The sequence below is a fragment of the Nesterenkonia haasae genome (assembly GCF_010119385.1).
GTDB lineage: Bacteria > Actinomycetota > Actinomycetes > Actinomycetales > Micrococcaceae > Nesterenkonia > Nesterenkonia haasae.
On sequence record NZ_VFIE01000017.1, the window covers coordinates 69,789 to 185,131 of the forward strand.

At 60.9% G+C, this 115,343-nt stretch carries 109 protein-coding genes, 2 tRNA genes and 1 pseudogene (1 of these 112 only partly in view); 74 read left to right on the plus strand and 38 right to left on the minus strand.

Features of this window, described 5'->3' with window-relative positions; all coding sequences use genetic code 11:
* Together FH975_RS00415 and FH975_RS00420 are read left to right on the plus strand one after the other, a co-directional pair.
* On the plus strand, window positions 1-907 hold a 907-nt coding region (locus FH975_RS00415), incomplete at its 5' end, for a YeiH family protein (protein ID WP_162319588.1).
* Window positions 908-1,059: 152 nt separating this feature from the next.
* Window positions 1,060-2,130 (plus strand): Rv2578c family radical SAM protein, encoded by a 1,071-nt coding sequence (locus FH975_RS00420; RefSeq protein WP_162319589.1) that lies wholly within the window; start codon window positions 1,060-1,062, stop codon window positions 2,128-2,130.
* 35 nt (window positions 2,131-2,165) lie between these two features.
* Here FH975_RS00420 and FH975_RS00425 read toward each other — a convergent pair whose 3' ends face one another.
* Window positions 2,166-3,131, minus strand: a complete 966-nt coding sequence (locus tag FH975_RS00425) for a helix-turn-helix transcriptional regulator (protein ID WP_162319590.1) — start codon at window positions 3,129-3,131, stop codon at window positions 2,166-2,168.
* A gap of 124 nt (window positions 3,132-3,255) precedes the next feature.
* On the opposite strand from FH975_RS00425, the gene FH975_RS00430 reads away from it, so the two are divergent.
* Together FH975_RS00430 and FH975_RS00435 are read left to right on the plus strand one after the other, a co-directional pair.
* A complete protein-coding gene (locus tag FH975_RS00430) occupies window positions 3,256-3,651 on the plus strand; it encodes a RidA family protein (protein WP_162319591.1) in 396 nt (131 codons plus the stop codon).
* A gap of 78 nt (window positions 3,652-3,729) precedes the next feature.
* A pseudogene (locus tag FH975_RS00435) lies at window positions 3,730-3,978 on the plus strand (helix-turn-helix domain-containing protein); the annotation flags it as partial.
* 68 nt (window positions 3,979-4,046) lie between these two features.
* Here the strand turns inward: FH975_RS00435 and FH975_RS00440 are convergent.
* The gene (locus FH975_RS00440; protein ID WP_162319592.1) at window positions 4,047-9,383 is read right to left on the minus strand and encodes a DUF4011 domain-containing protein; all 5,337 of its coding nucleotides are present in this window, start codon (window positions 9,381-9,383) and stop codon (window positions 4,047-4,049) included.
* A gap of 69 nt (window positions 9,384-9,452) precedes the next feature.
* Here FH975_RS00440 and FH975_RS00445 point away from each other — a divergent pair, with 69 nt between their 5' ends.
* The 3 genes from FH975_RS00445 to FH975_RS00455 all read left to right on the plus strand — a co-directional run bounded on the left by FH975_RS00445 (window position 9,453) and on the right by FH975_RS00455 (window position 10,618).
* Window positions 9,453-9,767 carry an antibiotic biosynthesis monooxygenase family protein gene (locus FH975_RS00445; RefSeq protein WP_162319593.1) on the plus strand — a complete coding sequence of 105 codons (315 nt, stop codon included), beginning with the start codon at window positions 9,453-9,455 and terminating at the stop codon, window positions 9,765-9,767.
* Window positions 9,768-9,831: 64 nt separating this feature from the next.
* A tRNA-Arg gene (locus tag FH975_RS00450) sits at window positions 9,832-9,907 on the plus strand.
* A 159-nt stretch (window positions 9,908-10,066) separates the two neighbouring features.
* A complete protein-coding gene (locus tag FH975_RS00455; RefSeq protein WP_162319594.1) occupies window positions 10,067-10,618 on the plus strand; it encodes a hypothetical protein in 552 nt (183 codons plus the stop codon).
* Between the two features lie 953 nt (window positions 10,619-11,571).
* Here FH975_RS00455 and FH975_RS00460 read toward each other — a convergent pair.
* Window positions 11,572-12,711: a flavin-containing monooxygenase gene (locus FH975_RS00460; protein WP_162319595.1), complete on the minus strand. Its 1,140-nt coding sequence runs from the start codon at window positions 12,709-12,711 to the stop codon at window positions 11,572-11,574.
* A complete protein-coding gene (locus FH975_RS00465) occupies window positions 12,704-13,426 on the minus strand; it encodes a TetR/AcrR family transcriptional regulator (RefSeq protein WP_162319596.1) in 723 nt (240 codons plus the stop codon). The genes FH975_RS00460 and FH975_RS00465 overlap by 8 nt, the downstream gene beginning before the upstream one ends.
* 104 nt (window positions 13,427-13,530) lie before the next feature.
* Between FH975_RS00465 and FH975_RS00470 the strand changes: the two genes are divergently transcribed.
* Both FH975_RS00470 and FH975_RS00475 read left to right on the plus strand, forming a co-directional pair.
* A complete protein-coding gene (locus tag FH975_RS00470; RefSeq protein WP_162319597.1) occupies window positions 13,531-14,487 on the plus strand; it encodes an ATP-binding cassette domain-containing protein in 957 nt (318 codons plus the stop codon).
* Window positions 14,484-15,311, plus strand: coding sequence for an ABC transporter permease (locus FH975_RS00475; RefSeq protein WP_162319598.1), 828 nt, complete (start codon window positions 14,484-14,486; stop codon window positions 15,309-15,311). The genes FH975_RS00470 and FH975_RS00475 overlap by 4 nt, the downstream gene beginning before the upstream one ends.
* Window positions 15,312-15,427: 116 nt before the next feature.
* Here the strand turns inward: FH975_RS00475 and FH975_RS00480 are convergent, their stop codons facing one another.
* On the minus strand, window positions 15,428-16,549 hold the full coding sequence (locus FH975_RS00480; protein ID WP_162319599.1) for an MFS transporter: 1,122 nt from the start codon (window positions 16,547-16,549) through the stop codon (window positions 15,428-15,430).
* A gap of 10 nt (window positions 16,550-16,559) precedes the next feature.
* Between FH975_RS00480 and FH975_RS00485 the strand changes: the two genes are divergently transcribed.
* Window positions 16,560-17,657 carry an Fpg/Nei family DNA glycosylase gene (locus tag FH975_RS00485; protein ID WP_328821708.1) on the plus strand — a complete coding sequence of 366 codons (1,098 nt, stop codon included), beginning with the start codon at window positions 16,560-16,562 and terminating at the stop codon, window positions 17,655-17,657.
* 64 nt (window positions 17,658-17,721) lie between these two features.
* Here the strand turns inward: FH975_RS00485 and FH975_RS00490 are convergent, their stop codons facing one another.
* Window positions 17,722-18,096, minus strand: coding sequence for a VOC family protein (locus FH975_RS00490; protein ID WP_162319600.1), 375 nt, complete (start codon window positions 18,094-18,096; stop codon window positions 17,722-17,724).
* An 87-nt stretch (window positions 18,097-18,183) separates the two neighbouring features.
* Entirely contained in the window at window positions 18,184-18,468 is a 285-nt protein-coding gene (locus FH975_RS00495) for a hypothetical protein (protein ID WP_162319601.1), read from the minus strand.
* A gap of 62 nt (window positions 18,469-18,530) precedes the next feature.
* Between FH975_RS00495 and FH975_RS00500 the strand changes: the two genes are divergently transcribed.
* Window positions 18,531-19,559 carry a helix-turn-helix transcriptional regulator gene (locus FH975_RS00500; protein ID WP_162319602.1) on the plus strand — a complete coding sequence of 343 codons (1,029 nt, stop codon included), beginning with the start codon at window positions 18,531-18,533 and terminating at the stop codon, window positions 19,557-19,559.
* Here FH975_RS00500 and FH975_RS00505 read toward each other — a convergent pair.
* Window positions 19,495-20,760 (minus strand): FAD-dependent oxidoreductase, encoded by a 1,266-nt coding sequence (locus FH975_RS00505; RefSeq protein ID WP_162319603.1) that lies wholly within the window; start codon window positions 20,758-20,760, stop codon window positions 19,495-19,497. The genes FH975_RS00500 and FH975_RS00505 overlap by 65 nt on opposite strands.
* 283 nt (window positions 20,761-21,043) lie before the next feature.
* On the opposite strand from FH975_RS00505, the gene FH975_RS00510 reads away from it, so the two are divergent.
* On the plus strand, window positions 21,044-21,784 hold the full coding sequence (locus FH975_RS00510) for an ion transporter (RefSeq protein WP_162319604.1): 741 nt from the start codon (window positions 21,044-21,046) through the stop codon (window positions 21,782-21,784).
* Window position 21,785: 1 nt separating this feature from the next.
* On the opposite strand, the gene FH975_RS00515 is transcribed toward FH975_RS00510, so the two are convergent.
* Window positions 21,786-23,330, minus strand: a complete 1,545-nt coding sequence (locus tag FH975_RS00515) for a SulP family inorganic anion transporter (protein WP_162319605.1) — start codon at window positions 23,328-23,330, stop codon at window positions 21,786-21,788.
* Window positions 23,331-23,565: 235 nt separating this feature from the next.
* On the opposite strand from FH975_RS00515, the gene FH975_RS00520 reads away from it, so the two are divergent.
* The 9 genes from FH975_RS00520 to FH975_RS00560 all read left to right on the plus strand — a co-directional run bounded on the left by FH975_RS00520 (window position 23,566) and on the right by FH975_RS00560 (window position 32,549).
* On the plus strand, window positions 23,566-23,931 hold the full coding sequence (locus FH975_RS00520; protein ID WP_235928310.1) for a MerR family transcriptional regulator: 366 nt from the start codon (window positions 23,566-23,568) through the stop codon (window positions 23,929-23,931).
* A 143-nt stretch (window positions 23,932-24,074) separates the two neighbouring features.
* The gene (locus FH975_RS00525) at window positions 24,075-25,700 is read left to right on the plus strand and encodes a peptide chain release factor 3 (protein ID WP_162319607.1); all 1,626 of its coding nucleotides are present in this window, start codon (window positions 24,075-24,077) and stop codon (window positions 25,698-25,700) included.
* A 31-nt stretch (window positions 25,701-25,731) separates the two neighbouring features.
* Complete coding sequence (locus FH975_RS00530; RefSeq protein WP_162319608.1) at window positions 25,732-26,715, plus strand: acyltransferase family protein; 984 nt, start codon at window positions 25,732-25,734, stop codon at window positions 26,713-26,715.
* Between the two features lie 53 nt (window positions 26,716-26,768).
* Entirely contained in the window at window positions 26,769-27,302 is a 534-nt protein-coding gene (locus tag FH975_RS00535) for a DUF421 domain-containing protein (protein WP_162319609.1), read from the plus strand.
* A 122-nt stretch (window positions 27,303-27,424) separates the two neighbouring features.
* Window positions 27,425-28,810: an MBL fold metallo-hydrolase gene (locus FH975_RS00540; RefSeq protein WP_162320013.1), complete on the plus strand. Its 1,386-nt coding sequence runs from the start codon at window positions 27,425-27,427 to the stop codon at window positions 28,808-28,810.
* Window positions 28,811-28,868: 58 nt separating this feature from the next.
* Window positions 28,869-29,453 (plus strand): rhodanese-like domain-containing protein, encoded by a 585-nt coding sequence (locus FH975_RS00545; protein WP_162319610.1) that lies wholly within the window; start codon window positions 28,869-28,871, stop codon window positions 29,451-29,453.
* Window positions 29,454-29,462: 9 nt separating this feature from the next.
* Entirely contained in the window at window positions 29,463-30,221 is a 759-nt protein-coding gene (locus tag FH975_RS00550) for a sulfite exporter TauE/SafE family protein (RefSeq protein ID WP_162319611.1), read from the plus strand.
* A gap of 89 nt (window positions 30,222-30,310) precedes the next feature.
* Window positions 30,311-30,589 (plus strand): metal-sensitive transcriptional regulator, encoded by a 279-nt coding sequence (locus tag FH975_RS00555; RefSeq protein WP_138254219.1) that lies wholly within the window; start codon window positions 30,311-30,313, stop codon window positions 30,587-30,589.
* A gap of 43 nt (window positions 30,590-30,632) precedes the next feature.
* On the plus strand, window positions 30,633-32,549 hold the full coding sequence (locus tag FH975_RS00560; protein WP_162319612.1) for a hypothetical protein: 1,917 nt from the start codon (window positions 30,633-30,635) through the stop codon (window positions 32,547-32,549).
* 45 nt (window positions 32,550-32,594) lie between these two features.
* On the opposite strand, the gene FH975_RS00565 is transcribed toward FH975_RS00560, so the two are convergent.
* Entirely contained in the window at window positions 32,595-32,813 is a 219-nt protein-coding gene (locus FH975_RS00565; RefSeq protein WP_153077451.1) for a helix-hairpin-helix domain-containing protein, read from the minus strand.
* A 14-nt stretch (window positions 32,814-32,827) separates the two neighbouring features.
* On the minus strand, window positions 32,828-33,289 hold the full coding sequence (locus FH975_RS00570; protein WP_162319613.1) for a VOC family protein: 462 nt from the start codon (window positions 33,287-33,289) through the stop codon (window positions 32,828-32,830).
* A gap of 416 nt (window positions 33,290-33,705) precedes the next feature.
* Between FH975_RS00570 and FH975_RS00575 the strand changes: the two genes are divergently transcribed.
* Entirely contained in the window at window positions 33,706-34,707 is a 1,002-nt protein-coding gene (locus FH975_RS00575; protein WP_162319614.1) for a TerC family protein, read from the plus strand.
* A gap of 148 nt (window positions 34,708-34,855) precedes the next feature.
* Here FH975_RS00575 and FH975_RS00580 read toward each other — a convergent pair whose 3' ends face one another.
* The 6 genes from FH975_RS00580 to FH975_RS00605 form a co-directional block, all read right to left on the minus strand.
* Window positions 34,856-35,554 (minus strand): DNA alkylation repair protein, encoded by a 699-nt coding sequence (locus FH975_RS00580; RefSeq protein ID WP_162319615.1) that lies wholly within the window; start codon window positions 35,552-35,554, stop codon window positions 34,856-34,858.
* Between the two features lie 11 nt (window positions 35,555-35,565).
* Complete coding sequence (locus tag FH975_RS00585) at window positions 35,566-35,964, minus strand: VOC family protein (protein WP_328821709.1); 399 nt, start codon at window positions 35,962-35,964, stop codon at window positions 35,566-35,568.
* 198 nt (window positions 35,965-36,162) lie between these two features.
* Window positions 36,163-37,140 carry an SRPBCC family protein gene (locus FH975_RS00590; RefSeq protein ID WP_162319616.1) on the minus strand — a complete coding sequence of 326 codons (978 nt, stop codon included), beginning with the start codon at window positions 37,138-37,140 and terminating at the stop codon, window positions 36,163-36,165.
* 28 nt (window positions 37,141-37,168) lie between these two features.
* Window positions 37,169-37,516, minus strand: coding sequence for an ArsR/SmtB family transcription factor (locus tag FH975_RS00595; protein WP_153077457.1), 348 nt, complete (start codon window positions 37,514-37,516; stop codon window positions 37,169-37,171).
* Between the two features lie 181 nt (window positions 37,517-37,697).
* Entirely contained in the window at window positions 37,698-38,630 is a 933-nt protein-coding gene (locus FH975_RS00600) for a carbohydrate ABC transporter permease (RefSeq protein ID WP_162319617.1), read from the minus strand.
* Window positions 38,620-39,570: a carbohydrate ABC transporter permease gene (locus FH975_RS00605; protein WP_328821710.1), complete on the minus strand. Its 951-nt coding sequence runs from the start codon at window positions 39,568-39,570 to the stop codon at window positions 38,620-38,622. Before FH975_RS00605 ends, FH975_RS00600 begins: the two co-directional genes overlap by 11 nt.
* Window positions 39,571-39,710: 140 nt before the next feature.
* Between FH975_RS00605 and FH975_RS00610 the strand changes: the two genes are divergently transcribed.
* Window positions 39,711-41,000: an MFS transporter gene (locus tag FH975_RS00610; protein WP_328821711.1), complete on the plus strand. Its 1,290-nt coding sequence runs from the start codon at window positions 39,711-39,713 to the stop codon at window positions 40,998-41,000.
* On the opposite strand, the gene FH975_RS00615 is transcribed toward FH975_RS00610, so the two are convergent.
* The 8 genes from FH975_RS00615 to FH975_RS00650 all read right to left on the minus strand — a co-directional run bounded on the left by FH975_RS00615 (window position 40,997) and on the right by FH975_RS00650 (window position 49,116).
* Complete coding sequence (locus FH975_RS00615) at window positions 40,997-41,887, minus strand: glycoside hydrolase family 43 protein (RefSeq protein ID WP_162319619.1); 891 nt, start codon at window positions 41,885-41,887, stop codon at window positions 40,997-40,999. The genes FH975_RS00610 and FH975_RS00615 overlap by 4 nt on opposite strands.
* Before the next feature lie 18 nt (window positions 41,888-41,905).
* The gene (locus tag FH975_RS00620) at window positions 41,906-43,597 is read right to left on the minus strand and encodes an MGH1-like glycoside hydrolase domain-containing protein (RefSeq protein WP_162319620.1); all 1,692 of its coding nucleotides are present in this window, start codon (window positions 43,595-43,597) and stop codon (window positions 41,906-41,908) included.
* A gap of 117 nt (window positions 43,598-43,714) precedes the next feature.
* Window positions 43,715-45,034, minus strand: coding sequence for an ABC transporter substrate-binding protein (locus tag FH975_RS00625; RefSeq protein WP_162319621.1), 1,320 nt, complete (start codon window positions 45,032-45,034; stop codon window positions 43,715-43,717).
* 170 nt (window positions 45,035-45,204) lie between these two features.
* A complete protein-coding gene (locus FH975_RS00630) occupies window positions 45,205-46,179 on the minus strand; it encodes a LacI family DNA-binding transcriptional regulator (protein WP_328821712.1) in 975 nt (324 codons plus the stop codon).
* A gap of 334 nt (window positions 46,180-46,513) precedes the next feature.
* Complete coding sequence (locus FH975_RS00635) at window positions 46,514-47,668, minus strand: RNA polymerase sigma factor (protein ID WP_202922930.1); 1,155 nt, start codon at window positions 47,666-47,668, stop codon at window positions 46,514-46,516.
* Between the two features lie 5 nt (window positions 47,669-47,673).
* A complete protein-coding gene (locus FH975_RS00640; protein WP_153077458.1) occupies window positions 47,674-48,081 on the minus strand; it encodes a YciI family protein in 408 nt (135 codons plus the stop codon).
* Between the two features lie 126 nt (window positions 48,082-48,207).
* The gene (locus FH975_RS00645; protein ID WP_162319622.1) at window positions 48,208-48,510 is read right to left on the minus strand and encodes a putative quinol monooxygenase; all 303 of its coding nucleotides are present in this window, start codon (window positions 48,508-48,510) and stop codon (window positions 48,208-48,210) included.
* A 9-nt stretch (window positions 48,511-48,519) separates the two neighbouring features.
* The gene (locus FH975_RS00650) at window positions 48,520-49,116 is read right to left on the minus strand and encodes a TetR/AcrR family transcriptional regulator (protein ID WP_153077460.1); all 597 of its coding nucleotides are present in this window, start codon (window positions 49,114-49,116) and stop codon (window positions 48,520-48,522) included.
* Window positions 49,117-49,191: 75 nt separating this feature from the next.
* Here FH975_RS00650 and FH975_RS00655 point away from each other — a divergent pair, with 75 nt between their 5' ends.
* Window positions 49,192-49,602 carry a VOC family protein gene (locus FH975_RS00655; protein ID WP_162319623.1) on the plus strand — a complete coding sequence of 137 codons (411 nt, stop codon included), beginning with the start codon at window positions 49,192-49,194 and terminating at the stop codon, window positions 49,600-49,602.
* A 47-nt stretch (window positions 49,603-49,649) separates the two neighbouring features.
* Here the strand turns inward: FH975_RS00655 and soxR are convergent, their stop codons facing one another.
* A complete protein-coding gene (gene soxR / locus FH975_RS00660) occupies window positions 49,650-50,099 on the minus strand; it encodes a redox-sensitive transcriptional activator SoxR (protein WP_153077462.1) in 450 nt (149 codons plus the stop codon).
* A gap of 91 nt (window positions 50,100-50,190) precedes the next feature.
* Between soxR and FH975_RS00665 the strand changes: the two genes are divergently transcribed.
* The 5 genes from FH975_RS00665 to FH975_RS00685 all read left to right on the plus strand — a co-directional run bounded on the left by FH975_RS00665 (window position 50,191) and on the right by FH975_RS00685 (window position 55,093).
* Window positions 50,191-50,829 (plus strand): DsbA family oxidoreductase, encoded by a 639-nt coding sequence (locus FH975_RS00665; protein ID WP_162319624.1) that lies wholly within the window; start codon window positions 50,191-50,193, stop codon window positions 50,827-50,829.
* Between the two features lie 5 nt (window positions 50,830-50,834).
* Window positions 50,835-51,755 carry an NADP-dependent oxidoreductase gene (locus tag FH975_RS00670; RefSeq protein ID WP_235928317.1) on the plus strand — a complete coding sequence of 307 codons (921 nt, stop codon included), beginning with the start codon at window positions 50,835-50,837 and terminating at the stop codon, window positions 51,753-51,755.
* Window positions 51,752-53,137 carry an MFS transporter gene (locus tag FH975_RS00675; RefSeq protein WP_202922931.1) on the plus strand — a complete coding sequence of 462 codons (1,386 nt, stop codon included), beginning with the start codon at window positions 51,752-51,754 and terminating at the stop codon, window positions 53,135-53,137. The genes FH975_RS00670 and FH975_RS00675 overlap by 4 nt, the downstream gene beginning before the upstream one ends.
* 80 nt (window positions 53,138-53,217) lie before the next feature.
* Entirely contained in the window at window positions 53,218-53,814 is a 597-nt protein-coding gene (locus FH975_RS00680; protein ID WP_162319625.1) for a DUF998 domain-containing protein, read from the plus strand.
* Between the two features lie 115 nt (window positions 53,815-53,929).
* Entirely contained in the window at window positions 53,930-55,093 is a 1,164-nt protein-coding gene (locus tag FH975_RS00685) for an NAD(P)-binding domain-containing protein (protein ID WP_162319626.1), read from the plus strand.
* On the opposite strand, the gene FH975_RS00690 is transcribed toward FH975_RS00685, so the two are convergent.
* Complete coding sequence (locus FH975_RS00690; protein WP_162319627.1) at window positions 55,026-56,003, minus strand: MsnO8 family LLM class oxidoreductase; 978 nt, start codon at window positions 56,001-56,003, stop codon at window positions 55,026-55,028. The genes FH975_RS00685 and FH975_RS00690 overlap by 68 nt on opposite strands.
* A 612-nt stretch (window positions 56,004-56,615) precedes the next feature.
* Window positions 56,616-57,074 (minus strand): MarR family winged helix-turn-helix transcriptional regulator, encoded by a 459-nt coding sequence (locus tag FH975_RS00695; RefSeq protein ID WP_162319628.1) that lies wholly within the window; start codon window positions 57,072-57,074, stop codon window positions 56,616-56,618.
* A gap of 64 nt (window positions 57,075-57,138) precedes the next feature.
* On the opposite strand from FH975_RS00695, the gene FH975_RS00700 reads away from it, so the two are divergent.
* Complete coding sequence (locus tag FH975_RS00700) at window positions 57,139-57,507, plus strand: VOC family protein (RefSeq protein ID WP_162319629.1); 369 nt, start codon at window positions 57,139-57,141, stop codon at window positions 57,505-57,507.
* The gene (locus FH975_RS00705) at window positions 57,500-57,637 is read left to right on the plus strand and encodes a hypothetical protein (RefSeq protein WP_162319630.1); all 138 of its coding nucleotides are present in this window, start codon (window positions 57,500-57,502) and stop codon (window positions 57,635-57,637) included. Before FH975_RS00700 ends, FH975_RS00705 begins: the two co-directional genes overlap by 8 nt.
* 208 nt (window positions 57,638-57,845) lie before the next feature.
* Here the strand turns inward: FH975_RS00705 and FH975_RS00710 are convergent, their stop codons facing one another.
* A complete protein-coding gene (locus FH975_RS00710) occupies window positions 57,846-58,553 on the minus strand; it encodes an alpha/beta fold hydrolase (protein ID WP_162319631.1) in 708 nt (235 codons plus the stop codon).
* Window positions 58,554-58,594: 41 nt separating this feature from the next.
* Window positions 58,595-59,536: a LysR family transcriptional regulator gene (locus FH975_RS00715; RefSeq protein WP_162319632.1), complete on the minus strand. Its 942-nt coding sequence runs from the start codon at window positions 59,534-59,536 to the stop codon at window positions 58,595-58,597.
* Between the two features lie 127 nt (window positions 59,537-59,663).
* Between FH975_RS00715 and FH975_RS00720 the strand changes: the two genes are divergently transcribed.
* Window positions 59,664-60,965 (plus strand): aspartate aminotransferase family protein, encoded by a 1,302-nt coding sequence (locus FH975_RS00720; protein ID WP_162319633.1) that lies wholly within the window; start codon window positions 59,664-59,666, stop codon window positions 60,963-60,965.
* A 1-nt stretch (window position 60,966) separates the two neighbouring features.
* Here the strand turns inward: FH975_RS00720 and FH975_RS00725 are convergent, their stop codons facing one another.
* Entirely contained in the window at window positions 60,967-62,439 is a 1,473-nt protein-coding gene (locus tag FH975_RS00725; protein WP_162319634.1) for a CitMHS family transporter, read from the minus strand.
* A 190-nt stretch (window positions 62,440-62,629) separates the two neighbouring features.
* Between FH975_RS00725 and FH975_RS00730 the strand changes: the two genes are divergently transcribed.
* From FH975_RS00730 to FH975_RS00740, 3 genes are all read left to right on the plus strand, one after another.
* Window positions 62,630-64,252, plus strand: a complete 1,623-nt coding sequence (locus FH975_RS00730; protein WP_202922932.1) for an ATP-binding protein — start codon at window positions 62,630-62,632, stop codon at window positions 64,250-64,252.
* Window positions 64,249-64,983, plus strand: coding sequence for a response regulator (locus FH975_RS00735; protein WP_162319635.1), 735 nt, complete (start codon window positions 64,249-64,251; stop codon window positions 64,981-64,983). Before FH975_RS00730 ends, FH975_RS00735 begins: the two co-directional genes overlap by 4 nt.
* A gap of 63 nt (window positions 64,984-65,046) precedes the next feature.
* On the plus strand, window positions 65,047-65,721 hold the full coding sequence (locus FH975_RS00740; protein ID WP_162319636.1) for a LysE family translocator: 675 nt from the start codon (window positions 65,047-65,049) through the stop codon (window positions 65,719-65,721).
* Window positions 65,722-65,739: 18 nt separating this feature from the next.
* Here FH975_RS00740 and FH975_RS00745 read toward each other — a convergent pair whose 3' ends face one another.
* Window positions 65,740-66,129: a VOC family protein gene (locus tag FH975_RS00745; RefSeq protein WP_162319637.1), complete on the minus strand. Its 390-nt coding sequence runs from the start codon at window positions 66,127-66,129 to the stop codon at window positions 65,740-65,742.
* Between the two features lie 120 nt (window positions 66,130-66,249).
* On the opposite strand from FH975_RS00745, the gene argS reads away from it, so the two are divergent.
* From argS to nucS, 20 genes are all read left to right on the plus strand, one after another.
* Window positions 66,250-67,908 carry an arginine--tRNA ligase gene (argS, locus tag FH975_RS00750; RefSeq protein WP_162319638.1) on the plus strand — a complete coding sequence of 553 codons (1,659 nt, stop codon included), beginning with the start codon at window positions 66,250-66,252 and terminating at the stop codon, window positions 67,906-67,908.
* 9 nt (window positions 67,909-67,917) lie between these two features.
* On the plus strand, window positions 67,918-69,363 hold the full coding sequence (lysA, locus tag FH975_RS00755; RefSeq protein ID WP_162319639.1) for a diaminopimelate decarboxylase: 1,446 nt from the start codon (window positions 67,918-67,920) through the stop codon (window positions 69,361-69,363).
* Window positions 69,364-69,416: 53 nt separating this feature from the next.
* On the plus strand, window positions 69,417-70,766 hold the full coding sequence (locus FH975_RS00760; RefSeq protein ID WP_162320019.1) for a homoserine dehydrogenase: 1,350 nt from the start codon (window positions 69,417-69,419) through the stop codon (window positions 70,764-70,766).
* Window positions 70,767-70,780: 14 nt separating this feature from the next.
* Complete coding sequence (gene thrC / locus FH975_RS00765; protein ID WP_153077477.1) at window positions 70,781-71,863, plus strand: threonine synthase; 1,083 nt, start codon at window positions 70,781-70,783, stop codon at window positions 71,861-71,863.
* Between the two features lie 7 nt (window positions 71,864-71,870).
* Window positions 71,871-72,905, plus strand: a complete 1,035-nt coding sequence (gene thrB, locus FH975_RS00770) for a homoserine kinase (protein WP_162319640.1) — start codon at window positions 71,871-71,873, stop codon at window positions 72,903-72,905.
* 208 nt (window positions 72,906-73,113) lie between these two features.
* Window positions 73,114-75,024 (plus strand): transcription termination factor Rho, encoded by a 1,911-nt coding sequence (rho, locus tag FH975_RS00775; RefSeq protein ID WP_153077479.1) that lies wholly within the window; start codon window positions 73,114-73,116, stop codon window positions 75,022-75,024.
* Window positions 75,025-75,147: 123 nt separating this feature from the next.
* Window positions 75,148-76,224, plus strand: coding sequence for a peptide chain release factor 1 (gene prfA / locus FH975_RS00780; RefSeq protein ID WP_153077604.1), 1,077 nt, complete (start codon window positions 75,148-75,150; stop codon window positions 76,222-76,224).
* A 25-nt stretch (window positions 76,225-76,249) separates the two neighbouring features.
* Window positions 76,250-77,200, plus strand: a complete 951-nt coding sequence (gene prmC / locus FH975_RS00785; protein WP_328821713.1) for a peptide chain release factor N(5)-glutamine methyltransferase — start codon at window positions 76,250-76,252, stop codon at window positions 77,198-77,200.
* A 4-nt stretch (window positions 77,201-77,204) separates the two neighbouring features.
* Window positions 77,205-77,861 carry an L-threonylcarbamoyladenylate synthase gene (locus FH975_RS00790; RefSeq protein WP_407938608.1) on the plus strand — a complete coding sequence of 219 codons (657 nt, stop codon included), beginning with the start codon at window positions 77,205-77,207 and terminating at the stop codon, window positions 77,859-77,861.
* Window positions 77,858-79,003, plus strand: a complete 1,146-nt coding sequence (locus FH975_RS00795; protein WP_162319641.1) for an MraY family glycosyltransferase — start codon at window positions 77,858-77,860, stop codon at window positions 79,001-79,003. The genes FH975_RS00790 and FH975_RS00795 overlap by 4 nt, the downstream gene beginning before the upstream one ends.
* On the plus strand, window positions 79,000-79,398 hold the full coding sequence (locus tag FH975_RS00800; RefSeq protein WP_162319642.1) for a hypothetical protein: 399 nt from the start codon (window positions 79,000-79,002) through the stop codon (window positions 79,396-79,398). Before FH975_RS00795 ends, FH975_RS00800 begins: the two co-directional genes overlap by 4 nt.
* Before the next feature lie 172 nt (window positions 79,399-79,570).
* The gene (gene atpB / locus FH975_RS00805) at window positions 79,571-80,380 is read left to right on the plus strand and encodes a F0F1 ATP synthase subunit A (RefSeq protein ID WP_194250967.1); all 810 of its coding nucleotides are present in this window, start codon (window positions 79,571-79,573) and stop codon (window positions 80,378-80,380) included.
* A gap of 82 nt (window positions 80,381-80,462) precedes the next feature.
* Window positions 80,463-80,666, plus strand: a complete 204-nt coding sequence (locus tag FH975_RS00810) for a F0F1 ATP synthase subunit C (RefSeq protein WP_119903463.1) — start codon at window positions 80,463-80,465, stop codon at window positions 80,664-80,666.
* Between the two features lie 80 nt (window positions 80,667-80,746).
* The gene (locus FH975_RS00815; protein WP_153077483.1) at window positions 80,747-81,307 is read left to right on the plus strand and encodes a F0F1 ATP synthase subunit B; all 561 of its coding nucleotides are present in this window, start codon (window positions 80,747-80,749) and stop codon (window positions 81,305-81,307) included.
* A complete protein-coding gene (locus FH975_RS00820; RefSeq protein ID WP_153077484.1) occupies window positions 81,307-82,134 on the plus strand; it encodes a F0F1 ATP synthase subunit delta in 828 nt (275 codons plus the stop codon). The genes FH975_RS00815 and FH975_RS00820 overlap by 1 nt, the downstream gene beginning before the upstream one ends.
* An 81-nt stretch (window positions 82,135-82,215) precedes the next feature.
* Window positions 82,216-83,844 carry a F0F1 ATP synthase subunit alpha gene (atpA, locus tag FH975_RS00825; RefSeq protein ID WP_162319643.1) on the plus strand — a complete coding sequence of 543 codons (1,629 nt, stop codon included), beginning with the start codon at window positions 82,216-82,218 and terminating at the stop codon, window positions 83,842-83,844.
* 43 nt (window positions 83,845-83,887) lie between these two features.
* Complete coding sequence (locus tag FH975_RS00830; protein ID WP_162319644.1) at window positions 83,888-84,781, plus strand: F0F1 ATP synthase subunit gamma; 894 nt, start codon at window positions 83,888-83,890, stop codon at window positions 84,779-84,781.
* A gap of 13 nt (window positions 84,782-84,794) precedes the next feature.
* Window positions 84,795-86,252, plus strand: a complete 1,458-nt coding sequence (atpD, locus tag FH975_RS00835; protein WP_153077487.1) for a F0F1 ATP synthase subunit beta — start codon at window positions 84,795-84,797, stop codon at window positions 86,250-86,252.
* Between the two features lie 5 nt (window positions 86,253-86,257).
* The gene (locus FH975_RS00840; protein ID WP_153077488.1) at window positions 86,258-86,521 is read left to right on the plus strand and encodes a F0F1 ATP synthase subunit epsilon; all 264 of its coding nucleotides are present in this window, start codon (window positions 86,258-86,260) and stop codon (window positions 86,519-86,521) included.
* A 108-nt stretch (window positions 86,522-86,629) separates the two neighbouring features.
* Entirely contained in the window at window positions 86,630-87,322 is a 693-nt protein-coding gene (gene nucS / locus FH975_RS00845) for an endonuclease NucS (RefSeq protein WP_162319645.1), read from the plus strand.
* A gap of 27 nt (window positions 87,323-87,349) precedes the next feature.
* On the opposite strand, the gene FH975_RS00850 is transcribed toward nucS, so the two are convergent.
* Together FH975_RS00850 and FH975_RS00855 are read right to left on the minus strand one after the other, a co-directional pair.
* The gene (locus FH975_RS00850) at window positions 87,350-87,661 is read right to left on the minus strand and encodes a hypothetical protein (protein WP_328821715.1); all 312 of its coding nucleotides are present in this window, start codon (window positions 87,659-87,661) and stop codon (window positions 87,350-87,352) included.
* A gap of 52 nt (window positions 87,662-87,713) precedes the next feature.
* Complete coding sequence (locus FH975_RS00855) at window positions 87,714-89,048, minus strand: S41 family peptidase (RefSeq protein ID WP_162319646.1); 1,335 nt, start codon at window positions 89,046-89,048, stop codon at window positions 87,714-87,716.
* A 151-nt stretch (window positions 89,049-89,199) separates the two neighbouring features.
* Here FH975_RS00855 and FH975_RS00860 point away from each other — a divergent pair, with 151 nt between their 5' ends.
* Both FH975_RS00860 and FH975_RS00865 read left to right on the plus strand, forming a co-directional pair.
* Window positions 89,200-91,326 carry a hypothetical protein gene (locus FH975_RS00860; protein ID WP_162319647.1) on the plus strand — a complete coding sequence of 709 codons (2,127 nt, stop codon included), beginning with the start codon at window positions 89,200-89,202 and terminating at the stop codon, window positions 91,324-91,326.
* 35 nt (window positions 91,327-91,361) lie between these two features.
* Window positions 91,362-92,297, plus strand: coding sequence for a co-chaperone YbbN (locus tag FH975_RS00865; protein ID WP_162319648.1), 936 nt, complete (start codon window positions 91,362-91,364; stop codon window positions 92,295-92,297).
* 12 nt (window positions 92,298-92,309) lie between these two features.
* Here FH975_RS00865 and FH975_RS00870 read toward each other — a convergent pair whose 3' ends face one another.
* Window positions 92,310-92,843, minus strand: a complete 534-nt coding sequence (locus FH975_RS00870; protein WP_328821716.1) for a DUF3515 family protein — start codon at window positions 92,841-92,843, stop codon at window positions 92,310-92,312.
* A 68-nt stretch (window positions 92,844-92,911) separates the two neighbouring features.
* Here FH975_RS00870 and FH975_RS00875 point away from each other — a divergent pair, with 68 nt between their 5' ends.
* The 12 genes from FH975_RS00875 (at window position 92,912) to FH975_RS00930 (ending at window position 104,414) form a co-directional block, all read left to right on the plus strand.
* Complete coding sequence (locus FH975_RS00875; protein WP_162319649.1) at window positions 92,912-93,979, plus strand: LCP family protein; 1,068 nt, start codon at window positions 92,912-92,914, stop codon at window positions 93,977-93,979.
* A gap of 68 nt (window positions 93,980-94,047) precedes the next feature.
* Window positions 94,048-95,043: a DAK2 domain-containing protein gene (locus tag FH975_RS00880; protein ID WP_162319650.1), complete on the plus strand. Its 996-nt coding sequence runs from the start codon at window positions 94,048-94,050 to the stop codon at window positions 95,041-95,043.
* On the plus strand, window positions 95,040-97,358 hold the full coding sequence (locus FH975_RS00885) for an ATP-dependent DNA helicase RecG (RefSeq protein WP_162319651.1): 2,319 nt from the start codon (window positions 95,040-95,042) through the stop codon (window positions 97,356-97,358). Before FH975_RS00880 ends, FH975_RS00885 begins: the two co-directional genes overlap by 4 nt.
* 45 nt (window positions 97,359-97,403) lie before the next feature.
* Window positions 97,404-97,982: a 16S rRNA (guanine(966)-N(2))-methyltransferase RsmD gene (gene rsmD, locus FH975_RS00890; RefSeq protein ID WP_162319652.1), complete on the plus strand. Its 579-nt coding sequence runs from the start codon at window positions 97,404-97,406 to the stop codon at window positions 97,980-97,982.
* 30 nt (window positions 97,983-98,012) lie between these two features.
* Complete coding sequence (locus FH975_RS00895; RefSeq protein ID WP_162319653.1) at window positions 98,013-99,239, plus strand: glycosyltransferase family 4 protein; 1,227 nt, start codon at window positions 98,013-98,015, stop codon at window positions 99,237-99,239.
* Between the two features lie 2 nt (window positions 99,240-99,241).
* Entirely contained in the window at window positions 99,242-99,736 is a 495-nt protein-coding gene (gene coaD / locus FH975_RS00900) for a pantetheine-phosphate adenylyltransferase (protein ID WP_162319654.1), read from the plus strand.
* A 9-nt stretch (window positions 99,737-99,745) separates the two neighbouring features.
* Entirely contained in the window at window positions 99,746-100,654 is a 909-nt protein-coding gene (gene galU, locus FH975_RS00905) for a UTP--glucose-1-phosphate uridylyltransferase GalU (protein WP_153077498.1), read from the plus strand.
* A gap of 20 nt (window positions 100,655-100,674) precedes the next feature.
* A complete protein-coding gene (locus FH975_RS00910) occupies window positions 100,675-101,253 on the plus strand; it encodes a YceD family protein (protein ID WP_328821717.1) in 579 nt (192 codons plus the stop codon).
* A 35-nt stretch (window positions 101,254-101,288) separates the two neighbouring features.
* Window positions 101,289-101,492, plus strand: coding sequence for a 50S ribosomal protein L32 (gene rpmF, locus FH975_RS00915; protein WP_153077499.1), 204 nt, complete (start codon window positions 101,289-101,291; stop codon window positions 101,490-101,492).
* Between the two features lie 19 nt (window positions 101,493-101,511).
* On the plus strand, window positions 101,512-102,249 hold the full coding sequence (rnc, locus tag FH975_RS00920; RefSeq protein WP_162319655.1) for a ribonuclease III: 738 nt from the start codon (window positions 101,512-101,514) through the stop codon (window positions 102,247-102,249).
* Between the two features lie 16 nt (window positions 102,250-102,265).
* On the plus strand, window positions 102,266-103,459 hold the full coding sequence (locus FH975_RS16415; protein WP_162319656.1) for an LCP family protein: 1,194 nt from the start codon (window positions 102,266-102,268) through the stop codon (window positions 103,457-103,459).
* Entirely contained in the window at window positions 103,449-104,414 is a 966-nt protein-coding gene (locus FH975_RS00930; RefSeq protein ID WP_162319657.1) for a glycosyltransferase family 2 protein, read from the plus strand. The genes FH975_RS16415 and FH975_RS00930 overlap by 11 nt, the downstream gene beginning before the upstream one ends.
* Here the strand turns inward: FH975_RS00930 and FH975_RS00935 are convergent.
* Both FH975_RS00935 and FH975_RS00940 read right to left on the minus strand, forming a co-directional pair.
* The gene (locus tag FH975_RS00935; protein WP_162319658.1) at window positions 104,374-105,465 is read right to left on the minus strand and encodes a glycosyltransferase family A protein; all 1,092 of its coding nucleotides are present in this window, start codon (window positions 105,463-105,465) and stop codon (window positions 104,374-104,376) included. The genes FH975_RS00930 and FH975_RS00935 overlap by 41 nt on opposite strands.
* 34 nt (window positions 105,466-105,499) lie before the next feature.
* Window positions 105,500-105,573, minus strand: a tRNA-Gly gene (locus tag FH975_RS00940).
* Between the two features lie 102 nt (window positions 105,574-105,675).
* On the opposite strand from FH975_RS00940, the gene FH975_RS00945 reads away from it, so the two are divergent.
* Window positions 105,676-106,800: a glycosyltransferase family 4 protein gene (locus FH975_RS00945; RefSeq protein WP_162319659.1), complete on the plus strand. Its 1,125-nt coding sequence runs from the start codon at window positions 105,676-105,678 to the stop codon at window positions 106,798-106,800.
* On the opposite strand, the gene FH975_RS00950 is transcribed toward FH975_RS00945, so the two are convergent.
* Complete coding sequence (locus FH975_RS00950) at window positions 106,801-107,322, minus strand: hotdog fold thioesterase (RefSeq protein ID WP_162319660.1); 522 nt, start codon at window positions 107,320-107,322, stop codon at window positions 106,801-106,803.
* Between the two features lie 41 nt (window positions 107,323-107,363).
* Here FH975_RS00950 and polA point away from each other — a divergent pair, with 41 nt between their 5' ends.
* The 4 genes from polA to FH975_RS00970 all read left to right on the plus strand — a co-directional run.
* Window positions 107,364-110,165, plus strand: coding sequence for a DNA polymerase I (gene polA / locus FH975_RS00955; protein ID WP_328821718.1), 2,802 nt, complete (start codon window positions 107,364-107,366; stop codon window positions 110,163-110,165).
* 79 nt (window positions 110,166-110,244) lie between these two features.
* A complete protein-coding gene (locus FH975_RS00960) occupies window positions 110,245-111,630 on the plus strand; it encodes a GNAT family N-acetyltransferase (protein WP_162319661.1) in 1,386 nt (461 codons plus the stop codon).
* A gap of 383 nt (window positions 111,631-112,013) precedes the next feature.
* A complete protein-coding gene (gene rpsA / locus FH975_RS00965) occupies window positions 112,014-113,525 on the plus strand; it encodes a 30S ribosomal protein S1 (protein ID WP_153077507.1) in 1,512 nt (503 codons plus the stop codon).
* A gap of 142 nt (window positions 113,526-113,667) precedes the next feature.
* Window positions 113,668-115,343, plus strand: the 5' portion of a protein-coding gene (locus tag FH975_RS00970) for a BCCT family transporter (RefSeq protein ID WP_162319662.1). The gene runs 118 nt beyond the window's last position; only the first 1,676 of its 1,794 coding nucleotides appear in the window; its start codon is at window positions 113,668-113,670; the stop codon falls past the right edge of the window.

The following is a 115,343-nucleotide window of genomic DNA, read 5'->3' on the forward strand; positions in this document are numbered from 1 at the left end:
GTTGGTCGCCATTGTGATCGGCATGCTCATCCGAACGTTCGGCTGGGTTCCGTACTGGGGTGAGGAGGGGCTGAAGTGGGCGGCGAAGTTCCCGCTGCGATTAGGTATTGTCCTGCTTGGACTGCAGCTGGCGCTCGCCGACATCCTGGGCCTGGGGTGGGAGGTCCTGGCCATTGTGCTGGTTACTGTGACGGTGACATTTATCGGCATCCGCGTGCTCGGCCCACTATGCCAGGTGGACCGGACCACTGCGGCGCTGGTCGCGACCGGGACAGCAATCTGCGGAGCTTCCGCTGTGGCAGCCGGCTCAGCCGTTCTGGACCGCGGGGATGGGCGAGACCGGCAGAACCGTCACATGGCGGGCCCAACTGCCACTGCCCTGGCGGTGGTGACCATATGGGGGACAGTGGCCATGGTCGCGCTTCCTGCGATGAGCGCCGCACTAGGGTTGGGGGATCGACCCGCGGGCGTATGGATCGGCGCCAGTATCCATGAGGTTGGTCAGGTGGTGGCCGCCGGCGGGATCGTGGGCGCCACTGCGCTGACAGTAGCCACAGTTGTTAAGCTCGCCCGTGTGCTGCTGCTGGCCCCAGCAGTGGTGGCGCTGCGGCTGGGCGATACCGCAGGTACCGCCGGCGAAGGAAAGCGTCCGCCGATCATGCCGTGGTTCGTGGTGGGCTTTCTGCTGGCAGTTGCGGTGAATTCGGCGGCTGACATTCCTGACGATGCTGCGGAGTTTCTCGCTCAGATCACCACGATGCTCATTACCTTCGCCATGGTCGGCATCGGTGCTGCGGTCGACCTCCGGAAAATTCTGCGCACCGGTGCCCCCGCATTGCTGCTGGGTGGTGTCGGCAGCGTGCTCGCGGCAGGGACTGCACTCGGCGGCGTCGTGCTGCTTCTCTGACCCCGGGAGTGGAGACGCGGGGCGAAGGTCTTCCGATAGCGACATCCTCTGTGAGTTGGTTGAAGGCCGCATCAGCTTCCATTCCCACTGAGGCTAGCCACAAATGCGACGCCCCTCTTGAACCGTATTCGAATATGTGTTCGAATAACGGCATGCGTTGGGACGCTCAGAGAATCGATGAAGCTGCTGCTCCTGCGTTGCTTCCCATGCAGAACTTGGTCCGAACCGTCCGGACTCCTGAATTCGAAGGTGTGACTTTCCACGAGGTCGCAGCGAAGACGGCACTGAACAAGGTGCCCAAGGCATCAAACATGCCCTTCGGGTGGACCGTGAACCCCACACGTGGATGTCTCCATATGTGTCGCTATTGCTTTGCGCGGAAAACGCACGAGTACCTGGATATGGACTCGGGCCGCGACTTCGACACTCAGATCGTGGTGAAGACCAATGTGGCTGAAGTTCTGCGCGCAGAGCTGGCCAAGCCCAGCTGGCGGCGCGAACATGTGGCTCTGGGAACGAACACCGACCCTTACCAGCGGGCGGAAGGTCGCTACCGGCTGATGCCCGGGATCATCACCGCACTCGCCGACTCAGGCACACCTTTCTCCATTCTCACCAAAGGCCCCCTGCTGAAGCGGGACCTTCCCCTGCTCAAGGAGGCAGCTAAGAAGGTGCCCGTCTCCGTGGCGGTCTCACTGGCCATTATGGACACTGAACTCCAGCAGAGGGTCGAACCAGGAACCCCCGACCCGCGTGCCCGGCTCAACCTGGTCAACGCCATCACGGAGGCGGGACTGGACTGCAACGTGCTCGCTATGCCCATTCTGCCCTGGCTCACCGACTCCGCGGAGCATCTGGACCTGCTCCACAAAGAGCTCGCCCGGGCCGGCGCCGGCTGGGTCACCACCGGAGCGCTGCATCTGCGCCCCGGGGCTCGTGAGTGGTACATGCAGTGGCTGAACGAGGAGCACCCATTGTTGGTGCCGCGCTACGAGAAGCTCTACCGAGGAGCGCGCGGCGGATTCACCACCTACGCCTCCAAGGACTACAAGATGTGGCTTGGCCAGCAAGCAGCATCAGCACGACGCCGCCACGGGTTCCTCGACTACGCCGAGACCACCTGGCGCGGACGCACCTCCCCCGAAGGCCCGCCCACTGACCGCGAGGCCCAGCTGGCGCCGCTGGATATTCCCACGGGGCCTGCCCAGCCAGCGCTTTTCTAGGTGTACTGACCGGACACGTTAGTCGGGACGGATAGTCAGGATCGATAACGTGCCGTCAATACTTCGGCACGCACGTACATCGCATCGCGGACGGATTCTGGCGCTAGTACTTCGGCGTCCGTATCAAGCTGCCACACCGCCCACACCGCGTGGCGCAGGTCTTCGAAGGTCACGTCGAGGCGGACCCAATCATCCGGCTCCGGTTCCTCGGCCCGGACAGCTCGGGCATTCTCCAGCAGTTCCTCACGACGCGACGTCTTGATGCGGACGACGACGGGGATGTGGTTCTCAGAGAGGAACTGTCCGGTGCGTTCGGCCCAGATGTGGTCGAGATCGACCTGCGCGGGCCGTTGCGCCGGTTCGGGGAGCGCTTCGGCGCTGAGCATCCGAGACAGACGGTAAGTCCGATCGTCTCCGGACCTCGTCGCCAGCAGGTAGGTGCGCCCGCGGACGGTGACCAGTCCAATCGGATCGACGGTTCGACGACTCGGTGCTTTACCAGGTGCCGCGTAGTTGCATCGCAGTCGGCGGCCGGTGAGCACCGCGGCTCGGACCTCGCTCATGACGCCTTCGGCCAGGTCTTCGGTGTGGGCGTAGCGAGAGAGTAAGTCGGTCTGCGGCTCCACGAGGAATCGTTTGGCCGCATCGCCGAGGCTCATCTGGTGTCCCTCGGGGAGCGCGTCGACGACCTTGCGCATCGCCGAGGCTAGAGATGCGCTGAGACCGAAGACCTTCTCGCCGCGGTCTGATCCGGCGGTGAGCAGCGCGAGTGCCTCGTCATGGTTCAGCCCGGTCAGTTCGGTGCGGAAGCCGGGAAGGAGCGAGTAGCCGCCGTGTCGACCACGGTCCGCGTAAACGGGGACGCCCGCAGTCGAGAGGGCGTCGATGTCGCGCAGCACGGTGCGCGTGGAAACTTCGAGTTCACTGGCCAGCTGGTCGGCGGTTAGTCGGCCTCGCTGGCGCAGCAGCAGCACCAGCGAGACCAGTCGGTCTGCTCGCATGCATCCATCTTTACCAGAAAACACGACACAAGGTGTCGTGATTCGTCGGGAGGCTAGTAGTGCAGCGTCGAGGACGGCGGCCATAGGGCGGCCGGGCGCTGCGGAACGAATGAACGGAGCAGCAATGGAACGCAGGGCAGTAAATACGGTGACGTGGTCGCAGGAGATGGGCTTCAACCAGGGCGAAGTCATCTCAGGGGAGACACGGACACTGTACATCTCGGGACAGACAGCTATGAGCAAGGATGGTCGGCCCGAGCACGACGGGGATGTCGAGGCCCAGCTCGCGCTGGCCGTGGCGAACCTCGAGGCCGTACTCGTTGAGGCCGGCATGTCGCTGGCGAACCTGGTCCGCCTCAACGTGTACACCACTGACGTGGACGCGATGTTCCCGCACTACGGTGTGCTCGCCGGGAAGCTCGGGGCGGCAGGAGTCGCCCCGACTACCACGATGCTAGGCGTCACCCGCCTGGCGATCCCCGGCCAGATGGTCGAGCTCGAAGGAACCGCCGTCGCATAACGCTTCCGCCTTTTGCAACTCATCTCGGACGGTCAGCAGGGTAGCGCTGCTGACCGTCTGACAGTCCTAAGGAGCCCCATGTCCCACGCAAATGCCGCCCTCACTCCTCGCCATCGCCTTGAAGTCGCTTGCTTGGTCGTAGATGACGGCTGGCCGATCAGCGAGGTCGTCGCTCGCTTCCAGGTGTCCTGGCTGACAGTGAAGCGGTGGGTAGACCGCTACTCCAATGGCGAATCGATGCACGACCGGCCCTCCCGACCGAAGACCTCGCCGAACAAGGCGCGCAAGGCGACGATGCTGGTTGTACTGGTGCAGCCACGGCTGCAGGGCGTCGCGGCGTTCCTGCTCAACCAGCCACCCTTCTCACGATTTACCAACGTGGCCGGTCAGTACATCTAGGTTGAGCCGTTCAGAGACGCGGGCCCAGGTTCGTAATTCCCGTTGCCGGAGGTGACGATCAGACCCTCAGCCACCGCCTGTTGGAACACATCATCCAAACGCTTCCGGATCTTCGGCCCCATCCGCTGATGACCGTACAACCGGGCCACCGATCGGAGGATGTCGTCCTCCGGGGCGCGGAACGCCCGCCGAAGTACCTGGACCATCACCTGGGACAACTCGGTGTATGGGACCTTCTCAACATGGCGCTCCACCACCTGGATCGGATCCGGTTCCGTCGAGTCCGGTTCGGGCGTTTCCGGGGCTGTTCGTTCCGGGCGGGCAGATGAAGCGTCGGCCTGATCAGTATCGTTTGGACCAGGATGAGCGGCGCTCTCGGCTGTCGAACGAACACGCTCAACAACAGTTTCTGCGTCCCGCAGCCACTCGGGCAGCCACACACGTTCCACCGCAGACCATCCCATGGCTCCGACAAGTACCGACTGTGGGAGCGCGTCCCGGTCACCTACTGTGCTGCGCTGCGCCCATTCCGGGCCGTCCAGAAGCACAGCCACCCACGGCTGGTCCGTCCAACGCACCGCGAAATCGACCTGGAAATCCGACAAGCCCACCCGTGGAACGACCTCTAGGCCGACCCTCGCCAAGTGGTCGTGCACCTCCTGGGCATGCAGGTCTGCTGCCAAGGTTGACGAATGCCCCGTGTGTGAGAGCCGCCGGGTTCCGTCACGGGCAGCCAGCAGATACTCCTTCAGATCAGACAGGCCCTGCGCGGTGGAGTTGCGCAGATCCAACTCATGCGGCTCAAAGGAGCAGATGATCCGCACCGTCTCCCGAGCTCGGGTGATCGCCACATTGAGCCTGCGCTCACCCCCAGCAGAGGTCATCGACCCCCACTGCAGAGGGACCCGGCCGTTGGCGTCCCGGGAGAACGCCAGAGTGAAGATCACCACATCGCGCTCATCCCCCTGTACGTTTTCCAAGTTCTTCACGAACAGGGGCTCCTCATCGCACGCCAACGCCTCCTGAATGAGGCGCTCATCGCTGGCCTCCAACATGTCCAGCAGCAGATCACGCTGCTGCACATTGAACGTCACGACGCCGACGCTCCTGCCGGAATCTTCAGTGAGCAGTTCGATGACCTCGCGGACAACCTCCTGCGCCTCCATACGATTGACTCGGGCAGCGCCGCGCCCACCTTCCCACTCGCCCTCGACTACGCGCAGCCGCACAGCATCAGAATCGGAAGGGGCAGGCGGTGTAGGGAAGGTTGAAAGTCGGTCCTGATAGTACTGCCGGTTGGAGAACGCGATGAGGGACTCGTCCCTGGACCGGTAATGCCACGTCAACCACAATCGGGGGAGACCTGAATCGTGGGCCTCAGAGAGTATCGAGTCCAGATCCGCTGGAACCAGGGCGTCGTCGTGATCATCCTCGTTCCCAGCATGGACGAATGTCGAGGTTGGAGGCATCTGCCTGGTGTCACCCACGATCACCACGGACCGCCCCCGGCCCATGGCTCCGATGGCCTCCGGGACTCGAATTTGGGAGGCCTCATCAAAGACCACCACGTCAAAGTCCACAGCCTCGGCCGGTAGGAAGCGCGCCACCGAATCGGGGCTCATCAGAAGGCACGGTGCGGCCTCGGTAATGAGGTCCCCAAATCGCTCAAACAACTGCCTGATGCGCAGGCCACCGCGCCTCCGGCCAATCTGCTGCTGCAGCTGCGCCACCGCGCCCACATCAGCGCCCGGAGCGAACCGGCGGGCCTCAACCAGCTCAGCTGGCAACTGGGTGCGCAGCATGTGCCGCCGTCGACCGGAGGACTCAGCGAACTGTTGGATCCGCCGGCTATGGGCGGTCGGATCGAACCGATGAAGGCCGGTGGTGTGCAGGCGGTCATCCAATACAGCGTCTGTGAGTGCTCGGCGCAGTACCTGTTCGACGTCGCCAGCGGGGATCTGCTCTGTCAGAACAGCCTCGGTCACCGTCTCCAGTCCGCGTGAGCGTAAGGCTTCAGCGGGTTCGGCCAGCGCTGCCCAGCGGCTGAGACTCAGCAGCACGTCATCGTTGGAATCTGCCCGCCAGGCATCAGCGCATGCTGCCACCGCCGCGGACAGGGTCGGCTTCGGATCGCCGGTGACACCGCGCGACCAACGCAGGACTGAGCTGTCATCAGCGGCAAGGAGGGCGAGCAGATGAGACCAAGCGGCAGCGAACCGTTCGATCTGCCCGACAGGCATCTGAATGAGTTTGCCATCGTTGAAGACCTCTCGAGCTAGTCGATGGGCCTCCTCAGCGTGGTCCGAGGCGCGGAACGCTGCCTCCAGCTCCGCCCAGGCCTGTTTCAGTGTGGCCAGCGAGCGGAAGTGGTCCGCCAGATGATCGAGGTCGATCGCGCTGCGCAGGCTGATGTGATTGCTGATCTCATCCAGGAGGCGATCTTTGCGGCGATGCTTTCCGAACGGCCAGAAGCCGTCATGAATCTCTTGGGCCCGCTGAGCCAAATGGTCGACGTCCAGATCGAATGCCGAGGTGGTGAACCCAGGGGTGAGCGCCCTGATCCACCCCAGCAGAGTCGCCGTTTGCTCTGAGGTGAGGGCGAGGCTGAACAGCCGTCTCGCAGGGGAGTCAGGAACATCGTGGTGTGCGCCCAGGAGTTCGGCGACAGCATGGGTGACCTCCGGCGGGTCCCACTGGTCAGGTGATGTCCGTGCCAGGGCCCACGGGTGAGAGGCGGGATTGGCGCCAAGGTCGAACAGGGCACGGTCGGCTGCGGCGGCGTCGTCGTACACCGCACTCAGATCTCCCAGGGCACGTGCCGTTTCCCTGTCGACTGAGAACACTCTTGAGTAGACGTCACGTTCTGCGGAGAGTTCTAGGCTGAGTTGGTGAGCCGTCCAGGCGCTCAGGCCCGATGGTCCAGGGGAGTGGAGGCGCTGCGGGTAGTCAGCCAGTTGCTGGGCCGTAGAACGCGCGCGGGACTGCACCGCGTCCCATGCCACAGGTTTCGCTGCTGAGGCTTCCAATGCTTGGCGGATCTGGTCCCGCACTGCAGACAGTGATTGGTTGCGGCCGTGAACATCCAGGGTGAACGGACCCAACCCAACATCCTCCAGACGGCGTTGCACCACATCCAGGGCGGCCTGCTTCTCCGCGACGAACAGTACCTTCTTGCCGCGGTGGACACATTCAGCGATCAAGTTGGTGATGGTCTGTGACTTCCCCGTCCCTGGAGGGCCCTCTAGTATGAAGCTCTTTCCCGCTGCAGCCCACCGCACCGCCTGAATCTGTGACCCATCAGCTGGGACGGGCAGCCGCATGGTGGTCTCGGCCAGGGTGTCCAGATCCGGGGTAGCGACGCCGTCGTCATAGGGCTCACCGGGGTGCTCCACCAGGTGCCGGACATGGGGTCGGGTCGTGAAATGCTGCCAGTTCTCACCCATATCCCGCCAGAGGTCCAGGGTGGAGAACTGGGCCAGAGCAAGATGTGCGGACTCCTGCACGGCATAATTTTCCAGCCGCTCGTCCAGCAGAGTGTGGCGGATCTGTTCCAGAGCGGCGTCCACGTTGACACGGCCATCACGCATGGGGGGCTCCAGCAACACGTCAAGGGTCAAGCCCTGCTCGGAACGAATCTTCTCGACCAGGCTGATATTCGCGACAGTTTCGCGAGTCTCATCCAGCGTGATCCGGAACGGTGTCCTGCCGCGGCCGCCGGACAGTGCGACCGGGACTAGGAACAGCGGGGCCCGGCCTCCACCATTACGCCCCCCGCGTGGGCCGACCTCCTCCCAGGTCAACAGTCCTACAGCAATGTAGAGCGGGTTCGCGCCTGTTTCCTCCGCTGTGGTGCGGGCTCTGCGCTGCAAGGAGCGTAACCTGCGGAGAAACTCGGTGAAACTCAAGACCGCGAAGATTCGGTGTTCGTGTTCCAGAACGGTGGTCAGCACCCCGGAGTCCACATCGGCGGCGGTGCGTGCCCCCTGAGCTTTGTGCAGATCGTCAATATCTCCGTGTTCATCCACGGTCAGCCTCGTCCCGGAGGTGAGCAGCTCCACCAGAAGGTTCAGTGCCCCTGCTGGGACGTGCAGCTCGGCCGAGGACGTGGGTGTCAGCCGCAGCAGCGGGTTGCGGTAACTGAGGTCCAACAGTGAACGCCGCCAGCGCTGAATTCTTAGCGGGGGCTCTGCCGCCGCCGGCGCATCGGGAGATTCCTCGGGGTGCGGTGATGGGGTGGTGGTCTGAGGCGACGACGCCGGCGCGCTTTTGACGACCTCCACCACTCGGGTGTCGCCCTCCCAGCGGATGTTCGGCAGGGCAGAGATGCGCCGGTGCGCGGCATGGACATCAATGAGGTACAGGCCCTCACGCTCATAGCTGGACCACCAATGGAGGGCGTGGTCGGCGGCGTCGTCGAACATCATTGTCTGTTCACCCCGGCACAGCCCGGTCACTTCGACAGTCTCGAACATCAACGAATCAGCGATGGTCGCGATTACGGCAGGGGAGTCCACCACGGGCGCGGGGAGCCGGTGTGGTTCGGAGAGCCAACCGAGCAGTCCGTGGCGCTCGCTGACGGCCACCACACTGTGGATGCCTGCACGCTCGATCGCGGCGGCCATGATGGTGACCAGTTCCAAAGTGGTGGCGCGGCCCCGTTCCAGCACATGGGAGGGCGAACCAATGCGGTGCCCTCCGGCAAGGAAGCTCTCCGCGGTGCTGATGTGCCCCAGCTGAAGGCTGCTGAGCACATGGTAGATACCGCGAACGATTTGCCTCACCCGTCCGGGGCCGGAGTGGTAGCCGGCGATCTCCGCTGAGCCGGTGAAGTGTTCTAATGCGGCGGAGGTTTCGTCGAGAAGCCAGGTGATCGCAGGGTCATGGGGCCGGATGAACGCGGCCAAGGAGTCGCGGATCCCCTCAGCGCCCCATACATCGGCAGGTAGCACCGTGATGGTAGTCGAGGCCGGGGTGGCCGTCGATGCGGGCTCCTGGACGTGGAGGTAGGTCTGGGCTGTCGAGTCCAGGCTGAGCAGTGCCGACAGGCTCAGCGGCCAGATCAGGTCGCGAGGCGGGGGGCTGTAGATTTCTCCGGCAGTAAGCACGGGCACGCGAATCGTGTGGGGAGCGGCCGCCAGTTCGAGGTTTGGGCCTAGAGGGTCTAAGCGAAGCTCGATGTCCAGTGGCGGTGAATCTTCAGTGCTGGTGTTGGTGATGTCTGCTGCGGAGATCAGGGGTACCTGATTGTGCATCAGGGCATAGTTGAGCGATTCGCGGAGATGGATGACGACGTCTAGCCGGCCGCCATGTGCCCTCAGCTGCAGTGTGCCCATTGCCCCATACTGCCCTGTGCGCAGGCAGCAGGGGTGACCATGACACGGTGGCGGTGCAAGAATGGGTCTATGAGCAGTGTGATCAAAATCAACGCCATCACCGTGCCGGAAGACTCCGGCGACCAGCTGGGGGAGCGCTTCGCCGCCCGACGTGACTCGATGGAGGGCACCCCAGGCTTCCAGGGATTCGAGCTGCTGCAGCCCACCGATGGGCGCACCTCATGGCTGGTTGTCACTCGGTGGGATTCGGAGGACGCCTTCGAGGACTGGAGGAATTCCCAGAACTTCGGTGCTTCCCACGGACGCGGTGAGGGCGAAACGCCTCAGAAGCCTGTGGGCATGTCCAGCGAACTGTGGAGCTACACGGTGCACACCACTGGCTAGGTGCCGTGAGCAGTTCCTGGTAATCTAGATCGGTCAGCGCGACGGCGACGTCGTGAGGACCCCCGCCTCCGTAGCTCAGGGGATAGAGCGTCGGTTTCCGGTACCGAAGGCCAGAGGTTCGAATCCTCTCGGGGGCACCATTTTCTCTTTGTTGGCGCGGGGGCGTGTCGGGACATCGTTCACTTTTTGGGTTGGTAGTCCCGGTTTGGTGTGAGGTCGCCGGGATCGTGACCGCCATGCGCCTCAAAATCCAGTGGGCCAGAGCTTTAGGCTTCTGGGCCCCATGCCATAATTCAATCGTGCCCGACCTCCCGGACCCGTGTATGGCAATAACCTTCGGTGACTACATCCCTGACGCCTGGACTCACTTCGGCCTAAAGGACGCTGGGTACGAGGGCTTCGTATCCTTCGACGAGCTTCGCACCACTCGGGCGAATGCAGGCCCCGGTGTATACGTGGTGCTACGCGAAACGGTCGACTCACCAGTGTTCCTTGAGGCGAACCCAGCCGGCAAGACGCGCGATTTCACGGCATCGATTGCCACGCTCGAGCAGGCTTGGGTACCAAGCGCGGAGGTCCTGTATATCGGTAAGGCGACCTGGGGTGTTCGACACGACGGTATCCATCGTCGGCTGAAGCAGTATCGGCGAACCGGATCAGGCACCGCCGACAACCATGGTGGCGGCGTCTGGATCTTCCAGCTCGAGGATGCTGCCTCTCTCCGTGTCTGCTGGCGGGTGGCACAGGATCCATCTGACGAGTTCGTTTGTGGTCTTGAGACACAACTCATCGCAGACTTCGCCTCACGGCCCGAGTATGACAAACGACCATTCGCCAACCGGATGGGTTGAGGGCCGGCGGAAAGCGGCTAGAGATGCCTGTCGTACTCGCTTAGCTCGCGAATGGACTGGAACGGCGCTGCCGCGGAGGCCACCACACGGACATGCACAAGCTCTTCGCTGCGGACTTGTCACCGGTCAGTCTCCGGACCAGGGCCACGGCTTAGGGATTTTTTGGGCCCGTTGCCCTGCGAGAGGTTCAGGGCACGAGGCGCAAGAGTTCCTCGCTTGCGGTGAATGCACGTTTACCGTGGTTGTCCTGCCAGTAGACCAGCGTCCCTTGTTATTTCTCATTGGAGGATCCGAGTTGGTCCAGCGTTGAGGCGACATCGTGCTTCAGCGGCCCGAGCCCGTCGAGTATGGGGCGCTCGGCCTTCTGGGTCTACCGATGTGCTTCTTGCAGCGACTCCAGCTCTTTTTAGCAGAGCTTGCCAGTTTCTGGAGCAGGTTTCGGCCCTTCAGAGCTGTTTCCGGCCGACCGACCCTCTGTTCCAGCTGTGTTGCGCGGCCCAGGAGCTTGTCCCACAGGCTCAGCGACTCACTAAGTGTGTGCGCCAATCGTGACGCTGATGAGGCCTCTGTTCCCGGGTTCTCCTCGCCTGGGGATATCGTTCACCTCGAGGAAGCGCTGTCCCTTGGTGCGAGAACAGTAGAACCTTTCACTGATGGCTGTGACTGTCACTCCAGCTCGGTACTCCGCGATGAGGCTCTAGCTCTCACCGGGAGTGAAGCGTCGTGGGCGACGCCCGCGTAGTTCCTTGACTGTCGGCGATGCCCTGGTCGGCACGCATCCCACGTGACTCTGCTTGCGCCTGACTTTTGCCGCTGGTTCGACAGAACTCCTGATCTGACGGAGTTTGATCGAGTCGCAGCGCGAGAGGTGCACCTTTTCGCTTTGTTGGCGCGGGGGTGTGTCGGGACATCGTTCACTTTTTGGGTTGGTAGTCCCGGGAGTGCCACGCTAGTCATCGAGAGTTTCCGCCACCGGGGCGAAGGAGCCGCTCCTGGCGACGTTCGTCAGCGCGCTCACCAAGCATGTGTGCGGCCAGCTTGTGCGCGTCGGCCCCGACAAATCCGAGGAGTGAAGACCCACGGTTTGACTGCCAGGATCGGCCCACAGTGTAGAGGCCGGGGATCGGTGTGATGCCGGCAGACGTGGGCAGTTGCCCGTCTACCGTTGCTGCGGGAATTTCGATCCAGCTGTCATCGTGGCGGTAGCCAGTGGCCCACACGATGACAGCCGGCGCTAGGACGGACGAGTCTGCGAAGGTGACGGATCGCCCATTCGTGGCGACGGCACGTGGGTGCAGAGTGACGCCGGCCCGTCGTAGGGTCTTCAGTCTCGTGCCGATGACCACGTCTTTTCGGGCGCGTAGTCGGCGGCCTATTGCAGAAGTGGCGGGAGTGCGCAGCAATCCGCTGTGCTCGAGCCACCAGAAGATGTTCCGGCCCAACAACCGCTGCGGGAGTGAGGGAGTGGCGGCACCCTGTGAGAGATGGATTTCTTGGCGGGAGTCCGCCATCTCCAAGGAGATCTGCCGTCCTGTGTTCCCGTCGCCAACGACCAAAACGGGTCCTTCGGGGAGATCACGGGGCCTCCGGTAGTCCTCGGCATGAATTTGGTAGATCGTAGAGGCGAGGTCGCGAGCGAGTGTGGGAACCCAAGGTGTCCCGAAGGCGCCCGTGGCGACCACAACTTGTCGCGCCGTTCGACGCTCGCCTCCATCGAGTGTGGCGAGGAAGTGTCCGTCGAGGTACTGCAATCGGGTCACTAGGCGATTGAATTGGATAGGCAGAGTGAATCGACGCGCATAATCGGACAGGTAACCGGCAACCTCGTCCTTAGTGGGACTGTGCCATGGGTCCCCGGGAAACGGCATGCCCGGCAGGGCGGAGTAGCGAGCGAGTGTGAACAGGGTGAGCGAGTCCCATCGCTCCGACCACCGTTGGCCGGCGTATGCGTGGGCGTCGAAGATGGCGACGTCGATCCCCCGAGTGATCAGCGCGTGGCCAACCGCCAACCCGGCCTGTCCCGCCCCGACGACGAGGACGGCATGGTGTCGACGCCGTGGCTCTGCGCGTCGGCTTGTGTGGTCATCACGCACGGTTCCGCAGGTGCTCCGCGCCGGCCACGATCAGATCGAGGGTGAAGCCAAAGTCATCGTCGGTTTCCAATGGTGGGCAGATGGTCCACGCGACGCGGACCAGGTCTGGCGGAGTATCGGGTGGGAGCAACTGGGTGAGGCTGATCAACTGCTCTGGGTCGGGCTCACCGCTGGCATTGTGAGGCCGCTGCGGCAGCTCGTAGGTGACACGGAGGGCGGAGTCGCTCAACGCCACAGAGCTGACGCATCGAACGATGGTGGCCGCCTCCTGCTCGGTGAAGCCCGCATCTTTTACGACATCGAGTGCGTGCTTCAACACCACCAGTGCCGAACCAGGAAGGACGGGACGCGAGAGCAGTAGTGGCCCAGCAGACGGATGTCTCATCATCACATCCCGCAGACCGCGTCCAAGGTGACTGAGCACAGCCTTCCATTCCTCAGAGTCGGGCCCCTGGGGCCAGACCTGCGACCAGAGCTGCTCGACGACTCCATCCAGGAGCGCATCCTTGTTTTTCACGTGGCGGTAAATGGTCATGGGGTCAACCTGGAGCTCGGTGGCTATCCGGCGCATCGTCAGGGCATCAACTCCGTGCTGGTCAACAATGTGGAGCGCCGTCTCAAGGAGGCGGTTTCTGTTGAGACGCTGACCGCGCCGACCAGTACGACCTGCCCTGTCCTCGTCAACTGTGCCCGATCCTGCATCGCGAGCTGCCATGGTCCCTCCTGGAGAAATCGTAGAAGTGTGTACTCGACAATCCTACTTCCACTGGTCTACGGTATTAGTCTACACTGTAGACGACAAAGTAGAGGAGATGGCTCATGACCCATCCGGTGATTCACTCACAGGGACTGAAGAAGCGCTACGGGAACCATAAGGCTCTCGATGGCCTCAACCTAGAGGTGCCCTCTGGCGGCGTATATGCGCTGCTGGGGCCCAATGGAGCTGGCAAGACTACCGCCGTGCGTGTCCTTTCGACTTTGGTGCCACCTGACGGTGGTGCCGCGCACGTTCTCGGCTATGACCTCGTCAGGGATGCGCACACTGTAAGGAGCAAGATCGCACTCACCGGTCAATACGCGTCAGTGGATATTGACCTCACTGGACAAGAAAACCTCGTGTTGATTGGGCGTTTGCTCGGTCTGGGTCGTGCAGGAGCCCGGCGGCGGGCTACGGAAGTGCTGGAACGCTTCTCGCTGACCGATGCCGCAGCGCGGCAGGTCCGAACCTACTCAGGTGGCATGCGTCGCCGACTGGACCTGGCCGCGAGCCTCATAAAGCCCCCGCAACTGCTGTTTCTCGACGAGCCGACCACCGGGCTGGACCCGCGAAGTCGGATTGAGCTGTGGACACTGGTTCGCCAGCTGGTCAGCGACGGAACGTCAGTGTTGCTGACCACGCAGTACCTCGACGAGGCCGATCAGTTGGCTGACCGAATCGGAGTGCTCAATTCCGGACGCATGGTCGCCGACGGTACGGCAGATGAGCTGAAAGCATCGGTGGGTGGCGGCAGCCTCCAGGTCAGACTATTGGACCATGAGCAGCGGGATACGGCAGCCCAACTGCTGGGGTCCCAACTTAAGGCGCAACCTCACCTGCCGCCCGATCCCGCCGTAGTTGAGATCCCGGTCATTGGCTCGGAGGCGGCGAATGATGCTCTCACTCAGCTCCACCACGCCGGCATCGACATCATCAGCTTTTCCCTCGGTCAGCCCACTCTGGACGAGGTCTTCCTGTCACTCACTGGACACCCCACAGCCACAGAGGAGCTCGCGTGATCAATGCACCTTCCCCCACTCAGTCGCCGTCCACTACGGTTCCGGGCCGCCTCGAGACCCGTGGGGCCAGCCGAAGCGCGGCCACGCTGGCGTTCGCCTGGCGAACCGCATTGCGAATCAAGTACGTCCCAGAACAACTCGTCGACGTAGTTGCGGTTCCTCTCGTATTCACGGTGATGTTCACCTACCTGCTCGGCGGTGCCCTAGCAGGCTCGCCCTCGTCCTATCTGCACTCACTGCTCCCGGGCACGCTCGTGATGACGTTGGTACTACTGACTACCTTCACCGGTACCGGACTGCGCAGCGACTTGTCGTCAGGTGTCCACGACCGCTTCCAGTCGCTGCCTGTGTGGCGCCCTGCTCCCTTAGTCGGTGCGCTGGTGGGTGATCTCGGACGGTACCTTCTCGCAAGCAGCATCGTGTTCGGTCTGGGGCTTGCGATGGGATTTCGACCGGACGGTGGTGTGGGGGGTGCCCTCGCCGCGCTCGGTCTGGTGCTCGTCTTCGCCCACGCGCTGTCCTGGGTATGGATCGTCGTTGGGATTAGCGTCCGCAACGTCTCCGCTGTGAACGCGATCAATATAGGGGTGCAATTACCTCTGACGATGGCGAGCAACGTCTTTGTGGACCCCGCCACAATGCCCGGTTGGCTGCGACCAATTATCGAAAATAACCCGATAAGTTTCGTGGTAACCGCGACCCGTGGTCTCATGCACGGTGAAGCACAGCTCTCAGAGGTCCTCTGGGTGCTTGCGATTGCCGGCGCACTACTTGTGGTATTCGTCCCGCTCAGCTTGTATAAGTACCGTACGCACCGTTCGTAGGTGCGGCGTTTCGGTTGCGTATGACCGTGTGGACGGTCCGTTCGCGCCGAGACATCTGCCCTGCGCTGTCATCGGAAAACTACTGCGCGGCTGGCTGCTCATCGTGGACGGACTCCTCAGCCTCGGGAACGACGGGACCTGCCCTGGCGCATGTCGTATCGGCCATGAAGCAACCAGTAGACGACGAGAGCCACCACAATCAGCCCGGCACACGCTGCGTACATGAATCTGTAACCACCAGCTTCAGCTAGGGGTCCCAACAACAGTGGAGACAGACCGACGCCAATATTCATCATGATGGCAAACGTGGACAGTCCAATAGTGAGTCGGTGCGGCGGCACCGACGAGGCAATAATGGCCTGAAGTACCGGCATAAGGGATCCGTGGCCGAACCCGGCCAACACCGCTGAGGCCAGGACCACTGCTTCATTGGGGGACCAAGCCAGCAGCGCCATGGCGCCGAAGAACATCAGCACGGTCGGGTATATGACGAGGTTGTCACCGTGACGGTCGTGCAGTCGCCCCACGAAGAGCCTCGTGATCAGGACGACTACTGCGAACACCACGAAGTAAAGACTGGCCACATTGGTCATGTGTTCGCTCCGGGAGAAGGTGTCCAGGAACGTAATGACGGAGGCGAAGCCTACGGAGAGCATCATGCCGATGAGCGCAATGGGTATCGCGCGGCGGTCCATGATGTCGCTCGGCTTGAGCATCAGACGGTGCCGAAGCCGCTGGTGGTGAGAGCGTGTTTCGGGAAGCCGGATTGCCAGCGAGAGCAGCAGCGCGAACATGGCGACCAGCGACGCAGACACAAAGAGCGCCTCGTAGCCGAAGGCCTGGCTGATTTGCAGCCCGAACAATGGGCCCAGGGCCTGAGGCAGCGAGTTCGCGATGAGGTAATAGCCAGCTCCTTCGCCTCTGCGGGCGGCAGGGATCATCGCGAATACCCCAGCGTGCAGGGCCGTTTCGGAGAAGCCGAAGGCCATCCCCTGCACCATCCTCACGACCATCAGCATCTCGTAGCTGTCGACCAGGAGGTACGCCACAGCGGCTAGGAGATAGACCACCAGGCCGATGAGGACCGTCCGCCGCCGACCCAGGACATCGACATACTTGCCCGCGAAGACGCGGGCCAGCAACGCTCCAACGACGAAGGCGGAGGCCGCAAACCCGGCAGCCGTGTCCCCGATCGCGAACTCCGTGGCCGCATAGACCGCCATGCCGGTAATCAGCATGAAAAAGACCATGCCGAGACAAAGATTGATCCCGATCGCTAAGAAGAAACTGGGACCAAAGGCCTTCGCTGAGCCGTCCTGGTCTCCCTTCGGTCCTTTCGGGGGAGGAGGGGGTACGCAGCGACTCACCCGAAGAGTCTCCCACGGTATGGAGACAGCTCAGTCAGACATTCAGTTACATGAAGCCAACGACGTCGCCAGGGTCATCTCGGAGCTGCCGAGTGCAGCGGCTCTAGGACCGCATTATCATGAGAGCACTATGCCGGAGCTGCCCGAGGTTCATGCGCTCGCCGTTGAATTGGAGTCCCGTCTTGCCGGGCGGAGAGTCGACCGGTTGGATGTGCTCGCGTTTCATGCGCTGAAGACCTTTGACCCGCCGGTCTCCGTGCTGGCTGGGCAGACCGTGCAGCAAGTGCGCAGGCACGGTAAGTTCCTCGACGTCCTCATGGGACAACTGCATCTGACCATCCACCTCTCGTTAGCCGGGTGGATTCGCTGGCGGGATAGAGCCCCCTCCGGCCCGCCGTCGCGGAGGAGCCCCATCGCCGCACGCCTAGTGCTCGACGACGGCTCCGGTGTGGACATCACCGAGGCTGGCACCCGCAAGGCACTTGCCCTGCACATCGTGACGAATCCGGTCCAAGTGCCAGGGATCGCCAAGCTGGGTCCCGATGCGCTGAAGATTGATGAGGACGAGTTCGCTGAGCGCCTGCGCAGCGCCGAGCGTGGACGAATCAAGAACGTGCTGAGGAACCAGTCAGTCATCGCCGGGATCGGCAACGCCTATTCCGATGAGATCCTGCACGCGGCCAAGATGTCCCCATTCCAGCCGGCCGATATGGGGCATGACGACGTCGTGCGCCTCTATGCGGCTATGCGTCAGATTCTCACCGAGGCTGTGACACGGGCCGAGGGGCACTCAGCAAGTGAGCTGAAGCGAGAGAAGAAGACGGCGCTCCGAATTCACGGACGCTTCGGCGAACCCTGTCCTGTATGCGCGGAGCCGATCAGGCAGGTGATCTACAGCGACTCCAGCTTCCAGTACTGCCCTACCTGCCAGAACGACGGCAAGAGCTTCTCTGACCGGGGCATTGACCGACTGCTCTGAGTATCGGCAAGTCTAGGAGTGGCGGGTCAGTGCGGTGAGGGCTCTCCGCCGACTGAGAAGCCAGTCATGGCTTCTTGGTCCAACAGAGGCAGAATGGGTGTCCTGCCGGGTCTGTGTAGACACGGAAGGCGTCGTTTCCGCCATCGTCTTCCTCCTCCTTGAGCAGGCGAGCGCCAAGTTCTGTGACCTTCTGATGTGCTGGTCCGATCTCTTCGACGAGGAGGTCGAGGTGTATCTGCTGCGGAGGCGAACCATCGGGCCATTGTGGCGGCACATGGTCGGGGGCCAGCTGGACACCGATTTTGGGGGCGCCCTCCACTAAAACCGTATGCCAGTCGTCGTCGGTGTCCACGGTTCCCTCGAGCACCCCCGCCCAGAACTGGCTTTCTGCGTGCAGGTCCGCTGCGTCGAAAACAACTAACTGATGATTGATCTTCATGACGGGCTCCTCATGATTGGGGACGGGTGGTGTGGAGTCTAGGAAATGTTGCCTCGTTCGGCAGGGCGGTCGCGCTCCTCGGAGTCATCAGAACTGTCTGGGCATCTGGAGCCGCTCTGCGACTGCGGCGTCTCGTCTGAGATCGGCCTCCTGCAGCCGGACCTGGCTCCGATGCCTGCTTTCCGCGCTGGCAAGCGGAGAACTCTTCTTCTGGGTAGATGCCACGGCCCATGCAGCCAAGGCTTCGGATAAGGCCAGCGCGAGGCGCTGGAACTTTCCGGGCTTCAGGGAGGCATGGTGAATAGAGACGTGCCGCTGTCTGGGCGCCATTGTGGTCCCGGTATCAACGGTGACAGGAGTTGTGATGCTCACGCCACTCAGAGTCTCAGCAATTAAGGACAGATAGCTTCCGGAATGAGTGAGAGAATCTGTTTATGAGCTCTGAAGGGACTACTGAGCGAGTGCTGCGGCTCCTGGGACTGCTGCAACGGCGGCCATCCTGGACCGCCACAGAACTGTCCGCGGAACTTCAGGTGACTGACCGTTCGGTGCGCCGGGACGTGGAGCGCCTGCGCTCTTTGGGCTATCCCGTCCATGCCGTTCCGGGGGTTGGCGGCGGCTACAGGCTGGGTGCGGGCAAGCAACTTCCGCCTCTGCTATTGGATGACGATGAGGCCACCGCCACGGCGGTCTCTCTGCGCATGGCTGCAGGCGGCACCGTAGCAGGCATCGGAGATGCGGCCCTCCGAGCTCTAGCTAAGCTCGACCAGGTGATGCCACCACGACTTCGCGGTGAGGTGCGGGTGGTCCATGAGGCTACCGAAACACTCCAGGGCACGGGGGGAATCGACGTAGAAATCCTCACCACGCTCGCCCACGCCTGCCGGGACCGAGTTCGGGTCCGTTTCCTGTATACCCGTTATCGGGGTGAAGAGCATGAGCGCCGGGTTGAGCCCGTTCGAATGGTCTCTGCGGGCTGGCAGTGGTACCTCATGGCATACGACGTGGATCGAGAGGACTGGCGCACCTTCCGTCTGGACCGGATGCGGCAAGTAACCGCCACTACGTGGCGGTTCCGTCCACGTGAGCACCCCGATCCGGTGGAGTATATTCAGGAGTCGGTCACTGCCTCGCCGTATAAGCACCTGGCAAGGGTGCGAGTCCATGCCACCGCTGAAGAGGTGAGCCGCACAGTACCACCGCAAGTTGCTCGAATCGAGGAGGACACCGACGGTTGGTGCTTGCTCACTGCCGGAGCAGACGACTTCGATTGGATGGCTCAGTATCTCGGTCTGCTGGACTTTGAGGCAGAGATCCTCAGCCCTCCTGAGCTGCGCGACGCAGCGGCCGAAATGGGCCGACGTCTGTTGAAGATGGCAAACCCAACATCGGTGCCCCTCAATCCGGAGGAGGACGCCGTGCCCAACTCGGAGCGTGTTCGGGACGTACGCCAACTCCGATGAGCCTGGGCAAAACTCCCGAAAGGGCTGGGAACTGACGCAGTATTCGCTCCAAGCTGCGCGGGACGCTGAGCGGCACCCCTGTGGCGAAGACGCGCTCCAGACCAGCATGAACCCGGCGCTGAAAGGCTTGAGTCAGACGCGTGGGCGGCATTCGCCGTCGCTGAACAGCAGCGAGGTGTCGATCGCCCACCGCACCCGCCCGCAATGGCTTCGTCAGGAGCCGTGCCGTGGCGACCGCGTCCTGTACGGCTAAGTTCACCCCCACACCGGCCACAGGCGACATCGCGTGGGCTGCATCTCCGATGCACAGCAGGCCAGGCCGCCACCAGCGCTCGAGCCGGTTCATTTTGACGTCCAGCACTTTCACGTCCCCCAGCGTCAGCCTGGCAGCGGCGGCGGTGCATTCAGGAAGCGCTGCGGTGACTTCTCTGCGCAGTGCCTGGTCCCCCCGTGCTCGCAGTGTGGCGTCGGCTCCCTTGGGGATGAGCATAGCTGCTTGGATATAGTCACCGCGCGGAATGGGCAGCACTGGATACTCCGCGTTCAGGCGAGGAAAGACCATGGATCCGGTCGCGGTTCCGGGCCCCTCTGTCTCCACCTGGAACCACCAGACGTCCAGCGGCACGGGAAACGAGATTGTCGGCAGTCGTGCCTCGTCGCGTATCGCGGAGTCACGGCCGTCGGCGGCCAAGGTCAGCAGCGCCTTGATCTGGCTCTCGCCATGAGGTCCGCTCACCTTCACACCGCTGACCTGATGCCCGTCTGGTTCTGTATCGTCGTCGTGCTTGCTCCATAGCAAGCCGGTGACCTCGGTATTCATGCGCAGTTCGAAATGTGGTTCCTCTTGGCCGGCTTCGGCGAGCAGATTCAGAAACTCCCACTGGGGAGCCATCGCCAGGTAAGGGTGGGGGTGGTTCAGGCGGCTGAAGTCCATCACTGTCACCTGTGAGCCATCAGGTGCAGGAAGGCGCGCGCTGACCACTTTGTGATGGGCGATGTGATTGAACCTGTCCATCAGGTCTAGTTCTTCGAGGAGTTGGAGCGTGCTGGGATGAATTGTGTCTCCTCGAAAATCGCGAAGGAAGTCACGGTGCTTTTCAAGTACGACGACGTCGACACCTCCGCGTGCCAGCACCAGCCCAGCGATCATCCCGGCGGGCCCACCGCCAGCGATCACACATGTCCTGACGCGTTCGCTCACCGGTGGCACGCTTCCATCAGCGGGAATGAATCGAGGCGGCTCATATAGGGAAGGGGCGTGTAGGTCATTAATCGTGCTCCATTGAAGTGGCCGCAGTGTTCTACCCGCGCAGGAAGTACGCGCCGATAGAACCGGCGAGCGTGGCGAAAATGGCTACGGAAATATCCTGCCAGTACAAGCTGTACCTTTTACGCAAACGCGCCGTGCGCTGTGATGACGGGTACCTGCGACAGAGGGGACCGCATGCGTCGGAAGTTTGAGGATCCCGCGCTAACCTGGGGCGATGAACTCCGAACGCTCTTCCCATGAGTCAGCTGAACACCAGAAGGACTCTCAGTCGACACGAGCATCAGAAGCGGCTCGAGAACTCGCTGACACCGCCAGGGGAGAGGTCTCGCAGGAGCGCGCTCAGGAGATCGAGGAGCGGTGGGAACGCTGGCTTGCCTGGCCGGTCATGATCGCGGCCCTCGTCTCAGTGCCGGCGGTCTTCCTGACGCTGCTGGACGAGCCGTTCGAAATGATTGGGCACATAGGACTGTGGGCCACCAGTGTGGTGCTGGTCTTCGAAACGGTGGTGCTGTTCCTCGTCTCGCCCAAGAAAGTTGCATGGCTGCGGCAGAACTGGTGGCTCATAGGGCTGACCGTACTAGTGATTGTCGGCGTCGTCTTCAGTATTGGGCCGATGCAGATACTCAGGTTGCTGCGCAGCGTGGGGGCACTGAGGGTTCTGCGTGCCAAACAGGTCGCGAAAGCAGGCCACTCTCTTCAGAAAACCGGCACCTCGCGTTTATGGCAGCGCCTAGGCACCATTCTTGCCACCCTGGTGGTGTCAGCATTCGTGGTCGTGGCGCTAGTTGACCCAGAATCGCCCGTGCGGTCATTCTTGGATGATCTCGTCGGGGAAGAATGGGCGATAGCCACAGCAATCGGAGTCGGTGTGCTGCTCTTTGCCGCAACATATCTGCTGGTGCGGCGACCCCGCGATAAGGAAGAGGGAGAATCTGCCTCGAACGCGGGCTCGTAGACTAGTGGCCGCTGCCGAGGTTGCCGCTGAGTCGGTCATGGCGAGCAGAGCTGGCCGCGTCCATACCCGTGATTGTGACATTCTTTCCCTTAGCCTCATATTTGTAGCGCACCGCATCCAATGAGGCGATGGTGGAAGCATCCCAGACGTGGGCTCGGGACATGTCGATCACTATGTCCGTGGGGTCCCCGGTGTAGTCAAACTGGTAGACCAGATCATTGGACGACGCGAAGAACAGCTCACCCTCAACACGGTATACGCGCTGATTGTCATCATCGGTGGCATCCAGTCGCGTGACCTGGGTGAAGTGGGCCACTCGCTGGGCGAAGAGCACCATGGCCACGAGCACGCCGACGCCGACACCGTAGGCCAAGTTGTGGGTCCAGACGGTAACAATCACGGTAGAGAGCATGACCGTGGTCTCAGACTTCGGCATTCTGCGCAGGGTGGAGGGGTGGATGCTGTGCCAATCGAACGTGGCCCAGGAGACGAAGATCATCACGGCGACCAGAGCTGCCATGGGAATGATGGCGACGATGTCGCCCAGAGTCACCACCAGGATCAGGAGGAATATGCCGGCCAGGAACGTTGAAAGCCGCGTGCGGGCGCCGGAGGCTTTGACGTTGATCATCGTCTGGCCGATCATCGCGCAGCCACCCATGCCGCCGAAGAATCCGGTGATGATGTTCGCCGCGCCCTGTCCCCATGTTTCACGGGTCTTATTGGAGTGAGTGTCCGTAATGTCGTCGACGAGCTTCGCGGTCAGCAGCGACTCCAGGATGCCGACCAGCGCCATAGTCAGTGCGAAGGGAAAGATGATCCCCAGCGTTTCCAAGGTCCACGGCACATCAGGAATGAGAAGCTCCGGCAGTGAATCCGGCAGCTCGCCTTCGTCACCCACAGTCGGCACTGCGATGGCTGCAGTGACGGTGATGATAGTCAGCAGCACAATCGAGACCAACGGTGCAGGGATGATCTTGGTCAACTTCGGGAACAAGAAGATGACGGCGAGTCCGAGAACAACGAGCGGGTAAACCGCGAACGGAACGTCAGTCAGGTGCGGGATCTGTGAGGTGAAGATGAGGATAGCCAATGCGTTGACGAATCCCACCATGACGGAGCGCGGAATGAACCGCATAAGTTTGGCGACGCCGACTAATCCCAGAATGACCTGCAGAATGCCGCCCAGGATGACAGTGGCGATTAGGTAGTCCAACCCGTATTCCCTCACAACGGGTGCAATGACGAGCGCGATTGCCCCGGTGGCAGCGGAGATCATGGCGGGCCGTCCACCGAGGATCGCGATGGAGACAGCCATAGTGAAGGATGCGAATAGGCCCACGCGGGGGTCGACGCCTGCAATGATGGAGAAGGCGATCGCTTCTGGGATGAGCGCAAGGGCAACGACGAGCCCAGCCAGAGCCTCAATCCGCAGCCGCTTCGGAGACTTCAGCGCGGCCCAGATGGAGTGGGAGCGGTCTACCTCAGGGGCTCCTGTCACCGGTCGCGGCTTTGGCGCCGGGCTAGGCTTCGGGCTCTGTGACACAGACGTCTCCTTCAAAGAGTGCGGCGCTTTTGCCGGAAATGGGGAACAGTCGCGAGGTGCGAATCCCAACTCACAAAGAGTCTGAGGATGGCACTGTCGACTTCGCAGAACCCTACCCTAACGTGAAGGTAGAGTATGCATCGAATTCAAGACAGAATGGATGGTTATGACTGACAATGGTGGCGGCCTCGACAGAGAGGGCAGGTCTGACGAGGCTGCGAATTCAACGGGCACGATGCACATCGGGGCCGTTGCTGAGCAGACTGAGCTCTCTCTGCGGACGCTCCGGCACTACGACGAGGTTGGCCTACTACGTCCCTCCGGACGCACCACTGGTGGCTTCCGCCTCTACACGGAGGAAGACGTGGAACGCTTGCTGCTGATTCGGCGGATGAAGCCGTTGGGGTTCACATTGGATCAGATGGGTGAACTGCTGAGGCTCACCGAGTCTTTGGCAGAGTCACCTGACAATGAGTCTCAAGCTCGGCTGGAAGAGTTCATCGTCGACGCGCAGGAGCGCCGTCAGAAGCTGGCATACACCCTGGAGATCGCGGATGAGTTCATTGATCGGCTCCAGCAGCAGCACACCCATACGCGCTGAACTGTTCATCCGAGAGTCCGCTGTGGGAAGAGCGAAGCCTCCGGTGAGGGGATGATCAGCGCCTTCAATAAAGCGGGACGCGGCGACGAATCGAGGAAGCGCAAAATTCAACCCTATCTTCACGTGAGGGTACAGTCGTAGTTGTGGCAAATTCGAGTGACAACCAGGTGGCGGAGAAAGCGCGCGCACGGCGCAGCATTGCTGTGATCTCGCACCCCGATGCAGGAAAATCAACGCTGACTGAGGCGCTGCTGTTGCATGCCAGCGCGATCGGTGAGGCTGGAGCCGTTCATGGCAAAGCCGGCCGGCGCGGGACCGTGTCTGACTGGATGGACATGGAGCGTGCCCGAGGCATCTCCGTGAACTCAACGGTCATCCAATTCCCGTTCCACGATGCGGTGATCAACCTCGTCGACACCCCTGGTCACGCAGATTTCTCTGAGGACACCTTTCGCGTACTGACCGCCGTGGATGCAGCGATCATGCTCGTCGATGCTTCAAAAGGTCTTGAAGCCCAGACCATGAAGCTCTTTGATGTCTGCCGGGAAAGAGGACTGCCCGTGATTACTTTCATCAATAAATGGGACCGGCCCGGCAAAGAGGCGCTAGCGCTCGTCGATGAGATAGCAGACCGGACCGGGCTGCGATCGATGCCCAAGACCTGGCCAATTGGAGAAGCCGGCTTCTTCCACGGTTTGCTCGATCCGCAGCAGCACACCATGCAGCGTTTTCGTCGAACCCCAGGGGGCACCACGAAGGTCATCGCTGACGAACTCAGTGATACCCAGGCGGAATCTGCGTACCCGGATGAATGGGCGACGGCTAAAGAAGAAGCATCACTGCTGGAAGCCGATGAGGGTTTCTACGACCGGGAGTCTTTTCTCTCGCAGGAAGCCACCCCCATGTTCTTCGGCTCAGCGGTGCAGAACATCGGTATAGAGGACCTTCTCGGATTTATTGCCGATGAAGCCCCATATCCGGGAGCCCGCAAGGACGTCATGGATCAAGCGCATCCCGTGGACGGAGACTTCTCCGCCTACGTGTTCAAAATCCAAACCGGCATGGACCGGGCTCACCGGGACCAGATTGCCTTTGCGCGTGTCTGCTCAGGCGTCTTCGAAAGAGGCATGGTGGCCACCCACGCCCAGACCGGCAAACCCTTCGCCACCAAGTACGCACAAAAGGCCTTCGGGCGCGAACGCGAGACCGTGGATACGGCCTGGCCCGGGGACGTCGTCGGTCTCGTCAACGCCTCCGCGCTGCGACCAGGCGATACGCTCTACGAAGGTCAGAGTGCCGTTACCTACCCGCGATTACCGCACTTCGCGCCTGAACACTTCCGTGAGGCTCGCTGTGCCGACGCCGGAAAGCACAAGCAGTTCCGCCGCGGCATTCACCAACTGGGAGAAGAAGGTATCGTCCAGGTGCTGCACTCCGAACGCCGTGGAGCTCAGCACCCGGTCCTCGGGGCCGTAGGCCCCATGCAGTTCGACGTCGTTGTCGAACGAATGAGTGGTGAGTTCAACGCCCCCATCACCCTGGATGTGCTTGATTACACCTTCGCCTGCCAGATCGACCACGCGGCCGGTGAAGCTCTCACTGGTCATCGTGACTGCGAAGTCGTCATGCGTGAGGATGGAACCCTGCTCGGGCTCTTCCCCAACCCATGGAAACTGCGTAGCGTAAAGCGCCAATACCCTGAGATCACACTCGAGCCGATGCGCGGCATCGCTGACCAGTTCCACCACTCGGCCTCTCCGCAGAGGTGACTGTGGCGATCTCACAGGACCGGGGAGGCCTATGACCAGTGTCGTCTCCAGAATGCACTGGATGGACTTACTCCGTGGGCTCGCTGTGCTTCTGGTAGTAATCCTGCATGCGGCGCAGCATGGAGGGGCGACGGTGGAGTGGTGGGACGAGGCGAATCGATACCTCGCACCGTTTCGAATGCCGCTGTTGATGTCCCTCTCCGGAATGCTGCTCGCGCGCTCCTTGGCAAAGCCCCTACCGCTGTATCTGTGGGGGAAGGTGGCGGCAATCGGCTGGCCGCTCATGGTGTGGTTGGCGCTCTACGGTTTACTGGTACGCGGCGGCGTCGGCTTGCCGGATAACCTGGTGGATTATCTTGCCACGGGGGACTACCTCTGGTTCCTCATGGCTTTGCTGGCGTGTTATTTCTTCGCGGCGCTGTTCAGGCCGCTGATGACTCGGCATCCCAAATTCTGCGACTGGTCTTTCCTCGGTGTCTTTTTCCTGATGATTACCGCCTCTGTGCTCAGCGGGACTATCCCGGGACTGCTGGGCAACACGCTGTGGTACGGATCCTTCTTCTTCCTCGGTGCCTGGGCTCAGCCGTATGTTTCGCGCTGGATATCCTCCCCGTGGTGGGCTAGCGCACTGTCGCTCGTTGTGGTGGTCGGCGTGTCAGTGATTGGAGTAAACGGAACGAACCAGAGCCTGCGCACGCCAGCGATGGCAGCACTGGCGGTGCTCGGAATCGCCGTGGCGCTGTGGTGGGCCCCCCGAATACCGCGCTCGCCGGCTGTACGGGTGATCAGTTGGGCCGGGCGACATTCCATCGTGGTCTACGTGGCTCACTTCCCAGTGATCATGCTGCTGCGCGACCGCGTGCTCTCTCATGTTCAAGTGCCTGATGAGGTCTACGTGGTTCTCATCACGCTGCTTTCCCTGCTGCTGACGATGCTCATTGTGTGGGCGCGGCCCTGGACGCCGTGGTTTTACGTGATGCCTCGTAGCCAGCGCGTGGCCGCGCGACTCAGGTAGAGGTCGACAGTGGTCGTATGGACATCGAGGACCAGACCTGACATGGTCCATCAATGGATATTTCACAGTACTGGGACGGTTGGGAGCCGATCGTCCACACACTCGTTACGCTGGTGGCCGGATACCTGACACTGTTGGTGTTGCTGCGCATATCAGGCGCCCGCACCATGGCGTCAATGACGCCGCTGGACCTGATTATCGCAGTGACGATCGGCTCGGCCTTCGGCCGGACCGTCACCGCCGTGGACGTACCCGTAGCGCAGACGGTTTTCGCTCTGGTTCTGCTAGTTCTTCTGCAGTGGATACTGGCCTGGGTGCGGGGGCGATCCCCGCGGATACGTCGACTCCTCGACTCCCCACCGGTGCTGATCTACTACCAGGGCAATTTCCAGCGCAAAGCGATGCGTAAACATCAACTTGTCGAAGCTGACGTGCACACAGCGGTGCGCTCTTCCAGCAAGGGCACGTTGAAAGACGTCTCAGCTGTCATTCTGGAGCAGAACGGAACGCTCGAGGTCATCGGTGACGACGCCGTGGGGGACTCTTCCAGCATTCTGCCGTACACCGGTGATGCCGAACCGGCTTGAGCTCCTGAGCTTTCGGAAGCGATGAGGTCGCCCCATGCTCGACTTGTATACCCCCAGGGGTATATGCGAGGATGAGTGGATACCCCATGGGGTATCAACCATCTGTTGAGCTGGGAGGCATTATGCTGCTGGAACGTATCTACGACGAAGATCTGGCGCAGGCTAGTTATTTCATAGGCTGCCAGGCGAGAGCGCAGGCCGTGGTTGTTGACCCGCGCCGAGATATCGAGATCTACCTTGACCTCGCACGGCGTCACGGAATGACGATTGTGGCGGTCACTGAGACTCACATCCATGCGGACTACCTCTCAGGCAGTCGGGAGCTGGCGGCCGCCACGGGTGCTGAGCTCTACGTTTCCGGAGAAGGTGGAGATGACTGGCAGTACGGTTTTGACGCCCATCGACTCTTCGACGGAGATACCATCACGGTCGGAAACATCACCGTGCGCGCTCGTCACACCCCAGGGCACACACCGGAACATCTCATCTTCGCCATCACCGACGGTGCGTTCAGTGACTCCGTGGGATATGTCCTCTCCGGGGACTTTGTTTTCGCCGGCGAACTTGGTCGGCCAGACCTCCTAGACGAGGCCGCAGGCGGCGTCGAGACTCGATACGAGGGTGCCAGGCAGCTCTTCCGCAGCCTGAAGGATGTTTTCCTTCCGTTTCCTGACCACGTGATGGTCTATCCAGGTCACGGAGCTGGGAGCGCATGCGGCAAGTCCCTCGGCGCCCTTCCGGCGACCACTGTGGGATATGAGCGGACAAACGCCTGGTGGTCCCCATACCTCCACACCAATGATGAGGCAGGCTTCGTCGAGCACCTGCTCGCAGGTCAGCCGGATGCCCATGCGTACTTTGGGCGCATGAAGCGGCAGAACAAGACCGGTCCCGCCCTGCTTGGTGAACTTCCCGCGCTGAAAGAGTTGGCACCTGACCAGGTGAAGCGGTCAATAGAACTCGACGAGGTCGTCGTCGTGGATACCAGGACCCATGACCAGGTGCACCGCGGGACTGTGCTCGGTGCGCTGAACATCCCCGGTGTGGAGAAATCGGCAAGCTTCGCCGCATGGGTCTACGATCCAGAGCGCGAGACACGGCCGCTTGTCCTTCTGGCCTCAGATGCGCAGGAGGCGAACCAGCTCCGCAATCACATGATCCGTGTGGGCATTGACTTCTACGCCGGTTACATCCGAAGCCTGGCGAGTCTGCCCATAATGACACCGCGCACCATCAGCCCGGCCAACTTGCCGGTTTCATCCGCTGATGTACTCCTCGATGTGCGCAATGCCATCGAATATGCAGATGGCCATATCCCCGGTGCGGAGAATATCAGCGCAGGCAAAGTGCTCTGGCGGCTGGAAGGTCTCCCGCGCCATGGCACGATTGTTTCCTACTGCCAGTCCGGAAAGCGCAATGCCGTAGCAGCCAGTGCTCTCAGGCGGGCCGGATATGAGGTGTTGGAACTCGAAGGCAGTTATGCCGGTTGGCTCGAACACGCCGCATGACCGATTAAGATCTCACGCTCACGCACTGACTCCATCGCGACGAAAGGCTCACGTATCTATGACCATCACCCTGTACTCTCCTGAAGACTTGCGCGTTATTGGAAACGACAAAGAGCGGCTCAACCTGCTCGATGTGCGCACCTCAGCCGAGTTCGAGGCAGCCTATATTGAGGGTTCACACAATCTTCCCCTCGATCAGCTCCAAAAAGACCCCAGTGCGGTAGCCGCCCTCCTGCCAGAGGACGTGGTCCTGGTGTGCCAATCAGGTGCGCGTGCCGGGCAGGCAGCTGACGCACTCGCCGCAGCCGGTGCGCCGCATGTCAGTGTCCTTGCTGGGGGCATCATTGCCTACCAACAGTGCGGCGGAAAAGTCCTTGGTGGCCAAAAGCGCTGGGCCATGGAACGTCAGGTCCGAATGGTCGCGGGAACTCTGGTGCTAGGGGGCCTAGTCGGAGCGCGATTTGTCCACCCGAGAATGGCCTATCTGTCAGCAGGAGTGGGGGGTGGACTGATGTTCGCTGCCGCCTCCAACACCTGTGTTATGGCCAGTGCATTGAGCAAAATGCCGTGGAACAAAGCAAAGGCTGACCTCAATCTTGAGGCCTTCTTCCGCAATAGTCCTGTCGCAAAGCCGACTGACTGACTGCCGCTCATGAACAGCACCGTGATCCTCACAGCGGGGCTGGCGGTGCTGATCGGCGTCTCACTCGGACTGCTGGGTGGCGGCGGGTCAATCCTTGCGGTGCCGCTCCTAGCCTATGTGGCAGGGTTGCCGCCCCAAGAAGCGATCGCCGGATCACTGTTCGTGGTGGCAGTGACCTCCATGGTTGGGCTGATTAATCACGCTCGGCGCGGCCACGTCCGCTGGAGGATCGGCGCGTTCTTCGGGACCGCCAGTATGGTGGGGGCCTTCGCCGGAGGACTCCTCGGTGGACGCCTCCCCGGGACGGTGTTGATGGTGGCCTTCGCTCTGATGATGGTGGCGACCTCAGCTGCAATGCTCCGCCGTCGAAAAACCCAGGTGGCCGGGACCAACGGTCAGCGTCACCACGCTCGGTGGCGTATTCTTCTGGATGGGCTCGTGGTGGGGTTCATCACCGGCATGGTCGGCGCAGGTGGCGGATTCCTGGTCGTCCCCGCACTGGCTTTGCTGGCCGGACTGTCGATGCCGGCAGCTGTGGGAACCTCCCTAATGGTCATCGCGATGAAGTCCGTTGCTGGGCTGGCCGGTTATCTCACAGTGGTGAGCCTGGATTGGGGACTGATCCTCATGGTCACCGTTGCTGCCGTCTTAGGGGCCCTGGCTGGATCCCGCTTCACCGACCGGGTCCCCGAAACCAGGCTCCGGCAGTCTTTCGGAGTCTTCGTTCTCATCATGGGCGCGATGGTCTTGGCGCTGGAGCTCCTCTGACTTCTGCCCCTGAGCGTTCGTCTGGTCAGACATGTCATCATGAATCGCAACTCGATCCACTCGTTCCAGCACAAGGAGAATCACCCACAATGCGTAGCGCCGACCCTGAGACACAGCGTAAAATCCTTAACCGACTCAAGCGAGCACGGGGCCAGCTGGACTCGGTGATCGATGCCATGGAGAACCAAGCCTCATGCCGCGAGGTAGTCACCCAGCTCGCCGCGGTCTCTACCGCCCTGGACAGGGCGGGGTTCGTCATGGTCTCAGGCGCTATGAAATACTGCCTGATCGATCCGGAAACCGCAGCCGAAGAAGAAGACGGCCTCACCATTGAGGAACTCGAAAAACTCTTCCTCTCACTCTCCTGATCCGACCCGTGGGGTCCGCCGCAGCTCAGTAGACTCAAAGATCATGGGCATTCGTGAGCTGAGAATTCATGGAGTGGGCGGGTCGCCCGGTGCCGCCATGCTCGGCGTGCCCCCTGAGGAGACGGTCGTGGTCCGCCAGGGCCGGCGTACCCGGGTTATTGCCCGCTCACAGGATCGGCGCGTCGAAGGTTACGACTGGGGCCGGTTGACTACAGATTCTCCGCTCCAGCCACTGTGGGTGTTGTTGCTTCCTTTCACGCTGGTCAATGTTGCTGGGTGGGCGCACGATGGCTTTGCAGGCAGCAGCTTCCGTTTGCGAGTGACCCGCGCAGCCGTGCACCTCTCTGCTGGTTTACTGACCGTCAGCTACACGCTCTGGGCAGCGATTATCAGCGTCGACTATTTGGGGTACCAGGCAATCGGCAGGTTGGGGGAAAATGCCCTAGTCCTCGGCGTCGTTATGGGCTTCTTCGTTGCGGCCGTGGTTCCAGCACTGCTGATGACTGTCGCCAACGCCACCCGCCGGCGCTATGAGCAGGTGGACTCCGGGCATGGGGTCGGCATCCGCGATGGACAGGCTCGATGGGCTCCGGATGAAGACCTCCGCAGTGACCAATTCTTCGCCCACGACCGCAGTCTCCAGAAGCTGCTCAATTGGCACGGTCTCGTCACCGTTATGACCTTCGCAGCTGTGGCGCTAGTCGCATACCGCCAGTGGGGTGAACCGAACCTGGGGTTGGGCCGCGTGTTCGTCATCGTCGGTTTTCTGCAGATATTGGTTATTGCAGCCCTGGCCATCATCTGCTGGAACCCCTCCGGCGGATTTCCCGGGCGGGCGGGACCGCGAGCTCTCCCCGCCGCAGCAGTCACACTCGCAGTGGCGCTGAGCAACGGCGTCTGCGCCGGTTTCGCCCTCCTGGTCGCCCAGCTCTTAGGTGTGCCCTGGGACCGATGGGGCCAAGAGCTGGCCCTGATCGAGTCGTTTGTGATCACCGTGGCATTGTGGGCGGCCGGCTTGTCAATATGGGCAGTACGACGTCGCGGACGCGCCAATGCTGATGAGTTGCCTCCTCGCACCACCCCCGAGGGACACGCGCCCGACGGGGTGACCGCGCATCTCCGAGCTGAGGTAGCCTCCCAACGGTCCCGAGCCCTGGCAGCGCACCAGGCTCCTCAGCTCGTGAGTATTTTTGCGGGGCTGTTTCTCACCTCTGCTCTGGTCTCTCTGCTGATGCGCATCGACGTCGCAGGGCCCGTGGTGGATTGGTTACAGCCGCCTCAACGGGGTGTGCTGTCCCTGGTTGCTGCGGTGTTGCTACCGGGGATCGCCCTTATGGCGATGTTTCTGGTGTGGCAGTCGAGCATAAGTCCCGCGCTGCGGCGAATCATCGCCACCATATGGGATGTGCTGACCTTCTGGCCCCGGCGTTATCACCCCTTCGCCGTCCGACCGTTCACGGAGCGTGCGGTGCCAGAGTTTCAAGGTCTGATCACTGATCGCGTTCGAAGCGACGGAGGCCTGATTGTCTCTGCTCATTCCCAAGGGTCCGTACTTGCTGCGGCCGCACTTGCCCCAATGGGACGTACGGTGTTGCACCGTTGTGGGCTGCTGACCTACGGGTCGCCTATCACCACGCTGTACGGCCAGGCATTTCCTGCCTACTTTGGCCAGCAGCTGGTCCAGGACTTGGGTCACCGGGTTATGTCTGGTGCCGGTGGGTGGGTCAACCTGTATCGCCTGACTGATGCCATAGGCGGACCCATCTTTGGATTTGGTGCGTCGGAAGCCGATGTGGAGGTGCCGGATCCGGCGGAGGAGGAAGCGTCGAGCTTCCCCCTGGACCCCATGGATCCCGAACCGCTGCGACAAGCGTGGGCCGACGTGGCTGGCCATCAGGACTACCAGCACGAGATTGCCTATAAGAAGGCAGTTCGCGACTACCGGAGCAGCGGTCTTTAGGATCTGTGTTTCGGTGAGAGCGCACTATGCATCTCCACCGGCGGCTCAGGATTCTCGAAAAGTAAGGTTTTTCTCGCCCATTGCTTCTTTCAATATGCGGACGGCCTTCGGTCCCACACCGTGGATGGCCAGCAGTTCCTTTTCGGTATGCGCACTGGCCTTCTGCAAGGAATCAATCCCTGCACTCTGAAGCTCCCGTGGGGCAGTCTTGCCCATCGAATTCGGCAGGTCACCCACAGGTCGAACGTCTGGTGTGTTGCTCATGCGTTGTTTCTCCTTCAATCCAGGCAAAACTCATTGCCCTCGGGATCAGCCATCACAATGAAGCCCATACTCATAGGCGGTGCCGGCTCGTGACGCTCAAGTCGACGCGCTCCGAGGGCAAGGAGACGGTCACATTCCCTCTCGAGTGCGATCATGCGCTCATGACCTTCGAGTCCCTCAGCGGCTCGAACATCGAGGTGGACGCGATTCTTGACGGCCTTTGCTTCCGGTACCCGCTGGAAATAGAGCCGTGGACCTTGCCCCTCGGGGTCCTCGAGCGCGGAGGCACTGTTGTGCTGGTCCTCAGGAATGTCGGACTCTTTCAGGAACGTATCCCATGCTTCCAGACCGTCCTGTCCGTTGGGTAGTGCGACTCCAGGTGGGGGAGGATGTCGATATCCGAGGACCTCCGCCCAGAATATTGAGAGAGCGCGTGGATTGAGGGCATCGAAAGTAACCTGAATCTGCGCCTTCATCGTTGCGTCACCTGCTGCAAGATTTTCATACGCGTAGCTTGCCAGTAATTGCGGACAGGGAACGTCCGTGTTAGTAGGAGAAGTGCGTGAGTTTTTCCGAAGGCAGCCCGGACGCGACGCCAAGGGGCTGCGTTTGCTGAGTTGACCGGTTCGCGCTGAGCGGACGGTGGTTACCTCCGTTGGGGGAAGTCGAACAGCAAAGCGTAGGCCGCGGTCTATCCTGTAAGTCGCCTGAGGAGCGTCTCGCGCTCACATCCGGGTGTATGATCGGCTTAGTGAGGGAGTATCCCTAGAGCTGTGAACGTCAGCACGCAAAGCCCCTGAGCTTCGCCGGGCACAGCAGTCGGAGACCTGTATCTCAGGCGGAGAGACTTGCGACGGTGACTGCGCGTGTCGCACTCTCGAAAGGTTCCCTCATGGAAATCACCCCTCTGCTGTGGGCGATCACGCTCGTTTCCATCGTCGCGCTGTTGGCCTTAGACTTCTTCGGCCACGTCCGCAAGGCACATGAACCCACCTTGCGAGAGTCAGCCGCATGGTCGGGGTTCTATGTGGGTATCGCGCTGCTGTTCGGTTTGCTCTTCGTCATCCTGGGGGATTCGGGACAAGCGGTGGAGTACTACGCCGGTTACCTCACGGAGAAGGCCCTGTCGGTAGACAATCTCTTCGTCTTCCTCGTGATCATCTCCAGCTTTAACGTCCCGCGGAGGTACCAACAGAAGGTTCTGCTCTTCGGCATCGTCTTCGCGCTGATCGCACGAACTGTCCTGATTTTCCTCGGCGCCGGACTCATCAACGTGTTCAGTGACGTCTTCTACCTTTTCGGGATCATCCTCCTGCTTACAGCGGCAAATATGGTGCGAAATGAGGTCAGAGATCAGCAGGACGCCGAACACTCCGAGAACATCGTGATGCGCACGGCGCGGCGCTGGATGAATACCTCCGATGACTACCACGGTGACAAGCTCACCACGGTGGTCAATGGACGACGTATACTCACCCCGATGTTGCTGGTGATGGTCGTCATCGGAGGCACTGACGTTCTCTTTGCCCTGGACTCCATCCCCGCGATCTACGGGCTGACCAGCGAGCCGTACATCGTGTTCACTGCCACAGCGTTCTCGCTGCTGGGATTGCGCCAGTTGTACTTTTTGCTGGACGGGCTCCTAGACCGACTGGCCTACCTTTCCTATGGGCTCATCGCGATTTTGGGTTTCATCGGGACAAAATTGATCCTCCACGCTTTACATGACAACAATCTGCCCTTCGTTAACTCGGGGGAGAGCGTTCCCGTCCCTGAGATTCCCACCGGCATTTCCCTGGTAGTAATCGCTGGAATTCTGGTGGTCACGGTCACAGCATCTTTGATCAGTGCGCGGAACAACCGCCTCAAGGAGCTTGAGCCCCAATCCTCGTGAGCCTATTGTCTGCTACCGAGTCTCAAAGGCGTGCCGTCAGGATCTGAGTTCGGTTGAGGCCCTTTAGCCCGGGTAGGCTGTCGCGACGCACGATTGTACGCGGACCGGTTTTCCGCCTCCGTCACTCAGAGAGTGACGAACATGTAAGTCACCTCTGACGTAGCCACTCTCTGCGGACGTTATCGGGAAGACTGTCGGTCGCGGTGCGAATCATGGCTCTGGGCATGCGGTGATGCTGGTCAATGAGGAATGTGAGAAGCCGGTCTGGGTCTACTTTGCCGACCTCGCGGAGAGCCGTCCCCACGGGCTTAGTCACCAGCTCTGAATCGTCCTCGATCAGGCGGACTGCCAGCTCTAGCGGATCATCAGTATCACCTTGCCTGATGAGCCAGAAAGCCGCGGTGATGGCTGTGCGGCGTTCGAGCGCCACCTCTGACTCGGCGAGTGAGAAGAGCGGCTCTCGGGACTTATCCGATAGATACCAACCGACCACTCGAGGAGCAGCACGGTCTACCAGGTCCCACACGGTCAGGAGGTGGTGGTGCTTCAGGTACGTGTCGTAGAGGTGTCTCCGGTCACCGTCACCGAGCCCGCGTCGTCGAGCCTTGAAATCCAGTATGGCGACGGCAACCATGCGCACCTCATACCATTGGCTTGCCAGGAGGTCCGGCACCACTGTGAGAGAGATGCCGGTCCACGCTTTTGCTAGATCGAAGACGTCCTTCATGCGGACGCCCAGAGCGCTGAGGCCGCTTTCTGCAGGGAGCCGACGAGTAATCTTGGCCTGTTCCGATTCGCTGCACAGGCCAGTCAACGCAGTAGTGATCTGCTGAGCAACGGTCGCCATGCCTACTCCGCTTAATTTAGGGCAATGATCTGCCAGGCATGGCCGTCAGGGTCGGTGGCGACGCCGCTAAAACCCCAATCCTGCTGGGCGGGCGCTGCGAAGACTCCTCCGCCGCCGGCTCTCATACGCTCGATGCTGGCGCTGACTTCCGTAGGGCTCTGCACTGTCAGCGTCAGGAGACATTCGCTGACGTTTCGGGGTGCGGCCATTCTGTCTCCCAGTACCCAGCCGAACCCGCCTGTTGGAATGAACATGACCGTGGAGTTTTCATCGATTCGGAACTGTAGGGGTTCTGGAACCCCGTCCTCGGTGGGCTCGCCGATAGGCTCCAGCCCGAGCGTTTCCTGATAGAAGGTGTAGGTGCGCTGCCGGTCGCTCGTGGGTAGGGCAATGGTAAACGGACGGTTCACGGTGTCTCCTAGAGCGTATAGGTCAGATGAGTGGCGTGTGGAGTGACGGTCGCCTCGCCGTGAGCAAGCAGGGCTCGTGCGCTGAGCAATGCAAAGAGGGGCGCCGGCGCCCTCCATGGCTGATGTCTTGGTTCCAGCACACTGATAGGGCCACCTTCGGTCTGCTTAAATTCGGCCACACCATTCGTGTTGAGTAGATCAGGCTGCAGAGAGAAGCTCAGTTTCCAGGCGGGCGTAGCTCGTCTCCATACCGTCAGTCATACCAGTGGCCAGGACGGTGTCGCGCTGTTCTTCAGTGGCGTAGGTGATGACCAGGGTGAGCAAGGTTCCCTCTTTCACAGCAGTTAGCGTCTGCTCGTTCAGGGTGGGTGGTCCGTCCCAATCCTCCATGGATTCGGTGAACACTTCCCGGTGCGGAGGGTCTGATTCTCGTACCTCACCGGTGAGGGCGAAGCCGTTTTCGCCATTCGCGTCGGCCCAGGCATAGCGAAAGGTCTGGTCGACGGCGTTGGCGACCTGACAGTCTGTAAACTTCCATCCCTCCGGTCCCAGCAGCCAGCGTGTAAGTAGCTCAGGGTCGTGATGAGCGTTCCAGACCTGCTGGGGTGCGCCGCGAATAATCCGGCTGATCCGGACCTGGGTGGGGGAGAGCATCTGGGCTGTCAGAGCGCGATCTGCGGCAAAGGATGTGAGATCTTCCAGCACTTCATCGATCTGGCCCATGGCCGCGGTGGCACCCTCTTCCATACCCATGCTGACCAACTGCTCCATCTCTTTGAGAGAGTTGAAGAATGTGGTGTTGGTGAGGCGGGAGCCAGTCGATGTTTCCTCGAAAGTGAAAACCATCCGCATTGAGGGCATTTCCTGGTTGGGCTGGCCATTCTCCGCGGCGAAGCCGTCAATGACCTCAAAGGAGTGTCCCTGCTGCACAGAGGTGAACTCCCAGTACCCATGTGAACGGTCTCCGTCGGGTCCTGTCATGTAGTACTCAGAGCGACCGCCAGGGTAGAGGTCGTGGCGGGTAAAGGTGGCGGGCCACTCAGGTGGGCCCCAGAATCTCTCGATTTGTCGCGGGTCTGCGTAGGCATCCCAAAGTCGTGTGAGGGGGGCGGGAAAGTCGGCGACTACTGTCATTGTCAGGTGGGTGAGGTCTTTGTCGACCGAGGTGATAGGCACGAGGTGAACCTTTCTGGGGGAGTGCTGGTCAATCATCGGTGAGCAGGGCATCAAGCTGGTCAATGCGGCCTTGCCAAATGCGTTCATAGGTGTTGAGGAGTGTGCGTGCTTTGCGAATTGCTTCAGGGTTTCCACGAATCAGCCGCTCCCGGCCACTGCGATGCTTGGTCACAAGCCCAGCTCCCTCAAGGACCGTGATGTGCTTCTGCACGGCAGCAAAAGTCATGTCATAGCCGTTGGCCAGGTCAGAAATGGACTCTTCGCCGACCAGAGCGCGGCGCATAATGTCCCGGCGGGTCGCGTCCGCCAAGGCGCGGAAGATCCTATCCACCTCATCGTCGGTGAGGTTCAAGTCTGAGTGCTGATATACAACCATTAGGTTTCATATTAGGCTCGCGTCGCATACCCGTCAAGGGATGTCGAGGGGGCAGCGCTGTACTGTGCGGGCTAGACGGCCTAGATCAAGGTCAGGCCTCTGGGGCGGATGAGCGTTCGGCCTGATCAAGGCTCGGCGAGCTCGCATTTGTGACGGTATCGGAACCCCAGCGGTGCCGCTGTTACTTGATACCCGTCTTGGCGAAACCCTTGACAAGGAACTTTTGTCCAATCAAGAACGCAATAAACATCGGAATGAGGGAAATCACACTCATGGCGAACATGGCCCCGAAGTTGGAGGTGGACTGACCATCGATGAACATGTTGAGCGCCTGGGGGACCACATAGTTTTCCGGGCTACGCAGGTAGATCAGAGGACCGAAGAAATCTGCCCAGGTCCAAATAAAGGTGAAGATGGTCGTCGTGGCCAAGGCGGGGATCATCAGGGGCAGCGTAATTTGGACGAACTGGCGGAAGTGCCCGGCCCCGTCGATACGTGCCGCCTCATACAGTTCGTTCGGCAGCGACCGAATGAATTGGACCATCAGAAAGACAAAGAACGCTTCTGTCGCCATGAATTTGGGTACTACGAGCGGAAGGAAGGTATCTAGCCATCCCATCTCACGGAAAAGAATGAACTGCGGAACCAGCACGACGTGAAACGGCAGCAGAATTGTGCCGAGCATGACAGCGAAGGTGATCGTTCGGAACCGGAAGTCTAGCCGCGCAAAAGCATACGCCGCCATAGAACACGAGATCAGGTTTCCGACGATTGCACCGATGACAAGGATCGAGGAGTTCAGAAGATAGACATGGAACGGAAGTAATTGGGCGTCCCATCCCTGGATGTAGTTGTCGAAACTCAAATCGGTGGTGAAGATGCTCAGGTCAGTAAAGATCTGCTCATTGGGCTTCATGGAGGACACCACGAGCCAGATGAGGGGGTAAATCATGAGCAGGGAGAGGCCGATGAGCAACACGTGCTTCACCACTGATCGAAGCCGGCGCCTGAAAAGGCTCGGGGAGACTGGCCGCGGCCGCGCGCTGCTGAGGTCAGGCGTACCTTCGCCGTAGGGTTCGGTTGTCTCTTGTGTCGTCCGCAGATCAGTCGTCATAGAACACCCAATACTTTGAGAGCCAGAAATTTACCGCTGTAAGTCCGCCGATGAGCATCACCAGCAGCCACGCCATGGCAGAGGCGTAACCCATTTGCATCGGTGTATTGAACGCTTGCTGATAGAGGTACAGCGTGTAGAACAGGGTGGAGTCTGAAGGACCGCCGGTACCACCCGAGACCACATACGCCTGTGTGAAGTTCTGGAATGCAAAAATAATCTGCAATACCAGATTGAAGAATATGATCGGAGTCAGGAGCGGCAGCGTTATGGTGAAGAACTGCCTGAGTTTTCCGGCTCCATCGACATTGGCCGCCTCGTAGTACATGTCAGGAATCTGCCGCAGTCCGGCGAGGAAGATCACCATGGGTGAGCCGAATGTCCAAATGTTCAGAACGATCAGGGTGCCCAGTGCGTAGTCGGGGTGTGCGATCCAGCCAGGACCCTGCACGCCGAAGAAACTGAGGAAACCGTTGACGATTCCCTCGTAGCCGAAGACTTGCCTCCACAGGATCGCGATCGCAACCGAACCTCCCATCAGTGAGGGAAGGTAGAACACGGAGCGGTAAAAGCTCAGCCCGCGCATTCCTCTGTCGAGGAGTACTGCGACAGCGAGCGCGAGAACCAACAGGAACGGCACGCTGACAAATACGTAGAGGAACGTGACTTCAAGCGACTTCCACAGCCGTTGGTCCCCCCACATGCGGGTGAAATTCTCTAATCCCGTCCAACGCGGAGCTTGTAGCAGGTTGTAGTTGGTGAAAGCCAGATACAGAGACACGAGCATGGGGCCGGCAGTAAAGACGAAGAAGCCGATTATCCAAGGCACCAGGAACAGAAAACCGGCCATGTTATCTCGGTACTTGCGTCTTTTCTGCGGTTGCCCGGGGTCGGTCTTGGACCGCTTCGCAATGGTGCGAAGTTCGCCCAGACTGCTCACGGGGCCCTCCTCATGTTTGGTGGTCAACTGGCAGCGAGTTCCATATCAGCGCGTGAAAGCGGTTTCTCGCATTGATTCATATTATGAGGCCGGTCACACGGTGTCAACCTGAAACCGGTTTCTCGAGGTATTCTGTCGGGGTGAATCCCCGGAACCTGTTCATGGATCTTTCTCCCTTGAGGGAGTCTCCGGCGTATAGACGGTTTTGGCTCAGCGGCATCGCCGCGGGTATAGGTGTGCAGCTCACCGCTGTGGCGATTGGGATACAGGTATATTCACTCACCGGCTCGACGGCTGCGGTCGCGATGGTCGGAGCGTTGGCGCTCGGCCCCATGATTCTGGTGGGAATAGTGGGTGGGACATTCGTCGACGCCTTTGACCGCAGGCGAGTGCTCATAGGAGCCTCTTGCGCGGCCCTCATTGCTCCAGTCGGAATTGCGATTCTGGCGTGGAACGAGGTCGAGACTCTGTGGATGTACTACGCTTTCACCACTCTTTCCTCCGCAGCCGGCTCCCTAGTGGGAGCAGCGCGATTCGCCATTCATCCGCGTTTGGTTCGTCGGCAGCTGCTACCTGCGGTAGCAGCGCTGTCGGCCGTTTCGGCGGGCTTGCAGGCCGCTGGCGGGCCGGCGCTGGCGGGGTTGCTCGTCGCCACGGTGGGCTACGCATGGACCTACACCATCGATGTCGTGTTATTCATGGTGGGTTTCTGGGGAGTCGTCTCCCTACCTGCGATTCCGCCACGCAGTGAATCGCGGCTAGGGCTCATGGCGCTGAAGGACGGCCTGCGTTTTCTGCAAGGCGCCACAAACCTCCGCACTGCCATAGGGCTCCATGTGGTCGCTTTTACCTTCGGTCGGCCCTACGCGATTTTTCCCGCCGTAGGCATTCTGCTCATTGGGGGCGGCGAATGGACAGTGGGGCTCCTCACCGCATCAGGTGCGATTGGGGTCGTGGCCTCCAGTGTCCTTTCCGGGCGGTTCGGCAATATTCGGCGCCATGGTTTGGCGATCAGTCTCTCCACCATGGTCTTCGCGGTTTGTGTGGCCCTTCTCGGTGCGGCAACCCTGTACCTGGAGCACTTTGGCCAGCCTGTGAACCCGTACCGCGTCAACCTCGTGGCTCTCCTGTTGTTATGCAGTCTGACCGCCCTTATCGGAGCTGCAGACAACGTAGCCGGTATCTTCCGAACGACCATGATGCAGTCCGCGACACCGGACGAGTATCGCGGACGATTGCAAGGTATATATACCCTGGTGCTGACTGCGGGCCCCCGTCTTGGCGACACCTACATCGGCTTTGTGGCTGCGATGTTCACACTGTGGTTTCCGCAGCTCTTAGGTGCACTTCTGATCCTTTGTGTCGCAGGCCTCTACCTTCGGCTGCGGCCAAGTTTCCGTCAGTACGACGGCTTGGACCCACATCCCTAGTTCTTCACCTGCAGAGTGCCTGCCTTTTCCTCCAACTCAATGAACACGGCGCGTTCGTTCGGAGTGTCGTTTGGGGTGTGGAGTGTGAGCCAGAGAGTGGAGTTGAGATCGCGAAAGATCATGCCGTGTCCGCCGTCGGCCTCATAGAGGGGTTCAGGATTCTGCTCCCAGGGGCCAGTGATACTACCCGTGGTGGACCGTGCCACCCCCTGTGCGTACCGACCGTTTCGGAAACTGGCCCACAGCATCAGCAAGGTGCCGTTCTGGGCGCGGTAGGCGAAGGGTCCATCGGTGACATATCCAGTGCCGTGTTTGGCGGATTGCACTGGGTCCACCCACGGCGCAGATGAGGCGGTGAACAGTTCCACCGGTGGACCCGCGGCGCGTGAGAGGTCCTCCGTTAGTCGCACTGCACACACCTTTCCATCAGTGGCCTGCACCCATTCGTGACAGAAGACCATCCACGGTGCGCCGCTACGGTCCACATGAAGTGTTCCGTCGAGGCACTCCCATTCGCGCGGGGTCACGGGGCCGTCACTGTGGGGGATGTAGGGGCCCTCCGGAGTATCAGCCACCAGTATTGCGGTCCCTCGTCTTACTTCAGGATTGTCATGACCGAAGGTTGCAAACATGTAACATCTGCCCCGGAAAGAATGCACCTCCGGAGCCCAATAATTGGTAGGCGACCAAAAGTCGGGACTGGGTCGGAACGCGGCTATGGGACCTTCCCATCGGTTCAAATCCTCGCTCCGATAGCAGTCGAACCCGGTAGCTTCGCCTTTCCAGATATTCGCATCGGTGGAACCGAAGAGGTAGTAGCATTTCTCCTCCTCCTGCACCAGCACAAACGGATCGCGTAGCTGGATCTGATCAGTATTCAGCGTCATAGGGTTCCTCCGATTATTTCAGTTAGCGCGTGGCGGCGAGAAGCCGGGAGAGTCCCGCCCGACGATATCCAATGCCTCCAGCTTCACGTACTCATTGGCGGCAAGAGTCAGGTCGACGGCGCGGCCGTCCCAACTGAGTCGTCCAGTAACCGACCGGGGGGTCGAACAGGTCACTGTCGTGGGAGCCCCTGCGGCATTGACAGTCACTCTCCATCCGCGGGGGAAGTTCAGATGCTCTGACCCGTTGCGGAACACCACGACCTCGTGGTCATCGGCAGCGAGTTCATAGCGCACGCCTGCAACGGCTCGGGAGTACGCGACAGCTTGGGCGGCTGCCGAAGCCCCGGCGGCACTTGTTGAATTGCCATGGGATGGATCCAGGCGGGTTGGGGCAAGACCGTTGAAGGCGACCTCCCCAGATGGCATTGGCAAAATCCCGAAAGTGCGTTCTACAGTGTCGAGCATCCAAAGGATTGAGGGGGAGTAGGTGCTGGTGAACCCTGCGGCCCCACTCCAAGGATCGATGCCCTGTGGAAAGCGGTCAGCTGTGGTCAGGGCGGCGAGGAGGTCTTTGTTCACCACATGCAATTCGGCCAGTCGCCCGTGGTGTTCGAAGGCATGTGGGGCCCGCAGCTGGGTGAGGAAATGGACGGGTCCTGCCCACGAATTTCGTGTGTGGTCCCCGTCGTACCGGGGGTCAGAGAGCGAAATGGTGGTGAATCCATAGTGGGATAAAAAGTGTGCTGAGTTCATGACATACCGTTCCAAAGCATGTGTGAAGAAATCCGCGTCGCCGATTTCGCAGGCGAGTACGCGCAGCAGCACATCAGATGCGACTTTGACTGGAGCGTCATGAGCGTCGAGATCGTAGAAAGTCCCGTCGGTCTCGTCATAACAGTGCTGGAAGAGCGCCTCGACGGAAGCCTCGGCCTTAGCTTCCCAAGGATGCGGATCTTCCTCGAGCTCTGCTGCGATGAGAGCAAGGTATCGCCGCTGACAGGCTACATTCGCAGTGAGGTCCGGGGCGAGGAACGGAGCGGTGGAGGCCTCTGGATCGCAAAGGGCGGCATCGTCCCGGAAGCAGCGGTCGGGAACGAACCAGAACCGCGGGGAGAGATCATGACCGGTGTCGAAGGTGCAGAAAGCCTCCACACAGCCGGTACCCCGTGTGTTCCGATAGGTGCTCAGCCACTCGTCGTAGCGAATCATGGCGATGTACATCTGGCGTAACCACTGCACGTCGGCGCCCGAATCGAGGGTTTGCCGGTGCAGCTGATAGTGATTCCATACCGAACGTGCAAGCGGGGTAACGATTTGAATCTGGCTGAAGGCGGGACCGTCGGCAGTGACCTTATAGGGGATGAGACCGTCGGCGCGTTGATGCGTGGCGTAGATGCGAAATGTCTCAGTAGCGGTACGGGGTGCAAAACGAGATAACACTTCGGTATTGATAGTTCCGGTGGATTCGATCCACGTACCGGCGTAGACGCCCCCTTCATTGAGCACTGGGGGAGAACCCGCCAGCGGGCGGATGCACTGCTGCAGCTCTGCAAGAGCCTGGTGCCACCGGTCTTCCATCATCCCTCCGACTGCAGCGAAGCCGACACCGGAGGCTTCTATTTGCGCTGCGACTTCACTGGAGAGGTCAGCCCGTGTCCACGAGGGCTTAGCACTGCGGAGCTGCTCCAATGCTGTCTGAGTGGCTGACATAGTTCTCTTTCCGATAAAGATCTGCCGCTGTTTATTGTGTGGGCACGGTTGTGCGGGTGACTCCAATCAGGAATCACCCGCACAACCGTGGAGACTGGCTGTTACGTCAGAGAATGCTCATTCGCCCTGTTCGAGGGCGTTCTCCATGTAGTCCATCCACTCCTGGACACCCTCATCGACCGTGGAGTTGCCGAAAAGGATGTCGGACTCAATTCGCTGGGAGAGCGCGTTCATCTCCGCACCACCTGCTGGCTGTGGTGGAGCAACCACTCCCTGCTCCAGGACCTCCTGGATATAAGCAGCTGCCTCTGAGTTGATGGGATCCAGCAAGGGTTCGACAACCTCGAGCATTTCAGGGTTGAAGGGCAGACCGCGGTCATCTTGGAGAATCTCAGCAGCCTCCTCATCGTTCAAGATGAAGTCCAGGAGCATAGCTGCGGCCTGAGGCTCTTCAGTGTTGGCATTGATGGACCAGAACTGTGAAGGGAGGACAGCGACACCGGGATTGTCCGTCTCAGTCGGTGGTAGCCTCATGCTGACCTCATCATCACCCAAAGCTTGGGTGTAGGGGGTCATCTGGTTGCTGTAGCTAAAGACCATCGCTGCTTGACGCGTTCCGAACAGGGACTGGTCTGGCGTCACATTGTGGTACTCCACCACCACGGAAGGATCTGGCACCCCGTCGTTTTCCACCAGGTCGAGCTCTAGTTCGTACCAACTGGCCAGTTCTTCTTCGGTGACGGCGAGCTCCCCATCCCAGTTGTACAAGCCGAGGTCGTTGAGCTGAGCGGTGTATGTGGAAATGATGTCTTGAATCCGCAGATCCAAGCCGAGGGCGTCGTCGTGGTTGGCTGAGATTTCTCCCGCCGCCTCTACGAACTCGTCCCAGCCCCAGTCCTCATCAGGAACCTCGACCCCCGCTTCCTCGAAAATAGTTTCGTTGATGAGCAGACCGATGGCGTTACCGCCTGTGGGCAGCCCGTAAAGCGTGTCATCGACGACCGCGTTCGTCACCATGAAGTCCTCATAGGGATCCAAGTCCACATGCTCACTGACCTCTTCAAGATCCAGAAGCATGCCGGCACCCCCGTATTCCTGAGGCATAGCACCACCCAAGGTGAACAGGTCGGTTCCGCCCCCGGCAGCGAAGTCAGTGGAGAGACGATCGAAGAGGTCCTCGGGATCGCCGGTGGGTTGAGACTGAATGGTGATGTTCGGGTGGCGTTCTTCAAAGATGTCGAACACCTCGCTAGTGAGCTGGGCACGTTCGTCGTTGCCCCACCACGCTACGGTGAGCTCGATTTCGCGATCTTCATCGTATTCTTCAGCGGCAGTACCGTTCCCTCCTCCTCCGCCGCAGGCCGACAGGACCAACGCGCCGCTGAGAACAGTTGCGAATGCTGCGCGCCTTTTTACAGATACCGAAGTGAACCTCATGGATCTGCCTCTTTCCAAAATTGTGGCGGCCGTCGAAATCGGCCGCCTCCTCAACGGTGCGTGCTACTCGACATGCGGGCAGCGAGGTGACTCAGTCGGTCTGAGAAACCGCTTTCTCACCATGAAACGATGATATGAGCTGCATCACAAGGTGTCAATGTGCGGGAACTTCAGCGAGGTGAGGACTGTGGCGCCGCGGTGGAGGACCGGACCTCGAGACGCGGTTGAAAGACCACATCATGGGCAGGTTCTTGTCCTTTGATAAGGGCCCGGAGTCGGTACCATGCCTGGATTCCAAGTTCTTCGTGCGGCACTGAGGCGGTCGTCAGCGGTGGCGCGATGTACCTGGCGAAGGGGATATCGTCGAACCCTGCTACGGAGATATCTTCGGGGACGCTCCGCCCCTGATCTTGGAGGCCGCCGATCAGCCCGATGGCCACGAGATCGTTGAAGGCGAGTACTGCACTGACTTCCGCCCGCAGGACGCTGTCGACAGCCTCGAAACCATCCTGGCTGCTTGCGCCCCCCGCGACCTCGATAACTCCAGTCTCTGGATGCCTGTCACGGAAACTGCGAATACCGGCGCGACGGTGTTCGTTGGACGCGCTGTGGGCAGGTCCGCTGACATAGGCGATTCGCCGGTGGCCCAGGTCGTGGAGGTGTTCGAGCAGGGACCTGATGCCGGAGTAATAGTCCACGTTGAGTGTAGGAACTGCTCCGCCGCCGGAACGGTTGATGAGCACCATAGGCTGCAGTGCCGGGGCCAAGCCGCTGAGTTCCTCCTGGTCCATTCGCGGAGCGCACAGGACCAGTGCATCACAACGCCGCCGAACCTCTCGGGCGAGCAGTGGCTCCTCAGAGACGGATTCGGCAGAATCTCCGATGAGTACCCGGTAGCCGTCGTCACCTGCGGTAGCACTGAGTCCGGACAAAATCGTCTGGAAGGCTGGGTTGCGAAGGTCAGGTGCGACAAAGGCGACCGCCTGGGTGTGTCCCAGAGCGAGGCTTCGCGCGGAGTAGCTGGGGGAATAGTCCAGTCTGGCAGCGGCCTGAAGTACTCGCTCTGCGATCTCATCGGCCCCGACGAATCTGCCGTTCATTACCCGTGAGACCGTCGCCGGAGAAACTCCTGCTTCAGTCGCCACCTGGGCGATGGTAGGCGCTCCGTGTGACTTTCCGTTTCGCTTTCGCGGCACCTTCGTTACATCCTCACCATTGGTGCCGCATGAGCCCTGAGCGGTCACAGAAGTAGGCCCACTGACCGTCGGTGAAGGTGAGCACACCAATCGGGTGCCCGAAGCTTCCAGCAATCGAGAGTTGCATCTACCGCCCCTTTGCGTGTGTCATCGCTACGCCTCGCCCTGCTAGAAAGCGCTTTCTCAGTCTAGACCTCGGGGGGTGGCTGCTCAAGTGAAGCATAAGGGGATTGGCGAAAGCAGGTCCGAATTTCCCTTCATCGCCGCATGAGGCGGATTCTATTCAGGACGGACGGCTGTTGAGCCGGCTAGCTTGATGCAACATGTGATTGCGTTCAGCCAGGTTCGAGGCTTTGGTTGCCGCCTGAGCGTAGAGTCGGGCGGCTTCGGTCAGGTCACCGCGCATCTCATGGAGGTAGGCTGCCGTTGCAGAGTGACGCGGCAACGAGTCGGGAAGGCGGTCGAGCTCGGCTAGGCCCGCCCCAGGGCTCTCCGCGTGCCCCCGGGCGACGGCACGATTGAGCCGAGCTACTGGACTGCTTACGAGTCCTACCAGCTCGTCGTACCATTCAAGAATCTGTATCCAGTCGGTCTCTTGCGCAGTCTGCGCGTCCGCGTGCAGTGCCGCAATTGCCGCCTGTGCCTGATACTCACCTAGCTGATCGCGGCTCAATGCGCGCTGCAGTACCGCGGTGCCTTCGCTGATCAATGACCTGTCCCACAGCGTGCGATCTTGAAGAGGGAGTGGAATCAGACTGCCGTCTGCAGCAGTGCGTGCCGGACGCCGGGCAGTTGTGAGCAGCATGAGGGCAAGCAGTCCCTGCGCCTCTGGGTGGTGGGTCAACCCAGCAAGCTGTCGCATCAGTCGGATAGCTTCCACGACGAGGTCAACATCTCCGGAGTATCCCTCATTGAAGATCAGATACAGCACTTTGAGGACCGTGATGACGCCGCCGGGTTCAGTGAAACGGGCTCCAGCCAGTTTTCGCTTGGCTCGAGTGATGCGTTGAGCCATGGTCCGCTCGGGCACCATATAAGCCTGGGCAATCTGACCAGTGGTGAGTCCGCCGACTGCGCGCAGCGTCAGTGCTACTGCAGAGGACGGCGACAGTGCGGGATGCGCACACCGCATATAGAGCCACAGTGTGTCATCGGTAGCAGGTGCAGGAATCGCAGCGGGTTCCGCATGAACAATGTCTTCCCGGCGGCGTCGGGCCGCGTCGGAGCGAACTGCGTCGAGGAATTTTTTCCAAGCCACCGAAATGAGCCAAGCTTTGGCGTCTTTCGGCGGTTGCCGGGGCCAATGCCGAACGGCTTCAACGAGAGCCTCTTGCACTGCGTCTTCGGCGGTGGCGAAGTCGGCCCCACGGTGGATGAGAGCACTCAGGACCTGGGGAACCAGCTCCCGCAGCATGGTCTCATCCACCACAGGTGCCATGGGCCTCAGTCGGTGCTCGCTGGGGCGTCGGTGAGGAACGGCCGCAATTCCAGCCACTCGTGAATCGCTCTGCCGCCGGCTCCCGGCGCGGCCGAGAGCTCCCCGGCCAGTTCCACCGCTCGGTCATAGGTGTCGACGTCAATGATCATCCACCCTGCGACGAGGTCTTTAGTTTCGGCAAAGGGCCCGTCAGTCACTGGTGGGCGTCCCTCACCGGCAGATCGGACCCACACGCCGTCGGGCGCGAGCGCCTGACTGTCAACGTACTCCCCGGAATGCTCGAGGCGATCGGCGAAGTCATTCATGTACTGGATATGGGCAGAGAGTTCCTCGGGCGCCCACTGATCCATTGGGACGTTATTGACTGCCTCGGGGGCGCCGCGGTAGTGCTTCAGCAGCAGGTATTTGGCCATGATGTACTCCTTTAGTCTCCGCGCAGCCGGTGTGCTGCGTCCATAGCTAGGACGGAGCCGGTTCTACGATTTCGACATTTAGCATGAAAACACTTCCGTGAGACGCCATCCTGGAGCAGGAGAGGCTCATGGTCGCAGAGGTGAGCCGTCCACATCGTATTGAAATCCGCTCATCTCGCCAGAGAGTAAGGGCATTGCTTCGGCGATTGCCTCCCGGACCGACGTGAGTTGAAGCGACTGCTGGTGTGCATTCGCGGAGATCCACAGCTCCATCACGAACACAGTGTCGGGCTGGTCCTGCGACGTTCCCACCTCATAGAGCAGGCATCCGGCTTCAGCCAGAGCTGGGTTTGGCCTGGTGAGGATGGCCACCACAGCCTCCTGTTGGCCGGGTTGTGTCCCCAGTGTTCCCACGTTTGCGAAGGTCATGAGGTGAATCTAGCGCTTTGGGCCACCGAGTGGAAGAGCCACTGAGGCATCGATGAGTCCGTCGAGGACCTCATGTGCCGCATCGCGGTCGGCAGCGCCACCTTCAACTATCCAGAGCGCGGCCTCGTTCATCGCCCCGGAGAGCTGGGCTGTGGTGGCTTCCAGCAGGTGCTTGGCTGCTCCCGCGGCTTCCAGAGCTTCGCGCAGATGTACTACAGAATTTTCGGAGTCCATTCTGCGCCATTGGGACCAGCCCAGAACTGTAGGCGCCTCAGTCAGCAGGATGCGGGCTGCAGATTCGGCGGTGATGGCGTCGAGAAACGCATGGCATCCTGCGCGCAACTGCGTGATGGGCGACTCGCCCGAGGCTTCCGCCGTGGTGACGATGACATCGGCGACTCTGCTCTGCAGGCTCTCGACTGTTGCTGTGAAGAGTCCGAGCTTGTTGCTGTAGTGGTGATAGACCGCCCCGCGAGTGACATGAGCTCGTTGCGCGACGTCGTCTACGGAAACTGCTGAGAAGCCGCGTTCGGAGTAGAGGTCTATTGCCGCGCTCAGAATGGCTTGTGCGGTCTGAGCGGCGGCGGTTGCACTTGCGCGGGGCATCGCATCTTCCTTTACGTACACAGAGTATGTATCCTTTGAGTGTTACATACCCATCGTACGTAAAGGACCTCTGTCATGGTGACGACCTCGTTCTATCCCGTCCTAATGTCCTCTGATGTGCCTGCTGCCGCAGACTTCTACCGCGGACACTTGGGCTTCGAAACCGTCTACGACTCCTCCTGGTATGTCAGCCTGCGGCTCGGAGCCTTCGAACTGGCGTTGCTCGCTCGTGAGCACGAAACTGTTCCTGCCAGTCATCAGGCGCTCCCGCAAGGTGTGATTCTCAACCTTGAAGTCGACGATGTCGACGCCTTCCATGAGCGGTTGAAGGCCATACCGAGCCTGCGGACTGTCCAGCCGCTGCGCAGTGAGGACTTCGGTCAGCGGCACTTTATTTTGGAAGGCCCGGATCGGGTCTTGATTGACGTGATCCAGCCCATAGAGCCCACCACCGAGTTTATGGATTCCTACCGCGAGCAGTTCTAGCCTGACCGGCGCGACGCCGTCGGAGCAGCTCTACTTTCCGCCTTGTGTCAGGGAAAGCGGAGGGGGCCTTGCCCCGTGGTCCCCAGAACGTCGTCCGGATTCGAATAGGGACATGCTTTGAGTGACAGGCAGCCGCAGCCGATGCAGTCTGAGAATCGGTCACGCAGGGCGGTGAGATGTTCGATCCTGTCGTTGAGGCTGTCGCGCCACTGGCGGGAGATGCGTGCCCAATCCTTCTTAGTCGGAACATCCTCATCCGGCAATTGATCCAGCGCATCCTTGATCCGCTCCAAGGAAATCCCGACTCGCTGCGAGGCTCGGATGAACGCGATGACCCGCAGCACGTCCCGACGGTATTCGCGCCGGTTGCCCGACGTTCGGCGACTGGTGATCAATCCGAGGGACTCGTAGTAGTGCAGAGTCGAGACCGCCACTCCGGCTCGTTCGGCAACTTGACCCGGTTTCAGCCAGACCACACCTTCAGGTACTTGGGGCATGCAACTGAACCTCCGAGTCCGCCCTTGACGTCAAGTGAACTTGATGTAGTCGACTGTACATCAAGCATGCTCGACGAAGACGGAGGAAAAGATGGTGGCAATAGAGGTGTGGGCCGATGTGCGGTGCCCGTGGTGTTGGATCGTGTCGCGGCGGCTGCTGCGAGTCGCGGAGAGGTCTCATCACGAGGTGAGGGTGCGTCGTCGTAGTTTTCTCCTAGAACCGGCTGGTCCAGAGACTGCCGGGAAGCCCATAGCTGAGGAGGCGATGGCGACCTGGGGAATGTCAGCAAGGCAGTGGGACGCTAAGCGAAGTCTGATCCACTCCCAAGCCAGAAGTGAAGGCTTGGAGATTGCACTCGACACTGCCCTGACATTCGACTCTAGACCTCTGCACCGGTTGTTGAAACTCGTAGCAGAGGCTGGGGAGAGCAGCCCTGACGCTGCTTGGGACGCAGCATTCGCCGCACATTTTCACGACAACGCAGATCTCAATGATCCAGCGGTGTTGAAGAGTCTGGCCATGTCCTGGGGGATCGACCTCCGCCAGGCTGAGCGTGCGGTATCGGGGCTGACTCACACACAGGCAGTTCTTGCTGATATCGCCGAAGCTCAACGGCTGAACATCACGTCAGTACCCACTCTTATTGCAACCAGCGGCCGACGTTTGGTGGGGAATGTCTCAACAGCCCGGCTGGACGAATTTCTCACCAGTGAAGGAGCCGAGCAGTGACCATTATGATGCGCGCAGCTGCGATGGAGAGATTCGGGCCACCAGAGGTCCTGCAGACGGTTCGGGTTCCGACACCTCAAGTCACCGCCGACCAAGTCCTGGTACGAGTCATCAACGCCGGAGTGCAACTCACTGATGCGGCGATCCGTGCAGGGTGGACTCCGCCCGGTGCGAAAGTCCACTTTCCGCAGATACTCGGTAACGAATTCTCCGGCGTAGTAATCGAGGTGGGACACCAGGTCAGTGGTCTCGCACCTGGAGATGAGGTGGCCGGGTTCAACGTGTTTGGGTGCTACGCCGAGTACGTCGCCGTGCCGCGTTCGCAGGTGGTGCGCAAGCCAGCGCACGTCCGGTGGGAAACGGCTGGGGCGTTATCCGCCTCCGGGCAGACCGCCCATACCGCCATGGAGGATCTCAGAGTCGCCGCAGGTGAGGTGATCCTCGTACACGGAGCAGCTGGCGGGGTAGGGAGCATGTTCACACAACTGGCCATCAACCGTGGTGCGACTGTCATCGGCACCGCCAGCAGCCGCAACCACCCGTACCTCAGCTCCCTTGGGGCAGTTCCTATTGAGTATGGGGCTGGGCAGTTGGGCAGAGTCCGTGCCGCCGCGCCCCGGATCGATGTTGCCTTCGACGCTGCTGGCCATCAAAATCTCCGGACTTCGATAGAACTGGTCACAGATCGACGACGCGTAGCCACAATCGTGGATATGGCTCTCGCACAGGAACTAGGGTGCCGCATCATTCGCAGCCGCCGATCCGCAGAACGGTTGACGGATCTATTGAACAGAATCGCCGAAGGCTCACTGGACGTCCACATTCGTCACCGCTACTCACTCGAGGAAGTCGCACAGGCGCACCACGACGTTGAATCAGGACACGGCCGCGGGAAAAACGTCCTCGAGATTGGACATGCCCAGTGACCATCGCGACATCTGGCTCCACCGAGCGGTTGTGGACCACTCAACGCTGGGCGTTTATTGCAAGCGTGCTGGGACTGATGACGTGTATCGCGTTCGAATCATTCGCTGTCACCACGATCTTGCCAGTCGCCATGTCCGAGCTGGGGGGTAAGTCGTGGTACTCGCTGGCCTACTCAGCGACTATCACCGCAGGATTGGTGGGAATGGTCCTTGGAGGCAGCTGGACTGATCGATCGGGATGCAGATCTCCACTGATATTTGGTGGTGGGCTGTTTCTGCTAGGTCTGCTGCTCTGCGTTGTGGCTCCGAATGCCTTCACATTCATCGTGGGGCGTCTCCTGCAGGGTGTCGGTGGAGGCATCGACTCCGTGGTCCTCTACGTGTTGATTGCGCGCAAGATTCCCGAGGCATTGCGTCCACGAATGTTCGGCCTGCTCACCGCCGCATGGCTCGTGCCTTCGGTGGCGGGCCCAGCGATCTCAGGTGCCCTGGCTGAGGTGACGAGCTGGCGGGCTGTCTTTGTAGTCGTACTGGCTGGTTCTGCGCTGTCTTTGCTGTTTCTGGTCCATGTCGCGCGGGATGTATCTGCCACGTCTGAAGACTCAGCTCCGGGACAGCGTGTCTTTGGCCGCAGAGGTGCGTTCTCTGTACTTGCGGCTCTGCTGCTGCTTGGTCTTCACATGTCCACTCACCTGCCTCCACCGGCATCTGTGCTCATGGTGGTTGTGGCGTTATCTGGGCTGGTCTTCACCGCCAACTGGGTTCTTCCGTCGGGCACGGTGCGTCTGAGCGGGGCGCCGCAACGGTTTATCGGTCTCAGAGCACTGCTGGGAAGCACTGTCACCTCTACCGGCCTCTACCTGACGCTGTATCTCCAGGTTGAGCGGGATTACAGACCAACAGCAGCTGGACTAGTCATTGCGGTCAGCGCATTCGGGTGGGCTATTGGTGCATGGTTGCAGGGGCGATTCTCCAGTGGACAGGTCACCCATCGCAGGATCATTCTTTGCGCGACTCCGCTGATTAGCTTAGGACCGGCAGGAGTACTCTTCTACACAGTCACTTCGGTACCGTTATTCGTGGTCGTCGTCGGATGTATCGCGATGGGTGTTGGAATGGGAATGGCCTTCCCCCGCGTGGCCAGTGCCACACTGGAGTTGGTCGAACCACATCAAGAGGGTGCCTTTAGCTCCGGGCTCCAAGCTGGTGAGAGCATGAGTGTTGCTGTCACAACTGCCTTGACCGGGGCGATCCTGACGTTGGGACTGCCCCACTCTGTGGCATACCCGGCGGTCTATACGTGTCTCCTCTGCATGTCAGCTGCTGCGCTATGCCTTGCGTTGTTCATTTACCGCCAGCGGGAGATATCTGCTGAATCATGACGAATGGCACTGTGTGGACGCGCTCGGTGGTGATGAGCTGAGCGATGTTGATGTCTCCCTGACGCGGAGGGCCCGGGCCTGTGCTTCTGATCTGCGGCGTAGTTAGTTGCTGCGCCTTCATTCTGGTGTTTCTCATAGACGGCTGGACACGCCCCGGATACTCGCCCGTGCGTCATACGATCAGCGCATTGGCATTAGGGTCCCGGGGGTGGGTGCAAACCACGAACTTCCTCATCTCCGGCACAGGACTCATCGCCGGTGGTCTCGGGGTGATGCAGGCCCAAGCCAATTGGTTGTTTGCGAGCCTGCTGATTCTTGTCGGTATCGGGCTTATCGCATCAGGTGTCTTCGCGATGGACCCCATGCGGGGTTACCCGCCGGGAACTCCGCAGACTGATCCAGTGGAGCTCTCACTGCGGCATAGACTCCACGACCACGCCGGGACGGTGGTCTTCTTCGGTATCCCCCTGACTGCCTTCGCGGCCGGATTCGCGGTAGAGGGTCTCGGCGCGAACATCGTTGCCGGAGTCGTAGCTGCTGTCCTGGTGGGGGGAGTCGTGGCGTTCGGTAGCGCTTGGGAGCGGGATTCGCCGGTGACAGGGCTCATCCAAAAAGCAGTAGTAGTTGGAGCGTTCAGCTGGGTTGCTGGAGTTCTCCTCATCATCAGCCTTCATTGACGGTCAGGGCTGCAGGATTGGCGTAGAAGCGATCAGTTTCCAGAGGTGACCGCGGTATCGATCGGAGGGTGCTGACCGTGACGGAGAAGTTCTCCGAGACCGTATGATTACCACAATGAATCCTGCCGATGAGACCGGGCCCGCATCGGCGACCGTGGTAGTCATCGGGGCAGGCCAGGCCGGTCTCTCAGCTGGACATCATTTGCAGCGATCAGGGTTTGTCAGTGCGATTCAGCAGCCTGAAGCGTCGCGCAGCTTCGTCCTCCTCGACGCCAACGAGGCCCCCGGCGGGGCGTGGCAGCATCGTTGGCACTCATTGCGTATGGAAACGGTCAACGGAATTTTCGACTTACCGGGGTTTCCGAAGCCACCAATTGACCCCCAGGAACCCAGCTGCATCGCCGTACCGCAGTACTTTGCTGACTTCGAAACGACCAGGCAACTGCCCATCCTTCGGCCAGTGCACGTGAAGCGCGTGCAGCGATCCGGTGCCTCTACTGACGGAGGCTTTCTCGTTGACGCGCACCAGCGCCTATGGCATGCCCAGGCGATCATCAACGCCACAGGTACGTGGAACAATCCGCTTCAGCCCACATACCCCGGCCAGGAGAACTTCCAAGGTCGCCAATTACATACCCGGGACTACACATCCCTGGAGGAGTTCACCGGTCAGCGTGTGGCAGTCGTCGGCGGGGGCATCTCAGCGCTCCAGCAGCTGGAAGAAGTCTCACGTGTGGCGACTGCCTACTGGTACACCCGACGTGAGCCCTTCTTCTTCGGTGAAGAGTTCCGTCCTGAGACCGAGGGACGGCGTGTCATCGAGAAGGTCACAGCAGACGCGGAGGCAGGCAAGCCCCCGCGCAGCGTGGTCTCCTACACAGGGCTCGGATGGACCTCGTATGCCCGAGCCGCTGAGGAACGCGGCGTATTGAACCGGAGGCCCATGTTCACCGCGCTGGAACCCCACGGTGTGCGAGAGGCTGACGGATCATTCACGTCTGTAGACACCGTTCTCTGGGCCACCGGATTCCGTCCCGACCTGAAGCACCTGGACCCATTGGAACTGCGGAATGAGCACGGCGGAATTCACATACGAGGCACTCAGGTGATCAGCGATCCGCGCATCCATCTGATTGGATTCGGACCATCACAGTCCACGATCGGCGCCAACCGGGCGGGCCGCGAAGCCGTGAAGTCCCTCGTGGCCACATTCAACGACCAAGAAGCAGCTCAGCGAGATCAGCGTCGAGCTCATCCTGCACCTGCCGATCGTAGGTAGAGGTCGAAAGGAGCAGTTCTTCGGCACCGGTGAGTTCAACCAGTGACTCCAACTCTGCGCGAACCGCATTCGGTGGCCCGGCTATGACCCGCTGGATGCTCTCCTCCACGCGCTGTCGGGTGCGTGGACTCCACTTTCGGGAGCGGATGGTTTCTGAACTTTCCAGCGGATCAAACCTTCCGGTCTCTCTTGATCGGGCCATGGACCAGGCCTCTGGGAGTGCGAGTTCGCGAGCTTCAGCTTCGGTGTCAGCCACAAAGGCGTCCAGGGAGATGATGACCATCGGTTCTGGTGCAGTGACTGAGGCTTGGAAACCTCGGCGATAGTCCGCCAAAATCGTCGACAGGTCGGAGGATTGGAGGACAGGACCTCCGATCACCACGGGAAGCCCGAGCTGGGACGCGGTGGAGATGCCCTGGCCGGTGGCCAAGAGGAAGACCTCCGGGGGCGGATCTGCGATGGGACGGGCTGTGACCGGCGCCTGCCGGTCGAGAAAACTGCGCAGTTCGGCAATTTCAGCTGCGAACTGTTCCGCGTCGTGTTCCTGCTGTCGAAGTGCCCGACGCACCGGCTCTGTGAAGCCTAGGCTGCGGCCTACGCCGAGGTCGATCCGACCCGGATAGAGAGCCTCCAGCATGAGGAACTGCTCTGCGACCACGAGTGGCTGGTGGTGTGGGAGCATCACGCCACCGGACCCGAGTCGGATATGCGAAGTTCGCGCACCAACAGCCGCCAGCAGCACCGCGGGTGAGCCAGAGGCGACCCCTGGTACAGCGTGATGTTCTGCTCCCCAGAAACGGTGATATCCCAGTGTCTCGGCTCCGACGGCCCGCTCCACAGAGTGTTCCAGCGCCGCAGCTTCTGAATAGTCGGCCCGGGTGCGTGATCGGTCCAGCAAAGAGAGTCTCACACTGTCGCCAACCGTAAGTAATGGACAAACCTTCCCGCCCGGTCATTGTTGGCATCACTCAACAATCAGGAAATCCGTACAGCAGGGAGCACCTGATTGCCACAAAAACGCAAGCACTCACCCGATCGCGTCCAAACTATATGACGCCTTCGTGACCCGTCAGCCGTCGCGCGGAGGCCGCACGGTCGGCTCCCCTTCGGGTAACGCCGTGTCTATGACGAGGACAGCCGAGTGCTGCTTCGTCAGGAAATCGACCGTGAGGAGGCCGCGATCATCGTCAACGCCGCGGACGAGATTGTGAGTGGTGTTCAGTTGTCGGAGCGGCGCAGCAGGACTTCGCTCCCGGCCGGGTCAATGAGGGCGCGGGCGGAGGCGGTGTGGGCAGCCTCTCTGTGCCCGGTGACGCCGGCGACCGCCAGAGCGGCGCAAAAGGGGTCACGGTGCCGTCCTCGTGCACGTCGAGCACGACGAGTGGGATGGAGACGGGGACGGGCTCAGGGTTGGGTTTCCTCATACCGCAAGGGGAGCCAGGACCTCCCGCACGTTCAGGTCGTTCTCTGCATCCGGCTACTGGGGCAATGGAGCACGCCAGGATATGCGTTGTCGAGTGATCTATGGTGTGTCGTCGCTCTGGCGCAAGGAGCGAACCATGCTCCGAAGGATACCGGCCACGTTCGATCGCTCCGTCTCAGTCAGGCCAGCCATCATCCTCATCTCGACGGACCGGACCGCTGCTGATGCCATCTCGAGACTCCGCCTGCCACGAGAGGTAAGCCGGGTGGGAAGCGCCTTGCCCACGGGCGCCTCTTTGGCTCTGGTGACATAGCCGTCCTGCTCCAGCGCCTGGAGCAACACGTTCATCGACTGCCGGGTCACGAATGCGCCGCGCGCGAGCTCGGAGTTCGATGAGCCCGGTCGTTGAGCCAGCAACTCAAGGCACGCGTAGTGAGTCACAGTCATCCCGAACGGTCGCAGCACCTCCTCCATCGCCAGCCGAAGCGCGCTCGATGCTTCCTTGAGGAGGTAGCCCACGGATGTCTCCAGGTCGACGCCACTGCCATCTTGACTCATGTCAATAGTCTGACATAGATTGTTGTATGTCAGAAGACTGACATGAGCAGCAGAAGGAGCACTAATGCCCGCCACTGGCCCCGATTTCATCTCCCTCCAGGTTCGCAACCTCGACGCATCGCAGAAGTTCTACGAGAAGTACCTCGGCCTCGTTCGATCACCCGCCGGACCTCCGCACGCCGTCGTGTTCGACACGCGGCCGATCGCGTTCGCCCTGCGTGACCTCGTACCCGGCACCGATCTGGATGCGGTCGCCCAGCCCGGCATCGGTGCGGCGATCTGGCTCCACGCCACCGGCGTGCAGGAGATTCACGACGCACTTGTCGCCGACGCGCAAACAATCGTGATCGCTCCGTTCGACGGCCCGTTCGGGCGGACGTTCACCTTCGCCGATCTCGACGGCTACCAGATCACCCTCCACGACCGTGCCTGAGATCGGCGTCCTGCTTCTCGGCGCGACAGGCGCGCTCGGCGACAAAGGCGTCGCCCCCGCTCCGATCACGACTGCCGGTCGGAACCACCAGCGTCTGGCGGAACTCGTGGCCCCACAGGTGCCCGGCTAGCCCGCGGCTCGATGCGCCTCCTGGGCATCCCCAGCAGACTCGACTTGGAGCAGTGGGACACAGGTGTCCGAACCACATACGGTTCCTGAGGACTGGCATCACCAGCGTTTGTCGTGGATTATCAGGGCTTTTTTGAGAAAACAGGAGACTGTAGAGGCCTGAAACTTCAGCAACCCCCTGAAATTCGAGGGGAGGGCCTGCCTAATGCCTAATTGCATGTGGTTGCTGATGTAGGTTGCTCGTTTATGCGCAGGAGAATTTTCGCTGCATCCTCCGGTCGGCTGAACTGTGGCCAGTGGCCAGTAGAGAGGTCGATGTAGCTGGCATCGGCGAAGTGGGGAAACTCAGTGGTGGGCGGGAAACCTGCCTTGATCCAGTCAGTGAGGTCCGCTGTCGAATACTCGGTGCACACCGCGGTGAGGGGTATGTAGTGCCGTTCAGGGTGGCTCAGGTGCAGAGTACCGGCAAGCACCTGAGCCGGCACGGATACTGCATTCGCGCGGAACTGATCCAGCGCGGCGTCGTCGAGCCCGGCGAGGTCCGCGGGGCCGAAAGCAGAGAAGTCCGGCAGCGACACGAATCCCTCGGCATCGGGAAACTGCTGGTCCAGCAGCGGCATCCCGTCAGGCAGCGGGAACCCGCCTATGAGCACCAGATGGCGAACCGCATCTGCCCGTGCGTCAGCAGCTGCGTAGGCCAGTCCACACCCAGCAGAGTGGCCCACCAACACGGGAGGTTCAGGTGCAGAGTCTATGGCGAGCACGACGGCGTCGACCCAGTCCTGCAGTGTGGTTTCCCGATCGTTGGGAAGAGTCAGCGAGTGGGTGCTGTGGCCTGCGGCTACCAGGGGAGGGGTCACCTCGTGCCAGCTGCCGGCATCAAGCCACAACCCCGGAATGAGGATGAAATGCGCCATAGCTGAGGCCTTTCCCGCGTAAGAGAGGAGGTTATTTCAGCTTAGCCGTCAGTGCCGTCCCCGTCACGATGAGGCGGCTGGTCGCTCATGAGGATCTCAGCCTGGCGCTGCAGACACAGAAGTGATTCGGCAACGAGGGGATCCAGACTCATCGAATGCCGGACATGTGCCACAATGCGACGCTGCACCCGTGGCCTGTGCAGAGCCCTGACGACCACCCCGGGAGGAAGGTCCCGTAGTGCTAGGTGCGGAAGCACCGTAACGCCCAGCCCCGCCGCCACCAGTCTCAGAGCCGCGTGATGGTCATCGAGCCTGGCGCTGAACTGCGGGGTGAAGCCCGCGGCCCGAGATGCGGAACGAATAATTCGTCCAGTGGGACTCTCATAGATGTCGTGATCGACCCAGTTCTCTCTCTGCAACTGACGCATGCTGACGCTCCGCTCCGAAACCAGCCGGTGAGTTGACGGAACCGCTACCGCAAAGTCCTCTACGCACAACTCGTGGCGAACGTAGCCCTCCAGTGGAGCAGCGGGTTCCTCCATCGACTCGTTGCGGATATCTACGTCCGCTGGCCTGCGTCCCTGGCCGCCGTGGGGTTCATTGAGGCTGATCTCAACTGTTAGCTCGGGTTCCGACTGGCGGGCTCGGTGTACCACCTCGGGAATCCATTCCTGGGCGACCGAAGAGAAGCACGCGATGGCTAGGTGCTTGTTCCGTTGGTTGCGAAGATCATCGACCACCCGGTCCAGTTGACTGAACGCCGAGAGTGCAGCACTGGCTTGTTCAGCAAGATGCAGTCCCGCAGCGGTGGGACGTCTGCCTCGCCCATCTTTTTCGAACAGCTGAAGCCCGGTCTCTCTGCTCAATGCGGTGATGTGCTGGCTCACCGTGGCGGGGGAGTAGTGCAAGTTTCGGGCCGCGGCCTGCAACGACCCGGCTGCCACTACTGCCTGAAGGATGCGCAGACGCTGGGGGTTCAGCATCTGGCTACTGTACTGCAGTGTTCGTCCATACCGAACAATAAGTTGAAATTGTTTACTTGTTTCTGAATGTCCACTCATCCAGAATGAAAAAACGTCTACAGCGCCCAATCCTCAGTCAGGAGCAGCTATGTCACAGTCGAGCACCGGAAGTTTCTGGAACCGCGTTTCCAAGCATGTGGTGGGATACGGGGCGCCGTTCAGTTCAGCGATCATCGAACGTTCGTCTGGCTCCTACATTTACGACCACACTGGCCGGGCCATATTGGACTTTACGTCGGGTCAGATGAGCGCTGTTCTTGGGCATGGTCACCCAGCCATAGTCAACGCGGTCAGCTCGTCAATCAAGACTCTGGACCACCTCTTCTCTGGCATGCTGAGTCGTCCAGTGGTGGACTTCGCCGAGAAACTTGCCTCCACAATGCCTGATCCGCTCACTAAGACCCTGCTGCTGACGACTGGGGCCGAATCCAATGAAGCGGCCCTGAAGATGGCCAAGATGTATACCGGAGGCTACGAGGTCATCAGCTTTGACCGATCGTGGCATGGAATGACCTACGGAGCAGCCTCAGCCACGATGTCTGCGGGCCGTCGCGGATATGGGCCTTGGATGCCGGGAAGTCTCGCCTTGCCCACGCCCCACGCTGGCATCTCACCGTTCCGGAACGACGACGGCAGTCACGACTGGCGCACCGAGCTGGACTTTGGATTTTCGCTGATCGACAAACAGTCAACCGGCGCGCTCGCGGCGGTGATAGTGGAGCCGATCCTGTCGTCAGGAGGCATCATTGAACTGCCTGAAGGGTATTTGGCTCGGCTCAAAGAGCACTGCGACGCCCGGGGCGGACTGCTGATCCTTGACGAAGCGCAGACCGGAGTCGGGCGTACCGGCACCATGTATGCCTTCGAACGTGACGGGGTGGTACCGGACATCATCACCCTCTCGAAGACGCTCGGGGCCGGTTTACCGGTTGCCGCAGTCGTGACTTCCGCGGAAGTGGAGGAACGTGTGGCCGAACGTGGTTTCCTCTTCTACACCACCCATCTCAACGATCCGCTGGCTGCCAGTGTGGGCAGCACGGTGCTCGATGTGGTGGAACGCGAGGGCCTGGTCGAGCAGGCGGCGAAGTTGGGCAATCAGCTCGGTCAGGCCCTGCGCGACCTGCAGGACACCATGGAGGTTGTCGTCGACGTGCGCGGGCGTGGCCTGCTGCAGGGACTGGAACTGGGAGCTCCCGAGAACGGAACCGTCGATGACCTTGTCTCCGCCATTACCCAAGAGAGCCTGCAACGCGGGCTGCACATCAATATTGTCCAGATTCCGGGGATGGGCGGCGTCTTTCGGATTGCACCGCCGCTGACGACCAGCGAAACCGAACTGGCTGAGGGAATCGACATTCTCCAGGAGTCGATCGCAGCCGTCGCCCGCTGACTCAGCTCCATGGAATGAACCCAAGAGCGAGGGCGAGTAGGAGTGCGACCACCGAGAAGATCCACATGGGTAGAAATGAATAGCGGATGTGCTTGCCGATATCACAACCAGCGAGTCCGAGGGCAAGCCATAGCGCGGCAGAGAACGGACTGATGAACGTGCCGATGATATTGCCCACCAATACGGCGTAAACCACCGAGATCGTCCCCACCCCGGCCTGCCCTGCGACGCCCTCCACCACAGGAAGCAGGGCGAAGTAATGCGCGTCAGTGCTAAGCAGCAACTCCAGGGGCAGTCCGAAGAAACCGACAATGAGGTGTACATAGGGAACCAGGGCGGCCGGCAGGATGGAAACGGCATCTGTGGCTAGTGAATCCAACATTCCCGATTCCTCCAGGATGCCGAGGAAGCAGCCGGCAGCAAGAACGATGGCACCGGTGGCGATGGCGCTGCCGCCATGGGCCTTGATCGTCTCCATCTGGTCGCTGACCTTGGGGTGGTTGACCACTAGGGCTGCGCTGAGACCGAGCATGAACGCCAATGGGGCCGGCAGGATGTCTGAGACCAGAAGGGCGAGCATGCCCAGGACCAGAATGGTGTTGACGATCATCTGCCAACGCGGGGTCTGCCCTTCGGTGTCGTGGCTGCCCCAGAGTTCGTCTGCCTCGCCGCTGAATTCGTCAGTCCCTGTGCTGTGGTGTCCAGAGCCGGAAGATGTTGAGTCGTGGTCGGACGGGGCGAAGCCCCCTGTTCTCTGCGCTGACGCTGAGACGAGTTCGCGCTGGTCGACCTGCTCCTCGTCGGATTCCTGAGTCTCGGTTGTTGTCTCCACTGCGTCCGCTGGAGCGCCGCCACGAGCAGCGATTCGGCGCTTCTCCCGTATGCCAAGCAGTACCGCGGCCACCACGAGCATCAGCAGGCAGAGAATCTGCACCGGAATCAGGCCTCGCCAGAGCGCGATCGGATCCATGCCCACCACCGCCGAGGCGCGAGCAACCGGGCCGCCCCAAGGAAGCATGTTCAGCACACCCATGCTCATGCCGGCAAGCAGCAGCAGCAAGTAGGGACTCATACCCAAGTGCCGGTAGAGCGGAAGCAGTGCGGGGATGACGATCAGGAACGTGGAGGCGCCCGCGCCGTCTAGGTGGCAGACCGCGGCCAGCAATACCGTACCCACGCAGATGGCGATGACATTCCCGCGGGTCAGTCGCACCACGAGTCTCACCAAGGGGTCGAAGAGCCCAGCCTGGTTCATGATCGCGAAGAAGAGGATCGCGAAGATCAGCATGACCGCGACGTCGAGCACCGCGCCGATGCCCTCACCGAAGAAATCGCCAATCTCAGTGAAGGAGAAGCCGGCCAGCAGTGCTCCCGCGAAAGGGATCACCGTCAGTCCGACAATTGGGGCGATACGCCCCATGATCAGCAGCGTCGTCATGATGACGATTACTGCCAGGCCAATTAGGCTGAGCATGGTGTTCTCCTAGATGCGGTTCTATGGGTACGTTCGGCGTCAGGAAATGTGAGCCACGTGACAGTATTGAATGAATGTGACCGGCCCCACAGTTTTGTGCACATTCACGCAATAATGGTCATATTGGTCCCGAAATAGGGTGCTGTGAACAGTGATAAGTCCCGTTCATCAGGCGGAGGAGGGAGGGGCTATGTCTGCACTGGCTCGCCGTCCAAGATCCGCCGCACGCGAGGTTTCGCTCGGCCACCGGCTCTTCCGGTGGAACATGGTTCTGCTCATTGGAGCGGTCACTTTGGTCTCCCTGCTCTGGGGTGCGAATCAGTACGTCGAAGTTCGCCAGCAATATGAGGACCGAGTCCTCACCATGGCTGAATCCGTGGCCGTGATGGAGACCGTCCAAGGCGCCCTAGAGACCGATGACCCAGCGGAGATTCTCGCCCCCTGGGCCGAAACTTTGCGTGAGGCCACCGGCTACGAATACATCATGATCGCCGACAGCGATGGCATTCGGCAGTCCCACCCAGACCCCGAAGCGATCGGCCAGCGACCTCATTTGGACCCCGCTCCCGTCTTGGCGGGAGATACTTGGACCGGCGTGGAACACGGTCATGCAGGTCTCACAATGCGTGCCCGCGTGCCCATCTTCAATGAATCCGACGAGGTCATCGGTTTTGTGTCAGTGGGGATTCTCGCCTCCGAGGTGCGTCTGGCCTCGATTGGAGAGCTGCCGCTGATCTTCGGCGTCGCACTCTTGGCCGTCGGTATCGGTGCAGTCGGGGCCCGGTTACTCGCGCGACGACTCCGCGCCGATACGCACGGGCTGGAACCGCGGGAGATCACGGCACTGCTCGACGGTCGTGAGGCACTGCTCTACGCCATTGGTGAGGGGGTAATCGGGCTGGATAGTGAAGGACGCATTGTCCTGGCCAACACTCCTGCACGGCAGCTTCTCCGACTTCCAGAGGAGCATCTCGGCCGGACTCCCGCAGAGCTGGGACTGGGAGCGGAGGCCCAAGCTGTGCTCAGCGGGCCAGACGCAGGGGAGGACCTGCTCCTGAGTGTGGACGGCCTCATCTTGGTGTGCAACAGGAGACCTGTGAGGGTGCGTGAGGACGATGGTGGCGTCGTCGTCACCCTTCGTGATCGAACCGAGCTGACGCGGCACAGTGACCAGCTCGACGGCGCACGAACCGTCACCGACGGACTACGTGCCCAACGGCATGAGTTCGCCAATCGCATTCATACGGTCGCAGGTATGTTGGAGCTCGGCACGGTAGATCAAGCCCAGGCCTACTTGTCAGAACTCTCCTTGGCCACCTCGGGTGCCGATGCTGAGATCGCCGCCCGTTTTCAAGATATGACGGTGGCCGCCCTGGTCCTGGCCAAGTCAGTCCAGGCCGCTGAGCGAGGGGTCCAATTCAACCTCTCTGAACTCTCGCACCTGCCTGAAGGCCAACCCCACGACCTCCGAGATGACCTGCTCCTGGTGATCGGGAACCTGGTGGACAACGCGATGGACGCTGCAGGCCCTGACGGTGCGGTAGAACTGATGGTCCGCCAGCACGGAGGGGAGATGGATGGTCTGGTAGAAGTCCGGGTCATCGACTCTGGCCCGGGTCTTGACCTGGCGATCGCAGACGATGTCTTTAGTATCGGGCGCTCCACCAAGGACCAGGCCGGCCGGCGCGGACTGGGCCTGGCGTTGGTGCATCAAGCGTGTTTGCGTCGTGGAGGCTCCGTCAGCGTAGACACCGAGGACGAGACCACTTTCTATGCCTATCTTCCGGCGCGGCAGGACGTCACCAGCTCATGAACCTCCCTTCGGAAAACCTTGGATCCGGGTCACGCACCGCGAAGCCCGTCAGCACACTGATCGTCGATGATGATGTGCGGGTCGCTCGAAACCACCGCGAACTGGTCGACTCCCTGCCCGGCTTCAGCGTGGTCAGAACGGCGCACACCGCAGCGGAAGCACTCGAAGCTGTGCGGCAGCATCAACCTGATTTGGTCCTGCTGGATCTGTTCCTCCCTGATCGCACAGGATTGGCAGTTCTGGAGGAACTAAGAAGTTCTGCGTGGATGCGGGAGGTCGGAATCGTAGATGTTCTGCTCATCACCGCCCTGCGCGACGTGGAGCAGGTGCGTAGAGCGATGGCCATGGGTGCGCTGCACTACCTGATCAAGCCGTTTCCGCTGCGGCAGCTGCGCGACCAGCTCGAACGCTATGCCTCAGCACGTAAACGTATGATTGCCATGTCGACTGTCACGCAGAAGGACGTTGACACACTCTTTGGGTTGATGCGCCCCGTTGCATCGCGCTCTATGCCCAAAGGGCTCACCCCTGCCACCGTCGAACGAGTGGCTGAGGCGTTGCGCTCTTCACCAGAAGACGTCTCCGCAGTGGAAGTATCCAATACCACTGGGATCGCGCGAGTCACCGCTCGCCGCTATTTGGAGCACTTGTGCGCGGAGGGAAGGGCAGAGCTCACGCTTCGCTACGGTCACGCAGGGCGGCCGGAGCATCGCTACCGTTGGGTCCCTTAGTATTATCAGGCGCTCCCACGGCGGTGTTTGTGCCGTCACCCGGCACCGGCGCAGGATGGACCTGTGACCCTCAGCACCTATTTCGCCTTCCTCGGCGTCGCCGTCATCCTCGCAGTGACCCCAGGACCAGACACGCTGCTTTCCCTGCGCTACGCCCTGGTCTCCCGGCGGGCAGGCGCCTTGGCTGCCGCGGGGTCATCGGTCGCCATGTTCGTCTGGGCCGCCCTTGCCGCACTGGGATTGGCGGCCCTCTTCGAAGCCTCAGACATCGCGTACTACGTTGTCAGCCTGCTGGGCGGCTGCTATTTGGTGCTGCTGGGCGCTCGCACTTGTCTCACCGCCCGGGGAAGGTTCCGCAACGCGGCAGTGATCACGGCCGCCGGACTGCAGCGGGCCACCCCAGCCCAAAAGCGTAGGACGACGACGCCCCTGACTCCCTTTCTTGCCGGTATCGCCACCTGTATGACGAACCCCAAGGTGGGGTTGTTCTTTCTGGCGCTCTTTCCGCAGTTCACGCCGACCGCGATGGGTCCGGTCTTCGCCATCGCAGTCCTGGGTGGAACTGTGGTCGTCACGGTCTACGCCTATTTGATCGGCATCGTCCTGATGGTAGATGCAGCGAACCGTTGGCTGTCCAACCCGCGGGTCACCGGGTGGATCGAACTCGTCAGCGGTCTGACGTTACTCGGCCTGGGCATCTACATGGTGATGGCCGGCGCCGTGGGGCTGATCCTGTAACAGTGCCGATTCGCGCACCTACATCTCAGCAGGGGAGCGGACCACACAGAATTCATTGCCCTCAGGGTCTGCGAAAGTCACCCACCCTGTGCCGGGGCCCCGCTCGCCGCGTCTATCAGCGATCACGGTGGCGTCGAGGCGACAGATGCGTTCGATCTCCTCGTCTCGCTTTCCTTCCCGCGATCCCAGGTCCAGGTGAACCCGGTTCTTCACTTCATTTGGCCCATACTTGCCTTCTACGAAGAGAAGCCGATGCCCGGATGTGGGATCGAGGATCATGCATTGTTCGTCTCCCGGCTCATTGGGATCACCTGGCATATCGGTGTAGCCCAGGACCCGCTTCCACCATTCCGACAGGGCGTAAGCGTTCTCGGCGTCAAAAGTTGTGTGCGACACATATGCAGTCATGGGAGAAATCTAAGCATAATGACACATCCCTGCTGGGCACGGCACACTGGGAGGTGGCAGGTGGTGCGGAGTGTTCACCGCCGCCGAAGCTCGAGTAAATCTGGTGGGTAGACTGTCCGGGTGACTCCAGAAGAACTCTCCTCCGTTGTGAAAACCACCCTCGCTGAAGCCGTTGCGGCCGGCGACATAGCCCTCGAGACCCTTCCCGAGGATGTGCGAGTGGAGCGGCCCAAGAGTCGCGATCACGGAGACTGGGCCACCAACATCGCTCTCCAGCTTGCAAAACCGGCACGAATGAACCCCCGCCAGCTGGCCGAGGCCCTTGCCACACGGCTCGCTGACCACTCGGGGATCACCCACGTCGAGGTGGCCGGACCAGGATTCATCAACGTCACCCTCGACGCCGCAGCCGCCGGACAGCTCGCCCAGAACATTGTGGAAGGTGGGGAGACCTATGGTCACAACCAGGCGCTGAACGGACATGTCATCAATTTGGAATATGTCTCCGCCAACCCCACCGGGCCGCTGCACATGGGACATACCCGCTGGGCCGCGCTCGGCGACGCATTGCTGAGGCTGCTGCGCGCATCAGGGGCCCAAGTCACCGCTGAGTACTACATCAACGATGCCGGTAACCAGATGAGTGTCTTCGCCGCGACAGTTCTGGCCGCCCTGCACGGAGAAGACACTCCGGAAGGCGGTTATCCGGGTGAATACATCAACGACCTCGCCGAGACCGTCGCCGAGCAACGTCCAGATGTCAGAGGCCTGCCCCGCTCAGAGGCACTGCCAGTAGTTCGCGAGATTGCCTACCGAGCCCAACTTGCTCAGATTCGCGGCACCCTCCAGGCATTCGGCGTCCACTTCGACGAATGGTTCTCCGAAAAGTCCCTGCACGACGAGAAGCTGATCGACTCAGCCATCGCCACTCTGCGCGAACAGGGCAACATCGACGACAGAGACGGGGCCGTGTGGCTGCGCACTACAGACTTCGGTGACGACAAAGACCGGGTGCTCATCAAAGACGATGGCGAACCGACCTACTTCGCCGCTGACGCGGCGTACTACCTCAGTAAGCGCGACCGGGGCTTTAGCGAGAAGATCTATATCCTCGGTGCCGACCACCACGGCTATGTGGGCCGGCTCAAGGCCATGGCCGCTTGTGCCGGAGACGATCCGGAGCAGAACATTGAAATCCTCATCGGCCAATTGATGAGTGTCAAGGGTGCCCGTCTGTCGAAGCGCAAGGGCAACGTCATCGCGCTCGATGACCTCATTGAATGGCTCGGCACTGACGCTCTGCGCTACACCCTGGCCCGCTATCCCGCTGACTCACCGATCGACGTAGATCCTGAAGTGCTGCAGTCGAAGACCAATGACAACCCGGTCTTCTACGTCCAATACGCTCACGCCCGGGCCTGCAACGCAGCGCGCAATGCAGAAGCACAAGGAGTGGACCACTCTAGTTTCGACGCCGCCCAACTCGCCCATGCGCGTGAAGAAGAGTTGTTGGCGCACCTGGCGAAATTCCCCAACACTGTGGCGCGGGCCGCTGAACTACGCGAACCCCACCGGGTTGCCCGCTACCTCGAGGACCTCGCCGGTGCGTACCACGCCTGGTATGCGAAATGCAGGATCGCGCCTTCCACACTCGAAGACGGCACTGTGGAACCGGTCACTGATCTGAACCGCACCAGACTCTGGCTCAACAGTGCCACAGCACAGGTACTGCGCAACGGACTCACACTGCTGGGCGTCAGCGCACCGGAACAGATGTGAGGGACGTCCATGACACTGACCCCTCACCCGCTGGCCCCAGAGTGGCTAAGCCCCCGCGAAAACACAGATGACCTCGAGTCAGGGCTGTTCCCAAGCACAACCTCCCGCAGCGCCACCGGTGAACTGGTGATCGACGGGGTGCCCGTCGGAGAACTTGCTGCCACCTACGGCACCCCGCTCTACGTCTTTTCTGAAGCGGACTTCCGCGCTCGTGCCCGCGGGTTCCGTGAAGCATTCAACCGTGCGTTCGCACCAGAGACAGCTGTCGATGTCTTCTATGCCGGTAAAGCTTTCCTCTCTACACGCGTGGCGCAGTGGGCCGCTGAAGAGGGTCTGAACATCGACACCGCCAGCGGAGGAGAGCTGTCCATTGCTCTCGCAGCAGGTGTGGCTCCTTCCCGAATTGGACTGCACGGCAACAATAAGTCCGATGCAGAGATCGCCCGCGCTGTGGAGCTTGGCCTGGGCCGCATCATCGCCGATTCTGTTGAAGAGATCGCCCGAATCTCCGCGATCGCCACGGACATGGGCCGGACCGCCTCGGTGATGCTACGCCTGACACCCGGGGTCCACGCTTCCACCCACGAATACATCGCCACCGCACACGAAGATCAGAAATTCGGTTTGTCGCTGACCCCCGTTCCAGGGACCCACACCGAATCGCCCAACCCATACCTGGGGTCACCGGCGTGGACAGCGGTTGAACAAGCTCTTGGAGCCCCGGCAGTTGACCTGATAGGTCTGCACTGCCACATAGGCTCGCAGATCTTCGAACCCACCGGCTTCGAACTCGCCGCCTCCAAACTCATCGGGTTCCTCGCCCGCGTCCAGGCGAGCCACGGCGTCGTCCTTCCCGAATTGGACCTCGGTGGTGGACATGGAATCGCCTATACCGAAGCTGACCACCCCCGTGCCCCGGAAGAGATCGCCGAGGCGCTGGCGACTGCAGTCCGGGCTGCCTGCAACGAGCAGGGCATCGCGATACCACGGCTGAGCATCGAACCAGGTCGCAGCATCGCTGGGCCCGCCGGCATCACCCTCTACAGTGCCGGAACCACCAAAGACGTGGTGGTCGAGGACGGCATCAGCCGTCGGTACATTGCGGTGGACGGCGGTATGGGGGACAACGCCCGGCCGGTGCTCTACGACGCGGACTACGCTGCCGTCCTGGCCTCCAAACGGCTCACCGGAGAACATGTGCTGTCTCGCATTGTGGGAAAGCACTGCGAATCCGGAGACATCGTGGTCAGAAACGTATACTTGCCACCGGCTGTGATCCGGGGAGACCTCCTCGCTGTCCCGGCCACAGGGGCGTACTGCCATTCGCTGTCGAGCAACTACAACTACCTGACCCGGCCCGCCGTGGTCGCCGTCCGAGACGGTGAAACCCAGGTGCTCATCCGCCGGGAGACCGAAGAGATGATGCTCGCCCGCGACACCGGCTATACGCCCTAAGCCGGCCGACGTCTTTGTCGCCGAAACCGAACTTCCACACTGAAGAGGTGAAGATGGCCTTGCCGCCGCAGCCCAAATCTGGCGAAACGATCCGTATCGGCCTGCTCGGAGCCGGCAACGTCGGCGCCCAAGTGGCCAAGACACTGGTGGAGGAACGGGACCTGATCTCCGCCCGAGTCGGCACTCCAGTGAAACTGGTCGGCGTCGCAGTACGCGACCCCGAGGCCCCACGTGACTGGCGCATTCCGGGTGAGCTCCTCACCACCGATGCTGAGGCCCTGGTGGACCAGTCTGATCTGATCATTGAACTCATCGGCGGCACAGAGCCAGCTGGTGGACTCATCGAACGTGCGCTGCGCCGTGGAGCGGCTGTGGTCACCGGCAACAAAGCACTGCTGGCCAGCAGAGGCACCGAGCTGAACGCCATCGCGGCAGAAACGGGCGCCCTACTTCGATACGAGGCATCTGTAGGTGGAGCCATCCCGATCCTGCGTCCCATTGAGGAATCACTCTCAGGTGACCGGATCACGAAAGTCATGGGGATCGTCAACGGCACCACTAACTATGTCCTGGACCAGATGGATACCACCGGAGCGGCGTTCGACGACGCGCTAGACGAGGCTCAGAAGCTGGGATATGCCGAGGCCGACCCCACCGCCGATGTCGCCGGGCTCGATGCCGCGGCCAAAGCAGCCATCCTCGGCACTCTGGCATTTCACGCTCCTTTCAGCTTCGACGACGTCTACTGCGAGGGCATCACCGACGTGACGCAGGACGACATCGAGGCCGCAGCTGCTTCCGGGTATGTCATCAAACTTCTGGCCATCGCTGAGAAGCACACCCAAGGGCAAGCTCCCGGTGTCGTACTGCGCGTACACCCCACCCTGCTGCCACGGACTCATCCTCTGGCCAGCGTGCGCGGTGCGTTCAACGCCGTATTCGTGGTGGCCGAGAACGCCGGTGAGCTGATGTTCTACGGTCAGGGCGCCGGAGGACGGCCAACCTCCAGCGCGATTATGGGCGATGTGGTGGCCGTGGCGCGCCGACTGCGTGCACCAGTGCCTGAAGCTCCCACCATCTCCAGTGAGGTCAACCTGCCGCCGCTGCCGATCGAAAAAGCGACCACGCAGTACTACATAGACATGGAAGTCGCCGACCGGGAAGGCGTGATCGCAGAGATTGCCCGCGTGCTGGCAGACCATCACGTGTCCATTGAATCAATGCGTCAGCCGGGCAGCGTCACCATAGAAGGTGAAGTTGAAGACAGTGAAAACGGCGCCAAAGTGCAGGTCGTGACCCATATCGCAAGCGAAAAAGACCTACACGCGACAGTGGAGGAACTGCGCGGCCTTGATGTGGTCAAGATCGTAAACTCTGTGCTGCGCGTCGAAGTCAAGAAGTAAAGGGGAAACACCATATGGCGCACCAGTGGCGAGGAGTCATCCGCGAGTATTTCGACCGGCTGCCGGTCGCCGAGGGCGACCGCATCATCAGCCTCGGTGAGGGCGGGACACCCCTGGTGTACGCTCCAGCTCTTTCGGCCCTGGTGGAAGGTGAGGTGCACCTCAAAGTCGAGGGAATGAACCCCACCGGTTCGTTCAAGGACCGTGGAATGACCATGGCCATCACCGCAGCAGTGGCGGATGGCGCCAAAGCAGTGGTATGCGCTTCGACCGGAAACACCTCCGCATCGGCTGCCGCCTACGCCACTCAGGCAGGGCTGACCTGTGCTGTGCTGGTTCCTGCGGGCAAGATTGCGATGGGTAAGCTCTCGCAAGCTGTGGCTCATGGTGCTGAGCTGATTCAGATCGACGGGAACTTTGACGGCTGCCTCGATGTGGCTCGCAAACTCGCCGAGAATTACCCGGTCTTCCTGGTCAACTCCGTCAACCCAGCCCGTATTGAAGGCCAGAAGACTGCAGCCTTCGAGGTGGTTGACGCACTCGGCTCAGCACCCGATTATCACCTGCTGCCGGTAGGCAACGCCGGCAACATTACGGCCTACTGGAAGGGCTATAACGAGTACTTCGATGACCAGGTAACCACTTCCCTTCCCACAATGTGGGGATTCCAAGCCGCTGGAGCCGCACCGATCGTCGCCGGATACCCCATTACAGACCCAGAGACCGTCGCGACGGCGATCCGCATCGGGAACCCGGCCTCGTGGGAGTACGCCGAAGCAGCCCGGGACGAGTCTTCCGGGGTCATCGAATCAGTCACCGATGCTCAGATCCTCTCGGCCCATCGCTGGCTTTCCGCCAAAGAGGGCGTTTTCGTGGAACCCGCATCAGCTGCGGGAGTTGCCGGTCTCCTCAAGAAACATCGAGCAGGCCACGTGCCCACCGGCAAGCGGTGGGTCATCACAGTCACCGGTCACGGACTCAAAGATCCTGACTGGGCGATCAACAATCCAGAGTTGCAGACCAGTGAGGGCAACGACGCCGCCCCCACCCAGGTCCCACAGGATGTCGAAACCGTCGCTCGGACCCTGGGGCTCTGAGCATCACATGGGACTTCAACTGGGACGGTTAGGCCAAGGGCTCGGACCTGATGCTGCGGTCGGTGCGCCGGCCGCCCAACTGCGCGAGCCACTCAGCGCAGAGGTGCATTTCCGGCTGAGAGTTCCAGCGACCAGCGCTAACCTCGGGCCAGGCTATGACACTCTCGGACTGGCACTGGAGTGGCGGGATGACATCGATGTGACTGCGCGGCCGCGCCGCAATCCGGAGGAGCCGGAAGTCGGTGTCGTTGTTACCGGAGAAGGAGCTGGCGAGCTCCCTGCAGATGCATCACATCTTGTGATCAGTGCTGTGGAACGCATTCTTGCGGCCAAGGGATACCATCTGCCGGATTTGGACGTGCGGGCGCAGAACACCATTCCGCACTCACGAGGGCTCGGTTCCTCCGCCGCGGCCATCGCCACTGCTGTGAAAACTGCTGATCAGCTGATTCCCGGTGGCCTCACGGAGGACGAGCAGCTGCAGATTGGCTCGCGTATTGAAGGCCATCCGGACAACTACGCGCCGGCGCTCCGCGGGGGAGTGGCAGTGTCCTGGCTCGCCTCAGACAACCCAGAGCCGATCTTCAGCACGGCACCGCTGAGCGTGCACCCTGAGCTGACCTGTGTGGTGGCCATTCCGTCGTTCATCCAGTCGACTCAAGCTGCCCGCGACCTGCTGCCGGGCAGCGTTCCGCACGATCAGGCGGCCAAGAACAGCTCCCGGTCAGCCCTCCTGGTGCACGCCATCACCTCCGACCCGAGTCTGCTGCTCGATGCCACAGAGGACTTCCTCCACCAGGAATACCGGCGCCAAGCGTTCCCGCTGTCCATGGCACTGGTGGACACACTCCGTGGTCAGGGGTTCGCCACCGTCGTCTCCGGTGCAGGCCCAGCAGTCCTCGTGCTGACGAGTCACCAGTGGGCCCCAGCGGCCGCCGCAGCGATCCAGACGTTCGCCAGTCAGCAGCCGGGGCAGGACACGTTCACCCCGTCGAATCTGCCGATAGCCCACACAGGTGCTATAGTTGAAGCACTGCGGTGATCGAAGTTATCACCGAGTGACTTTCGCGCAGTTCGCGCTCTCCCAGCCGGGTTATTGACACAGCACGCACCGATTGATGTGTTCAACCCGCGTGTGTACATGAGTGTACTGAAGGGGAAATTCTTCAACGCGTTGACGCGAAAGATTGCCATGGAAACCGTTGGCCGCATCTGAACGCGGTCTGCCTGACGAGGGAGAAGGAACCTTCGTGACAGAAACCACCACTGAGGGAGCACCTCAGGACGTGAAGAACGATGCCGACAGCAATTCAAACAGCGGGCTCGCCGGACTCAAACTAGCTCAGCTTAAGGCGCTGGCTTCTCAACTGGGTATTGCCGGGTCCTCCCGGATGCGTAAGTCCGATTTGGTCGAGGCGATCTCCGCCCATCAGCGCGGCGGCGCAGTTGCCGACCGCGGTAAGAAGGCGGACAAGCCGGCAGAGAAGGAAAAAGGCTCCGAAGAAAACAACGGAGTGCCATCAACCGCCGCCGACTCTGACCACAATGAGCCCCCTAAGGACGATGCCAAGAATGGGCGCCCTCAGGAGGACGCTTCACAGGACGGCGAGGCACAGAGCCAGTCCAAGGGCAACAACCGGCACCGACGGACACGCGGCAAGAGTGACGATGGCCGCGGTGGTCGCGACAAGTCCGCCTCCGGATCTGAGTCTTCCGACGCCAATGAGGGCCGGGAGCGCAGTGACAACCAACGTCCGCAGCGCGGTGAGAAAAAGCAGTCCAATCGGTCGAACCAGTCTGATCGTTCGAATCAGTCAGACCGGTCGAGCCAGTCGGACTCTCAGGACCACCGACAGGACCAGGAAAACTTCGGTCGCGATCACGACAGTGACAACGACAACGACGATGACCGCAATGACCGTCGGAACCGGCGTCGTAATCGCAATGATCGCAACCGGCGTGGGCGGGACCGCAATCGCGGCCCCGAGCATGACGATTCTGATTTCACCGAGGATGATCAGCTCATCCCGATCGCCGGGATCCTCGATGTTCTCGACAACTATGCGTTCGTTCGGACCTCCGGGTACCTGCCTGGCCAGAACGACGTCTATGTTTCTCTGCAGCAGGTGAAGAAGAACAATCTGCGAAAAGGTGACGTCGTCACTGGCTTCATCAAGGCACCGCAGGACAACCAGAAGCAGAACAAGCGGCAGAAGTTTGCGGCTCTCGTGAAGGTCGACAAAATCAATGGCCGTCCCGCTGAAGCAAACACCGACCGGGTCGACTTCAACAAACTCACTCCGCTCTATCCGCAGGAGCGACTGCGGCTTGAAGGTGACCCCAAGGACGTCGGCACACGTGTCATCGACCTCGTGGCGCCCATCGGCAAGGGCCAGCGCGGCCTGATCGTCTCCCCGCCCAAGGCGGGTAAGACCATCATCCTGCAGTCCCTGGCAAAGGCAATCAAGACCAACAACCCTGAGGTGCACCTGATGATGGTGTTGGTCGATGAGCGCCCTGAAGAAGTCACTGACATGCAGCGCACAGTCGACGGTGAGGTCATCGCCTCCACGTTCGACCGACCTGCAGATGACCACACCACTGTCGCTGAACTTGCCATCGAACGCGCCAAGCGTCTGGTGGAGGTCGGTAAGGACGTGGTGGTCCTCCTAGACTCCATGACCCGCCTGGGCCGTGCCTACAACACTGCAGCGCCTGCCTCCGGCCGTATCCTCTCCGGTGGTGTGGACGCCAACGCGCTGTACCCACCTAAGCGGTTCTTCGGTGCAGCCCGCAATATTGAGCACGGCGGCTCGCTGACGATCTTGGCTACGGCTCTGGTGGAGACCGGATCCAAAATGGATGAGGTCATCTTCGAGGAGTTCAAAGGCACTGGCAATATGGAGCTCCGTCTCTCCCGCCGCCTGGCGGATAAGCGGATCTTCCCCGCCATCAGCGTGTCCGAGTCCTCCACAAGGCGAGAGGAGAACCTTCTCTCGCCCCAAGAGGTCCAGATCATGTGGAAGCTACGCCGTGTTCTGTCCGGACTGGAGCAGGAACAAGGCCTGGATCTCCTGCTGAAGAAGATCAAAGACACCAGTTCCAACGCGGAGTTTCTGCTGCTGACCCAGAAGACCACCCTGGGCGGCAACGGCGACTAGGTTCGCGTATCCGGGGAAGACCCCGTCAGCAGTCCTTACCAGGCACTGGCGGGGTCTTTTCAGATCACGTCCCGTTACGTCGTCGTTCCAGGAAGGCCTATGAGTACTGAGATCAATCCCCGCATGTTCGACTCCGTCGGCAGCCTGCTCGAGGAGCACAAAGAACTTCAAGCCCAGCTCGCCGAGCCCGAGACGCATGCCGACCAGTCGCTGGCCCGCAAACTCGGCCGACGCTACGCGCAGCTCAACGGGGTTGTGGAGGCTCACCGTCGTTGGGCTCAGCTCCAGGATGACCTCGAGGCCGCGCGTGAACTCGGTGAGGACGACGCCGAATTCGCCGCTGAGGTGCCCCGGCTCCAGGAGCAGCTGGAGCAGGCTTCAGAGCGTTTGCTTCGAATGCTGATACCGCGTGACGAGAACGATGTTCGCAACGCGATCGTGGAGGTCAAAGGCGGTGCCGGCGGTGACGAGGCTGCACTGTTCGCCGGAGATCTGCTGCGCATGTACACCCGCTACGCCGAGTCCAAAGGGTGGAAGACAGAGCTCATCTCGTCGACCCCCTCCGATTTGGGTGGGTATAAGGATGTCCAGGTCGCCATTAAGTCCAGCACCAATGACCCAGCTGAAGGGGTCTACGCTCATCTGAAATTCGAAGGCGGCGTGCACCGGGTTCAACGCGTCCCGGAGACCGAATCCCAGGGACGGATCCATACCTCGGCAGCCGGCGTACTGGTTCTGCCGGAAGTCGATGAACCGGAAGAGATCGAGATCTCCCAGAACGACCTCAAGATTGACGTCTATCGTTCTTCAGGCCCAGGAGGGCAGAGCGTGAACACGACGGACTCTGCGGTCCGCATCACTCACCTGCCCACCGGGATCGTGGTGGCGATGCAGAATGAGAAGTCTCAGCTGCAGAACAAGGAAGCGGCTATGCGAGTGCTGCGCTCCAGGCTCTTGGCCCACCAACAGGAACAGTTGGACGCTGAGAGCTCACAGGCCCGGAAGTCGCAGGTGCGCACCATGGACCGATCCGAACGGATCCGCACCTACAACTTCCCCGAGAATCGCATTGCTGATCACCGCACCGGGTACAAGGCCTACAACCTTGATGCTGTCATCAACGGTGATCTCGAAGCTGTCATCGCATCCTGCATCCAGCTGGATGAACAGGAACGGCTCGACGCACTCGCCGAACAATAGGCATAACGCCCGGGGGAGTGCCACTGTGGAACTAGGTCATATGATTCGTGAGGCTGTTGGGCGTCTCGCTGAGGCTGGGATTCCCAGTCCTCAGACGGATGCTGAATTGCTCGCCGCCCATGTCTGGGGACTCAGCAGGGGAGAGCTCCAAGCCAAGATGGTTTCCGCAACCGGAGGCGTAGCTGGTGGTGCCGCAGCCCAGGACCGGTTCTGGGGACTCATCGATGAACGCCGGCACAGGATACCGCTGCAGCATCTGACCGGTGTGGCGCCCTTCCGGTGGCTGGAGCTGAGGGTGGGGCCCGGTGTGTTCATCCCGCGCCCCGAAACGGAAACCGTGGTGGACCTGGTACTTCAGAGGTTGCGGAGTCTCAACGCTCAAGGGGTTGTTCATCCGCGCGTAGTCGACCTCGGCACTGGATCTGGGGCAATAGCAGCATCAATCGCTGCGGAATATCCTGCTGCGGAAGTTCATGCTGTGGAAATCTCATCCGAGGCCGCCGCGTGGGCGCAGCTCAATTTCCAAAATCTCCCCCGCGGTGCGAGCTCGGTGACGCTGCACCACTGTGACCTTCGGGACTTCGCTGCTCAGTGGCACTCTGATTCCGTCGGGGCGGCACCCTTCGAACTTGTGGTCTCCAACCCGCCGTACATCCCCCCGAATATGGTGCCGATTGAGCAGGAGGTCCGTGAACACGACCCCGAGGTTGCACTCTATGGAGGAGGCCCCGACGGGCTGGACCTCACAACGGCAGTGCTGCAGACCGCCAAGCAGATCCTCGTTCCCGGCGGATGGCTCGTCTTAGAGCATGCCGAGGTGCAGGCTGATGCGTTGGCGGCACTCTGCGATGCCGACCCCTTGCTAGAGAATGTGGAAACACACAACGATCTGACCGGTAGAAAACGAGCCACCTCAGCGACCGTGCAGCGGGCACCCCACGGTGCGGTCCAGCGCGCATCGGGCCGAACAGCGTGAAAGAATACAGCCCGTGAGCGAGACCTACGATGTCATGGAACCAGAACAGCGTGAAACTGCCATTGAGGCTGCGCGCAGCGCTCTGCGCCGCGGTGAGCCTGTGGTGCTGCCGACCGACACCGTCTACGGAATTGGCGTGGACGCCTTCAGTCCGCAGGCAGTGGCTGTGCTGCTGGCAGCCAAAGGGCGAAGCCGAACCATGCCTCCGCCGGTGCTCATCGCACGTGCTGAGGTCATGGACGCGCTTGCCACCGATATCCCCGAATCAGCGCGGGAGCTGGCCAGCGCCTTCTGGCCCGGGGCGCTGACACTCATCCTCCACGCCCAGCCATCACTAGCTTGGGACCTGGGAGAGACTCGCGGAACAGTAGCCCTGAGAATGCCAGCCGATGAGGTCGCCCTTGATTTGCTGGGGGAGGTCGGCCCGATGGCTGTTTCCAGTGCCAACCGAACCGGATCCCCAGCGGCGACGACAGCAGCGGCGGCCCAGCAGATGCTCTCAGAGTCAGTGGCGGTCTATCTCAACGATGGGGAGCGTTCCCAGCAACAGGCCTCCACCATCGTGGACTGCACCAGCGGCTCGCCGACTGTGGTTCGTCAGGGAGCGATCCCCCTCCACGAGCTCCAGGCCGTGGTGGCTGAGGTGGCCGCTTCAGAGTGATCTACTTTCTGATAGTTCTCACGGTTTCGGCAGGTGTCACCTATTTGCTGACGCCCCCGGTGCGGAGGCTCTCGCTACGGCTGGGTATCTACACCAGCATTCGGTCAAGGGACATCCATACCGAGGTGAAGCCTCGTTGGGGTGGCGTCGCCATATACGCCGGAATGCTCGCCGGGATCGGTGTTTCTGCGGTAATCCCACTGTTCTCGGGGATATTCACGGACCTCTCACAGGTGACTGGGGTCATTCTGGCCATGACGTTGATCATGGTCACAGGTATGGCTGACGATGCCTGGGACGTGCACTGGTTGATTAAACTTGCCGCTCAGATCGGCTCCGGAGTGCTCCTGGTCGTCCACGGCATTCAGCTTGAAGTCATGCCGGTGGGGTGGCTCGGCGTGGGCGGGCCACTTCTTCAGGGCTTCCTGACGGTGTTTCTGGTGGTGTTGACCATCAACGCATTCAACTTTATTGATGGCCTCGACGGGCTCGCCGCCGGAGTAGCTGCCATAGGTGGTGCGGCCTTCTTCATGTACAGCTACTTGCTGACACTGTCGATCCGCGAGTTCGAGCCCTCCCATCTGGCGACGCTGCTTATGGCAGTCCTGGTTGGCGCATGTCTTGGATTCCTGCCGCACAACTTTCACCCCTCGAAGATCATCATGGGTGACACCGGTGCCATGCTCCTCGGATTTGTCATGGCCACCGGTGCGGTCATCGCCACGAGCTCGTTGGAGCTGCACCAGGAACAATTTCGCTTCCGCAACATCCCCGCCTATATGCCGATACTGCTGCCACTGGCCGTGATGGTGCTGCCCGTGCTGGACCTCGTGCTGGCCGTGATGCGGCGGGCCCTGCGAGGGCAGAGCCCCTTTTCGCCTGATCGCGGTCACCTGCACCACAAACTGCTGGACTCGGGTTACTCCCACGCGCAGGCTGTGCTGCTGCTCTACCTTTGGGCCGGTCTCATCGCCTTCGGCTCCATCTCGTTCAACTTCCTCCCATGGCAATTGGTCTCCACCGCGATGGCGCTCACCCTCGGCATCGCAACCGTGTTGACCCTTGGACCCGGAATGCGCAGACGAGTCCGGGCCAGCAACAGGCGCTCAGCGGCCCGACGTGCGAAAGAGAAACCCCTATGAACGGCACGGCGTGGCGGCAAGTGCTTATCAGAACCACAGCAGCAGGACTGTCCACACTCGGCATCGTCACGGCTGCCGCTGGATTGTTCCAGGGGACGGCCGCGGCCGTCTCTGCGGCTGCCGGTGGAGGCCTCGTCGTCGTGCTCTCCTTCCTATCCCTGGCGCTGATCGACTGGGCTGAACGGCATCGACCACATCTGTCCATCCCGCTGTTCATGGTGGGCTTCGGCGTTAAGATCACCGCTCTGGCTCTCCTGATGCCCTTTGTTCAGCCCGGGGATTGGCTGAGTCCAGTATGGGCTCTCGCGGCCGGCATCGCCGTGTTGCTGGTGTGGCAAGTGGTCGAAGTTCTCAGTTTTGCAAAAATGCGACTGGCGGTTGAACCCGATGCGTAGATTTTCTACGGCTTGTAGTAGTGTTGTCACAGCTGGATAACGTGCCGTGCACGGCGGTGAGCTTTGGTAGGCTTAGCCCGGGCCGCGGCTGGTTGTCTATGCGCCGACTTCCCTCGCCCGAACCCGAGATCAGTATGTCTCGATCTTTCGACGACCGATGAGAGGACCAGCGTTGTCATCGCTTGCCCTGAGTGCCGCCGAAGAGGGTGGCTTCCAGCCGCCCACTATCAGTGAGACCCACCTTCCGGACATTCTCCCGTGGATGGCGCCCTGGGGCACCGGCTTCGGCAAAAACATGCTGATGGTGATTCTGGCCGTCGTGCTAATCACCTGGCTGTTCAGCTTCGCTATTCGCAAGCAGGCCCTTGTTCCCTCGCGTGGTCAATACCTGGCTGAGTCCGCCTACGGTTTTGTGCGCAACACCATGGGTCGGGACATCCTGGGCGATAAGCACTTCAGGCCGTGGATCCCACTTCTCTTCACAGTCTTTTTCTTTGTGCTGTTCAACAATCTCTTCGGGGCAATCCCCGGGTTGCAGATGCCCACGTTCTCCCATGCTGGCCCTGCCTATGCCCTGGCCGGCATAATTTGGATCACCTGGATCGTCTTGGGATTCAAGCTCCACGGCGCGAAGTTCATGAAGCTGATGACGGTACCCTCCGGCGTGCCGAAGCCACTTTTGCTCATCCTCACCCCTCTGGAATTCCTCTCCAACTTCATCATCCGCCCCCTGACGCACAGTCTGCGTCTGATGGCCGTGATGCTTGCCGGTCACATCATTGTGATGCTCGCCGGTTCTGGGGCCGAGTTCCTGATCGCCCAGCAGGAAGGTATCGCCAACGCTGGTTTGGGTGTCGCCGTCCTGATTGGCTCGATCCCGTTGTACTTCTTGGAACTGATCATGATGGTGCTGCAGGCGTTTGTCTTCGCCCTGCTGACCGCCATCTATATCCAAGGTTCCATAGAAGCCGACGCCCACTGATCCTGCAAGACCCGTAACTAACGAGTTCCCGCACAACTTTCCGGTGAAAGACACCGGAAGCGAGACAGAAAGAGAGAAATACATGGAAGGCACCCTGAACATGATCGGCCTCGGCCTCGCTGGCTTCGGCGCGGCCATCGCGATCGGCATGGTCTTCGCTGCCTACCTCAATGGTGTGGCACGTCAGCCGGAGGCTCAGCGTGTGCTGCAGCCCATCGCGCTGCTCGGCTTCGCCCTTGCTGAGGCCGTGTTCATTCTGGCCATCGTCTTCGCCTTTGTGCTCTGACACAGGTTTAGCAGACACGCAGCCGTCCTCAGTGACGGCAGCCTAAGAAGACCGTCAGACTAGTGAAGATGGGTGAACACATGATCAGCACAACACTGATCCGGGCAACGGAGTACGAAGACGCGAATCCGTTGGTCCCGAACCCCTGGGAAGCTGCCGTGGCCGCTATCGGCTTCATCGTGCTTTTCATCATTGTCGTCAAAGTGATCGCTCCCAGGTTCGAGCAGTCGTACCAGAACCGCGTGGAAGCGATTGAAGGCGGCATCAATCAGGCGGAGGAAGCCAAGGCTGAGGCTGAGGCTCTGAAGGCTGAATATGAGAAGCAGCTGGCTGATTCGCGCGCTGAAGCGTCCAAGATTCGTGAAGAAGCTCGGGCGGAAGGCGCGCAGCTTGTCTCAGAGGCTCAGGAGAAGGCCGCCGCTGAGGGGGCGCGAATCCGCGAACAGGCGCAGGCTCAGATCGAAGCTGACCGCGCCGCTGCCGCAGCATCCTTGAAGTCTGAGGTCGGAACTCTGGCAACGCAGTTGGCTTCGAAGATTGTCGGCGAGGCCCTCGAGGACGACGCCCGTTCCAGCCGCGTTGTTGATCGCTTCCTAGCCGATCTTGATGCTGAGCAGCAGACGCAGGGGGCAGCACAGTAATGGCAGTGCAGTTCAGCGGATCCAGTCGGTCCAGGGCGTCTCTTAAGACGCTGGAGAGCGAATTGGCGGAGACCCTCACAGCGGCTGATCTTGCCGTTGCTGCTGAGTTGTTCACCGCACTCGATGTGCTGGACGGCTCTGCAGCTTTGCGGCGATCCCTCACCGATCCTTCACGTGAAACCGCTGCTCGCGTGGGGGTCATCCGGTCTCTGTTCAGTGCGGGAGCGCAGCCGGCCACGGTAAAAGTCCTCGAGGCTGCAGTGGCTCAGCGGTGGAGCAAGGAGCGTGACCTCGGTGACGCAGTGGAGTCACTGGCAGTCACAGCTGTTGCGGCTAAGGCGGAGAGTCGGGGGCTCCAAGGACTGGAGGATCTCGAGAGCGCATTGTTGAGCTTTCGCCGGACCATCGCCGAGTCGCACGAACTTCAGCACGCACTGAGTGAGGATCAAGCACCTCCGGCAGCGAAGCAGAAGCTGGCAGGAAAGCTCAGTTCACAGGCCTCACCTGAGGCCCGGCTGCTGATAGACCGGGCCGTGACGTCCCCGAGGGGCCTGCGGACTTCCGCCTTGATCGAACGTTTCGCTGCGGCGATTGCGGCCCGCCAGGACCGCTGGATTGCTCAGGTTACAGTGGCGAAGGACCTAAGCAGCACATACCTGGACAAACTGTCCGCGAGTTTGGACAAGTACTTCGGCAGGGAGCTGAAATTGGATGTCGTCGTTGATCCTGATGTGATCGGCGGCATTCGCGTCCAGGTCGGAGACGAAGTGGTAGATAGTACCGTCGCCGCTCGACTGAATGAGCTCCACCGCACAATCGCCAGCTAGCCCAGCTAGCCCGACTGACAACTTTTGACCCGTACGGCCGTGCTTGACACGGCCACTGATAGAGGAGAGCAGGGACTGCAGATGGCCGATTTGACCATCAATGCCGATGACGTCCGCAACGCCTTGAACGAGTTCGCCGCGTCCTACGACCCGGGGAGTGCCGGGCGCACCGAGGTGGGGCGCGTGATCTCCGCGGCTGACGGTATTGCACGAGTTGAGGGTTTGCCCTCAACCATGTCGAACGAACTTCTTCGCTTCGAAGACGGCACCCTGGGCCTAGCCCAGAACCTCGACACCCGAGAAATTGGTGTTGTGGTCCTAGGCGCTTTTGCTGGTATCGAAGAGGGCCAGGAAGTGACCCGGACAGGAGAGGTCCTCTCTGTTCCAGTGGGTGATGAATTCCTGGGCCGTGTGGTTGATCCCCTGGGCGCTCCGATCGATGACTTGGGTGCCATCGAGGCGGAGTCTCGCCGTGCGCTGGAACTTCAGGCACCGTCGGTGGTGCAGCGGAAGTCAGTGCATGAGCCTCTCCAGACCGGTATCAAGGCTATTGACGCCATGATTCCGATTGGTCGTGGTCAGCGTCAGCTGATCATTGGAGACCGTCAGACTGGTAAGACTGCCATCGGTATCGACGCCATTCTCAACCAGAAGGCCAACTGGGAGTCCGGTGATGTGGACAAGCAGGTGCGCTGTATCTATGTGGCGGTCGGCCAGAAGGCCTCGACCATCGCCGCAGTTCGCCAGACATTGGCTGACCGCGGTGCTCTTGAGTACACCACGATTGTCGCCTCGCCGGCCTCTGACCCAGCAGGCTTCAAGTACCTCGCGCCATTTGCCGGTTCGGCTATCGGCCAGCACTGGATGTACGGCGGTAAGCACGTGCTGATCATTTTTGATGATCTCTCCAAGCAGGCTGAAGCGTACCGCGCCGTGTCGCTGCTGTTGCGTCGACCACCGGGACGTGAAGCTTTCCCCGGCGATGTCTTCTACTTACACTCACGTCTGCTCGAACGCTGCGCCAAGCTCTCGGACGAACTCGGCGCAGGGTCGATGACTGGGCTGCCGATCATCGAAACCAAGGCCAATGACGTCTCGGCGTACATCCCGACGAACGTCATCTCCATCACAGACGGTCAGATCTTCTTGCAGTCAGACCTGTTCAATGCGAACCAGCGACCTGCTGTGGATGTCGGCATCTCGGTGTCACGAGTTGGCGGTGCTGCGCAGGTAAAGGCTATGAAGAAGGTTTCGGGAACACTGAAGCTGGACCTCGCTCAGTACCGTGACATGCAGGCGTTCGCGATGTTCGCCTCTGACCTCGATCCGGCGACTCGTAAACAGCTGACACGCGGTGAACGGCAGACTGAGCTGCTCAAGCAGGCACAGTACACACCGTTCCCCGTTGAGGAGCAGGTTGTCTCCATCTGGGCAGGTGCCCAGGGCCACCTGGATGACGTGGAGTTGGCTGATATCAAGCGCTTCGAGGCAGAGTGGATTGAGCACCTGCGGCGGAAGACCGAGGTCCTGACTAACCTCGCCTCCAGCGGAAAGCTTGAGGACGACACGGTGAACACTCTTAATGGGGAAATCGAGACATTCAAGCGCAACTTCCACTCCGAAGGTGCAGAGTCGCTGGTCGGTAACGAAACCGCTGAGGCGCTCTCTGACGAGGACATCGAGCAGGAAGAGATCTCCACCTCCAAGTGAGTGTGGGCTGACTCTTCGACGTTGAACTAAGGGAAGGACAAGCATGGGAGCCCAGATCCGGGTCTATCGCCAGAAGATCGCATCGACGTCGTCGATGAAGAAGATTTTCAAGGCGATGGAGCTGATCGCGACCTCGCGAGTCGGCAAGGCACGCAGCCGTGCGCGAGCGGCCTCGCCTTACGCGGAGGCCATCACCCGTGCGGTGTCGGCCGTGGCTTCGCAGGACGATGTCGAGCATGTGCTCACGGAGAAGGTGGCGAATCCGCAGCGTGCGGCCGTGGTGATCATGGCCAGCGACCGCGGTCTCGCGGGTGCCTACTCCACGAATGTGCTGAAACGGTCGGAGTCGTTGCTGGCCCGTCTCGAGCAGGACAATATTGAGGCGCGTCCCTACCTTTATGGACGTAAGGCTCAGGCCTTCTACGACTTCCGAAACCGTGAGTACGACCAGGTGTGGACCGGCCAGACGGATGCACCCGCAGTGGTGCGGGCCCGGGAGATCGGTCAGACCTTGGTGGATCAGTTCGTGGAGCCCTATGAGTCCGGCGGTGTGGACGAGATTTATCTGGTCTTCACCGAGTTCAAATCGATGGTGACACAGGAACCGGTGGTCAAGCGGCTGCTGCCCCTGTCCGTCGTTGAGTCTGAAGAAGGCACCGGTGCAGAGCCGATGCCGCTTTACGATTTCGAGCCCTCAGCAGAAGAAGTGTTGGACGCGCTGCTGCCTAAGTACATCGAGTCCCGCATATTCTCCGCCATGCTGGAGGCTTCGGCTTCTGAGCTGGCAGCACGCCAGAAGGCCATGAAGTCCGCAGCCGACAATGCCGACGAGCTGATCCGTAAGTACACGCTGCTGCGGAACAATGCACGCCAGGCAGAAATCACCCAGGAGCTCACCGAGCTCATCGCCGGTGCCGACGCGCTGGCGTCGTCGTAAGAAAGTGAGAGAGATGACTGCCACTACTGCAGAACAGCCCACAGGGGCCGTGCAGCCCGGCGCGACCGGTAGGATCGCCCGTGTCATCGGCCCGGTGGTGGACATTGAGTTCCCCGCCGACGCGATTCCGGCAATGTATAACGCGCTCACCGCGGAGCTGACGCTCGGCGGAGAGACCAAGACCGTCACCTTCGAGGTTGCCGCCCACCTGGGAGACAACCTCATCCGCGCCATCTCGCTGAAGGCGGCCGACGGTCTGGTTCGCGGCGCCCCTGTTCACGACAGCGGTGCGCCCATCTCGGTGCCGGTCGGCGACTCGGTTAAGGGACACCTCTTCAATGTCCTCGGCGAGACCTTGGACATGCCCACAGAGTCCCTGGAGATTGAGGACCGGTGGCCCATCCACCGTGAGGCCCCGAACTTCGCCGCTCTGGAAGGCTCCACTGAGATGCTGGAAACGGGCATCAAGGTGATTGACCTTCTCACCCCATACATCAACGGCGGAAAGATCGGCCTGTTCGGTGGCGCTGGCGTCGGCAAGACTGTGCTCATCCAGGAGATGATCACCCGTGTGGCCCGCAACTTCGGCGGCACCTCCGTCTTTGCCGGTGTGGGAGAGCGGACCCGTGAGGGCAACGACCTCTGGGTGGAGATGGAAGAGGCTGGCGTTCTCAAAGACACCGCCCTGGTCTTCGGCCAAATGGACGAGCCACCTGGAACGCGTCTTCGCGTGGCGCTTTCAGCGCTCACCATGGCTGAGTACTTCCGTGATGTGAAGAATCAGGATGTGCTTCTCTTCATTGACAACATCTTCCGATTCTCCCAGGCCGGTATGGAGGTTTCCACACTGCTGGGCCGCATGCCCTCCGCAGTGGGTTACCAGCCCAACCTGGCTGATGAGATGGGCGTCCTGCAGGAACGCATTACCTCCACTCGAGGCCACTCCATCACCTCGATGCAGGCGGTCTATGTCCCGGCCGATGACTACACCGACCCGGCACCGGCCAACGTCTTCGCACACCTGGATGCCACCACGGAGCTGTCCCGGGCGATCGCATCGCGTGGCCTGTACCCGGCGGTGGACCCGCTGACCTCGACCTCGCGCATCCTGGATCCGCAGTACATCGGACAGGAGCACTACGACTGCGCCACCCGGGTCAAGCAGATCCTGCAGAAGAACAAGGAACTGCAGGACATCATCGCGATCCTGGGCATCGATGAGCTCGGCGAAGAGGACAAGATCGTCGTCTCCCGAGCTCGCCGTATTGAGCAGTTCCTGTCGCAGAACACCTACACTGCGGTGCAGTTCACCGGTGTGGAAGGCTCCACTGTGCCGATCAAGGACACCATTGAAGGCTTCAACGCCATCGCTAACGGTGACCTTGACCATGTCCCCGAGCAGGCCTTCTACAACATCGGCGGCCTGGATGACGTGGAGCGTAAGTACGCCGAGATGCAGAAGCAGGGCTGATCCTGATGGCGACTCTTGACGTACAGGTTGTTGCGACCGACCACGCCGTGTGGTCAGGTGAGGCAAAGTCGCTGACCGGACGCACTATCGAGGGTGACATCGGGATCCTTCCCGGGCACACACCTGTGCTTGCTCTCTTAGCTGAGGGAGACCTCATCATCGAGCCAGTCGAAGGGGGAACAGTGAAGGCCCACGTCAAGGGAGGGTTCTTCTCCGTTGACTCTGACAAGGTCACCGTGGTCGCCGACGAAGCTGATGTGTCGGGTTAACCCGAGCAACTCTCTTTCGCTGTCACAGCTGATGGCCCCGGCACATGCCGGGGCCATCAGCGTTCTACTTGACGTCCTGCGCGGCGTTGTCCGGTAGGATCAGTCACCGTGCGATTAGTGATTGCCAGTTGCTCAGTCAACTACTCTGGACGTTTGAATGCTCACCTGGCGCTGGCCAAGCGGCTCATCATGGTCAAAGCCGACGGCGCTGTACTCATCCACTCTGACGGTGGTTCATATAAACCGCTCAACTGGATGTCGCCCCCCGCGGTGTTGCGAGTAACAGAACCTGATGAGCACCAAAGCAAGGCTGGGATTGAACAAGTCTGGACAGTCTCGGCAGAAAAGTCGGATGACCAGCTCAGCATTCTCATTTCCGAAGTCCACCACGAGATATCTCATGAGCTGGGCGCGGACCCGGGTCTGGTCAAGGACGGAGTCGAGGCCGACTTGCAGCGCCTCCTTGCTGAGCAGATTGAGCGTCTTGGTGACGGACATACACTCATTCGCAGAGAACACGCGACGCCCATCGGTCCAGTGGACATTCTGGCGAAGGGCCCCAGCGGGGTTGTCGCGGTGGAACTCAAGAGGCGCGGCGATATCGATGGTGTCGAGCAACTGTCGCGCTACCTGGAGCTCTTGAACCGCGACCCGCTCCTCTCACCAGTCGCAGGTGTCTTTGCCGCCCAGCAAATCAAACCACAGGCTCGCACGCTTGCCGAAGACCGGGGGATCCGCTGCGTTGTCCTGGACTACGAAGACATGAAAGGTGAGGAGTCTGGCGCACCTCGTCTTTTCTGACGTGCAACTGGGGACCTGTTGAGAGACTTACCCGGAAATCCGCCAACAGTGGGTGTGCCAGTGTCTACGCTCGGAAGCGGCACTGTCATCGCCGAATATCCAGTCCGCTCTCCAAGCCACCACATGAGCGGTACCCGCCCCGATTCTCAGGCCACACCCCGGACAGATGTACTCTTTCGAAGCCGCCGCACCGGAGATATGCCGGACGAAGTACTCCCCGTCCCGGCGCTTCACGCGTCCTGAGGTGATGCCGCCGGGCATTACCGAGTGGGTGCTCAGTGGACGGTGCTCCTGCTGCCATTTGGACCCACCGCGACGTCGTCCTTTTCCCTTTCCCACACGGTCATTCTTGCAGAGTGGTGGGTGGTGTTGAGGACCACGTCGGAGATCCTTATGTGCTCGGGCCTAGCCCGTAGAGCTCAATCGGTCTACCTCTTGCCGTGTAGGTGATGGCCGTGCTTACTCTGAGGGTGTACCCGTCCATCAGCGGGAGTGTCCTGGGTCTTCCGGAACCTCCGCCGGTCGGGCCGCCTTCTACAGTGACGTTGTCCAGGTGCACCAGAGGTTGGAGGAAATCTTCGGCTGCTGAGTACGTCATGGAGTCCACGAGTAGCCGAATGTGGTGGAGTCTGGGCAGGCAGGGTTCGGGCTCTAGCCACAAGGGGTAGTGCCCTGACATCGACCCGCGACCGGTCGAGTACTGGATGCTGCCATACTCGCCCGGCTCTCGGATCAGGAGACGGCGACATGCATCCGCTGCCACCAGACTCCCACCCGTGTTTCCGCGCAGGTCGAGTACCACCGACGGCTCATCTCTGAGGCGCCCCAGCTCCTCGAAGAGCAGAGGAGCAGTTGTCCGATCAAAACGCGCGATGCGCAGCGTTGACCCTCTCCTCTGGACGGCCGGGGTGGGCGGTGGGGGAAACTCTTCCCACTCCGTCGCCCCACCCTGCGCGTCGCGTGCGCGAAACGTGCGGGGGGTTGTGGGGGTGGCCATGAAGCGCCGCGCGGCAACTTCGGCGTGCTGTTGCCGTGAGGCCCCCGTGGTTGCCAACCACAGGAGCGGATCGTCTACGACCACGAACCAACCGGGGCGAACTCCAGCGAGGTACGCGGATGAGCCTTCAGGGACGCTGAGAAGTCTGGCGCCGAGGGCCGTCATCTCAGCACGATACGGCGGGTGGCATAAGCTGCCTGGAGCTCGCACGGCGGTGTGTGCATCGCCAAGTTCCGCAACCCAACGCTGAGCCGTGCACCAGAATGCGGCTCCGCTCAGCGAATCTATGTCAGAGTAGCGGGAACTGATCCTGTCCCACTGGAGCTCACGCAGAGCGAAGTACGGGTAGGTGGTCGCGATTTCGGAAGATATTCTCTCAGCTACCTCGGCGTAAGTTCTGGCTTCTGAGTACTGGACGGAGGAGGCAGTCGAGCGAGCGAGGCTGTGTAACAGCTGGAGCGTCTCGATGAGGTCTCCCGGATGGCGCACTCGGCTCGTTAACCGGAGGTTCGCAGTGTCGGCGTGAAGTGAAGAGGCGCAGACGTCAGGTTCGACCGAGACCTGCCAGACGTTCCGATGGGTCTGACGTGGTGTGACAAGCTCCAACGGCTGACCGAGGACGGCTTCGAACTCCCGGCGTTCAAGCTTCAGAAGCGGAATCAGCCTGTCCGCGCCCGGAATGCCCAGGATCTCAAGGTGCACAGTCTGATCGAAATTCGGAAGGACCATCCTCTGAGACTATGGGAGGACGTGAACAGACATATCACTGAAAAAAGGCTGGATTGTAACCATATCGTTATCTTCTGTATCCTAGAGAGCTGGACATTCATGTGCAGGGCTCGAAAAGCCCCGCTCCGCTAATTCTAAGGACAACACCCCAGTGCGATTCGTTTACGCCATCATTGCTTTCGTTGCCGGTTTGGCACTGCTCGGCCTGGGCATCCACCAGCTGACCGCTGAGACGGAGGAGACTCACGTTGTGGAGACTGAAGGGTCCGAAGACGCGCCCTTCACCGTGATTACAAACGACGTGGTCGACGCCGAGGCCGGCCGCGATGAATTCACCATTGAGGCGGAAGGCGAATACCTAATCGCCGTAGGCCGAACCCAAGACATCGAAGCATGGCTCGACGACGCCGCCCATAATCGCATCACCGGCTTCGAATCCTCTGAGGATGCTGCGGAGCCATCGCGGATTACTGCCGAATTCATTGACGGGGAGACGGACGTTCCTGACCCCACCGACTCCGACCTGTGGGTGAGCGTGGAGAGCGCCGAGGGCGAGATGCCCTATCGCTGGGACACTCCCGATGAGGAGGGCGAATGGGCGCTTCTCCTTTACCGGGAGGGCGGTGAAGCGGCACCTGCTTCTATTACGGCCACCGAAACAGTCACCTACTCACATACCGGTGGAGTTGCGCTGCTCATCAGCGGATCACTGATCATTCTCCTGGCGCTCGGGCTCTTCTACTGGGCTGTCGGTGCACCGCGTCGCAGGAAGAAGGCGGCAGCGGCAGCGGCAGCCTCATCTGCACCCGCGACTGAAGCGGCGCACACTCCAGAGCCCAGGCCCAGCGAATCGTTCACTCCTGCAGAGGATGATGAGACACAAGAATTCGTACCGGCGTCGACAACACCTCTGACAGACAACACCTCTGAGGTTCCCGGGCAGACGGATTCTGCACCATCGGACGAAGACCAAGACTTTGACGACGAAGACGACGACGAGGACACGGATCCCATGGACACTCCGGATCATTCCGCTCCAGCAGCACAGGAGAACAGTGAGAAGCTGTCCGGCTGGGCCCAGGACCTCCGCGACCGACTCGGTGGAGGGCGATCCCCGTTCGCGATCGTGCTCGCCGTGCTAGTCGCTCTCGCCTCCGGATTGGGACTGGCCGGCCCGGCACATGCTGATGAGGATGAAGACGATCCTGAGGCTGACTCGGAACAGACCGATGATGACACAGACGACTCGGCTGAAGATGCCGATGAAGAGAACGACGTTCAGCAAGACGATCCAGCAGATGTGGACGTGGAAGACCTCGAGGATGAGGACGGAGAACACGGTGACACCGGCGTCGAAGGTGAAGTGCCTTCGGAGGGATATTCCGTACTGCTGAGTTCTCAGCTGGACAGCATCATGGAGGACATCGCCCAAACAGTGGAACGTGGCGATGAGGAACGCGATACCGAACTTCTCGAGGACCGCGTGGCCGGGGACGCTCTGGAATACCGTGAACTGGCCTACCGCAACAATGATCTGGCAGAAACCTCAATGCCGGCACCTATCGGTACCGAGGTTCTTTCTGCGGCTGTCACCGGAGACGCTGAGTTTCCGCGCCAAGCCGTGGTGATTGTGGAACATCCCGACACCGAGGTTCCGCAGGTGCTTGTCCTCGAACAGGCCTCTGCCAGGGAGAATTACAAGCTCATCCACACAGCGATGATGGCACCTGGTACAGAATTCCCGGCCCTTTCGCCTGAGCAGGGCGGCGTCTCCACTGCTTCACCTGGTGACGCCGAGGACTCTGGTACTCCCGCAGCTGCACTGCAGGGCGTTTCACAGTGGTTCGTTGATGAGGACCACGACTTCGGAGACCAGGTGGCCGAGAGCGTATACATCGACGCTCTGCATGAGTACCACGATGACCTCACTGAGGCTGCCGATGACACTGAAATCGAGTTCGACAATCCAGAAGTGGATTTGGAGAACGCTTCAGCCCTGGAACTTCCTGACGGCACCGTAGTGGTCGCCGGCTCGTTCGATATGACCATGGATATGTCCCCGCTCGGCGATGGTGACACCATTTTCCTGGAACATGACCTGGTAGTTGAAATTGTTGGCACGGACTGGACCACCTTCCCCACTCGCATCACCTCGCGCGAGTTCGTTGTGCTTCACATCCCGCCGGAGGACTCCGAGGATGAGGTTGTACTCGTAGGAGTGGACAACCTCATCTCTGATGCGTCGATCAACACTCCAGAGTGGTTCGACGACTACTAGAACGCAGTGAGACTGGAACGGTAGGATGGCAAGCAATGAATGACAATCCCTCAGCCAATGACCGTTCCGTCAACGCTCACGGCGCAGTAGATCTCTCTGGCCTGGCGGAAGAATCAGCTCCAGCGCCTCGAACCGACCAGCAGTCTCCTGGCACGCAGGACTCCTGGGTGGTTGCCGTCGCGCCGCAGCAACTGCAGCAGATCGTCCAACTCTCAGCCCAAGTGCCGGCCCTGGTACTCATACACGGCGATGACGTCACCTCGGAGCAATTCGTCTCCACGTTGGAGAAGGCAGTCGACGCTCATCAGGGGCGTATTGTGATGGCAACCATCAATGCCGCCTCGGCTCCGGAAATCGCCGAACAGGCGGGGAAACTTCCCGTCGTGACCGCCTTCCTCTCAGGTCAGCCCATTGGCGAGTTCGACTCCTCAGCTCCGGTTGACCAGCTTTCTGAGGTTGTCGGACAGATCCTTCAACTGGCGACGCAGAACGGTGTGACTGGAACCGTCCCCCCGCAGTCTCAGCGCGGAGGTCAGGAGCAAGAGGCGGAGCCTGAGTTGCCGCCATTGCATCGCAAAGCCCATGAAGCACTCGAGAGCGGTGATTACGACGGAGCGGCTGATGCCTTTGCAGAGGCTCTCAAGGAGAAACCCGATGACGCCGAAGCGAAGTTGGGACTCGCTCGGGTTCAGCTCATGAAGCGAACGCAAGATGTCGATGTAGCGGCAGTGCGTCAGCGCGCAGCGGACAATATGGATGATGTGCAGGCTCAGACAGACGTCGCGGATGTCGACGTTCTAGGCGGTCATGTTGAAGACGCTTTCCAACGTCTCATCAGGTACATCCAAACGCACCCGGGTGAGGGTCGAGAAACGGCACGGAAGCACCTGGTGGAACTCTTCAGCATCGTAGGTGACCAGGATCCGCGGGTCGCAACGGCTCGTAAGAAGCTAGCAACAGCACTTTTCTAATTGCCCGGCCAACTAGTCAGAGCCGGTGCCGCCCTCGTCGGCACCCAGTGCCTCCGCCTGGTCGATAGGTAGACACTCACGATCCTGCTCAATTTCCTGCACTGGGCCTGACAGTGCGGCCTGGACATCCATCATGCTGGACTCGCTGATGTAGTCCTGGTCCAGCAGAAGCTCCACCGACGGTGTACGGCCGAAGCTGATCAGTTGGGTGTGATCCTCATGTTCGATCCATACCCAATCCACACCAGCTGGAGATACGCAGGGGTGCTCCGTGGGTCCTATCGGCTCGACGCCGCAGCGAAGCACAACTGCCGCAGGGTCACCCCAGGCTGCGGTCGCCTGCGATGTCGTCCGGCGCTGCTCGAAGTCCCCGACCTGCTCCGGAAGCGTCAGCATCACGTCTGCGCAGTCGGGATGATGGGCTTCAGGAGCCGCCTCCACCGATGTCGTGGAGGCGCATCCCGTCAGCCCCAACAGGATCGCTGACGCTGCACACACCAGCGCGTGCCGGTGTGTCGCAGGCCTGAGGGAAAACTTTCGAAGCACGTGTCCTATTCTGGAGGAATAATCGACAAGGTGCTATTTGCATCATTCGCGCTATCAGGAGAATGCCCATGACCACTGCCGGCCCCGCCGACCAGTTCTTCACCTACGAGGATGGCGAGCAGCCGCGTCGCCCCAAGCGTCGAGGTTCACGGTGGATACTCGGAGGCGCTGCAACGCTGGTGATCCTGGCGCTGCTTGCGGCAGGCGTGTACTTATTCACCCTCCAGCGGTCCTACGGGGAAAATGTGACGCATTTCCCCGAAGGCGACCCTGACTCAGACTCCATCGGTCTGGCAGAGGAGGAGCGTCCCGACGATACTGAGGCCACCACTGTTCTTCTTCTGGGCACCGACGCTGGTGGTGGGTCCGGCGAGGATGAGGATCTTCCCCGAGTTCCCGGAGGAGGCCGAAGTGACACCATGATGCTGGTCAACATTCCCGAATCAGGTGACTCCGTTCAGGTGATTTCGATACCTCGCGATCTTTGGGTGGAAATCCCCGGTGGCTACGGATGGCACAAAGTCAACGCGGGACTGGCACTCGGAGGAGACCAGGGCCACTGGCTGGCAAGGGCGACCATTGAAGATCTGCTGGACGTGCGCATCGACCATGTGGCCGCCGTGGATCTGCTCGGATTCGTGGGGCTCGTGGAAGAAATCGGCGGGGTGCGTGTCAACTCTGGGTACTCGGAACCGTTCACCACGTCGGACGGCTACACGTTCACACCGGGGGAGCAGTTCATGGACGCCGACCAGGCCCTGAGCTTCGTAAGACACCGAAGCAGCTTTCCGGACGGTGACCTGCAGCGTATTCGAAACCAGCAGGCGTTCATTCGCGCGGTGGTCGAACAGTCCGCCTCTCCGTCCAATCTCGCCAATCCGCTCCAGGCCAATGACATGGTCTCCACTTTTGCTTCACACATGATGACTGATGCGGATCTGACTGCCACTCGGGCAGCGTCGTTGGTGTGGGACGCCCGGGGTGCAACTGGCGACATCCAGTTCACCACGCTTCCCGACGGAGGTTCAGGCACGTCCCCGGACGGTCAATGGATCTGGAATCAGGACACCGAAGCCCAGGCTGAAATCTCGCAAGCTCTGCGGGACGGCACGCTCAGTGAATACCTCGAAGACTAAGTTCCCAGAGTAGTGAACAATAGTGTGCTGAGCCACCAGGGTGCATCACCGTTCTAAGGGAGTCTGCAGTGAGAGGCAAGGTCAAGGGATCCGCAGCGGTTCGTCGCTGGTTCGCAACGGCTGAGGACGCTCTGGAAACGCACCGGGCCCGGCTGGACCTGCTCAATGTGTACCCCGTGGCCGACTCAGACACCGGATCCAACATGCTAGCCACGATAAGGGCCAGCCGAGCCGCAGTGGAGAGCTCTGATCAGGAAGACCTAGGCGCACTGCTGGCGGCGGCCGGGGCTCGAGCGATGGGCTCAGCTCAGGGGAACTCCGGAACCCTGCTTGCGGTATTGATTAGCGGTTTCGCCGAGCCGTTGAGTGGTCAGGAGCGGCTCACAGTCAACGCGCTGAGTCGCGGCCTTGACCGGGCGAGCCTGCGCGGATGGTCCGCACTGTCCCAGCCGGTTCCGGGCACGATGCTCTCCGTGCTCGATGCAGCCCGGGATCAGGCTCGTGCCTGTGCATCGGCCGCTGTCGCCCCAGACTCCCGCGCCGCTGTCGAGGAGGCTCTGCCCCGGGTCGTCGTGGCTGCCCGGGAGGCTGTGGCTGGAACCGAACACCAGTTGCCTGAACTCTCCCAAGCGGGCGTCGTGGACTCCGGCGGACTTGGATTGCTGCTGGTGCTGGCCGCGCTTTCCGCCACAGTCCGTGCCGAACAGGTTGACGATCACCTCCTACACGGGCTCTCCGGATGGGACGCGGCACTCAAGCCCAGCGCATATCCGACGCCCTCGGATTACTGCGCGTGCAAAGAAAGCACGAACGACGAACCGCTCAGTGGGGTGGAGCTGATGTGCACTGTGCGGCTCAATCCGCTTAAAGCAGCGGAACTCCGGCACCGGCTTGACGAGTTGGGCGAATCGGTGATCATTACACCCATCGGCTCTGAGGCAGATCAGGACGGCAATCTGCGGTGGCGCATCCACGTCCACACCGAACAGCCGGATGCCACACTAGAAGCTGTGCGAACTTCCGGTCCTCTAGAGGACAGCTCCACCACTCCGCTGAGCCGATGAATACGATCCTGCCTGAGACTGCCATAGAGCGAGTTCTCGGAAAAGAGGCCAAGCGGCTCGACAAGGCACTCGACATCCGAACAGTTCAGCAGCTTTTAGAGCATTTTCCCCGCCGCTACATTGATGCCAATGCACTCTCGGACTTCCGGGAGCTCGGTGAGGGCGAACACGTCACATTTATGGCAGTGGTGACCCGCAGCAGCCAACGGTCGTTCCAGCGGCGTCGTGGGTTCATCGTGGAGGTCACTGTCGAAGATAGTCACGGCAGCCCCCTGCGTATGGCCTTTTTCAACGGATACCAGGCTCGGAAGGAACTCCTCCCGGGGGTGCGGGCCCTGTTCCACGGAAAAGTGACCACCTTCAATGGACAACTGACACTGAACAATCCGGCGTACGACATCCACTCCGCTCGCGAGGACGCAGCTGGTCACTCACCTGCTGAGCCGGCACTCTCCAGCGGTCCGATGGCTCTCTACCCCGCAAACCGGCACATCACCAGCTGGGAGATCAGGAGGGGAATCACCGCTCTCTTCGATGTGATCGACTTCAGCTTGTGGCCCGACGCGGTCCCGGCCCCGATTGCCCAGGCAGAGGCTCTGCCGGAGCTTGGGACGGCCTACCGGAAGGTGCACCTGCCGGCCGTCCATGGAGAGCACACTGAGGGTCTGAAACGCTTCCAACTACAGGAAGCCCTGATGATGCAAGGAGTGCTCCATCGCCGGCGCCTACAAGCGTCGCGATTCGCTGGAACGGCTATGCCGGTGGCTGAGGATGGGCTGCGCACGGCATTTGACGCTCAGCTGCCTTTCGACCTGACCGATGGCCAGAAGCGCAGTGGGGAACTGATCGCCCACGATTTGGCTCAATCCAGTCCCATGAACCGCCTCCTTCAGGGTGAAGTGGGATCCGGAAAGACCCTAGTAGCGCTGAGGGCTATGCTCCAGGTTGCTGACGCGGGAGCCCAATCGGTGCTGGTTGCGCCAACGGAAGTGCTCGCCACTCAGCATTTCCGCTCGCTCAGCAGATCTTTGGGCGCGTTGGCCGAACAGCCACTGCCTGGAGAGCCCCCGAACTCATCGAAACAGAACGTGAAGCTCACGCTGCTCACCGGGTCCCAACGTCCAGCGGAACGAAAGCAGGCCCTCCTGGACATCGCCTCGGGGCAAGCAGACATCGTGGTGGGCACCCACGCGGTCCTCAGCAAAACTGTCCAGTTCGCGCAGCTGGGGCTGGTGGTGATTGACGAACAGCACAGGTTCGGGGTCGAGCAGCGCAGTGCGCTGCGGGAACGTTTCGCTCCCACTCCACACATGCTGGTCATGTCGGCTACTCCCATTCCGCGGTCAGTCGCGATGACCGTCTTCGGTGATTTGGAGCTGACCGTTCTTGACGGTCTGCCAGGAGGCCGCAGCCCAATCGAAACACACCTGGTACCGACCATGCGGGGACCGGCTTGGATCCAGCGAGTATGGGAGCGAGTTGCCGAACAGGTGCATGCGGGACACCAGGTATATGTGGTCTGTCCGCGGATCACCAGCTCCGCGCCGAGCGCCCAAGAGGTCGACCGCCAATTGGAGTTTCGGTTCGGTCTGCTGCCCGGTCAGCAGCAGACCGTCCTCGCTGCACAGTCGGACCAGGGCCCGTCGGCAGGCACCCCGATCACCCGGGAATGGGCTGAGGCGTTCGTGTCACAGGACGCCTCAGTGGAGCTCATCGCGGAGCGTCTGGCAACCAATGCTCAGCTCGCTGGTGCTCATCTGGAATCTCTCCACGGCCAGCTGCCCGCGGAGGCGATATCCGAGACTATGTCCCGGTTCGAGGCCGGTCAGATCGATGTGTTGGTGGCTACCACAGTGGTCGAGGTCGGGGTGGATGTTCCCAACGCCACCACCATGGTTATTCTGGACGCAGAGTCCTTCGGAATGTCGACGCTTCATCAGCTCAGGGGCCGTATAGGACGGGGGACCACCTCGTCGAATCTTTGCCTTCTGGTCACCCGAATGCCGGAGAGCCACCCCTCTGTGGAACGTCTGCGCCAGGTGGCGGAGCATCGTGATGGGATGGAACTTGCCCGCCTAGATATGGCCAGGCGTCGCGAGGGTGATGTTCTCGGGGCAAGCCAGTCGGGAAAAGTCAGCTCACTGAAGCATCTGCGGATACTGCGTGATGAAGACCTCATCATCCGGGCCGCTGAGCACATCACAGTTCTCAGTGCGGCGGACCCCACGTGGCGCTCTGCCCCCGAGCTGGCCTCAGCGGTGGAAGAGTGGGAGCAGGAGCACGACGACGCCGCCGAGTACGTCAGTCAGGGATAAGGTGCAGAGACATCACGAGAGCCTCAGACGGGAAGCGAGTGAACGGTGGCACGCATCATTGCCGGCACGCATAAGGGACGCAGAATCTTAGCCGTCCCCGGAACCGGGACACGACCCACGAGTGACCGGGTCAAGGAATCACTGTTTTCACGCCTCGAAGGGTACGACGCGCTTGTGGATGCAGTCGTCGTCGATGTGTTCGCAGGCTCAGGGGCCCTCGGGCTGGAAGCCATCAGTCGCGGGGCGCGACGCCTGGAGGTCGTGGACGTGGCCGAGTCCGCGTATCGGACACTGACAAAGAACGCTGCCCTGTTCGCCGAAACGAACAGCGGAGGGACACAGCACGCAGATCCGGTCCAGGTGCACAAAGCTCAGGCGTTGCGCTATCTCAAGTCTCGTCAGGGCGACCCCATCGAGCTACTGTTCCTGGATCCGCCATACAGTTTGGACGAGCAGGAGTTGGCGAAGGTACTCGAGGCCGCAGCGCCGCAGCTTCATCCGGCCGCCACGGTGGTGGTCGAACGTGACGCGCGCTCTCCCGAGCCCGCTTGGCCGGCCACACTCCGGCGATTCCATGAGAAGAGTTATGGATCGACCCGCATATGGCTGGCAGAACCGCAATGAGTGACTCGACATCCACGTAGACTTGCTCCTGTGCGCATCGTCTATATCCATCAGCATTTCAACTTCCCCTGGGAGCCAGGTTGGCAGCGTCCGTGGCAGTTCGCTCGCCGGCTGGCCAGGGCGGGTCATGAGGTGACCGTCATCTGCGGCGGACGTGAAGCTGCCCGCCGCCGCCTTGACGGTGTCGAGGTCCGCAGGCTCGCCGTGCCCTATGAGAATGCGATGGCGTTCGGTCAACGAGTGCGTTCCTTCATCTCCTTCATGACCCGGGCCAGCTGGTTCGCATCCAAAGTCAAGGCGGATGTCGTGTTCGCTTCCTCCACACCACTGACCACCGCTGTGCCAGGCATGATCGCTTCGACAATCCGACGGGCACCGTTCGTCTTCGAAGTCCGCGACCTGTGGCCAGAAGCTCCCGTGGCGTTGGGTTTCCTGAAGAATCGGGGAGCTATCTGGGCTGCTGAGAAGCTGGAGAAGGCCGCATACCGGTCAGCTGACCATGTCATCGCCCTGTCACCCGGCATGGAAGCCGGTGTGAAGCGGGTCTGGCCCAAAGTCGGCACCACAGTGGTGCCTAATGCCTCCGATGTGGAGAACTTTGCCCCATCCCGGCACAGCCGCAGCGAGGTCCGCGCGGAGCTCGGATGGGCCGATGACGAGACCGTGCTCTTCTACGCCGGCAGCTTCGGTGTGACGTATGACGTGCCCTGGCTTATCCAACTCGCCGGCGAACTCCACCAGCGCGGCGAGAAGTTCCGTGTGGTCGCATACGGAGAAGGCGCCGACACTGAGAAGTGCCGAAGGGTCGCCAGCGGATTCGGGCTGAGTCCGTTACAGGTACTTCCCGGGAAGATTCCGCGCACGGAGATAGAACGGATGCTCCCGGCGGCCGATATCGCGGTTTCGACTCTGGTGGATAACCCGTCCTTGGAGATCAATTCCCTGAATAAGGTCTTCGACGCCCTGGCAGCCGCTCGTCCGGTGGTCTTCAACCATGCTGGGTGGCTTCCTGAGGTGCTCGCGGCGAACAATGCCGGGTGGCAGCTCTCTCGAAACCCGGCGACGGCAGCTGATCAACTTCTGGAAGGGATGCGTTCGGGGCTGATAGACGTCTCATCCGGCTCCCAGGCGGCGTTGGCCCTTGCGCAGCGAGAGTTCGACCGAGATTTGCTCTTTGACAAATTTCTCAGTGTGGTGGAGAACGCAGCGCGGCACCCGAGAACCCCAAACACGACGACGCCAAGCCAGGTGGGATGATCATGCAGTCAGCAGTGTGTCCAGGATCCTTCGACCCCATGCACAATGGTCACGTCGAGATCATCGCCCGGGCAGCAAATCTATTCGAAGAAGTCATCGTTGCGGTGTCGGCGAATATGCACAAGAGCCCCATGTTCCCCTTAGACGAGCGGATCGCTATGGCGCAGGAGACCTTCTCCTACCTCAGAGGTGTCACGGTGAAGCCTCTGCGGCCCGGAGTGCTTCTGACCGAATTCTGCAAAGAAGTGGGCGCCTCAGCCGTCATCAAGGGTCTCCGGGGGGCCCACGACCTGGCCTACGAGGCCTCAATGGCCACCATGAATCGTCACTTGACGAGTCTGGAGACCGTATTTCTCACTGCTGACGGGCGTTATACGCACTTGTCATCCACCCTGGTCAAAGAGGTGCACTCTCTAGGTGGGGAAGTGTCCGAATTTATTCCGCGAGCGGTGCAAAAGAGGTTAAAAGATGGAGGACATACTGGTCAATCGCGGTAGGGTACCTCCATGAGCATCAGTAAGCGGATTAAAAAAGCCGTCATTCCCGCCGCAGGTTTGGGCACACGATTCCTACCTGCCACAAAGGCGATGCCGAAGGAAATGCTTCCAGTAGTTGATGAGCCTGCGATCCAGTATGTGGTGGCAGAAGCATCGAAGGCTGGCCTGGACGACATTCTCATGATCACCGGCCAGAACAAGCGGTCCATGGAAGACCATTTTGACCGCGCCCCGGTCCTCGAGGCGACGCTGAGAGACAAGGGCGACACCAAGAAGTTGGAGGCCATTCAGTACGCCACCAACCTAGGGGACCTGCACTACGTCCGCCAGGGCCAGGCCTTGGGCCTAGGGCATGCTGTGCTGTGCGGTAAGCAGCATGTGGGTTACGAGCCCTTCGCGGTCCTGCTCGGTGACGATCTCATTGACGCACGTGACGAGCTCCTCACTACCATGATGGAGACCCAGGAGCGTCTGGGTGGTTCCGTCATCGCGGTCATGGAGGTTCCGGAGGACGCAGTGTCCGCCTATGGCGTCATCGACGCTGGGGGCCACGACAAGGAACCCGGTGCTGATGTCGTGCCGGTACACCGCCTGGTGGAGAAGCCCCCCGTTGAAGAGGCGCCCAGCACCCTGGCCATCATCGGCCGCTACGTGCTCCATCCCGAGATTTTCGCTGAGCTGGAACGGACCCCACCAGGCAAGGGTGGCGAAATTCAACTGACTGATGCTTTGCAAGCTATGGCCGCCAAGCCCCCTGAAGAAGGAGGGGGAGTTCATGCGGTGGTCTTCCGCGGCCGGCGCTATGACACAGGCGATAAACTCAGCTACATCAAAGCAGTGGTGACACTGGCCGCAGAGCGAGAGGACCTCGGGCCCGAGCTGAGGCCGTGGCTCAAGGAGTTCGCTCAAACCCTCTGAGTCCTGTAGTGTTGTCCGCTGTGAAACATCCACAGCAGGACTATTTGCTGCACGTGGACGTCAGAGAGCTCAAAGGCCATCCTGGAGCTCAGCGCACCCTCTCCCGCACGGTGGAAGCTCCGTCTGGGCTAGGTACAGTTCTGGTCGGCATTGCCGAACATAGCGATCTAGACCTCGACCTCAGAGTTGAATCTGTGCACGAGGGAGTACTGCTCTCGGGAACCGCCTCCGCAGAGGTCACCGGTCAGTGTGGGCGTTGCCTGGATGCCATAGGCTTCCCGCTGACTGTTGACGTTATGCAGCTCTACTCCTGGACACCAGAGGCAAACCAAGCAGACGGTGACGACGAGGAAACTCGGGAAGTCACCGCAGACCTGACCCTCGAACTGGAGCCGGTATTGCGGGACCTCATGGTCACTGCACTGCCATTCCAGCCGGTGTGCCGGGCAGACTGCCCGGGATTGTGTTCCCACTGCGGATTCCGCATGGAAGACGATCTCGGACACGACCACGAGCAGCTCGACCCACGCTGGGCTGCGCTTGCAAGCTTGGCAGATACACTGAATCAAGATGATGAAGACGACGACACGTCGTCGTAGTCAACTGTTAGTCAACTGAGAGAGAAGAGGACACCGTGGCTGTTCCGAAGCGGAAGAAGTCCCGTGCCAACACCCGTCACCGTCGTTCGCAGTGGAAGGCCGAAGCGCCAACCCTGGTGAAGACAGTGGAGAACGGTCGTGTCGTCTACAGCCGTCCGCACCAGGCGAAGCTGGTGACCGACTCGGCAGACACTCCGCTGTTCTTCGAGTACAAGGGCCGCAAAGTCGCCGACGCCTGACTTCACCTGTTCGCAAGGATTGAACGAGCCGGAGACACTTCAGAAGAGCCTTGGGGTACACATTGACCCCGAGGCTCTTCGTCTTGCCCTGACCCACCGGTCCTACGCCTACGAAAATGACGGCCTGGCGACCAATGAGCGCCTGGAATTCCTAGGTGACGCCGTCCTGCAGCTGGTGGTCACCGATTACCTCTTCAGCACCTTCGGCGAGCTCGACGAGGGCGACCTTGCCAAGCTCCGCCCCGCTCTGGTGTCCACCCGTGCGCTTGCGCGAATTGCCCGCGCCATGGAACTCGGTCCGCATATCCGGCTCGGGACTGGGGAGCTGCGCACCAAGGGTGCTGAGAAGGACTCCATTCTGGCCGACACAATGGAGGCCATCATTGGCGCGGTCTACTCCGCCGAAGGATTCGAAACAGCGAGGGCGCTCGTGCTGCGACTGGTGACGCCACTGCTCAGCGACACTGAGGCCATGACCGCGGGCAAGGACTGGAAGACTACCATTCAAGAGCTGGCCGCCGCACGCGATATGGGTGATATCCGGTACCTCATTGAAGACTTCGGGCCTGATCACCGCAAATCATTCCGGGCCACGGTGAGCATCGGTGGCACCGAGTACGCCCAGGGCACTGGGCCATCCAAGAAGGAAGCCGAGCGAGACGCCGCTCGGGTCACCGTCGAGGAACTCACCGGAGGTCGAGGGCAGGCAGATGTCCTGACCCTGGTGCTGGACCGGTACGAACCGGACGCAGAGTGAGAGGAAGGCCGAATCGGTGAGCGAGAAGCACCGTCCCCGACGTGCCAGAGGTGGTGTGATTCCATCAGGCTCGGCATCGGTCGATTCAGCACCAGAACCAACTCCGAAGAAGCATCGCAGCCGTAGGTTTCGCATCACCATGATTACGCTGGCGGTCCTGACCACCGTCGTCGTGGTGGCCGGCATCGTCGCCTATGGTTATATCAACAGGCTGCAGACAGTCTTCCAAGAGGAACGCAACGTCATCGAAGAATTGGACGACCTTGACGACGACACTGCATACAGGACCGCCGAAGGAACTGTGAACGTTCTGCTGCTCGGTTCAGACAGCCGCGGTGAGAACGAAGAGGAGTACCGCCAGGAAACTGGCGAAGAAGGCGAACGTTCCGACGCCATGATGCTGGTGCACATCCCCGAAGATCGTTCAGGCATATACGTTATGTCCATCATGCGAGACCTTTGGGTTGACGTCCCAGGCGAGGGGGAGGGCCGCATAAACACTGCGCTCTCGGCCGGTGGCCTTGACCTAGCCGTGGATACGGTAGAAGACCTGCTCTATACGCATATCGACCATGTGGTGACCATAGACTTCGATGGGTTCGAGGATCTCACCACGGAGTTGGGCGGTGTCTACGTCGACAATCCACGGTCCTTCTCCGCAGGTCAGCAGAATCCTGCGTTTTACCCTGAAGGTTCAATTCGACTGGAAGGATCGAGCGCATTGCGCTTTGTCCGTGAGCGGAAGTCCTTCCCCACCAGCGATCATATTCGGGTGGAGAACCAGCAACTGGTCATGCGAGCAATCGCCGAGCGCTTCCTCTCTGGAGACACTCTGACGAACCCCCAACGAATCTTCGGCGTACTGGAAGCCATCCTTCCCTATATGGAGATGGACTCCGGACTGGATGCCGACACCATCGTCAGCTATGCCCTCGACATGACCAACCTCCGCGGAAACGATATCCACACCTTCACCATGCCGGCAGGGGAGCCGTACACCACCTCCGGCGGCGCGCAGGTCATCCTCCCTGATGAGGAGATGATGGATCTGCTCCGGGAATCTCTCGCCGATGAGAATATGGGTGACTTCATGAGGCACACAGAGTCCTTGGAGGGGGAGCCCGGGACGATCGCAGTGCCGGATGACGATGAACCGCTGGGCCTTCAGGTGGGTCGCCAGTTAGGCCAGAGCATCAGCCGTGACGGATAGCCCGGCCAGAGCTGAAGGCCCCACACCAGAGACTACGTGGTTGCTGATATGCACCTATCAGCGCAATGACCTGTTGGCTCGTCTGCTGGACTCACTGCGATCAGTGCGGATGCCCGCCGGCTCCACCATCAACCAGCCGCAACTCATCGTGGTGGACAACTCCCCGGAGCCAACTGCCGAAGACCTGGTTCAGTCTTATCCGGACGCACGGTATGTCCACCAGCCTCGCCCGGGAATTGCCACGGCACGCAACACCTCATTGGAGACCGTCCCAGCAGATGCGACAGCGGTCGTATTTCTCGACGATGATGAACAGGTGACGCCAGAGTGGTTCGCCGCGCTGCTCACCGCAGGACGGGAATCCTCAGCAGATGCGGTCACGGGACCAGTTGTCCCTATTTTTGAGGGGGGAGAACCGAGCTGGGTGAGCAGCTATGGCTACGTGAGAAGGACAGATTTCCCCAGCGGACCGCACCCACGCAGAGTGGCCACGAATAACACGCTAGTCCTGGCCAGGTGGTTCCAACCCCCTGGTCGAGGCGGAAGAGGGTTCCGATTCGATGAGACGTTCAACTTCATCGGCGGTTCGGACTCCGACCTCTTCGAACGCATGATGGACGCGGGGGCCAAGTATTGGTGGTGTGCCGAGGCTGTGGTGACCGAGCACGTGCCCTTGGAGCGGGCAACCCAGCAGTGGCTGCGGCGTCGTGCTCAACGGGGCGGACACGTGAGAGTGGCGAAGAAGAGAGCCCGCACCTCACCTTCGAGCTCGGACACTGTGGCATTGGCTGCAGAAGGCCTCGCTCGGGCCAGTTACGGAGCCGTCCGTCGATTCAGTAGGAGAGCCCGCGGACGCACTGTGACCTATACCGATGACTATTACCTCTGTGAGGGAATAGGTATGTTGCAGTCGCTCATGGGTCAAGGTCGCGTCGAGTACGCACGGAAGAGTTGAGTCTCCGGCCCGCCAAAATGGCCTGCCCGGCAGTCTTCCGGGCTCTGCGGCGGGCGACAGCCGTTAACGGTTTTAGCCCCTCAACCGATGGAATCGACGCACGCCGAAAGAACGCCATCACTTCCGGGTACCGCCAACGATGCTGGGCAGGGTCCACATACAGACTTGCGATCTTATGGAGAACGGCGCGGGCCTCGCGGCGCTGAGGTTTGGGCATCCGACGCAGCCTTGGCAGATACCAGGCAAAGGCCCTCTCGAAACCATGCGCCACATAACTGTCGACCAGGCCCGCGGAGCGCAGCCACTCAACCTGGGCGCGTTCACGTACCAGGCACTTGGCGAAGTACTCAACGGTGACAGTGTTCACCATGGAGCCCGGAGTCTCCGCGTGATAGGCGTAGATCTCAGCAGAAGCCGCAGCGAAGCTCGTCGCCTCAGCGAAAATCTGCCGGAAGAACAATGAGTCCTGGCCGGCGGCTCCAATCACCTGCCGTATTCCGGTGCGCTTCAGCCACTCAGTACGGATCACGATGCTGCTGAGGTTGCTGGGGCGGAAGCGGGAGCTGGCGAGCACATCACCCCCGGCCCGGTAAAGACCGTCGGTTAGAGACGTGCGGGCATAGTGAGAGACATTGTCGACCTGCTCGGTGCGGTCTGAGTAAATCCGTTGTTGGCGACCGATGGCCAGCTCAGCGTTCGGATGGTTGTCCAAGGCCTCGACCAGTGGCCAGGGCCCTGAACCGAGGAACTCGTCATCCGGGTCCAAGAATCCCAGGTACTCGGTGTCGGCCAAGTCCATGCCTGTGTTGCGGGGCCGGGAGGCCGAACCCGAGCCGCCGGCCTCGTGGAAGAAGGACGTGACATTCTGATGTGCGGCGGCAAGCTCTCGCACGGCGTCGCGGGTCTCCGCGTAGGTGGACCCATCGTCAACCAGCACCACATGGATGTGCTCAAAGTTGGGGAGTCGGACCAGTGAAGGAAAGGCCCGAGTCCTGAGATGCTCCCCAGTGTTGAACACTGGCACAATGATGCTGAGTCTATGTACTGCCACACCTCGACTGTACCGGGCGATGGCAGAAACGTAATGGAGGGGGTGACGGGAATCGAACCCGCGTGACCAGCTTGGAAGGCTGGAGCTTTGCCACTAAGCTACACCCCCGCTCCGCGTTGAGCGCTTAGTCACCTTATCAAGCACGCAGGCCGGCGCAAAACTGAGTGTTGATGAGCCTCACCACGGCCGACCCAGGGCAGGATGGATTCCGTGAAGCGCACCCAGCCGTCCCATATCCGGTTCCAGATCCAACCCACTGTCTCCCACTACCGCGAACCCCTGGTGCGGCGCCTTCAGGCATCAAAACAGTTCACCTACGATCTGGTTGGTCGGTTCAAGAACAGCGAAGCGAGCACGGCTGACCACATCGCGGAAGCCTCTGCCGCTGTCCTCACCCAGGTGAAGCCGGTGAAGACCAGTTCCGTAGGGCCACTTTGGTGGGAACACGGACATGTCGCCGCAGTCTGGCGAGGCGGTTACGACGCTTATGTACTCGAAGGCCGGATCTACACCGTCTCCGCCTGGGTGGCGGGCCTGCTCGGAAAGCTCCGCGGACGTCGCGTGCTGCTCTGGGGCCACGGTTGGAAGCGCCCAGAATCTGGGCTCAAGCTCAGACTGAGGCTGACGTTCTACGCCCTGACCGATGGCCTCTTGGTCTACGGTGATGGAGCTCACCAGCTCGCGAGGCAGTACGGTCTCTCTGCGCAGAAGATCCAGGTGATCTACAACAGTCTGTATTCCGGTGCGCAGCTGCCAGAGGCACCGCTTCGCGGCGACAGTGTCAGCGAGCGGCCCACCCTGATCTACTCCTCCCGCCTGACTACCCGCCATCGGCTCGACATCCTGGCTCAGGCGTTGGCGACTTGGCCTTCGGAGCTGACTTCGCCTCGCGTGGTCATCATCGGGGAAGGCTCTGAACGTGAGCGGCTTGAGGAAGTGTTCGCCCAGGCCGGGGTCCAGGCCACCTTCCTTGGTGCGGTGTACGACTTCGACCAGATCAGAAGCCATTACGCGGAGGCAGATGCTGCCCTCGCCATCGGGGGAGCTGGTCTCAACGTCATCCAAGCACTCAGCTTCGGTGTGCCGGTCATCGCGGAGTCCGGCAACAGAGACTCCTCACCTGAGATCGAGGCCGTCATTGAAGGTCACACCGGCCGGTACTACGAAGCCGGCAGCATCGACTCCCTGCGCAACACCCTGGTGTCTCTGCTCGCGGCCCCAGAAGAAGCCCACCGAATGGGAACGCACGGACTGGAACTTGTCCGCCGACGGTACACCGCAGAAGCTCACGCCGAAGCAATCGAGCGTGCTCTGCAGCACTTCTTGGAACGTTGATCAGTCCCGCGGCTGGAGAATCATATTGGTCATCCGAGCTGTGGACAGACGTCGGCCCTCATCGTCGCGCATGACGATCTCATGAACCGCCAATTGCCTTCCCACATTGAGGGGCGTGCACGTTCCCCACACCAGCCCATTGGTCGCCGCCCGGTGATGTGTGGCCGAGAGCTCAGTGCCGACCACCTGACGCACTAACCCCAGATTGGCTCGCACATGGAAGATCGATGCGATTGACCCCAGCGTTTCAGCGATCACAAAGTGCCCACCACCGTGGAAGAGGCCGACGTTCTGCTCATTGCCTCCCACCGGCACAGTTGCCACGATCTTCTCCGGACTCATCTCTACGAACTTCAGACCCAGCTTGGCGCTCATCGCAGAAGTGCCGTGCGGCCCCATCCAATCCCAGTACTTCTCCGGGACACCGGCGGCCATCATCCTCGCGCGGCGCTGGTGTTCGTCAGGGACGGGGGTAGGAACTCCAGGAGTGGGAAACTCTGGACCATATGCGTCAAAGCTCATGGACTTCAGCTTAGCCAGCATGCGGACGGTAGGCTGTCCGTGTGAGCGACGAGGGCAACAAACTACTGGTAATCGACGGACATTCCATGGCGTTCCGGGCGTTCTACGCCCTGCCCACGGATTCCTTCCGCACGTCAACGGGGCAGTACACCAATGCGGTGCACGGCTTTACAAACATGCTGCTGAAACTGATCCGCGAAGAGGCTCCGACGCATATAGCCCTCGCCTTTGATCTGGACACTCCCACATTCCGGCATGAGTCCTACGACGACTACAAGGGTGGACGCGATAAGACACCTGCAGAGTTTGCCGGACAGATCGACCTGATCAAAGAGGTCGCTGCTGCTCTGAACATCCCTGCCGTCACCGTTGAACGCTATGAAGCCGACGATATCGTCGCCACCTACGTCACACGTGCCGAAGAAGCCGGCTGGCAGACCGTGATTGTCTCCGGGGACCGCGACGCACTTCAGCTGGTCACGGAGAACACCCATCTGGACTACCCCACCAGCGGAGTCACCAAATCAGTCCGGCTGGACCCTGCCGGGGTCGAGGCTAAGTACCTGGTACGCCCCGACCAGTACCGGGACCTAGCCGCCCTGGTGGGTGAGAGCGCTGACAACCTCCCAGGAGTGCCGAAGGTCGGCCCAAAAACCGCTGCCAAATGGATCGGTGAGTACGGCTCAGCACGTGGAATCATCGAACATGCCCAAGAGATCAAGGGCAAAGCGGGGGAGAACCTGCGCGCCGCACTGGCCGATGTGGAGCGCAACCTTGAGCTCAACCGGTTGGTGACAGACCTAGAGCTTCCCGTGGGACTCGAGGATTGTGTGCTGAGCACACCCGACAGAGAGGCCGTTGAGCCGCTATTCGACGCGCTGCAGTTCAACCAGATCCGTGAACGGCTCTTTGACACCTTCGCCGCTCGCTTTCCCGACGCTGATCTGTCTGCGGAGCCCACCCAGAGCCTTCCGCAGGTCCGCGCCGGGAGCACTGCGGCCGACTTCACAGCGTTCATTGAGCAGCACGACGACGCGCCCTTGGCTTTGGCACTGTGTCTGGACCGATCCGGCGAATCGCTGTCTACCAAGGCCAAGCGAGACGAAGCGGCTCGGGGGGCGGAGGTGCTGGCCCTCGTCGTCGTTCCGGCGGCCGAATCCCCGGACGCACCCGTCACCGGGCTTGCCATTTCATTGACCGAAGCCGACGCCGAACTGGAAGCGGTACTGGCTGCCTGGCTCGCCAACACCGACGCTCCCAAACTGGTCCACGACGTCAAGGACGCAGGTAAGCGATTGGCGTGGCGCGGACTCAGTCTGCGCGGCACTGTGGAAGACACTCTGCTGTCTGGGTATCTGGTCCAGCCGGACCGGAGGAACTTCGCCTTTGCAGGCCTCGTCACCCAGTACCTCAGCTACTCCACCGAACCGGCCGACTATATAGGCGGCGAGGAGTTCGCCCCGCAAAGCGCCGACGGAGCCCAGCTGGATCTCTTCGACCAAGATGTCATTCCAGGTGTGACGCAAGAAGATCTGGCGCGTGCGGCAGTGCATGGCATGCTGTTACACCCGCTCTCCGCCACGCTGCACGCCGAGCTGACCGAGCGGCAAGCGGACAAGCTCCTCTACGAACTGGAGCTTCCCTTGGCAGAGATTCTGCTGAAGATGGAACTCACTGGAATCGCGGTCAGCCGCGAACGCCTTGAGTCCCTCGACGCTGAGTTCGAGGCATCCATCAACGAATCCGCCCAGGCGGCCTATTCAGTGGTCGGGCACGAAGTGAATCTCGGCTCGCCCAAGCAGTTGCAGGCTGTGCTGTTCGAGGAGCTGGGACTTCCCACCGCTGGGGTGAAGAAGAACAAGACGGGATACTCCACCGACGTGGAGACCCTGCAGGACCTGCTCGCAAAGACGCAGAACGACTTTCTGGTGCATCTGATGAACCACCGTGACGCCTCAAAACTGCGCCAGACCGTCACGGGGCTGATGGAGGCCGTAGGGGACGATGGGCGCATTCACACCACCTACGCCCAAACAGTGGCGGCCACCGGTCGGCTGTCGAGTCTGCACCCGAATCTGCAGAACATCCCGGTGCGCACTGAGTCCGGGCGGAAAATCCGGGATGCATTCGTGGTGGGCCAGGGGTACGAGACTTTGCTCACCGCCGACTACTCCCAGATCGAGATGCGAATCATGGCACACCTCTCAGGTGACCAGGCGCTGATTGAGGCATTCCGTGCGGGGGAGGACCTGCACAACTTTGTCGGCGCCCGCGTTTTTGGTGTTGGAACCGAGGACGTGTCGGCTGAGCAGAGGTCCAAAATCAAGGCCATGAGCTATGGGCTCGTCTACGGACTGAGCAGCTTCGGTCTGTCCAAGCAGTTGGGGATCGGCGTCGATGAGGCCCGGGAACTGATGAATGAGTACTTTGAACGCTTCGGCGCCGTCCGTGACTACCTGCACGACGTAGTCGCGCAGGCAAAGAAAGACGGGTTCACCTCCACTCTTTACGGGCGTCGTCGTTATTTGCCGGATCTGACCAGCGACAACCGGCAGCTGCGGCAAATGGCTGAGCGGGCGGCGCTCAACGCACCCATTCAGGGGTCGGCGGCGGACATCATCAAGCGCGCGATGATCGACGTGGACGCCGGGCTGACTGAGTGGGGGCTGAGCTCGCGGGTGCTGCTGCAGGTCCACGACGAGTTGGTTCTCGAGGTCGCCCCAGGCGAACAGGAGCAGGTCGAAGCGCTGCTGATCGACAAAATGGGAGCCGCTGCGGATCTTGATGTGCCGCTCGATGTGCACGTGGGTGTCGGGCACTCCTGGCACAGTGCGGCGCACTGAAGCGCACCGTCACAGAGTTTGGGCCTGACATCCCGCGTGTACATCAGCAGGCTGGCACATCAGAGGTTAGGCTGGTTCGGTGACTCCCGTGTATGCCCCCCAGACTCCCTCCGTCTCTCCGCTGGCCGAAGGATTGTCCAGCAGGACATTCGAACCTGGAAGCGGTGAAGCTGGTAAGCCGGACGCAAGTACTGCTGCCTTTATTCGGTCCGTCGAATACGGCTTCTATGAGCCGTGGTACAGCGATGAGCAGCTGGAACGGCTTCATTCCGTCGGTGACGCAGATGCTCAGGTACTGACCGGCGTCTATGTAGACCGAGGTTTCGCTGCCCTGGAGCCCTGGGGCGGGGCACTGGAGACAGTTGGGTTCGATCCAGATCACCCAGTGGGCACATTCGTCGACTACGACAAGACCATCAACGCGGGAGGCCCAGAGCCTCTGCCAGCACGTCTGATCACTGGGGTGACAGTCAACCCAAGCTTCCGGCGCCGCGGCATTCTCAAACACATGATGACGAGCCGGCTGGCCAGCGCCGTCCAGGACGGACTGGCGCTTGCTGCACTGACAGTCTCTGAAGGTGGAATCTACGGTCGGTTCGGCTTCGGGGCTGCGACTCGGCTCCGCGGCCTGCAGATCAACGCCTCTGCTGCAGGGGATGGTTTTGCACTGACGACCCCGCAGGTCGGCAAAGTCCTCACCGTTGACCCCTCCAAGACCAAAGACGTCCTCAAGGAAGTTTTCGCCCAGTTTCATTCAAATACCCGCGGCTCAGTCGACCGGCAGTCCACGTATTGGGAAACTGGCACCGCCCGCTGGGACCCCGAGAACATCACCAGCTGGGACCGCAAAGCACGGGCTGCTGTGCACGTCCGAGAAGACGGAAGCATCGGCGGCTATGTGGTCTTCACCTTTGCAGGCTGGGACACCGAACCCTCCACTATGCGCATCCGCGATCTGATCGCTGTTGATGCGACCAGCCGAATCGAGCTGCTCCGGCATTTGGCCGGTATGGACCTCGTGGAGCGCATCGTGACGCCCAACGGTTCGCCGGTGTCGGATCCGCTGCAGCACGCACTCGTTAACCCCCGGGCAGTGAAGACCACGAGCCTCGGTGACGTTCTCTGGATTCGCGTGCTCAACCCGGTGGCGGCTCTGGAAGCGCGCGCATGGAACGCTGACGGTGAATTCAGCCTCACCATCAACGACTCTCTGGGTATCGCTGACGGGGTGTTCACCGTCTCGGTCTCTGGTGGTGTCGCTCAGGTCACCAGTACTGAGAGCGCGACCGCACCGCAGCACTTCTGGCTGGACGTTGCGGCACTTGGCTCCCTCTACCTCGGAGACGTCTCCGTGTTGACCATGCGTGATGCGGGTCGGATCACTGCTGAGGATGAGGCCGATTGGGCAGCATTCTCAGCCACCGTCGATCTTGCAACCGCCCCGCACTGCGCCACGCACTTCTAGCAGCGACTGTGCAACACCCACTGGGACTCTGGGCCGCAGCTACGAGATGTCCTCTTGGGAATCCCGCAGAACGTCGAATCTCCAGCTGAGCTGGGAGCTTCGATGGGACCGAAGGTGTGGCACCGCGGAACGTCCTATGGCGTTGGCCAGGCAAGAGGGCGTCGTCGTCATAGAAGGTGTGCGGTTGTGCCAGGTTGTTGCAGGAGTATAGACTAAACGGGCGCGTTCTGCGCACAGAGTCGTGTCTGACTTCTGACAGATCCCGCTCGAGAATCATACGATTTTTGTATGACTCCGGGCGCCCTGCAATTGTCCGCCGATCAGTGCCAGATAAGAACAGTGCACTGACCCAATCACACAATCCCCATAGGAACACCTACTACATGACCACCACTGCAACCGCCCCCGGTGCCCCCCAGGTCGCCATCAACGACATCGGAACTGAAGAAGAGTTCCTAGCAGCCGTCGATGCCACGATGAAGTACTTCGACGACGGAGACTTGGTAGAAGGCACGATCGTCAAGGTCGACCGTGACGAAGTCCTGCTGGACATCGGGTACAAGACTGAAGGCGTCATCCCTTCCCGCGAACTGTCGATCAAGCATGACGTGAATCCCGACCAGGTCGTGGCCGTCGGCGATCAGATCGAGGCTCTCGTTCTCCAGAAGGAGGACAAGGAAGGCCGTCTGGTTCTCTCCAAGAAGCGTGCTCAGTACGAGCGTGCTTGGGGTGACATTGAGCGCATCAAGGATGAGGACGGCGTCGTCACAGGCACAGTCATTGAGGTGGTCAAGGGCGGTCTGATTCTGGATATCGGTCTGCGCGGCTTCCTCCCCGCCTCGCTGGTGGAGATGCGTCGTGTCCGTGACCTGGCCCCGTACATCGGTCAGGAGCTCGAAGCCAAGATCATCGAGTTGGACAAGAACCGCAACAACGTGGTTCTTTCCCGCCGTGCATGGTTGGAGCAGACCCAGTCCGAGGTGCGCTCCACCTTCCTGAACAAGCTCGAGCGCGGTCAGGTGCGCACCGGTGTGGTTTCCTCCATCGTCAACTTCGGCGCCTTCGTCGATCTGGGCGGTGTCGACGGCCTGGTTCACGTTTCCGAGCTGTCCTGGAAGCACATCGACCACCCGCAGGAAGTTGTTTCAGTCGGCGACGAGGTCACCGTAGAGGTTCTCGAGGTGGACATGGACCGCGAGCGTGTCTCGCTGTCCTTGAAGGCCACCCAGGAAGACCCATGGCAGACCTTCGCTCGGACCCACGCGCTGGGTCAGATTGTTCCGGGCAAGGTCACCAAATTGGTGCCCTTCGGCGCTTTCGTCCGCGTCGAAGACGGCATCGAAGGCTTGGTGCACATCTCCGAGCTGGCAGTTCGCCACGTGGATCTGGCCGAGCAGGTTGTCTCCGTCAATGACGATGTCTTCGTCAAGGTCATCGACATCGACCTGGAGCGCCGCCGGATCAGCCTGTCGCTGAAGCAGGCCAATGAGGGTGTGGAGCCAGAAGCTGAAGACTTCGATCCCGCTCTCTACGGCATGGACGCTGAGTACGACGACGAGGGCAACTACAAGTACCCCGAGGGCTTTGATCCAGAGACCAACGAGTGGATGGAAGGCTACGAAGAGCAGCGCGCCGCGTGGGAAGCTCAGTACGCCATTGCTCAGGAACGCTGGGAGAGCCACAAGGACCAGGTGCGCAAGGCCATCGAGGCTGACGCCGAGGCAGCAGCCGAAGCGTCAATGTCCTCGACGTCCTCGTCATCCTCGTCAAGCGGACGCAAGTCGGAGCCGGCTCCGTCGAACTACTCCTCGGCACAGCCTGAGACCGAGGACGCCGGAACACTGGCATCGGATGAGGCCCTCGCAGCCCTGCGGGAGAAGCTCACCGGAAAGTAGTCATTAGCTGATAATTAGCTGAACAAAACCCGCTCAGTCCCTTGGGAGTGAGCGGGTTTTGTTGCTTTTATGGGCGAATCCTGCTTACGGTAGGGCACCGTCCAGGGCCTTCTCAGGCCTGTGCTCAACGTGGGAGGAACAGATGCTAGAGAAGGTCCACGACCTGTTTAGGCTCCGGACAAGTCCAGTCATATTCTTCATTTCAGCGGCCATCATCACAGTTTTCGTGGTCGTCACGCTCATCATTCCCGAGGACATGGGGAATTTCTGGGGCACCGGCTCTGGATGGCTCTATGAGAACCTGGGCTGGTTCTACGTCTCAGGCGTCACGATTTTCTTGATCTTTCTGCTCTGGATGGCCGTGGGGCGCTTCGGCCTGATGCGCCTGGGAGACGACCACGAGCGTCCCGAACACAGCGATATCTCCTGGTTCGGCATGCTGTTCGCCGCAGGAATCGGCACGATCCTCATGTTCTGGGCTGTGGCCGAACCGGCGTACCACTTTGACACTCCGCCGCGCGGAGAGCAGCTCGGTATTCAAGGCGGCACGGAGGAAGCAGCCCGCGAAGCGATGGGCTTCACCCTGTACCACTTCGGACTGCACACCTGGACGATCTTCACGCTGCCCGGACTGGCGTTCGCCTACTTCATTTACAAGCGCAAACTTCCCCCGCGCGTGTCCTCCATCTTCCAGCCGATTTTGGGCGACGGGATTCATGGCCCGATCGGCAAAGCCATTGACGTTTTTGCAATTGTCGGCACCATTTTCGGCGTTGCTGTCTCCATTGGACTGGGGACTATGCAGATCCATGCAGGACTGGCCCAGCTTGTTGGGCTGCCGGATGTCTGGTGGGCCTTCATTGTGATCATCGGTGTGGTGACCTTGGTAGCCACGGTGTCCTCAGTCCTCGGCGTGGAGAGGGGAATTAAGAAGCTCTCCAACTTCAACATCTGGACGGCGATCGCGCTATTGGTGTTCATCCTGGTTACCGGACCTACTGTGTACCTCTTGCGCGGAATGTTCGAGTGGACGGGCGTATACCTGGGCCTCCTGCCTGAGGTGGCTTGGTGGAACGACACCCTCTCCGATACCGGCTGGCAGGAAGGTTGGACCATCTTCTACTGGGCGTGGACGATTGCCTGGGCGCCATTCGTCGGCATTTTCATCGCGCGCATCTCACGCGGTCGTACCGTGCGTCAGTTCGTCACCGGCGTGCTGGGACTTCCCACGCTGTTCACCATCATCTGGTTCGGTGTGTGGGGCACAGGAGTGTTCGACATTGAGCTCAACGGTGAAGGAGGGCTCGTCGACTCGGTCGTAGAGGATGGCGTCGAAACCGCACTCTTCAGCTTCCTCGCCGAGTTCCCGCTCGCCACGCTGACATCCGCTGTGGCCATCATGTTGGTGGGTATCTTCTTCATCACTTCCATGGACTCCTGCTCCCTGGTGCTGGACGATATGTGCAATGGCTTCGAGGGCAAGGCTCCGCTTCATCAGCGGGCGTTCTGGACCATCGCCATCGGCACAATCGCTGCGATTCTTCTCACCGCTACCGGTGAGGGTGGACTGGAGGCGCTGCAGAACGTCGCGCTTGTCTTTGGTCTGCCGTTCTTCATCCTCGGGTACTTCATCATGTTTAACCTCTCCCGAGCGATGCGCGAGGATGCCGGAGAGATCAAGCACCTGCGCACGCGCCGCTGGCTTCAGACCCTGCCACCTGAGGAGTTTGAGCGCCGCATGGAGGAGAACGACGACACGCTGGCCAACGCCGTCGTCGCTCCTGACTATGCAGAAGGCACCCAGCCCGAGACTGCGCC

Coding starts and splice junctions, on each gene's coding strand:
- FH975_RS00420 (WP_162319589.1), top strand. CDS start 1,060: ATGCGTTGGGACGCTCAGAGAATCGATGAAGCTGCTGCTCCTGCGTTG.
- FH975_RS00425 (WP_162319590.1), bottom strand. CDS start 3,131: ATGCGAGCAGACCGACTGGTCTCGCTGGTGCTGCTGCTGCGCCAGCGA.
- FH975_RS00430 (WP_162319591.1), top strand. CDS start 3,256: ATGGAACGCAGGGCAGTAAATACGGTGACGTGGTCGCAGGAGATGGGC.
- FH975_RS00440 (WP_162319592.1), bottom strand. CDS start 9,383: ATGGGCACACTGCAGCTGAGGGCACATGGCGGCCGGCTAGACGTCGTC.
- FH975_RS00445 (WP_162319593.1), top strand. CDS start 9,453: ATGAGCAGTGTGATCAAAATCAACGCCATCACCGTGCCGGAAGACTCC.
- FH975_RS00465 (WP_162319596.1), bottom strand. CDS start 13,426: ATGGCAGCTCGCGATGCAGGATCGGGCACAGTTGACGAGGACAGGGCA.
- FH975_RS00470 (WP_162319597.1), top strand. CDS start 13,531: ATGACCCATCCGGTGATTCACTCACAGGGACTGAAGAAGCGCTACGGG.
- FH975_RS00480 (WP_162319599.1), bottom strand. CDS start 16,549: ATGCTGATTACCGGCATGGCGGTCTATGCGGCCACGGAGTTCGCGATC.
- FH975_RS00485 (WP_328821708.1), top strand. CDS start 16,560: ATGCCGAGACAAAGATTGATCCCGATCGCTAAGAAGAAACTGGGACCA.
- FH975_RS00490 (WP_162319600.1), bottom strand. CDS start 18,096: ATGAAGATCAATCATCAGTTAGTTGTTTTCGACGCAGCGGACCTGCAC.
- FH975_RS00500 (WP_162319602.1), top strand. CDS start 18,531: ATGAGCTCTGAAGGGACTACTGAGCGAGTGCTGCGGCTCCTGGGACTG.
- FH975_RS00510 (WP_162319604.1), top strand. CDS start 21,044: ATGAACTCCGAACGCTCTTCCCATGAGTCAGCTGAACACCAGAAGGAC.
- FH975_RS00520 (WP_235928310.1), top strand. CDS start 23,566: ATGCACATCGGGGCCGTTGCTGAGCAGACTGAGCTCTCTCTGCGGACG.
- FH975_RS00530 (WP_162319608.1), top strand. CDS start 25,732: ATGACCAGTGTCGTCTCCAGAATGCACTGGATGGACTTACTCCGTGGG.
- FH975_RS00535 (WP_162319609.1), top strand. CDS start 26,769: ATGGATATTTCACAGTACTGGGACGGTTGGGAGCCGATCGTCCACACA.
- FH975_RS00540 (WP_162320013.1), top strand. CDS start 27,425: ATGCTGCTGGAACGTATCTACGACGAAGATCTGGCGCAGGCTAGTTAT.
- FH975_RS00545 (WP_162319610.1), top strand. CDS start 28,869: ATGACCATCACCCTGTACTCTCCTGAAGACTTGCGCGTTATTGGAAAC.
- FH975_RS00550 (WP_162319611.1), top strand. CDS start 29,463: ATGAACAGCACCGTGATCCTCACAGCGGGGCTGGCGGTGCTGATCGGC.
- FH975_RS00555 (WP_138254219.1), top strand. CDS start 30,311: ATGCGTAGCGCCGACCCTGAGACACAGCGTAAAATCCTTAACCGACTC.
- FH975_RS00560 (WP_162319612.1), top strand. CDS start 30,633: ATGGGCATTCGTGAGCTGAGAATTCATGGAGTGGGCGGGTCGCCCGGT.
- FH975_RS00565 (WP_153077451.1), bottom strand. CDS start 32,813: ATGAGCAACACACCAGACGTTCGACCTGTGGGTGACCTGCCGAATTCG.
- FH975_RS00570 (WP_162319613.1), bottom strand. CDS start 33,289: ATGAAGGCGCAGATTCAGGTTACTTTCGATGCCCTCAATCCACGCGCT.
- FH975_RS00575 (WP_162319614.1), top strand. CDS start 33,706: ATGGAAATCACCCCTCTGCTGTGGGCGATCACGCTCGTTTCCATCGTC.
- FH975_RS00580 (WP_162319615.1), bottom strand. CDS start 35,554: ATGGCGACCGTTGCTCAGCAGATCACTACTGCGTTGACTGGCCTGTGC.
- FH975_RS00595 (WP_153077457.1), bottom strand. CDS start 37,516: ATGGTTGTATATCAGCACTCAGACTTGAACCTCACCGACGATGAGGTG.
- FH975_RS00600 (WP_162319617.1), bottom strand. CDS start 38,630: ATGACGACTGATCTGCGGACGACACAAGAGACAACCGAACCCTACGGC.
- FH975_RS00615 (WP_162319619.1), bottom strand. CDS start 41,887: ATGACGCTGAATACTGATCAGATCCAGCTACGCGATCCGTTTGTGCTG.
- FH975_RS00620 (WP_162319620.1), bottom strand. CDS start 43,597: ATGTCAGCCACTCAGACAGCATTGGAGCAGCTCCGCAGTGCTAAGCCC.
- FH975_RS00625 (WP_162319621.1), bottom strand. CDS start 45,034: ATGAGGTTCACTTCGGTATCTGTAAAAAGGCGCGCAGCATTCGCAACT.
- FH975_RS00635 (WP_202922930.1), bottom strand. CDS start 47,668: ATGGCACCTGTGGTGGATGAGACCATGCTGCGGGAGCTGGTTCCCCAG.
- FH975_RS00640 (WP_153077458.1), bottom strand. CDS start 48,081: ATGGCCAAATACCTGCTGCTGAAGCACTACCGCGGCGCCCCCGAGGCA.
- FH975_RS00645 (WP_162319622.1), bottom strand. CDS start 48,510: ATGACCTTCGCAAACGTGGGAACACTGGGGACACAACCCGGCCAACAG.
- FH975_RS00650 (WP_153077460.1), bottom strand. CDS start 49,116: ATGCCCCGCGCAAGTGCAACCGCCGCCGCTCAGACCGCACAAGCCATT.
- FH975_RS00655 (WP_162319623.1), top strand. CDS start 49,192: ATGGTGACGACCTCGTTCTATCCCGTCCTAATGTCCTCTGATGTGCCT.
- soxR (WP_153077462.1), bottom strand. CDS start 50,099: ATGCCCCAAGTACCTGAAGGTGTGGTCTGGCTGAAACCGGGTCAAGTT.
- FH975_RS00665 (WP_162319624.1), top strand. CDS start 50,191: ATGGTGGCAATAGAGGTGTGGGCCGATGTGCGGTGCCCGTGGTGTTGG.
- FH975_RS00670 (WP_235928317.1), top strand. CDS start 50,835: ATGATGCGCGCAGCTGCGATGGAGAGATTCGGGCCACCAGAGGTCCTG.
- FH975_RS00685 (WP_162319626.1), top strand. CDS start 53,930: ATGAATCCTGCCGATGAGACCGGGCCCGCATCGGCGACCGTGGTAGTC.
- FH975_RS00695 (WP_162319628.1), bottom strand. CDS start 57,074: ATGAGTCAAGATGGCAGTGGCGTCGACCTGGAGACATCCGTGGGCTAC.
- FH975_RS00700 (WP_162319629.1), top strand. CDS start 57,139: ATGCCCGCCACTGGCCCCGATTTCATCTCCCTCCAGGTTCGCAACCTC.
- FH975_RS00710 (WP_162319631.1), bottom strand. CDS start 58,553: ATGGCGCATTTCATCCTCATTCCGGGGTTGTGGCTTGATGCCGGCAGC.
- FH975_RS00715 (WP_162319632.1), bottom strand. CDS start 59,536: ATGCTGAACCCCCAGCGTCTGCGCATCCTTCAGGCAGTAGTGGCAGCC.
- FH975_RS00720 (WP_162319633.1), top strand. CDS start 59,664: ATGTCACAGTCGAGCACCGGAAGTTTCTGGAACCGCGTTTCCAAGCAT.
- FH975_RS00725 (WP_162319634.1), bottom strand. CDS start 62,439: ATGCTCAGCCTAATTGGCCTGGCAGTAATCGTCATCATGACGACGCTG.
- FH975_RS00730 (WP_202922932.1), top strand. CDS start 62,630: ATGTCTGCACTGGCTCGCCGTCCAAGATCCGCCGCACGCGAGGTTTCG.
- FH975_RS00735 (WP_162319635.1), top strand. CDS start 64,249: ATGAACCTCCCTTCGGAAAACCTTGGATCCGGGTCACGCACCGCGAAG.
- FH975_RS00745 (WP_162319637.1), bottom strand. CDS start 66,129: ATGACTGCATATGTGTCGCACACAACTTTTGACGCCGAGAACGCTTAC.
- lysA (WP_162319639.1), top strand. CDS start 67,918: ATGACACTGACCCCTCACCCGCTGGCCCCAGAGTGGCTAAGCCCCCGC.
- FH975_RS00760 (WP_162320019.1), top strand. CDS start 69,417: ATGGCCTTGCCGCCGCAGCCCAAATCTGGCGAAACGATCCGTATCGGC.
- thrC (WP_153077477.1), top strand. CDS start 70,781: ATGGCGCACCAGTGGCGAGGAGTCATCCGCGAGTATTTCGACCGGCTG.
- thrB (WP_162319640.1), top strand. CDS start 71,871: ATGGGACTTCAACTGGGACGGTTAGGCCAAGGGCTCGGACCTGATGCT.
- prfA (WP_153077604.1), top strand. CDS start 75,148: ATGTTCGACTCCGTCGGCAGCCTGCTCGAGGAGCACAAAGAACTTCAA.
- FH975_RS00800 (WP_162319642.1), top strand. CDS start 79,000: ATGAACGGCACGGCGTGGCGGCAAGTGCTTATCAGAACCACAGCAGCA.
- FH975_RS00810 (WP_119903463.1), top strand. CDS start 80,463: ATGGAAGGCACCCTGAACATGATCGGCCTCGGCCTCGCTGGCTTCGGC.
- FH975_RS00815 (WP_153077483.1), top strand. CDS start 80,747: ATGATCAGCACAACACTGATCCGGGCAACGGAGTACGAAGACGCGAAT.
- FH975_RS00820 (WP_153077484.1), top strand. CDS start 81,307: ATGGCAGTGCAGTTCAGCGGATCCAGTCGGTCCAGGGCGTCTCTTAAG.
- atpA (WP_162319643.1), top strand. CDS start 82,216: ATGGCCGATTTGACCATCAATGCCGATGACGTCCGCAACGCCTTGAAC.
- FH975_RS00830 (WP_162319644.1), top strand. CDS start 83,888: ATGGGAGCCCAGATCCGGGTCTATCGCCAGAAGATCGCATCGACGTCG.
- atpD (WP_153077487.1), top strand. CDS start 84,795: ATGACTGCCACTACTGCAGAACAGCCCACAGGGGCCGTGCAGCCCGGC.
- FH975_RS00840 (WP_153077488.1), top strand. CDS start 86,258: ATGGCGACTCTTGACGTACAGGTTGTTGCGACCGACCACGCCGTGTGG.
- FH975_RS00855 (WP_162319646.1), bottom strand. CDS start 89,048: ATGGTCCTTCCGAATTTCGATCAGACTGTGCACCTTGAGATCCTGGGC.
- FH975_RS00865 (WP_162319648.1), top strand. CDS start 91,362: ATGAATGACAATCCCTCAGCCAATGACCGTTCCGTCAACGCTCACGGC.
- FH975_RS00875 (WP_162319649.1), top strand. CDS start 92,912: ATGACCACTGCCGGCCCCGCCGACCAGTTCTTCACCTACGAGGATGGC.
- FH975_RS00885 (WP_162319651.1), top strand. CDS start 95,040: ATGAATACGATCCTGCCTGAGACTGCCATAGAGCGAGTTCTCGGAAAA.
- coaD (WP_162319654.1), top strand. CDS start 99,242: ATGCAGTCAGCAGTGTGTCCAGGATCCTTCGACCCCATGCACAATGGT.
- galU (WP_153077498.1), top strand. CDS start 99,746: ATGAGCATCAGTAAGCGGATTAAAAAAGCCGTCATTCCCGCCGCAGGT.
- FH975_RS00950 (WP_162319660.1), bottom strand. CDS start 107,322: ATGAGCTTTGACGCATATGGTCCAGAGTTTCCCACTCCTGGAGTTCCT.
- rpsA (WP_153077507.1), top strand. CDS start 112,014: ATGACCACCACTGCAACCGCCCCCGGTGCCCCCCAGGTCGCCATCAAC.